Below are 111,580 nucleotides of genomic sequence, written 5' to 3'. Positions count from 1 at the left end.
CGACCGAGTACGACCTGTACTCGATCGAACTGCCCGGCGGCGACATGACCCAGCTGACCGAGCTCAAGGGCGTCGAGGACTACGCGCTGTCGCCGGCCGCAGACCGCATCCTGATTCGCCACTCCGGCAGCTACCTGCCGGCCCAGGCCGCCGTCGTTCCCGTCGACGGTGGCGAACCGTTCGCCGCGACCGACACCCGCACCGACGACTACAAGGCGATCGACTGGCAGGAACCACGCTTCGTTGCCGTGCCCTCCAGCCATGTCGACGGGCCGATCTGGTCCAAGTTCTACCCGGCACGCGGCGAGTTCGAGGGGCCGCGACCGGCCGTGCTGTTCGTCCACGGCGCCGGCTACACGCAGAACACGCACCACCGGTTCCCGTACTACTTCCGCGAGCAGATGTTCCACAACCTGTTGACCGCGCGCGGTTACCACGTGCTCGACATGGACTACCGGGCAAGCCGCGGCTATGGCCGCGACTGGCGCACCGCGATCTATCGCCGCATGGGCACGCCCGAACTGGAGGACCTGGTCGACGGAGTCGAGTGGCTCGTCGAGAACCACGACGTCGACCCGGATCGTGTCGGCGTCTACGGCGGATCCTACGGCGGTTTCATGACCTTCATGGCGATGTTCAATGCGCCCGAGGTGTTCGCCGCCGGCGCGGCACTGCGTCCGGTCACCGACTGGAAGCACTACAACCACCCCTACACCTCGAACATCCTGAACACGCCCGACGTCGACCCCGAAGCCTACGATCGCTCGTCGCCGATCGAATTCGTCGAAGGCCTCGAGGGCGACCTCCTGATCAGCCACGGCATGCTCGACGACAACGTGTTCTACAAGGATGCGATCCGGCTCGTCCAGCGCCTGATCGAGCTCGAGAAGGAGGACTGGGAACTCGCGTCCTACCCGCTCGAGCCCCATGGCTACGTCCACCCGGAGAGCTGGCTCGACCAGTACCGGCGCATCCTGAAGCTGTTCGAGGAATCGATCGGCGGCGAAAGCGCCGCCGCCGGAGACGGCGCGTGACCGCCGCTCGAACGCACACCGTGCAGCGCTTTGCCGCGCAGCTTTCCGCACGGATTGACACGCGAACCGTGGCATCGGTACTTCTCGCCGTCCTGGTGCCCGCCCTGCTGGCGGCCCCGGTGCAGGCCGGCGATTCGCTGACGGTCGACGACATCTTCGGCCTCGAGTACGCCGACGAACCGCGCCTGGCCCCGGACGGTGACCGCATCGTCTACGTGCGACGAACGATGGACGCGATGACCGATCGGAATCGCGGCCAGCTGTGGATCATCGATCGCGACGGCGATCGCCACCAGCCCCTGACCTCTGCCGACGGCCACGCATCGTCGCCGGCCTGGTCCCCGGACGGCAGCCGGATCGCGTTCATCGGCCACGACGGGTCCGGGTCCGGCCAGCTGCAGGTGCTGTGGCTGGACAGCGGCCGGCAGACCGCCCTGACCCGGGGCCCGTTGACCCCATCGAATCCGGTCTGGTCGCCGGACGGCGAGCGGATCGCGTTCAGCCGCTTCGTCGAAGCCGCACCGCCGCGCATCGTCGAACCACTTTCGCCGCCCGAAGGCGCCGACTGGGCGCCGCCGGCACGCGTCGTCGACCGCCCCGTGTTCCGGGCCGACGGCGCCGGCTTCCTGCCCCACGGCCAGACCCAGCGCTTCATCGTGCCGGCCGACGGCGGCCCGGTCCGGCAACTGACCGAAGGCCCCTATCCCCAGCCCGGCCCGGTCACCTGGTCGCGCGACGGCCGCGCGCTGGTGTTCGCGACCAACCGTCGACCGGATTTCGAGCTGGAACCGTCGGATACGGAACTGGTTCGCCTCGACCTCGACGACCTGGAGCTCACCACGCTGACCGACCGCTTCGGCCCGGACAATGCCCCCGCCTTCCAGCCGGGCGGCGAACGCCTGGCCTGGCTGGGCTACGACGACGAGCGGCTCGGCTACCACAACGTCGAGCTCTACGTCCTCGACGACGGCGCGCCGAGATCGCTGACCGCGGACCTGGACCGCTCGATCGACGCCTTCGCCTGGGACGACGACGGCGACGCGCTGTTCGTCAGCTACAGCGACCGAGGCAACGGCGTGATCGACCGGGTCACCCTGGACGGCGACCGGAGCCGAGTCGCCGAAAACCTCGGCGGCACCACCCTGGGCCGACCGTATGCCAGCGGCACGTTCGACGCCGGCGCCGACCGGGTCGTCTACACCCGGACCACCCCGGCTCACCCCGGCGACCTGGTGATCGCCCGGAGCGACCGGCGGATGCGCCGCTGGAACAGCGAGCGACTGACCCGCCTGAACGCCGAGCGGCTGGCGTACCGCGACCTGGCGGCGGTCGAAGAATTCACCTTTTCCTCCTCGGCCGACGGCCGGGAGATCCAGGGCTGGCTGGCGCTGCCTCCGGGCCACGACCCGGAGTCCGACGGCGCCCTGCCCTTGATTCTCGAGATTCACGGTGGACCGTTCGCCGACTACGGCGACCGCTTCTCGATGGAAGTCCAGCTGATGGCCGCCGCCGGCTACGCCGTGGCCTACATCAACCCGCGCGGATCGACCAGCTACGGTGCCGAGTTCGCCAACGAAATCCACCACGCCTATCCGGGCGAGGACTACGACGACCTGATGAGCGGCGTCGATGCGCTGATCGAGCGCGGCGTTGCCGATCCAGAGCGGCTGTTCGTCACCGGCGGCTCCGGCGGCGGCGTCCTGACCGCGTGGATCGTCGGCAGCACGGACCGGTTCCGGGCCGCGGTCGTGGCCAAGCCGGTGATCAACTGGACGAGCTTCGTGCTGACCGCAGACTACACGCCGTTCTTCCACCGCTACTGGTTCCCGGCTCCGCCCTGGGAAGCCCAGGACGAGTACTGGCGACGCTCTCCGCTGTCCAGGGTCGGCAACGTGACGACGCCGACCATGGTGCTCACCGGCGAGGCCGACTGGCGCACACCGATGTGGGAATCGGAACAGTTCTACCAGGCGCTGAAACTGCGCGGCATCGACTCGGTGCTGGTGCGTATCCCGGAAGCCCCGCACGGCATCGCGGCGCGGCCCAGCCAGATGGCCTCCAAGATCCGACACATCCTGGCCTGGTTCGAACGCTACGATACGGACTCGGAGCGTTCGCACGATCGCGCGTCGGAGGACGACTGATTCGTCCTCGCTGCGGTGATCGAATCGATCCGCCCACTCACTCAACACGGAGACCCCGGACCTCGCCATGAACGTACTGATCACCGGCAACTCGAGCGGCCTCGGCCTCGGACTCACGAAACGCCTGCTCGCGCAGGATGCGATCGTCTGGGGCATGAGCCGCTCCGGTTGCCCGATCCACGACGACGACGGCCTGCGAGACCGCAAGGTCGACCTGGGCAACCTCAACGCGATCGAAGAAGCCATGGACCGTCTGATGTCGGACTGCCTGCGGCTGGACCTGCTGGTTCTCAATGCCGGCATTCTCGGTCGCATCCAGGAGATGCACACGACCGACGTGCACGATCTCGAGCACCTGTACCGGGTCAATGTCTGGGCCAACAAGATGATCCTCGACTGGTTCATCGAGCGACGGATTCCGGTCGAACAGGTGATCGCGATCTCCTCCGGCGCCGGTCACAATCTCAGCCACGGCTGGGGCGGCTACGCGATGTCCAAGTCCAGCGTCAACGACCTGATTGCACTCTACGCCCACGAGATGCCGGACACGCACCTGACCGCGCTCGCGCCCGGCCTGGTCGACACGGGCATGCAGGACTACCTGTGCGAGGACGTCGATGCCGACGAGTTCCCGTCGGTGCAGAAGCTGAAGGATGCTCGCGGCACCGACGCCATGCCGTCGCCGGACGAATCGGCGGAGCAGATCCTGGGGCTGCTCGATACGCTGAAAAAAGGAGACAGCGGTCAGTTCGTCGACGTGCGCACGATGAACGACTGACCGGGCTTCGCAGGCGAGGCGGCCGACCGATCGACGGCCACATCGACGGACACGTCGCCGGACACACCGTCCGGCGCATCCCTCAGCGCATCCTTCAAGACGGCGGCCGCCTCGCTCCGACCCCACCGGGCATGTCGTATTTCGGCATCGATTTGCGTACTCTTGGGCGTACCGTTCTTTTTCGAGGGAGTGCCCGGCCATGATGGACTTCAAGATCGGCGAGATCATCTCGCTGCTGCTCAAGACGATGCCGTTCCTGATCTTCCGCTTCCTGATCTACTTCGGGATCACGCTGGCCTACGTGCTGATTACCGGCATCGGCGCCGGCGTGGGCTACGGAATCGGATCGATCGGCGGAAGCGCCGAAGGCGGCACCTTCTACGGCGGCCTGATCGGCTTCGGAATCGCCGGGGCCATCATGTATTTCATCCGCGAATACCTGCTCTACCTGGTAAAGGCCGGCCACATCGCGGTGCTGGTCGAACTGATGGAGGGCCGCAGCCTGCCCGGCGGCAAGGGCCAGATCGACTACGCGCAGGGCATCGTTCGCGAGCGCTTTGCCGAGTCCTCTGTGCTGTTCGGCGTCGACCAGCTGATCAAGGGCGTGCTCAAGGCCTTCAACCGGGCGTTCTTCACGATCGCCAACTTCATTCCGATCCCGGGCATCCAGGGCATCGCCAAGTTCATCAATACGATCGTCACCCTGTCGCTGACCTACCTAGACGAGGTCATCCTGGCCTACAACATCAAGACGAAGTCGGATAACCCCTGGGCCTCGTCGCGCACCGCGCTGGTGCTCTATGCCCAGAACTACAAGGCGTTCCTGAAGAACGCGTTCTGGCTGGCCTTCGTGATCTGGGGCATGACGTTCCTGGTCTTCCTGCTGATCCTCGCGCCCGTGGCCGGACTGGTCTCGCTGTTCCCGAACGTTGCCGGTCCGCTGGCGCTCATCATCGCGCTGGTCTTCGCCTGGGGCATCAAGCAGGCCGTGATCGAACCCCTGGGCATGACCGCGCTGATGCAGGTGTTCTTCAAGGTCACCGAAGGCCAGGAGCCGAACCCCGAGTGGGACGGCAAGCTGGAAAAGGTGTCGAAGAAGTTCTCCAAGATGAAGGAAAAGGCCGCCGAGTGGACGCCCAGCGACTCCGGGTCCGGCAATTCGGGGTCCGGCAATTCGGGCTCCGGTGGCTCGGGAGCGGGCAACGAGCCGCCGGCGAACCAGCCGGCCGGCTGAGACCGCCGGGATATCCAGTGACGGAGAACCGGGCGCCTCGCGCCCGGTTCGTTCTCAGTCGCCGCGCGGCTTCAGGTCGGGCTGACGCGTCGAGGCACCCGGCTCCGCTTCCGACGCCACCGGCCCTTCGAGCACCTCGAGCCGCTGGCGGATCCTGCGCAATTCATCGAGCAGTTCGCGCCGGGCCAACGCTTCCTCGTCGTCGTGGATCGAGTTGGTCGCGGTGACGATGATGGCGATGAACAGGTTCAATACCATGAAGCTCGAGACCAGGATGAACGGCACGAAGTAGATCCAGACCAGGGGCATTTCCTCGAGCATCGGCCGGGCGATGCCCGACGACCAGGACTCGAGCGTCATGATCTGGAACAGGGAGAAGAAGCTCTTGCCCAGGCTGCCCCAGTAATCGGGAAACGCGTCGCCGAACAGCATCGTGCCCATCACCGCGAAGACGTAGAACACCAGCACCAGCAGCGCGGCGGTCCAGCCCATGCCCGGCAGGGCGCGCATCAGCGACTCGATGATCATCTTCAGCCTCGGCACCTGGGACAGGAGCCGGAGCACGCGCAGGATGCGCAAGGCGCGGAGGATCTCCAGCGGCCCTGCGGCCGGCACCAGCGAGATGCCGACAACGAAGAAGTCGAACACGTTCCAGCCGGAGCGGAAGAAGCGATGGCCGAACGCCACGAGCTTGATCGCGATCTCGACCACGAACACCGCGAGGATGGCCTGGTTGATCGCCGTCAGCAGCCCGCCGTAGCGAGCCATTAGCGCGTCCGAGGTCTCCAGGCCGAGGATGACCGCGTTGACCAGGATCAGCGCGATGATGGCGTTGCGCGGCCCCGGCGATTCGATCCAGCGCCCGAGTCGGGCGCGCCAGCGCAGGCGAGAGAAGGTACCGGCGGCAGTGTTCATCGATCGTGATTCTCTTGCGGGTCGTGCCCGGGGTCGTCGGTCGAAGGGTGGGTGCGCCGGCGGCGCGCCTGCTGATGCCCTTCCACCCAGCCGCCGGCACGGAGCATGCGCTCGGAGAAGCTATCGGCGTCACCCCGCTCCACCGCTTCGATCAGGGCATCGACCGCGTTTCTCAAGTGTGCGAGCACGGCCGGCTGGTCCGGGTTGAGCTTCTGGATCTCGAAATACAGCGCCGGATTCTCGTGCGTGACGTCCCGCGCGATGGCCAGCTGACGGCCGAAGGTCGTCGATGCGATGTCGGCCAGCGCATCCGGTGCATGACCGGACCGTGCCACCGCGTCGGCGAACACCAGGTTCACCGCATGCGACAGGCCGAGCACCCAGGCCATCAGCTCGTCATGGGACTCCAGGGGCACCTCGATGCATTCGGCCATGGTGTCGGCGAACAGCTCGCGCGCCAGGTGCAGCGCCTCGGCGTTGCCGCAGTCCATGAACAGCACGTGCCGCCCGGCAAGCAGGCGCGTGTCCGGGCCGAACATCGGGTGGATCGACGCGACCCGCAGTCCGGCCTCGCGAGCCCGCTTGAGTTCGTCGACCAGGGGCCCCTTGACCGAAGCGATGTCGATCACCGTGGCCGCGCAGCGCGCGTCGGTCAGTTCACGCAGCAGGACCGCCGACGCCTGGATGGGCGCGGCCAGAACGATCAGCTCGAAATCGCCCGGTGCGCGCTCGAGTTCACGCACCGCGGTCCCGGACTCGGCGTCGACCGCTGGATCCACGACGACCACGCGCCAGCCCTGCTCGGCCAGCAGGCGCACCATCCAGTCCCCCATCCGGCCGAGTCCCCCGATCACGAGGGCAGTGCGCCCGCCGCCGCGCCCGGACGCCGACACGCGCTCGGCCTCCTGGCGCGTCAGCGAGGCCTCGATCAGGGCCGTCAGCAGCGTTTCCGCCAGGTCCGGATCCAGGCCCACGTCCAGCGCTCGAGCACGAACGCCGTCCAGCACCTGCCGCTCGCGCCGGAAATCGCGCAACGCACGCCCCGACGACTTCTTCAGCCGACCGATTTCCGAAACGATCCGCTGCCGCTCCGCCGCCCGCTCGACCAGTTCCCGATCGATCCGATCCAGCTCCGCCCGCAGCGAATCGATGTCGCTCTTCCGCTCGTCACTCATTTGTCAGTCCAGCCTGCTGCGAGTCGCCGAGTTCGATCGAGGGGTGATGATCGTTGGAGAACGTAACGGGCAGCCCGCTGCGGGTGGCCGCGGGAACGGAGGATCCGCCGTGTAGGTGCGCGGTACACGAGGAACCCGAGTACCGCAGGCCGCCGTGAAGCAACGCAGGGGTGATTTTCGGGGAGCGCCCCAGGATCGTAGTCCGGGGCAGGCTTTGCGAGCGGGTCGCTGCCGGCGACCGCCAGCGCGCAGGCACCGCAGAGCACTTGCGTGTGCATGAGGATGTCGAGCACTGCCGCCCACCAGATCGATCGAAGGGTGAGGATCGGTGGAGAGCGCAGCGAGCAGCCCGCTGCGGGTGGCCGCCCCCGGATCGGGGTCCGGGGCGGGCTCTGCGCAGCGACCGCAGTGCACTTTTGGGTGCATGAGGATCGCGCGCACCGCCAGCCACGGAGCTCTCTACGCTGAAAATCGCTTGAGAGCGTAGCGAGCGGCGCGCTGCGGGTGGCCGCGGGAACGGAGGATCCGCAGTGTACGTACGAGGTACAAGAGGAATCCGAGTACCCCCGGACGCCCGCAGCGCGTCGCGCAGTAGCTCTCCAGCGATTTTCACGAGCGGCCCATGAACTCGCCGGTCTCCGTATTCACTCGAATCGACTCCCCCGGCGTGATGTAGTCCGGCACCATCACTTCCAGCCCGCTTTCCGTGGTCGCCGGCTTCGCCGACCGGGTCGCCGTGGCGCCCTTCATGACCGGGGCGGTGTCGGCGACGGTCAGCTCGACCGACTGGGGCAGCGTCAGCGCGACGGGCGTGCCGTCGATGAGCAGCACGTAGATGCCGCCGAGGCCGTCGGTGAGGTAGCCGGCGGCATCGCCGACCGCGTCCTCGTCGAGCAGGTACTGGCTGAAGTCCTCGTCGTCCATGAAGACGAAGCCGTCGGCGTCGCGGTAGGAGAAGCTCGACTGGCGGCGGACCAGGTCGGCTTCCCGGGCGACGTCGTCGCCCTTCAGGGTCAGTTCCTGGCGATCGCCGCCGGGAATGGCTTCGAGCTTGAAGCGGTACAGCGTGCTGCCGCCGCGTGCGGTCGGCGCCGAGCGCGACACGTCGCGGACGGCCCAGACGCGGCCTTCGTGCTCGATGACGAAGCCGCGCTTGATTTCGTTGGCCTTGGGCATGAACTCGTTTCCTGGAGGGTTCGGGAAGCTGGCGATTATCGTCGAATTCGAGCCCGGAATCCGCCCCCGCCCGACGCGGCGCGGAGTACCCTCGACTCGGCCGTGCATAATCGGCCGCTGGTTTCCCTCCATGAACTCCGCCGATGCGTCTGCCGATCAAGCGCCTCCTGGTCACCACCCTGCTCTCGATGCTGCTGCTGATCGCCGCGGTCTGGTTCGGGGGCCGATGGTACCTGGCAGGCAGCGTGCTCGACACGGGCGGGCGGGTCGTCCTGCACGGCCTGGACGCCCCGGTGGCGGTGGCCTTCGACGCACGTGGCATTCCGCGGATCCGGGCGGCCACCGACGCCGACGCGGTGCGGGCCCTGGGCTGGCTGCACGCCGCCGAGCGCGGCCTGCAGATGGAGCTGATGCGCGCCGTCGCGCGCGGCGAGCTTTCGACCCTGGTCGGCCCGGCGGCGCTGGACAGCGACCGCCTGCACCAGCGCTTCGGCTTCGCCCGGCGGATCGCACTGGATCCACCGGCGCTCGACCCCGAGGTCCACGAGCTGCTGGTCGCCTACGTCGACGGCATCAACCAGCGCCTGGAGGCCGGCGATCTGCCGCCGGGCCTGCTTTTCCTCGGCGGCGAACCGCGCCGCTGGACCGTGGCCGATGTGCTGACGCTGGCCTACTACCAGACCTGGTACCCGACCACCCTGGTCCAGCGCCTGGCCGAGGCCTGGCGCGCGGCCGGGGATGCCGGCCCGCCGGAGATGGCCGACTGGCTGGACGGGCTGCCGGCCTGGGGGCTGCCGACGATTCCGGCGCAGCGCATGACCGAGGCGTCGAACACCTGGGTGGTCGGCCCGGCGCGTTCGGCCAGCGGCTCGGCGCTTCACGCTTCCGACCCCCACCTGGACATCACGATGGCACCGGGCCTGTGGTACGCGGCCGGCCTGCACAGCGGGGAAACGCTGGACGTGGTCGGCGTGACCGCCCCGGGCCTGCCCTTCGTCGCCATGGGCCACAACGGTCGGATCGCCTTCGCGTTCACGGTCGCACCGGTCGACCTGTTCGAGTTCTACCGCTTCGAGCGGCTCGACGGCGCGGCCGACCTGCTGCGCGGCCCCGAAGGTCCGGTGGAGGTCCACGAGCACGCATCGAGGCTGGCGGTGGCCGGCGACGACGCTCCCGTCGACCTGATCACCCGCAGTACGCGCTACGGAATCGTGATCGACGAAGACGAACACGGCGCGACGGTCATGCACTGGGCCGGCTTCGACCTGCCGGTCGGCGACCTCGTCGCCAAGGGCCTGGCCCTGAACCGGGCCGGGGACTTCGACGCGTTCCGGGCGGCGGCCAGCGACATGGGGGCGCTGTCGGTCAACTGGAGCTACTCCGACCGCGACGGCAACATCGGCTACGTCCAGTCCACGCCGGTGCCGATGCGAACCCACGAGCGCTTCTACGTCACCCTCGACGGCGCCGACCCGGCCAACCACTGGGCGGGCTTCGTGCCGCCGGACCGGCGTCCCCACGCGCTGAACCCGCAGCAGGGCTGGCTGGCGAACTCGAACAATCACGCGGCAAGTGATTTCGAATGGCCGATGCCGGGCTACTACAAGCACCTGCGGATGCGGCGTTCGGCAACATGGCTATCGGGCTCGCGGACGCTCGATCGGTCGAGCATGCACGCGATGCAGATGGACGTCGTGTCCGAACGCGCGCTGTTGTGGAAGGACTGGCTGGCCGAGGTCGCCGAACGAACCGGCCGCGCGCCGCTGGCCGCCGAGCTCCGCGCCTGGGACGGCGCGATGGCCGTCGATTCGGTGACCGCCGGCCTGTTCGCCCTGTGGTGGCACCACCTTCCCGGCCGGCTGTTCGCCCAGGGACCGGTCGACGCCCGGCACGGCCGTACGCTGCTCGACGACTGGCTTGCCGCGGAGCATCCTGCTCCGCTTCCCGGAGCGGACCGCGAAACCGCCGCCGAGCAGGCGCTGGACGACGCCTTGCGCGGCCCGCGACGGCCGCTCGGCGCGATCCAGACCCTGACGGTCGCCCATCCGCTGGCTCGCGCGGGCCTGCTCGACCGCTGGCTGGACCTGACCCGCGGCCCGATGCCGATCGGCTCGGGGCCGGGCGCGCTGAACGTCACCTATCACCGCTGGCATGCAGCCAGCAAACGGCTCTCGGCCGCGGCGGGCGCGTCGATGCGCTACGTGATGGACTGGGCGGACCCGGACGGCTTCACGCTGAACCTGGCCCTCGGCCAGTCCGGACACCCGCTTTCTCCCCACTTCGACGATTTCCTCGCCGACTGGCGAAGCGGAACGCCGTGGACCGTTCCCTGGACCGAGGAAGCGGTCGACCGTTCAACGGTGGCGACGCTTCGGATGACGCCCGCGGATTGATCGGATCGGCCGATCGATCTTCGATCAGCCGCCGTGGAATTCCGATCCCTCCTCGCGGTCCAATTCCCCGTCGGCAGTCACCGCGCGTTCCTCGGACGGTGGTAGATTGCCCGGGCGATTCCGCAACCCATCGAACCTCGAGGAGTGTTTCGACCATGAATGACCAAAGGCATCAAGGCCAGGTCCGTACCGCGACCTACACCGGCACCGACTCCCGTCCGACGATCGACGAGGATGCGCGCCGCGTGCTGCGCAACACCTGGAACCTGCTGGCCATGACGCTGTTGTTCTCCGCCGGCACCGCCGCGCTCTCGATGAGCCAGGGCTGGGGGCACCCCGGCGTCGTGATCACGCTGGTCGGTTACTTCGGCCTGCTGTTCCTGACCATGGCGCTGCGCAACTCCGCCTGGGGCCTGGTCAGCGTGTTCGCCCTGACCGGCTTCATGGGCCTGACGCTGGGTCCGATCATCAGCGCCTACCTGACCATGTTCAGCAACGGAAGCGAACTGGTGATCTCCGCATTCACCGCGACGGCGGTCAGCTTCGTCGCGCTGTCGGCGTTCGCCGTGACCACGAAGAAGGATTTCAGCTTCCTGGGCTCGTTCCTGTTCGCGGGCATCCTGGTCGCGTTCCTGGCGGGCCTGGGCGCCTACTTCTTCGCCCTGCCGATGCTGGCCCTGGCCGTTTCGGCGATCTTCGCGGTCCTGATGTGCGGGCTGATCCTGTTCCAGACCCAGCAGATCGTGCAGGGCGGCGAGCGCAACTACATCATGGCCACGGTGACGCTGTTCGTGTCGATCTACAACCTGTTCACCAGCCTGCTCCACCTGTTCGGCTTCGCCTTCGGCGAGGAGTGAACGCGGCGTCCCGGCCCGGGCCCTCGCCCGGGCTTCGGGCCGGCCGCGGAACCGACATTGGCCCGCGTCCCCGGGGCTGGTAAAATGATGCTTTGACTGCCCCGCCGGCCCCGTGGCCGGCGGCTTGCATTTCCGGAGGTAGACCCATGTCCAGCATTCTCGAGAAACTCGGCCGACTGCGCGAGAGCGGCGGCGAAATCCGAACCCACGGCCTCGGCGACGACGTGATCGAGCGCTTCGCGGCGCGCGACTCGCGGCTGCACCAGGCGGTGGACCAGGCCTTGAGCGTCGCCGAGTGCTGGAAGTCCGCCTACCCCGAGCTGTGGTCGGCCGACGATGCCGAGCAGCAGAAGCAGCTGCAGTCGGGCTACGTCAATTTCTACGCGGACGACGCCGTGAACCCCTACGTGGCGCTGGCCGCGAAGGGGCCGTGGATCGTCACCACCAAGGGCGCGGTGCTGCACGATTCGGGCGGCTACGGCATGCTCGGCTTCGGCCACGCGCCCGACGCCGTCCTGGCCTCGATGAACCAGCCGCACGTCATGGCCAACGTCATGACTCCGAGCTTCAGCCACCTGAAGTTCGTCGAGACCCTGCGCGCCGAACTGGGCCATACGCGTGACGACGGCTGCCCCTTCGAGCGCTTCCTTTGCATGAACTCCGGCTCCGAGTCGGTCACCGTGGCCGGCCGCATCGCCGACATCAACGCCAAGAAGATGACCGATCCGGGCGGGCCTCGCGAGGGCGCGACGATCAAGCGCCTGTCGCTGACCGGCGGCTTCCACGGCCGGACCGACAAGCCGGCCCGCTATTCGGACTCGACCCGCAAGACCTACCATCGCCACCTCGCCTCGTTCCGGGACGACGACGCGCTGGTCACCGTTCGACCGAACGATCTCGACCACCTGAGAGAGATCTTCGAGGAGGCCGAGCGCGACAACGTGTTCTTCGAAGCGGCGTTCATGGAACCGGTGATGGGCGAAGGAAATCCGGGCGCGGCGCTCGACCCCGAGTTCTACGCCCTGGCGCGCGAGCTGACCGAACGCCACGGCACGCTGCTCCTGGTCGACTCGATCCAGGCCGGACTGCGCGCCCAGGGCGTGCTGTCGATCGTCGACTACCCGGGCTTCCAGGACCTGCCGGAGCCGGACCTGGAAACCTGGTCGAAGGCGCTGAACGCCGGCCAGTACCCGCTGTCGGTGCTCGGCATGAACGAGAAGGCCGCGGCGATCTACCGCAAGGGCGTGTACGGCAACACGATGACGACCAACCCGCGCGCACTCGACGTGGCGACCACGGTCCTGACCCTGGTCACGCCGGAGGTGCGGCGAAACATCGTCGAGCGGGGCCGCGAGTTCGTCGAGAAGCTCGAGAAGCTCATGGGCGAACTGGACGGCCGGATCACCCGGGTCCAGGGCACGGGCCTGCTGTTCTCCGTGGAACTCGACGGACAGCGCTACAAGGCCTACGGCGCCGGCTCCACCGAGGAATACCTGCGCGAGCACGGCATCAACGTCATCCACGGCGGCGAGAACTCGCTGCGCTACACGCCGGGCTTCACCACCACATCGGCGGAAGTCGACCTGATCGTCGAGGCCACGCGCGACGCGCTGCTGAACGGACCGGTCAAGCAGGTCGACCAGGCCGCCTGATCGAAGAACGCCCCGGGGGCTCCGCCCGCGGCACGAGTACAGACGAAAACGCCCCGGCATGAACCGGGGCGTTTTCGCATGGGGCGCTCGTTGGCGAGCCGCGTTCGAAGCCTCTGCAAACCTGCAGGCGCCGGTCTTGCGGGGCCCTGATCAGAAATCGAAATACAGCGACACGTGTCCACCGGGGTAACGGAACGGGCGCGGATGGGGATACGGCACGGGCCCACCGAAGTACACGCCAGGGCGATAGACGGGAAAGGCGGCATGCCGGCAGTAGGGGCCGTGGCGTTGGTCATGGCGATGGTCATGGCGATATCCATGACGATAACCGTGGCGGTGGCCGTGCCGAGCGCCGTGGCGATACCCATGACGGTAGCCATGTCGAGCGCCGTGGCGAGCACCATGCCGGTAGCCGTGAGCCGCGCCATGACGATCGTAGCCGTGGTCTCGATAACCGTGTCCGCCGTGATGCGGACCGCCGGCGAAACTCAGCGCAGACGCGCCGAGCATCAGGGCCGCGATTCCCGCGGAGATCAGGTGAGTACGCTTCATGTCGGCCTCCGTGCCGAGGGGTACGGGTACACTCTAGGCAACCCCTGCTGAATCCGGCCTGAATCGATGTCCCAAGCCTCGAAGCGCTCGTCCCTGCTGGAAATCCACGATCATGACCACGCCATCCGCGAGCTGAGGCTCGCGCGTGCCCCGGTCAACGCCTTGAATCCCGCCCTGGTCCGCGAGTTGCTCGACGAGGTTCGCAGCGCCCCCGCCGACGGCGTCGAGGCGCTGGTCCTGTCGGGCCGCGAAGGCCTGTTTTCGGCCGGGCTCGACCTCCCGGAACTGCTGGCGCTGGACGAAAACGGCATGGAGGACTTCTGGGGCGACTTCTTCGCGCTGCTCGAAGCGCTCGCACGCTCACCGGTTCCGATCGCCAGCGCCATCACCGGCCACTCCCCGGCTGGCGGCACCGTGCTCGCCTTGTTCACCGACTACCGCGTGCAGGCCGAAGGCGACTTCAAGCTCGGCCTGAACGAGGTCCAGGTCGGCCTGATCGTGCCTCCGGTCATTCACCGGGCGCTGGCTCGCCTGATCGGCCCCTACCCGGCCGAGCGCCACCTGGTGGCCGGCCAGATGATCGGCGCCGAACGGGCGCTCGCGATCGGTCTCGTGGACGAGGCCCTGCCCGTCGACCGCGTGGTTGATCGCGCGCTCGAGTGGTGTCGTTTCCACCTCCAGCTGCCGCGGCATTCGATGCGCGGGACCCGCGAACTGGTCCGTGCCGACCTTTGCGCCTTCTTCGACGAGGAGTCCCTGATGGACACGAAGGCGTTCACCCGCTTCTGGTTCCAGCCGGACACCCAGGCCACGCTGAAGCAGGTCGTCGAGCAACTGAAAGCGCGTCGCTGACCGGAGGACCTGCCGGCCCATTGCGCTCGCGGCGGGTCGCTGACTACACTCCTAGTGGGCCATGCGGCTAATTGGATAATGCTCAGAGCCACTGTGCCGGTGCGAATCAAGGCGCGTTTCGCAGGGAATGGCCGCCCCCTTGCCAAGAAACGCAACGCCGAGTCGGGCCGGCACAGTGACTCCCGAAGGGCCGCCGCACCAGCGCCGTGTACTGCGTTCCACTCGCTAGACGGCCCGGCAAGGACGCCTGCGCTCGCGCGCCTTGCACACGACGCCGGTGCGACGGCTGAGTGTTACCCAATTGGCCGCATGGCCCACTAGCATGCGCAGCGAGCCCACGCCGGCCGACCAACGCCCGTTCGCCGCTCCGTGCAGGCGAATTCCAACCATGGCCGCGTTCGCATGGCTGCGCGCAGGTGCCGCCGTCTACGTCGCAAGCCTGCGCGTCAGCCTCGCTTACGGGCTGCTGATCTTCCTGCTGAGCCTGGCCGTCAGCCTGCTGGCCTGGAAGGCCGGACGCTACGGCCTGGTGATGGCCATGCTGTCCGGGTTCGTGTTCATCGCACCACTGCTGGCCACGGGGATGTACTCGGTCAGCCGCCAGATCGAACGCGGCGAGCGGCCGTCCTTCTCACGATCGTTCCGGCGGATGCGGATGGCGATCCGCGATGCGCTGATCTTCGCGCTGGCGCTCACGGTGATCTTCCTCGTCTGGGTGCGTGCCGCCTTCATGCTTCACGTGTTCTTTCCGGTCGGCGCCGAGGCGAGCCTCGAGGCCGAACTGACCTTCCTCGCGATCGGATCGGCCGTGGGATCGATCTTCGCCGCCATCGTGTTCGCCATCTCGGCATTCTCGCTGCCGATGATCGTCGACCGCGATGCGGACATGATCACCGCCTGCGTGACCAGCGTGAACGCGGTCCTGCGAAACAAGCCGGCAATGGCCGTCTGGGCGGCCTGCATCGTCGCCCTGACCGCCCTGGGCCTCGCCACCGCCGGCCTCGGACTGATCGCCGTGATCCCGCTGCTCGGCTACGCCACGCACCACGGCTATCGCCAGACCATCGATGCATCGGAGTGGCCGCTGTCCCCCTAGGTGGAAAAGGGACTCGGGGCTAGTGGGGGCCACACGGGATTACTCGCCCCTGGCCCCTCGCCCACCGCTTGTTAGCGCCACTTGAGCTCGTACAGGTCCAGCCTGCGATCGCGCAGGTTGCGCACGGAACCATGCGACCGGATCTCGCGCAGGTTGTCGAGATCGAGGTCGGCGATCAGCATGGTCTCCGTATTGGCGGTCGCCTCGGCGGCGATGGCGTCGTGCGGGAAGGCGAAGTCCGACGGCGTGAACACCGCGGCCTGGGAGTACTGCATGTCCATGTTCTCGACCCGCGGGAGGTTGCCGACCGAGCCGGAGATGACCACGTAGCACTCGTTCTCGATGGCCCGCGCCTGGGCGCAACGCCGAACCCTCAGGTAGGCGTTCTTGGTGTCGGTCCAGTACGGGACGAACAGGATGTGCAGCCCCTGTTCGGCGAGCAGGCGCGGCAGCTCGGGAAACTCGACGTCGTAGCAGACCAGGATGCCGATCTTGCCGAAGTCCGTGTCGAAGACCCTGACCTTGTCGCCGCCGACCAGGCCCCAGTAGCTGACCTCGTCGGGGGTGACATGGATCTTGTACTGGCGCTCCCAGGTACCGTCGCGCCGGAGCAGGTAGCAGACGTTGCGCAGCTTCTCGCCGTCGTACTCGGGCATCGAGCCGGCGACGATATTGATGTTGTACGACACCGCGAACTTCAACATCTGCTCGCGGATGGCCTCGGTATAGCCGGCCAGCTGACGAACGGCTTCGGCCGGCCCCTGGTCGTTCCACGGTGCCATCATCGGCCCGTTGAAGAACTCGGGGAACAGCACCACGTCGGCCTGGTAGCCCGAGACCGCATCGACGAAGTACTCGATCTGCCCGTAGAGGTCTTCGAGCGATCGGGTCGGTCGCATCTGCCACTGCACGGCGCCGATCCGGACGTCGGACGGACGGCCGCCGATGATGTCCGACTCCTCCGTGTGATAGATGTTGACCCACTCGAGCAGGGTCGCGAAGCCGTGCGACTGCTGGTCGTCGGGCAGGTAGCCGCGGATGATCTTGCGGACCTGGAAATCGTTGGCCAGCTGGAAGGTCAGGATCGGATCGACCAGCTCGCGCGCCCGCACCTGGTCGACGTACTGCTGCGGCGTCATCTCCTCGCGGTGCTTCTCGTAGCCGGGGATGCGGCCACCGACCACGATGCCGCGCAGGTTCAGCTGCTCGCACAACGCCTTGCGCGCGTCGTAGAGCCGGCGGCCCAGGCGCAGGTCGCGGTAGTCGGGGTGGACAAACACGTCGACCCCGTAGAGCACGTCGCCCTTCGGGTCGTGCGTGGTCAGGTACCCGTTCCCGGTGATGTCCCAGTACTTGTGGTCGTGGCCCCAGCGGCTGTACTTGACCCGCAGCGAAATGGCCGCCGCCACGACCTTGCCGTTGTCCTCGATGCAGAGCTGCCCTTCCGGGAAACGCTGGATCTGCGACTCGAACTGCTCCTTCGTCCAGGCCCCGTCGAGCTTGCCGGGGTAGACCCGGTCCATGATCTCGGCGATATCGGCGTAGTCCTCGAGCTCGGTCTGGCGGAGCTTCAGGTGGTGCTGGTCGGTGTCTGCGCTCATGCGGTCGTGTTCGGTGAACGAATGCGTCTAGCCTACACGTGCCCCGGCAGGAAGGGCGGACTACATCGGGGAGTCGTCGGCGCGAAAGACAGGTTCGCCATCCAGCGCGGTGACCAGTACCCGGATCGAATGCAGCTCCCCGACCGGCGCTTCCAGCGGATCCCGGTCCAGGACCACGAAATCGGCCCGCTTGCCGGCGGTCAGCGACCCCACCTCGTCTTCGGCGAAGGCCGCCTTCGCCGCCTCGATCGTGAAGCCTGCCAGCGCGACCTCGACGGTCACCCGCTGGTCCGGAAGCCAGCCCCCGGGCGGCTCGCCCTCGCGGTCCTGCCGCGTCACCGCCGCGTGGATGCCGAAGAACGGATTGACCGGCTCGACGGGGAAATCCGACCCGAAGGCCAGCGGCGCCCCGGCCTTGCGCAGGCGCTGCCAGGCGTAGGCGCCCTGCAGCCTCGTTTCGCCGAGCCGCTGCTCGGCCCAGCGCATGTCGGAGGTCGCGTGGGTCGGCTGCATGCTGGCCACGATGCCGGCCCCGGCCAGGCGCGGGATATCGTCCGGATCGATGATCTGAACGTGCTCGATGCGGTGCCGGCCCGGGTTGTCCGGATGCCGGGCCTGGCCGGCGATCAACGCGTCGACGACCTGGCGGTTCGCCCGGTCGCCGATGGCATGGATGGCGACCTGCAGACCGCAGCCCATGGCGCGGTCGACCACCGACTGGAGTTCGGCGTCGGTCTCGAACAGCAGGCCGCGGTTTCCCGGGTCGTCGCTGTACGGCGCCAGCAGCGCGGCGCCGCGGCTGCCCAGTGCGCCATCGGCGTAGAGCTTGACCGCGCGGGCGGAAACCCGCCCGGTCTCGACGGTGCCCATGCGACAGAGCGCGTCGAGGTGCTCGCTGTCGCCGTCGGCCATGGCGTGGATCCGGGCCGTGAGTTCTCCCGCCGCCTCGCGGTGCAGGAAGCGGCGCACATCGGCCAGCGACGTGCCGGCGTCGTGCACCCCGGTCAACCCGAGCCGGGCCATCTCGGCCAGCGCGCGGTCCAGCGCAAGGGCGAATTCGGCTTCCGACGGCGGCGGAATCACGGCCCGGAACGGCGCCTCGGCGCGGTCGACGAACACGCCGGTCGCTCGGCCTGCCTCGTCGCGCACGATCTGCCCGCCCTCGGGCTGCCAGTCGCCCGAGAACTCGACGCCGGTCGCACGGATGGCCGCCGTATTCGCCCAGACCGCGTGGCCGTCGACCCGTTCGAGCAGCACCGGCCGCTCCGGGAACGCCTCGTCGAGGTCGGCGGCAGTCGGAAACGAAGGGTCCTCCCACAGCGTCTGGTCCCAGCCGCGGCCCTGCAACCAGGCGCCGTCGGGCAGCTCCGCTTCGTGGGCGCGCAGGCGCTCGAGGACCTCGGCCCGGCTTGCCGCACCCACCAGGTCGGCGTTCAACCGCGCCAGGCCCAATCCCATCACGTGGCCGTGCGCATCGATCAGGCCCGGAATCACGGCCTTGCCGCCGAGGTCGATCACCTCGACGTCCGGGTACCACGCCTGCAGGTCCGCGCTGGACCCGACCGCCACCAGGCGACCGTCCGCGTCCCACGCCAGGGCCTCGGCGCGGGGTCGATCGGCATCCATGGTGTGGATCACGCCGTTGATCGCCACCTTGACCGCATCGCGCTCGGCCTCGCCGAGTCCGCAAGGCGACAGGGAAACGAGGGCCAGCATCAGCGCGGCCGCGAACGAACGATCGATTCGGGTCATTGGTCGGGTCTCGTCGGGGACGGCTCATTGTTGGCGACTGTCACGGCTTCGTCAACGGGCCGTCATCGCGTTGCAAGGCGGAGTCAGCACGATGACGCAAACGATGACGCAGACCCGCAGGAGAATTCGCGATGAACGCCCCGGAACGGCTCCGCACCGCCCGCACCGGCCCTGATCGGCCGCAGGGAAGCGGCATGAGGATCCTGCTGGTCACGGACGCCTGGACGCCCCAGGTCAACGGGGTGGTCCGTACGCTCGGTCGGACGCGAGAGACGCTGCAGTCGCTCGGCCACGAGGTCTCGGTCCTGTCGCCGGAGGGGCGAGCCACGATCGGCTGTCCGGGCTACAGCGAGATCCGACTGACGCTGCGGCCGCACCGCGCCGCCAGGGAGGTTCTCGTCGACCGCGAACGCTTCGACGCCATCCACATCGCCACCGAGGGTCCCCTGGGCTGGGCCGCGCGGCGACGGTGCCTGCAGCTCGGCCTGCGCTTCACCACCTCGTACCACACGAGGTTTCCGGAATACCTCCGCCTGCGCGCACCGATTCCGCTGACCTGGAGCTATCGGCTGATGCGCCGCTTCCACGCGGCGGCAGCACGCACTTTCGTGCGGACGGCCACGCAGCGCCGCCTGCTGACGGAGCGAGGCTTCGAGCGGCTGGCGATCTGGCCCGGGGCGGTCGATACGCGGCTGTTCCATCCGCGCGACAAGGACGCGCTGGCGCTGCCGCGGCCGATCTCGATGTACATGGGGCGGGTGGCGCCCGAGAAAAATCTCGAAACCTTTCTCGACCTGTCGCTACCCGGCTCGAAGGTGATCGTCGGCGGCGGTCCGTCGCTGGAGCGCCTGCGACGGCGCTATCCCGACGCCCACTTCCTCGGTTATCGACACGGGCGAGCGCTGGCCGAAACGCTGGCCGCGGCAGATGTGTTCGTGTTTCCGAGCCGGACCGACACGCTGGGCCTGGTCATCCTGGAAGCCCAGGCCTGCGGCGTCCCGGTGGCTGCACTCCCGGTCCCCGGGCCCCAGGACCTGATCGTCGACGGCGCCAACGGTGCGCTGGACGAGAACCTCCGCGACGCGGTGTTCCGCGCGCTGGCGGTCGCGCCCGAGGACTGCGTGGAGTACGCCCAGCAGCATTCCTGGGAGGCCAGCACGCGGCGCTTCGTCGATGGCCTGGTCGCCGCGCGGAGCGGACCCGCGGCGGCGACCGACGAGCCGCTCGACGCGCCGCTGGCCGATCCGGCCGGTTGATCGCTCAGCACCTGGCCGGGTCGGTCCGGGTGTTTCCGGCCGGCGCGGTGTCGTCCTGCCGGTCGCTGCCGCCTTCCGACCGGTCGCCGTCGGCATCCTCGGCGAGTCCTTGCTGCTCGGCCTTCTTCAGCCAGCGCAGCGAGTGCCACGCGATCGCGATGCCCGCCAGGCCGTTGGCTGCGGCAATGGCTGCATACACGGTCTCGGAACCGTCGATGCGCGACGCGATCCAGACCATGGGCACGTAGAACACGGCGATCCGGGTCAGCGAATAGGACAAGCCGGTCAACGACTTTCCGAGGCCGTTGAAGCCGCCGGCAGCGACGATCGCCACGCCGTAGCCCCACAGGCTGATCGGCACGATATGCAGATAGCGGGCCGCCTCTTCGGCCACCGAGGTTTCCGAGGCGAACCAACCGGCGATGGTCTGCCCGAACAGCGCGAACAGCCCCGCCAGCAGCAGGGACCAGCCCGCGCAGATGGCGTAGGCGATGCCGAGCGCCTTGCGGACACGTCCGATCTCGCCGGCACCCCAATTCTGGCCGGCCATCGGGCCGATCGCCGAGGACAGCGCCAGCATCGGCAGGATCGCGAAGGCCTCGAGCCGGGTCGCCACGCCGAAGCCGGCGACGACCTGCGACCCCAGGACGGCGATCAGCGCGGTGGCCACCGCGATGCCGGCCGGGTTCGACGCGTTGCCGATCGCCGCGGGCAGTCCGATCCACAGCACCTCGCGCGCCGATCGGAGGAACGGCCGGACCGCGGGCACGCGCGCCTCGACGAGCCGGTCGCGCTTCAGCACCAGGTACAGGGCCATCGCGAGCGACAGCACCCGGGCCACCAGCGTGCCCACTGCCGCACCTTCGATCCCCAGTCCGGGCACCGGCCCCCAGCCGAAGATCAGCAACGGCGTGACTGCCGCATTGACCACCGAGGCGGCGATCATGATGAAGCTCGGCCAGAACGCGTCGCCGCAGGCGCGGACCATGGCATTGGCGACCATCGGCACGACCACGAACGGCAGCGACAGGAACCAGATCCGCATGTAGGCCACCACCAGGTCCAGCACATCGCCCTGGGCACCGAGCAACTGGAACAGGGGCCGGACCAGCAGGATGCCGACCGCGGCCATCAGCACGGCGATGACCGAGGCCAGCAGCAGCGCATCGGTCGCTCGACGGTGCATGCGGTCCTGCTGACCCTCGCCGACCGCGCGCGAAACCACCGACGCCGCGCCCGCCGCCAAGCCGATCGACAGGCTGGTCAGGGTCAGGGCCACGGGAAAACTGAAGGACAGAGCGGCCAGCGCATCGGTCCCGAGGCGGCCGACGAAATAGGTATCGACCAGCTGGACCGAAATCACCGCAGCGATGCCGAACAGCATCGGCCCGGCCAGGCGCAGCAGATTGACGGAAACCGGACCCGAGGTCAGGTCGCGGTCCTTGCTCCGGGCATTCGCGCTGTCGTTCTCGCGATCGATTTCGCGATCGTTTTCGCGATCGGTCTCGCGGTCGCCCGAGGCGTCTCGTTCCGGCGCGTGCTCTGGGGCTTGCGGGTCGCTCATTCAGGTCGTGCGGACGGGCGCTCGGCACGTCGCACCCAATCCGGGGAAGGCGTCAGTATCCACGGACCGTGTGCAGGCGATGCGACCGGGCGGGCAGCTGCACGGCTCGTATAATTCCGCGATGAGCATTGCACCGCCCGGCCCCGAAACCCTCGTCTACACGCCCGCCGAACTGAATCGCGAGGTTCGCGTCCACCTGGAAGCCGGCTTCGCGCGCATCTGGCTGTCGGGAGAGATCTCGAACCTCGCGCGGCCCGCTTCCGGGCACCTCTACTTCACCCTGAAGGATGCACGCGCCCAGGTCCGCTGCGCGCTGTTCCGCAGCAACCAGGGCAACGTGTCGGCCCGGCCGGCCAACGGCGACCAGGTGCTGGTTCGCGGCCGGATCAGCCTGTACGAGCCCCGCGGCGACTACCAGCTGATCGCCGATGCCCTGCTTCCGGCCGGCAGCGGCGCACTGCAGCAGGCCTTCGAGGCACTGAAGAAGAAGCTCCAGGCCGAGGGCCTGTTCGACCCGGACCGGAAGCGCCCCCTACCGACCCACCCGGCCCGGATCGCCGTGGTGACGTCGCCGTCGGGCGCGGCGCTGCGCGACATCCTGACCACCCTGAGGCGGCGCTGGCCAGCGGCCCGCGTGGACGTGCACGGCAGCACGGTCCAGGGCGAGAGCGCGCCGGGCGAATTGACCCGCGCATTGCAGGCGGCCGACCGCAGCGGCGCCGACGTGGTGCTGCTGGCGCGGGGCGGCGGATCGATCGAAGACCTGTGGGCATTCAACGACGAGGCGCTTGCCCGGGTCATCGGCGACATGCGGACCCCGGTCGTCTCCGGCGTCGGCCATGAGACCGATTTCACGATCGCCGACTTCGTGGCCGACCTGCGCGCCGCAACCCCCACCGCCGCCGCCGAAGCGGTCACGCCCGACGGCCCGGCCCTGCGTCGCCAGATCGACGCCCTGCGCGATCGTCTCCGACGCGCGATCGGACGGACGCTGCAGCAGGACTGGCAGCGACTCGACGGCCTGGACCGCCGCCGTGCTGCTGCCCATCCGCGGCGACGGCTCGGCGAGTTCGACCAGCGCCTCCGCGGCCTGCAGCGGCAGCTTCGCCGCGCCGCTCGCCGCCGGCTGGAGAACGACCTGCGCCGGACCGAGGGCCTCGCCGCGCGCCTGGCCGCCCGGCACCCGGCGCCGCGCCTGCGCGAGGCTGCCGGCCGCCGCGACGCGCTCGATCGGCGCCTGCGCATGGCGATGGCGCAGTCGCTGGAACGGGCCGCGTCCCGGCTGGGGCAGCATGCGCGTGCGCTCGATGCGGTAAGCCCGCTGGCGGTGCTCGACCGGGGCTACGCGGTCCTGCTCGACGACGACGGCAGGCTGCTCTCGCGGCGCGACGACTTCGAGCCGGGCCGGTCGTTCCGGGCGCGGGTCCGCGATTTCACCGTGCACGCCCGCGTCGAGGACGTGGACGACGCGGCGGACAGCGTCGAGACCACGTCGCAGGAATGAATCGCCTCACCGGCATCGCCAGGGTCGAGCAGACGATCCGCAAGAGCCGGTTCATCGGGGTCTGCGGCCCGATCGACGGCCCGGACGACGCCGCGGCCTTCGTCGCCGAGCACGGCGCGGAGGGCTGCCGGCACGTGGCCTTTGCCTGGCGCGTGGGCAGTACGGTGCGCTTCGACGACGCCGGTGAGCCCGGCGGCACCGCGGGACGGCCGATCCTGGCCGCGCTCGAGCACTTCGACCTCGACCGCTCGATCGCCGTGGTCAGCCGCTTCTTCGGCGGGGTCAAGCTCGGCACGGGCGGCCTGGCCCGGGCCTACGGCGGCACAGCGATGGCAGTCCTGCAGGCCGCGCCGACGGCGCCGATCGTCGCGATGACCGAGCGCATCGTGGAAGCCGGGTTCGAATTCGCCGACGCGCTGCACCGGCAGGTCGACGAACTCGGCGGTGAGAAACTCGACGAAGGCTGGACCTCCGACGGCGTCAGGCTCCAGGTCCGCCTGCCGGAAGGCCGCGCACCCGCGCTGGAACGCGCGGTACGGGAAATCACCCGCGGCCAGGGAAGCTGCTCGGCGCCCTAGCTCGACGTTGTGAATGATTTCAGGTCAAGCGCTGACCGCAGCTACTGGTGAACAAAAGCAGAACGGAAAATGCTTACCGCAGATGAACGCAGAGGGACGCAGATTGAATACAAATGCGATAAAGAGATAAGGCGAACAGCTGGAAACTGAAAACCGGATTCTGTCCACAGATGGACACGGATGGACACGGATACAGAAAAGAATCTTGGAAAGTTTGGAACTCCGCGGTTCACCACCACGATGGTTGGGCGGTCAATGTCGGTGCGGATATACGCTGGGAAAGAGGGTTTCTGATTCCCGCGGCCTAGCCGTGTTCATCCGTGTTCATCTGTCGACACCGGATTTTCCGCTCCCGAATCTGCGTTCATCTGCGTCCATCTGCGGTAGGTAGCCTTCGCATTTCTTCTGTTCTTCAAATCTGTATCCGTGTTCATCTGTGGACACAAATTTGTTTCTGGATTTTCTTATCCGCGTCCATCTGGAGTGCATCACCGTGGGACTTCTCTGCCTTGCGCGATGTCTACCCGCGTTCACCCGTGCTCATCTCCGGACACAAGTCTGTTCAATGTCTTTTATCCGCGTTCATCTGCGTCCATCTGCGGTAAATAGCCCTTGCATTTCTTTAGTTTTTTCAATCTGTATCCGGGTTCATCTGTGGACCCCTTGCCCCTGCTTTCCCGCATGAACGCCCGCGTCCACCTGCGGTAAGCGAGGTTCGACGCTAGTCCTCGTCGGGCGGCTCGAGCAGGTCGTCGAGGCGCGGCGCGAGGTCGTCGGCGCGGGGCTCGGGGATGCGGAACGCCCAGGGCGACAGGCGGGCGTCGACGGCGACGGCATCGGCGAGCCGCTCGGCGGCGGCGCTTTCGATTCCGGATTCAGCCGGATCGCGATCGGCGTCGCCTTCGCTCGCCGGCTCGGACTCCGACGTCGCGCTCGCGGCGCCTTCGGCCTCGTCGACGGTGAAATGCACCCAGGCGGAGCGGTCCTCACCCTCGCCTTCGCGCCAGCTCGTCGCGGTGAAGCGCAGCCCGTCGTCCGTGACCAGCACGGTTCGCGCCGCGTCGTCGGGGTGCGGCGGGGCGAAGCGCCGAACGTCATCGAGGCCGAGACCACGCAGGGAATTGGCCAGTGCATTCCGCCGCCAAGCCGGCCCCGCGCTCCGGCCTTCCGGCACGTCGCGCAGGACCCATTCGCCCTCGCCCGATTCGTCGCCCTCACCCGGCCCGGTCACCTTCTGCAGACGCACCGTTTCGCCGTCCGCATGGGTCACGGTGACCGAGACGAGATCGTCGGCCGGGATGTCCATGATCCCCGGCTCCAGCCAGGCCACGGGATCGAGCGCCACCTCGATGACGCGGTCGGCCAGCCAGGCCTGCTCCTCGTCCGTCGATCGAACGTAGCTGCCGCTGTCCGTGGGGTCGACCTGTCCAACGATGACCGGCACGAGGTCCGTGCCCGGAAACTCGATCCGGCGACCGGTCGCATCGGGATCGGCCGGGTCGGTCACGCCGAGCCGGCCGTACCACGCCGGGTCGGCGGTCTTCGGTTCGCTGCGCTCGGCCTCGGCCAGGGTGCGAAGCAGGTCGACGACCTGCTGGAAGTCGGCCTCGTAGCCGTCCCGGTCGAGCACGCGCCACCGTTCGTCCTCGCGCCGCAGGCGCACCGCCGTGGCCTCGCCCGGCGCAACCAGGTCGACCGCATCGATGCGGTTGATCTGCCCGGCCAGGCCCGCCAGCACCGGACCGCCGGATTCATCGTCGACGGGACGCTCCGCGCCCAGCCAGATCACCAGACCGATCGCGAGCAGCGTCGCGCAGGCAAGAAGAAGCAGTCGATTGCGCATCATCATCCGTCGTCTCCCTCGTGCTGGGCGCGGCGTCGGCGCCAGGCGATGAACAGGGCGAACAGCGTGACCAGCACCGGCATCAGCGCGATATTGATCAGCTTGACGCGGCTGCCCAGCGCTTCGATGTCGCTGTCGAGTTCGCGGCGGACCTGGCGCAGCTGGCGCCGGATTTCGAGCCGCTGGTTCATGAAGCGGTCGATCTCGGCCTCCTGCTCCGGGGTCAGGATGCTCAGGTCGGTATCGCCGCGGGCCTGCTGCAGCTCGGTCAGGCGGGCCTCGGCCTCGCGCAGTTCGAGCTCCAGCTGCTGCTCGGTCGCGCGCAGGCGGGCCTCGGCTTCGCGCCGGAGCGTATCGACCAGGTCGAAGGGCCGATCGGACGACGCGCGTCCCCGGATCGAGATCAGGTCGGCGTTGCCGAGCAGGTTCTCGACCGCGTTGACCGCCAGCGCCCCGTTGTCGGCGAACGGTTCGAGCAGGACCTGGCCGAGGAAGCGCTGGCGCTGGACCCAGAGCGCATCGGCGAGCAGGTCCGTGTCCGCGACCAGGATCGCGTTGAGTGCGCCCTCGGTGCGCCAGTCCTCGTCGGCTGCCGCGCGGTCCGGATACGCCGTGTTCGCGGTGCCGGTCAGCCGCACGGCCAGCGTGCGGACGCCCGTGCCCTCACCGAGCTCGTCGGCCAGCGACGCGGGATCGGCCGCCATTCGCAGCCGCTCCGTGGGCAGCTCGCCGGCGGCGTCGCTCGATTCGAGCAGGGGCACCGCCTCGAGCCCCTCGGCCAGCGCCGACAGGTCGAAGGCACCGATCGATGCCGTGTTGATCAGATCGAGCTGCGCGGTGACGATGTCCTCGTCGTCCATGTCGGCCGCCGTCAGCCCCAGGATCGCCGGGTGACGGACCGGCGGCTGCCCCTGCTGGAGCGAGACCTGCAGGGCGCGACCCGGGTCGGCGACGAACCGTTCGACGTCGAATCCGACGCCCCAGGCCTCGAACAGGGTGGGAAGCGACGAGTCGCGCTCGGCCATGAAACGCGCCGCCGGATCCATCGGGTTGTCGCCCGGGTCGGCCTCCGCATAGGGGTCGACGAAGGCCAGCAGCCGACCGCCAGCGAGCACGAACTGGTCGATCGCGCGGAGCAGCGCCTCGGAAAGCTGCTTCGGGTGGACCAGCACCAGCGCGTCGAGGTCCTCCGGCAGGGAGCCGGCGGTCGGCTGGATGGTCCGGACGTCGAACAGTTCCGTCCACTGGTCGTGGACCGCCCAGGCCGGGTTGCGCTGACCGGTCTGCGGATTCATGCCGCCGGCCAGGGGCAGACCGCTGACCAGGCCCACGCGCGGCCGGTCCGGCGTGGCCAGGCTGGAAATCATCCGGGCCAGGTCGTATTCGAGAAAGGTCTCGCGCTGCGGCGAAGCGAACGGCAGCACTTCCAGGCCGTCGATCCGATTCGTGCCGACCACGCCCAGGTACAGCAGGTCGCCGGCCTGGCTGAGGGGAACGCCCTCCAGCCCGTAGCGGGCCGCGTCGTCCTCCTGCTCGGAAAACGGCAGCGGATCGATCCGTTCGATCTCCAGCCGCCCGTCGGCCCGGCTGGCCATTTCCTGCATCAATTCCCAGACCCGGTCGGCGTAGCGCCGGATCTGCGGCAGGTCCTCGCTCGCCGAGTCGCTGAAGTACAGCCGCAGGGTGATCGGCTCGTCCAGCGATTCGAGGATGTTCACGGTGCCGTCCGACAGCGTGTAGAGCTCGTTCTCGGTCAGATCGACACGCAGGTTGCGCAGCGTCAGTCCCGCCAGCATCGTCAGCACGACGAACAGCACGGCGAGCAGGACCAGTGCTCCGGTGGAGTACAGCTTGTTCATGCTAGTGCGCCTTCTTCAGTTCGATCACGATGCGATTGGCCGCGAGCCAGAAGCCGATCACCAGGGCGAAATAGACGAGATCCCGGAGTTCGACCACCCCACGCGAGATGGAATCGAAGTGGCCGAGGAAACTCAGGTTGGCGATCGCATCGACGGCGGCCTGCGGCAGCCAGCCGCGGAACAGGTCGAGGACCATCGGCAGGCCGGAGAGCAGGAAGCCGAAGCACACGACGACGGCCAGGATGAAGGCCACCACCTGGTTGCGGGTCACCGCCGAGAGGCAGGCGGAGATGGCCAGGAAACCGCCGGCCATCAGCCAGCTGCCGAGGTAGCCGGCCAGGATCACGCCGTTGTCCGGGTCGCCGAGCACGTTGACCGTGATCCAGGTCGGGAAGGTCAGCGCCAGGGCCAGGCCGACGAACAGCCACGCGGCCAGGAACTTCGCGATCACCGCCTCGCCGGTGGTCACGGGAAGCGTCAGCAGCAGCTCGATGGTTCCGGACTTCCGCTCCTCGGCCCACAGCCGCATGCCGATCGCCGGCACCAGGAACAGGTAGAGCCAGGGGTGAAAGGTGAAGAACGGCTGCAGGTCGGCGATCTCGCGTTCGTAGAAGCCGCCGAGATAGAAGGTAAAGGCGCCGGCCATCAGCAGGAAGATGACGATGAACACGTAGGCCACCGGCGTGGCGAAGTAGCTGGCCAGCTCGCGCCGCAGGAGGATACCGAGGTTGTTCATGCCGAGTCGTTCGGTCAGTGCGGTCATCAGGCGGCCTCCTCGCGGCGAGCGTCGGATTCGGCCTCCTGGGTAATGGCACGGAACACGTCGTCCATCCGTCCGGCTTCGAGCTGCATGCGGGTCACCGGCCACTCGGCCCGCTCGGCCAGCGCCGACACGGCGCGGAACAGGTCGCCGCGGCCCGACGGGAACACGGTGACCAGGCCGCGCCGGACCTCGACCTCACCGGCCTCGGGAAGCTCGCTCAGCGCCGAGGCGGCTGTCTGCAGGTCCGGCGTGGCGAGGCTGACCGCGTTGGCGTAGCGCGACCGCGCCAGCAGCGCCGCCGGCGTGTCGTCGGCCAGCAGGCGGCCGCGGGCGATGATCATCGCGCGCGAGCACAGGGCGTCGACCTCTTCGAGGATGTGGGTGGAGATCACGATGATCTTGTCCGGCGCCATCTCGCGGATCAGCCGGCGGACCTGCTGCTTCTGGTTCGGGTCCAGGCCGTCGGTCGGCTCGTCGAGCACCAGCACCGGCGGATCGGACAGGATCGCCTGGGCCAGGCCGACCCGGCGCTTGAAACCCTTGGACAGCGTCTCGATGGTCTGGCGCCGCACCTCGCCCAGCTCCAGCCGCTCGATCACGTGAGCCACGCGCCGGGCGGCCTCGGCGCCGCGGAAGCCGCGGGCACCGGCCGCGAACTCCAGGAAACGATGCACCGACAGCTCGCCGTACAGGGGAGCACCCTCGGGCAGGTAGCCGATCAAGCGGCGGGCGGCGAGCGACTCCTCGCGAATGTCGTGGCCGTGGATCACGGCCGTACCGGACGTGGGCGGCAGAAAGCCGGTCAGCATCTTCATGGTGGTCGACTTGCCGGCCCCGTTCGGGCCGAGAAAGCCGAGTACGGTCCCGGGCTCCACGCGGAAGCTCAGCCGGTCCACCGCGGTGAAGTCACCGTACCGGCGGGTCAGTTCCCTGGTCTCGATCATGCCTTGACGTTCCCCGATCAATGGGCTCGAATCCGAACTGCGTCTCGCGTATGGGCCGGCCGACGGGATTTCAAGCCGCAACAACCCGCCCCGGCGGACAGCGCCGTCCCGTGACGCCGAATCGGATAGCCTACCTGCTTTGCTCTATGCGCTACGCGCCGGATTCCCGCCCCGCCATGCAGTTCGACATCCTGGATCACATGCCCGACGGCCTGCTCGGCCTCCGGGCCCATGAACTCGCCGGCCGCCTTGCCGGACCGACCCTGATCCACCTGCCCGGCCGCCGGCCCGACCCGCTGTTCGTTTCGGTCATCCAGCACGGCAACGAGACCTCCGGCTGGGACGCGGTTCGCCGGCTGCTGGCCGGTCGCTACGCCCGCGATCCGCTGCCGCGCAGCCTCGCCCTGCTGATCGGCAATGTCGAGGCCGCGGCCGAGCACCGCCGCCGCCTCGATCACCAGCCCGACATGAACCGTTGCTGGCCGGGCTCGAACGACGAGCACACAGCACTGCACCGGGAGCTGGCCCGGATCACCGACCACGTGCGGCAGCTGCGCCCCTTCGCCAGCATCGATATCCACAACAACACCGGTGAGAACCCGCACTATGCGGCGGTCAATGCGATCGAACCGCAGCGCCTGATGCTGGCCAGCCGCTTTTCGCGCACGGTGATCTTCTTCACCGAGCCTTCCGGCGTGCAGTCGATGGCCTTCGGCGCGTTCTGCCCGGCCGTGACTCTCGAGTGCGGCCAGCCCGGACAACAGGGCGGCACCGACCACGCCATGGCGTACCTGGAGACGGTGCTGAACATCGACGAACTCCCCCATCGATTCCCGAATCCCGAGGACCTCGACCTGTTCCAGGTCACGACCGCGGTGCGCGTGGACTCCGACTGCAGCTTCAGCTTCGGCGAACCGGGCGCGGACCTGGTGCTCGACCCCGAGATCGACCGGATGAACTTCACGGAGCTGCCGCCGGGCACGTCGCTTGCCCGGCACAACGGCGCCGATCGTTCTCTGCTGGTCGCCATCGACACGGACGGCCACGATTGCACCTCGGACTGGTTCGAGCTCGACGGAGATCGCGTCGTCACCCGTCGACCGGCCATGCCGGCGATGCTCAGCACGCACGCGGAGGTCGTCCGCCAGGACTGCCTGTGCTACCTGATGGAGAGGATGCGGATCCGCCGACCCGCGCCGCATGCAGACCGGCACACGGAGCTGCCCGAGAGCGCCCCCTGACCTTCGGCAGGCGCGGCGCGTCGCCGCGCGGCGATACACTGGGCACCAGTCGAATCATGGGGAGGTCAGGCATGAACTTCTGGACCGCAATGGTGGCGATCGCCGGCATCATGGGTATCGTCGCGATCACGCGTTACAAGATGGAGATCCGCAATTCGAAGTCCGCGAATCCCGACCCCGAGCAGGCCGAGACCGTGCGCCGGCTCGAAGAGCGGGTGAAGACCCTCGAGCGCATCGTGACCGACGACAAGGAAGCGCTGAAGCGGCGCTTCGACGACCTCTGACCCCGGCCTCCACCCGGAGCATGACTTCTTGAGCGATTCCGACGACGAGACCGGTTCGCCGATCCAGCGAATCGTCCGGCTGTTCCTGAAAGGCCTGGCGACGATCATCCCGATCGCCCTGACCCTGTTGATCGTGTTCTGGCTGGCGGGCCTGGCCGAACGCGGGGTCGGTGCGATGATCCAGTGGGTGCTGCCGGAGGACCTGTATGTCCGCGGGATGGGCCTGGTCGGCGGTGTGCTGATCGTCATCGCGATCGGCCTGCTCAGCCAGGTCTGGCTGTTCCGCAAGCTGATCGATCTCGGCGAGGCGCTGCTCGACCGGCTGCCGCTCGTCAAACCGGTGTTCCGCGCGACCAAGGACTTCGTCGACTACTTCAGCGGCGACGAACGGAAGTTCGACCAGGCGGTGCTCGTCCGCCACCCGGAGCTCGGGGTCGCGATGATGGGCTACGTCACCCGCGAGGATTTCACCGACCTGCCCTTCGGGGTCGAGGGCGAAGTGTGCGTCTATCTGCCCTTGAGCTACCAGGTCGCCGGCTACATGGTCATCGTGCCGAAGGACTGGCTGGAACCGGTGGACATGCCCTTCGACGAATCCCTGCGCCTGATCCTCACCGCCGGCATGGCGCGACGGAAGTAGTGCTGCTCGATCAAGCGGCGACAGGAGAAGACCAATCGAGGTGTGTCCACAGATGAACACGGATGGACACGGATAAAAAGGGGAACAGGACTAGTAGCCTACTGGTGTAACCGAACACCGTGCATGAGCGGCGCGGGCCGGCAAGAATAAATGGAACGGCGGCTACGGTCGAACTCGTAGCGCTTCATTTAGCGAATTGTAGGTCTGCTCGTTCTTTTCTTCATCCGTGTTCATCCGTGGACAACCAAACCTCTCGTGAATCAGCCGCCGGCAGCCGCTGACTCGACCGGGCGAATGCTGCGGACTTCCGCCCCGCCGGAGTCCCAGCGCGGATCGTGGGCGGCTTCGAGGGTGTTGGTCTCGTAGTCCCACATCACGCCGTGCATGTTGCCCCACGGGCGGGCGCGGACCTCGATTTCGTGGCCGCGGGCTTCCAGCGCCTCGATCTCCGCCTCGGTCAGCGCATCGCGCTCGACCGAGATGCGGTCGGGAAGGTACTGGTGGTGAAAGCGCGGCAGGGACACCCAGGAGTCCGGGCCGTTGCCCTCGAGGAAGTCCAGGATGCCGAGCAGCACCATGGTGATGATCCGCGAGCCGCCGGGCGTGCCGAGCACTGCCAGCCGGTCCGGGCCGTGGATGATGGTCGGGCTCATCGACGACAGCATCCGCTTGCCCGGTTCGATCGCGTTGGCGCGGAAGCCGATCAGGCCGTAGGCGTTCGGCTCGCCCGCCTTGGCCGCGAAGTCGTCCATTTCGTTGTTCAGCAGCACGCCGGTCCCCGGCGGTGCGTAGGCGGCGCCGTACGGCAGGTTGACCGTGAGCGTGGCGGAGACCCGGTTGCCGTCGGCATCGATCAGCGAGAAATGGGTGGTGTTGGTCGAGTCCTCGAAGCGGTCCGGGTCGGCGGCCAGATAGGCCGAAGGCAGCGCACGATCCATCCGCATCGTCGTGCGTACACCGGCCGCGTAGGCCTCGCTGAGCAGCAGGTCGACGGGAATGTCCGTGAAGTCCGGATCGCCGAGATACAGCGCCCGGTCGCGATAGGCGCGCCGCATTGCCTCGGCCAGCAGGTGCACGCGGTCGACGCGGTCCATGCCGAAGTAGCCGAACGGCTCGATCAGCTCGAGGATCTGGGCGATGGCGATACCGCCCGACGACGGCGGCGGCGCGGTCAGCAGCGTGTAATCGCCGAAATGCGTGCGGATCGGTTCGCGCTCGACCGCGCGGTAGTTGGCCAGGTCGTCCAGCGTCCAGATGCCGCCCTCGGCACGCACGCCGGCGACCAGCTTCTCGGCGGTCTCGCCGCGATAGAACCCGTCGGCACCCTGCTCGGCCACGCGCTTCAGCGTTTCGGCGAGATCGGCCTGGACGATCGTATCGCCGATCGCCGGGAGTTCGCCTCCGGGCATGAAGATCGCCGCGGTTTCGGGCCACTGGAGCATGATATGCGCGCGCCAGTTCAGCAGCTGCTGGTACTTGAGGTCGACCTCGAAACCCTGTTCGGCCAGCCGGATCGCCGGCGCCAGAGACTCGGCCAGCGGCAGTTCGCCGTAGGTCTCGGCGATGTGTGCCCAGGCGGCGATCGCGCCGGGAATTCCCGCCGCCAGCGCGCCGTTGATCGCCAGTTCGCGCTGGAACTCGCCGTTGGCATCGAGATACATGTCGGCCGTCGATGCGGCCGGCGCGGTCTCGCGGCCATCCACCATCGTCGCGAAGCCGTCCGAAGCCCGCTCGAGGAGCCAGAATCCGCCCCCGCCGACGCCCGAGGACGCCGGCTCGACCACCGCGAGCGCGGCGGACACGGCGACCGCGGCGTCGAAGGCGTTACCGCCGGCTTCGAGTACCTCGAACCCGGCCGCGGTGGCATCTTCGTGGGCGCTGGCGATCGCGGCCCGACCCGGGCCCTCGGCGGCGACACCGGCGGCCGGAAGCAGCAGACACAGGGCGAGCGAGGCAAGAAACGGGCGATTCGACATGAATCCTCCTGGACAACGGTCGACGCGTCGGATCGCGTCGGAAACGGAAAGGAAAGGAAAAGAAACGGAACGGTCGGTCGGCAGCTCGTGATCAGTCCGCGTAGCGCCGCTTGAGCGCGTCGACCACGCGGGCGTCGACGAACTCTGAGACGTCGCCGCCGAGGCGCGCGATCTCCTTGACCAGGCTCGACGAGATGAAGCTGTATTCCTCGGCCGGGGTCAGGAACACGGTCTCGGCGTCCTGGACCAGGTGCCGGTTCATCGACGCCAGCTGGAACTCGTACTCGAAGTCCGAGACCGCACGCAACCCGCGCAGGATCACCCCGGCGCCGCGCTCCTCGACGAAATGCGCGAGCAGGTCGCTGAAGCCCACGACCTCGACGTTGGCCACTCCCTGGGCATCGAGCACGCGCTCGGCCAGGTCGATGCGCTCGGCCAGCGAAAAGGCCGGCTGCTTGTGCGGACTCTCGGCGATCGCGACGATGACCTGGCGGAACATCCTCGACGCGCGGTCGATCAGGTCGGCGTGGCCGTTGGTCAAGGGATCGAAGGTCCCGGGGTAGATGGCGACGCGGTAATCCAGCGCTACGGTCATTTCGAACTCGATCGCGAGAAACGGCCGCCGATTATACCGACCGGGTCATGCAGCCCGGCCGGCGTCCTCCTGGGTACGGGTCAGCAACTGCAGGCGGACATCGCCGAGGATCTTCTCGCGCAGGACGTCGTAGTCGTCGCGGCCGTCCAGCGGATCGGACGAGCGCCGATCGCTCTCGACATAGACCCGCGCGTCGGGCGCCAGCCGGCCCGGCGCGGACAGGGCGTCGAGCACGGCCGCGTGCAGACCGGCGTCGAAGGGTGGATCGACGAACACCAGGTCCAGGGGTTCGTCGATCAAGGCGAGCCATGCCATGGCGTCGACGGGCGCGAAGGACACGCGCTCCGCGCCCGGCCAGGCCGCGACGGCGGACTTCAAGCCTTCGATCAGCGAACGATCGCGTTCGACCAGGTCGACCCGGGCCGCACCCCGGGAGGCCGCTTCGAGCCCCAGGGCCCCGCTTCCGGCGAACAGGTCGGCGGCCCGCCGCCCGGCGACCCGGCCCTGCAGCCAGTTGAACAGCGTTTCGCGCGCCCGGTCGCCGGTCGGGCGCAGCCCCGGCCGATCGGGCACGGCCAGCTTCCGGCCGCGCCAGTCGCCGCCGATGATCCGGACCTGCCCCGTGCGTCTGCCTGCATTCACGGTGCTAGCATAGCGGGCTTGTCCACCATCGCGTCGCTGCCTGCACGAGCTGCCTGCATGTTCTCGATCTTCCGCCGCAAGAAAACCGGCGACGGCGTCGAACCCACCGACGTCGTCGAGAAGCCCCAGTCGGGGCAGGACCCGTTGGACGCGCGCATGGAGCGCACGCGCTCGCACCTCTCCGGACTGTTCGGCCTGATTCGCGGCTCGGAGAAGATCGACGAGGACCTGCTCGACGATATCGAGACCACGCTGCTGACGGCCGACCTCGGCGTGGCCGCGACCACCCGGATCATGGACCGCCTGCGAGACGGCGTGAAGCGCGGCCTGGTCCAGGCCCCGGCCGATGTCCTGCCCGCCGTCCAGGCCGAACTCTACGCCCTGGTCGAGCCGTGCGAACAGTTCCTGGCCGTCGAGCCGGAGAAGAAGCCGTTCGTGATCCTGATGGTCGGCGTCAACGGGGTCGGCAAGACCACGACGATCGGCAAGCTGGCCCGCCGCTATCTCGACGACGGCCTGAAGGTCATGCTGGCCGCCGGCGACACCTTCCGCGCCGCGGCGGTCGAACAGCTCAAGGAATGGGGCAAGCGCAACGATGTCCCGGTCATGGCCCAGGACCAGGGCGCCGACTCCGCCGCGGTGATCTTCGACGCGCTGCAGTCGGCGAAGGCGCGCGGTGTCGACGTGCTGATCTGCGATACGGCCGGACGGCTCCATACCCAGGGCCACCTGATGAAGGAGCTCGGCAAGATTCGCCGGGTGATGGCCAAGGTCGACGAGCAGGCGCCGCACGAAGTCATGCTGGTGGTCGATGCCGGTACGGGCCAGAACGCGCTGGCCCAGGCCCGCCAGTTCGACGAGGCGGTCGAGCTCAGCGGCATCACCGTGACCAAGCTCGACGGCACCGCCCGCGGCGGCATCGTGTTCGCCATCGCCGAGGAGATGAAGCTGCCGATCCGCTTCATCGGCGCCGGCGAGCGCGCCGTCGACCTCCGGCCCTTCGACGCCGGCACCTTCGTCCACGCGGTGCTCCCGGTCGAAGCGGACTGACCCGGCGCCGTGGCGCCGTTTTCCGAACGTCTGCTCGAATGGTGGCGCCGGCACGGCCGCCACGACCTGCCCTGGCAACATCCGCGCACGCCGTATCGGGTCTGGATTTCCGAGATCATGCTCCAGCAGACCCGGGTCGAGACCGTGGTCGGCTACTTCGATCGGTTCATGCAGCGGTTTCCCGACGTCGATACCCTGGCCCGGGCCCCGGTCGACGACGTCCTGGCCTGTTGGTCCGGCCTGGGCTACTACGCCCGGGCTCGCAACCTTCATGCCGCAGCCCGCCGGCTTGTCGATGAATTCGGCGGCGAGTTTCCCAGCGAGGTCGACGCCCTCGCCGCCCTGCCCGGCATCGGCCGTTCCACCGCCGCAGCCATCGTTGCCCAGGGCTTCGACCGTCGAGCGCCGATCCTCGACGGCAACGTCAAGCGCGTGCTCGCCCGCCACGCCGGCATCGAGGGCTGGCCGGGGCGGAGCGCCGTCGAGCGCGCCCTGTGGTCCGAGGCCGATGTGCGCACCCCGGACGGAAGCCCGGCGGACTACACGCAAGCGATCATGGACCTCGGCGCCACCCTGTGCACGCCGAAACGCCCCGCGTGCTCGCACTGTCCCGTACGGGCCGACTGCATGGCGCGTCGCGACGGCCGTCAGGAGGAGCTACCCACGCCGAAGCCGAGGAAGAACCTGCCGACCCGGGAGCAGCACTTCGGCCTGCTACGCGACGCCGACGGCCGCGTTCTGCTCGAGCGCCGGCCGCCGACCGGTATCTGGGGCGGCCTGTGGTGCCTGCCGGAAGTCGCCGGTGGCGACGCGGTCGAGGGAGCGGAGCGGTTGGAGCCGCCGGAACCGATCGAGCACGTGTTTTCGCACTTCCGTCTTCGCATGCAGCTGGTCCACCAGCGCATTGCCCGGCCCGACGACGCGGTGCGCGATCGCGAGGACCGGCGCTGGAGAACCGCCGAGGAATGGCTCGAAGCCGGCCTTCCGAAGCCCGTCCGCGCCCTGCTCGAGCGGCTCTAGGTGCGAACCGCACGGCCCGGCCGGCCGAGGCCTCTACAATGGCGACCTGCCTGAACCCGAGACGTCACCGATGAGCCGAACCGTCCACTGCGTCTATCTCGACAAGGAAGCCGAAGGGTTGCCGCGCAAGCCCCTGCCCGGCGAACTGGGCGAGCGCATCTACAACGAGATCTCCGCCGAGGCCTGGCAGAAGTGGCTCGCCCACCAGACCATGCTGATCAACGAGAACCGGCTGTCTCCGATCGAGCCCTCGCACCGCAAGTACCTGATCGAACAGGCCGAGGCCTTCCTGTTCGGCGGCGATGTCGACGAAGCCGCCGGCTACGTGCCGCCGTCCGACGACTGACCCGGCCGCGCCCGCGGCGTCAGCGGGCCGGCCAGAGCCTTCGGCGGAATGTGCGGAACCTTCAGCGGTCCGTAACGATCGCCCGACGCCAGCCGGCGTGGTCGAACGGTGCGATCGACGCGATCCGGCAGTCCCGCCCGCGCAGGATCACCCGGTCGGCCGTCGTCAGACGATTCGGGCTGCCCGGCATCAGCGTCAGGCCGACCGCCTCGCGCGCATCGGCGATACAGGGCTGCATCAGCTCGATCGCGAAGAACCGGTTCCGATTGACCCGCACCCAGATCCAGTCGCGATCGAGCTCGTGCCAGTCGACCAGCTGGCTGTAATCGAAGGAACGGACCGGTTCGCCGATGAAGTCCGGATACGCCGGGGCCGGATCGTCGGACGACGCGCCGGACGACGCAGCCGGGCCGGCCGGCGCGGCGCATCCGGCCACGACCAGCGCGAGCAGCAGGACCGGCAGACCATGGCCAAGGAATTTCGAGCAGGACCGGATCATGATGAACAACTCCTCGAGCAAGACGAATTCGCCTATCGACAGTGGGGACCGCGTGGCCTGCAGCGAGTTCCTGGCCGGCCAGTTGTGTCATCGTAGCGCGATGAACGATTCGAACCGTGGAAATCCGCTCACCGCGAGCGGCTCGATCATCCGAGCCTTCGCGATCCTCGCCCTGGCGCTCGCGACGAGTTCCGTCGCCGCGGCCCCGCTTTCCAACCCGACCGGGCCCGACGCCATGGCGCCGGAACTGGCAGAGACCGGGAGCGGCGCGGTGCTGACGTGGATCGAACGCTTCGACAACGGACACGCGCTGCGCTTCGCGACCTTCGACGGCGAGCGCTTCGGCGAAGCCGGCGAGATTGCCCATGGCACCGGCTGGTTCGCCAACTGGGCCGACACACCACGCCTGTTCGTCACCCCCGGCGGCGACTGGGTCGCCCACTGGCCGGTCAAGAGCGGCGAGTCGACCTATGCCTACGACGTGGTGGTCTCGCGCTCGACGGACCAGGGCGAGAGCTGGTCGCTGCCCGCAATCCCGCACCGCGACGAAACGCAGACCGAGCACGGCTTCGTCAGCTACTTTGCCGACCGCGAGGGCACGCCGCACCTGGTCTGGCTCGACGGTCGACATACCGCGATCGACGCGGACGAACCGGCAGCACGGGAGGGGCACGTCGCCGGGAACGTCGCCGGGCACGGCTCCGGCGCGGCGATGACGCTGCGCACGGCCAGCATGGTCGGCGCCGCGTTCGGTCCGTCCGTCGAACTGGACGACCGCGTCTGCGACTGCTGCCAGACCGCCAGCGCGCTGACCGGGAACGGCCCCGTGGTGGTCTACCGCGACCGGTCCGACGACGAGGTGCGCGACATCCATATCGTCCGTCGGGTCGACGGCGAGTGGACCTCGCCGGCACCCGTCGCCGAAGACGGCTGGGTGATCGGCGGCTGCCCGGTCAACGGCCCCGATGTCGCGGCCGACGGCGTGCAGGTCGCAGCGGCCTGGTTCACGATGGCCAACCACATCCCGGCGGTCCGGTTGGCGCTCTCGGAGGACGCCGGCGAAACCTTCCCTGTCACGCGCCGCTTCTCCGAGGGCTCCGCGCTGGGCCGGGTCCAGCTTGCCCGGCACGACGACGACTGGTTGCTTCTGTGGATGGACGAGGTCGACGGCGGGGCCTCGCTGAAGCTCGCCCGGATCGGCCGGGACGGCGAGACCCGGAGCGTTCGGGTGCTGGCCGACCTCGGACCCGGGCGCGGAAGCGGTTTCCCGCGCATGGCGGTCGTCGAGACCCCGCGCGGCGACCGCCTGCTGGTCGCCTGGACCGGATCCGACCAACACCCGTCCGGTGAACGAACGACCCACGTCCGCACCGCCGCCTTCGACCTCGGCGGTGGCTCCGAAGGGGGCAGCGATTCGCCGCCCGCGGGTTGACTTTTCGCCCCGATCGGGGTGTAATACGCGGCTTCCGGTCGCCGGGACCGATTCGCCCGAATCCACCCCGGCCGACCCGCAAGTCGCACAAGACGGCCAGGTAGCTCAGTTGGTAGAGCAGGGGATTGAAAATCCCCGTGTCGGCGGTTCGATTCCGTCCCTGGCCACCACTTCCCCCTGATTCAAGCACCGAGCATCGTAGGAACCTTTTCCCACGAACCGCCTGTTGCGCTGCGCGCAACGCGGTTAGATGGTGAGCAAAGAACGCTCACAACTCCGCTTCGCTTCGTTTCCGTCCCGCAGCCGTTTTCCTCGACGAGCCGCCTGTCGTGCTGCGCACGACGCGGTTAGATGGCTGTCAAAAAACGACAGCGACCTCCGCTTCGCTCCGGGTCCGTCCCTGGCCACCACCTTTCCCACACCGCAAGCAAGCTGCCTGCAGGAAACCATTTCCTACGAACCGCCTGTCGTGCTGCGCACGACGCGGTGGGGTGGCTGGCGAATGCGCCGGGGGGAGCACTCGCAGGATCGAGTCGGCCCTGACCGGGACCGAGACGATGTAGGCTTAGCTTTCACTCAACGCGGTCGCCTCGATGATGCGCACGATCATTTCATGCCTGTTCGTCGTACCCGTCCTCGCCTCAGCGCTCGCGTTCGCGGATGCGGACTGGACCCAGGTCGTGATCGTGCGCCACGCCGAGAAGGCCGATGACGGGACGTCGGATCCGCCGCTGACGGCCGAGGGCGAGGCGCGGGCCTGGGCGCTGGCGGAGCTGATGGCGGATGCGGGGATCGAAGGGATCTATTCGACGCAGTTCATCCGCAATCTCGAGACCGCAAGGCCGCTGGCGGATCGGCTGGGGCTTCAGGTGCAGGTGCGGCCGATCGCATCGGGTGGCGTCGAGGCGCATTCGAAGGCGCTGGCAGCGGAGGTGCTGGCCGAGCATGCCGGTGGTTCGGTGCTGATCGTCGGGCACAGCAACACGGTCGACGACCTCGTCGAGGCCTTCGGGGGCCCGGCGCTGGGGGACCTGGACGAGTCGGAGTACGAGCGGATCTTCATTGTCCGCACGCGGCCGGGCGGGCCGAGCCGGCTGGTGCGGACGGCGTATCCGTCGGCGTATCCGTCGGCGGACCCGGTCGACCGGGATGACTGACTCGGCCGGAACCCTCCAGGAGACGATCGGCTGGGACGATTTCGAGAAGGTTGATCTGCGGGTCGGGGTGGTCGTGGCCGCCGAGCCGTTTCCCGAGGCACGGAAGCCGGCGATCCGGATGCGGATCGATTTCGGATCGGAGGTCGGCGTTCTGAAATCCAGCGCGCAGATCACGGAGCACTACACACCGGCTTCGCTGGTCGGCCGCCGGGTCGTCGCCGTGGTCAATTTTCCGCCGAAGCAGATCGGGCCGATGCGATCCGAGTGCCTGGTCACCGGCTTTCACGACGACAACGGCGCGGTGGTGCTGTGCGTACCCGACGGCGAGGTGCCGCCCGGCACGCGCCTCAGGTAGCTCCGATCTCCGCCGGTAGCGTCCAGTCGATCGGTGCCTGGCCCTGCTGCTCCAGCCAGGCGTTCGCCTTCGAGAAATGCCGACAGCCGAGGAACCCCCGGTGCGCCGACAAGGGCGACGGATGCGGGGCGGTCAGGACGAGGTGGCGCGTACGGTCGATGCCCTGCCCCTTCTTCTTCGCGTGCGAACCCCACAGCAGGAAGGCCACCGGATTGGGGCCGGCGTTCACGACCTCGACGACGCGGTCGGTGAAGCGCTCCCATCCCTTGCCCTGGTGGGCGCCGGCGTTGCCGCGCTCGACGGTCAGCACGGCATTGAGCAGCAGCACGCCGTGCTCGGCCCAGGCCTGCAGGCAGCCGTGCCTCGGGATCGCGAAGCCGACGTCGTCGTGCAGTTCCTTGTAGATGTTGACCAGCGACGGCGGCACGCGCACGCCGGGCCGGACCGAGAAGCACAGGCCGTGGGCCTGGCCGGGGCCGTGGTACGGGTCCTGGCCGAGGATCACCGCCTTGACCCTCGACGGCGGCGTGGAATCCAGCGCGTTGAAGATCCGTCCGCCCGGGGGATACACCTCGGCACCGGCCTGCTTTCGGGCCTGGAGGAACGCACGCAATTCGTGCATGTAGGGTTGCTCGAACTCGTCGCCCAGGGCATCGAGCCATTCCGGGTTCAGGCGGATCTCGCGGGGGTTGGACATACCTCGTCGTGCCATCATGTATGGACAATGGAAGCCTACCGGATGCACTCGCCCGTCGCGACGCCGGAAGCGCGTTCCACCATTCCACACGAGGACGATTCATGACGATCAAGACCGACGCGGTCATCATCGGCGCCGGCCCGGTCGGGCTGTTCCAGGTGTTCGAACTCGGCCTGCTGGACCTCAAGGCCGAACTGGTCGATTCGCTGCCCCAGGTCGGCGGCCAGTGCAGCGAGCTGTACCCGGAAAAGCCGATCTACGACATCCCTGCCTGGCCGGTGATCGGCGCGCAGGAGCTGATCGACAAGCTGCAGGAGCAGATCGAGCCCTTCGATGCGGGCGTGCACCTGAAGCAGGAGGTCACCGGCTTCGCGATCCAGGACGACGGTCGGTTCCGTGTGGAGACCTCGAAGGGAACGGTGTTCGACGCCGGTGCCGTGATCATCGCCGCCGGCCTCGGCTCGTTCCAGGCCCGCCGGCTGCGGGCCAAGGGCCTGGACGACCTGAACGCCGAGAACATCCACTACAAGGTCACCGACCGCAAACGCTTCGAGGGCAAGCGGCTGCTGATCCTGGGCGGCGGCGATTCGGCGCTGGACTGGACCGTGGACCTGGCCGGCCTGGCCGAGCACATCACGCTGGTCCACCGGCGCAAGGACTACCGCGCACAACCGGCGACGGTCGCCAAGATGAAGGAGCTGGCCGCGGCCGGCAAGGTCACCGAACAGCAGGGCACGGTGGCCCAGGCCTTCGGCGAGGACGGTCGGGTGACCGAACTCGAGCTGACCACGCTGGAGCGGGAAAAGGTCCGCGTCTCCGGCGAGGACGTCCTCGTGTTCTGGGGCCTGGCGCCCAATCTCGGCCCGATCGCCGACTGGTCGCTGGAGATCGAGAAGAAGCAGATCCCGGTCGACACGGAGAAGTTCCAGACCTCGATTCCCGGGGTGTTCGCGATCGGCGATATCAACACCTATCCGGGCAAGAAGAAGCTGATCCTGTCGGGGTTCCACGAGGCCGCCCTGGCCGCGTTCGCGGTCCAGAAGCATCTGAACCCCGAAGCGCGCCAGTTCCTCCAGTACACGACCACCAGCCCGATCATGCACAAGCGGCTCGGCGTGGCCGACGACGCGTCGAAGAAGGGCTGAACCGTGTCGGCCGCTCCGGGAGTCGCCTGAGCCGTGTTCGACTGGCTGCTGCGAGGCCGGCGACGTCGCGAGGCGGAGGCCCTGGCACCCTCGCCCGGCGAACTCGAGGCCATCGTGGCGGCGTGGCCGTGCCTGCAGCGGCTGGACGACCGGGGCCTCGAACGGGTCCGCGAGCTGAGCGGGCAGATCCTGGCCCGCTTCGAGTTCCACGGCGCCGGCGGCCTGGCGCCCGACCGCGCGGACTGCCTGCCGGTCGCGGTGCTGGCGACGCTTCCGATCCTGAACCGCTCGCTGGACTGGTACCGCGACTTCCGCACCTTCATCCTCTACGCCGAGGAGTTCGAGGTCGATGTCGAGGAAGTCGATGACGACGGCCTGGTCCACCGGGGACGCGACCTGCGCTCGGGCGAGGCCTGGGAGCTGGGCCCGGTGGTGCTGTCCCTGGCCGATGTGGCCGAATCCGGCCAGGGCCACGGCTACCACGTGGTGGTCCACGAGCTGGCCCACCAGATCGACCGCCTGAACGGCGACATCGACGGCTATCCGCCGCTACCGCCCGACCTGCCCCACAAGCAGTGGGTCGGTACGCTGACCGATGCCTGGAATCGCCTCAACGCCGACCTGGATGCGGGCCGCGAACCCTTCCTCGACCCCTACGCAGCGGAGAGCCCCGCGGAGTTCTTCGCCGTGGCCTGCGAAGCCTTCTTCGACGTCCCGGCCGACCTGAAGGCCGCCGAGCCCGCGCTCTACGGCGTGCTGTCGACCCTGTTCGGCCAGGATCCGGCGCTACACTGACAGCGGGCACGAACGGGAGCACCTGGTGAGCGGAGGCGGTCCGATGGCGATCGGCTGGCTGCTGACGGCGGCCGGTCTGCTGATCCTGGTCAGCGTTCTGTTCAGCCGGCCGTCCGAACGCGTGGGATTCCCGGCGGTGCTGCTGTTCCTCGGGCTCGGCCTGCTGGCGGGCGCGTGGCTGCCCGAGCCGTTCTCCGATTTCGACCTCGCCTTCCGCATCGGCACCGTCGGCCTGGTGCTGATCCTGTTCGACGGCGGCCTGAACACGCCCTGGCGCACGGCCCGCGACCACCTCGCGCCGGCCGCCGTGCTGGCCACTCTGGGCGTGGTCGGCACCGCCGGCCTGGTTGCCGTGGCCGGCCGCCTGCTCGGACTGAGCTGGATCGAAGCGCTGCTGGTCGGCGCGATCGTGTCCTCGACCGACGCGGCCGCCGTGTTCTCGGCCCTGCGCGGCTCGAACGTGCAGCTGCGGCGCCGGGTCGGTGCGACGCTGGAGCTGGAGTCGGGCCTGAACGACCCGATGGCGGTGATCCTGACCCTGACCCTGACCGCCGCGATGCTGCAGCCCGAGGCGTTCTCGGTGCCGGTGTTCCTGCTCGAGATCGCGATCCAGCTCGTCGTCGGCCTCGGCGCCGGACTGGCGATCGGCTTCTCCGGCCAGCAGCTGCTGAAACGAATCCGGGTCCCGGCAGCCGGGCTCTACCCGGCGCTGACGCTGGCCCTGGCCCTACTGGCCTTCGGTGTCCCGACCCTGTTCATGGGCTCGGGCTTCCTCGCCGTCTACGTCGCCGCCCTGGTGCTGGGCAACCAGCGCATGCCCTATCGAGCCGGCATCCTGCGCGTGCACGACGCCCTGGCCTGGCTCGGTCAGATCACCATGTTCCTCGTCCTCGGCCTGCTGGCCGTGCCTTCGCTGCTGGCCGCGGCCAGCTTCGACGGCCTGGTGCTCGCGCTGGTGCTCGGCCTGGTCGCACGTCCGCTGGTCGTCGCCCTGTGCCTGTCGCCGTTCGGCTACAGCGCCCCGGAAACGGGGTTCGTGTCGTGGACGGGCCTGCGCGGCGCGGTGCCGATCCTGCTGGCCAGCGTACCGGTGATGAGCGGCGTCGAAGGCGGTGCCGCCCTGTTCCACCTGGTGTTCTTCGTGGTCGTGGTCAACGCGCTGATCCCGGGCGCGACGGTGCGCTGGGCGGTCGCCTGGTTCGGCGTCGAGCGCGCCGGCCAGGTCCGTCCGCCGCCGGTGCTGGAAATCACCGCCACGGAAAACCTGCCCGTGCGGGTGATCTCGTTCCTGATTTCGCCCGCCGCGCTGGTCGCGGGCAGCAAGGCCGGCGACCTGCCGCTGCCGGCCGGGGCCGACATCCTGCTGCTGGTTCGCGACGGAACGGTCCTGCCCGTCGGCGAGCAGACCGTGCTCCAGCCCGGCGACCACGCCCACCTGATGATCCGGCCCGAGCAGGCGCGCGCGGTCGAACTGCTGTTCGGCCTGCGCGAAGAGGACTGATCGGCAACGACACCCCGGCGCGCCGGGCAGGAAAACCAATCGGCGATACTCGAAGGTCTCGTTCGGGGGCTCGATTGGGAATTCGGTGGAGGACGCCGGTCCGGGAATCCGCCCCTGGAACGACGCCGGCAGGATTCAGTCGTCCGCGTCCAGCCGTTCGCCCAGGTCCTTCAGCAATGCGGCGGTGGCACCCCAGATCCGGTGTTCGGGATGATCCAGGGTCAGGATCTCGAAGCTCCGCTGCCGCCATTGCACGCGGTCCCGCCGCCACGCCGTCGGGTCCAGGATATGGCTCAATGAAACGGAAAACACGGCGTCGACCTCGTTGCGGTCGGGCTCCGGCTCGAACGCCGGGTCGATCCAGCCGACCACGGCGGTCATGCGAAAGCCGGTGATCGTGTCGTAGCGGCCGAGCAGGCCCGCCGGCCGGACGCGCTCCGGAGCCAAGCCGGTTTCCTCGTGGGCTTCGCGCAGAGCGGTCTGGACCACGGTCTCGCCGGGCCGGTCGCGGCCGCCACCGGGAAACGCGACCTGGCCGGCGTGCTTGGCCAGGTGGGCGGCGCGGACCGTGAGCAGGATCCGGGGGTCGGATTCGGCGGTCACCGGCACCAGCACCGCCGCCGGGCGGGGTCGCCCGCCGCCTTCGGGCCGGTAGCCGCCGACCGGCAGCTCGGAGATCGGCGTGTCGAGGGAAAAGAGCCGGCGGCGGAATGCTTCGTCGAGGGTCATGGGGTCGCCGTCGATGCGGGGTTCCGAATCGCCGAACCGGCGCCTTCGGTGGTTCCGTGTTCGCTCCGGGACAGCGCCGCAACGCCGGCCGGCCGGCGTCGACGCATCAGGGCGGTGGAATCAGTCGTCGAACAGGCGATCGGCACGTTGCGGCAACTCGTCGATGATCTCGCGCCGTTGCTCGGCGCTCATCGAAAGCCAGCCGCCGATTTCGGCCGCCGTGCGGAAGCAGCCGAGGCATCGACCGCTCTCGTCGAGCCGGCACACGCCGATGCACGGCGACTCGATCGCCTCGAGTTCGCGCGCCGGGTCGCTCATGGACAACCGGCCTTCGTCGGCGCGGGTGCCATCGACACTGACCCCGACGGAGCGGTGGGCCGCTCCGTCCGCGATCCCTTCGCCACGGGCTCGATCGGCGTGCTCACGACGGAGCGCGCTACGCTCGGAGAGCGCCGGTCACTCGTCGCCGGCCGGATCGGGTTCACCGATCTTGACCAGGCGCAGGTCGAACTGGAGCGCCTCGTTCGGGCCGATCAGCGGCGGGTCGCCGCGCATGCCGAAGGCCAGCTCCGGCGGCAGGAACACCTGCCACATCGCGCCCTCGCGCATCAGCGGCAGCACTTCCTGCCAGCCTTCGAGCACGCTGTCGACCTGGAACACGGCGGGCACGCCGCGGGCGAAGGAGCTATCGAATTCCCGGCCGTCGATCTTCGAACCGCGGTAGTGCACGGTCACCGTGTCTTCCAGCGTCGGGCGGGCGCCCTCGCCTTCTTCGATCACGCGGTACTGGACGCCGCTCGGCAGCGCCACGATGCCGCTCTTCGACCGGTTCTGGGCCAGCCACTCGTCGGCCCGGACCTTGTTTTCCTCGGCCATCTGCTGGAACTGCTCCATGCGCTGCTGGCGCATCCGCTCGTTGAACGCGGCGAGCACTTCGCGCATCTCCGGAACCGCGACCTGCGGCTCGCGCCCGGCGTTGGCGTCACGAATGGCGGCGATGACCGCTTCGAGTTCGACATCCCACTGGCTGGTTTCGGACCCGAACTCGTAGCCGATCGCGTAGCCGAGCTTGCCGGCGTCGGACTCGAGGTCCTGGGCCTGCGCGGCGAACGGGATCACGGCCAGTGCGGGCACCAGCAGCTTGAACAACATGTAACGCATAAGGAAATCTCCAGGCGATGTGAGGTACGGCTCGAAACAGCCCGGCATTTTAACCGACCGGGTGCAAGCCCGTTGGGCAGGTGGGCGGCAGCGCCACCCGGCACTAGGACCGGCCGGCACTGCGGAGGTTCCCTTCGAGAAAAGTGGTCAAAATAGCCATTTTATGGTTTTTTGCGCGATGCATTGCCGGGTGGGGAAGCACACGTCATTGTTTTCATTGGACTTCCGAATTGGCACGCCGCTTGAATAACCAGGGCGACGGGCGCTCGTGCCCACCCACGACTTGCAGACCAGGAGACATCGCACATGGGAATCTTTTCGCGACTGGGCGACATCATCAACGCCAACCTGAACGCGGCGCTGGAAAAGGCCGAGGACCCGGAGAAGATGATCCGGCTGATGATCCAGGAGATGGAAGACACGCTGGTCGAGATCCGCTCGGCGACCGCCAAGTGCATCGCGGAGAAGAAGGAACGCGCCCGCCTGCTCAAGCGCCTGGAAGAACAGAAGGCCGACTGGGCGTCGAAGGCCGAACTGGCGCTGGACAAGGACCGCGAGGACCTGGCCCGTGCCGCCCTGGCCGAGAAGACCGCGCTGGGCGACCGGATCGAACACCTGGAAGACGAACTCTCGCAGTACGACGAGCAGCTGCAGAAGTACGACAACGACATCGCGCGCCTGCAGGCCAAGCTGGACGACGCGCGAGCGCGCCAGCGCACGATCGTGATGCGCCACCGCTCGGCCGAGCATCAACTCAAGAGCCGCCGCCAGATCCACAACCAGAAGATCGAAGAGATGCTGCACCGCTTCGACGCCGCCGAGCGCCGGGTCGACCACATCGAGTCCGAGGCCGAGGCCATGGACATGGGCCGCCAGCCGAAGACCCTGGGCGACGAGTTCGACTCGCTGGCCCGCGATGACCGGGTCGAGGAGGAGCTCGAATCGCTGAAGGCCTCGCGCAGCGGCAGCAAGAGCAAGGGCACCGACAAGGAGTCCGCGTGATGCAGGAACTGCTGTTCGTACCGCTGATCGTCTTCACGGTCATCGTGGCGCCGATCTGGCTGATCCTGCACTACGCCACGCGCAATTCGGCCAGCAAACGCCTGACCAGCAAGGACGAAGCGATGCTGGAAGAACTCCACGCCAGCACCCGACGGATGGAGGAGCGCATCCACAACCTGGAGCGCATCCTCGATGCCGACACCCCCGAATGGAGGACCACCCATGACCGCTGATGTCTACCGCAACCGCAATCGCCTCTACCGCAATCGCGAGCGCGGCCTGATCGCCGGCGTCTGCGCCGGCATCTCGGACTGGACGGGCTTCAACCTCACCGCCCTGCGCATCATCGTCGTGCTGCTCGCGATCCCGTTCACCGCGGTCATCGTGATCGGCTACCTGGCCCTGGCGCTGCTGCTTCCGGTCAAACCCGCGGACCTCTACAAGGACGAGGAGCACGAGCGCTTCTGGGCCGAGACCCGGCGCGCGCCGGTCGACTCGGTCTCGTCGCTGAACCAGCGCTTCCAGCGCCTCGACGAGCGCCTGCAGAAGCTCGAGAAGTGGCTGACCTCGCGCCAGTACCGGATTCGCTCGGAACTGGACGAGTGATTGTCGGGGTGGCCCGCAACGCCACCCCTCTCCTCGCGGCGGTGGCCGCCATCGCCACCGCCCTGTCCGCGGCCAGCCACCGCTGGCTGCCCGTCGACCGGCTGCCGCCGGCCTCCGAACTGGCCGCCGGCTTCGAACCCGAGGCTCTGCTCGACACTCTGTGGCTCTGGCTGTACCGGCTCGCCGAGTGGTTGGCCCACGCGGACCTCGCAGCGCCGATGGGGGCCTGAGGTAGACTTCCGGCCGGACTCACCCACCGGAACGCCTGCATGGACTTCGACAACCTGACCGTCGATGCGACCGGGCCGATCGCCCGCGTCGTGGTCGACCGCCCCCAGCGCCTCAACGCCCTGAACCACGCCACGATCGACGAACTCGACCGGGCCTTCCGCGCGCTCGCCGCCGACCCCGCCGTCCGCGTCGTCGTGCTGCGCGGCGCGGGAGACAAGGCCTTCGTGGCCGGCGCCGACATCACCGAGATCCGCGATCAGTCGCCGGTCGAGGCGCGGGGCTTCTCCCGCGCCGGCCAGGCATTGATGAGCCGGATCGCCGACTTCGAGAAGCCGGTGATCGCCGCGGTCAACGGCTACGCGCTCGGCGGCGGGCTTGAACTCGCCCTCGCCTGCCACCTGCGCCTGGCCAGCGACAACGCCAAGCTCGGTCTGCCGGAGATCAAGCTGGGCATCATGCCGGGCTTCGGCGGAAGCCAGCGCCTCGCGCGCCTCGTCGGCCCGGCTCGCGCGCTCGAGCTGATGCTGACCGGCGAGCCCGTCGACGCGGCGACGGCCCTAACGCTCGGGATCGTCAACCACGTGGTCTCCGCCGACCAGCTCGACGATCGGGTGGACGAGCTCGCCGGGGGCCTGGCCAAGGCCGCGCCGGAAGCGGTGCGGGGGATCCTGCAGGCCGTACGCCAGGGCCTGGATGGACCGCTCGAAGCCGGCCTGGCGCTGGAAACCGCGCGCTTCGCGGTCTGCTGCTCCACCGACGACATGAAGGAAGGCACCGGCGCGTTCCTCGAGAAGCGCGCCCCCGAGTTCACCGGCCGCTGAGGTGGCCGCACCCGACGCCGTCGTCGACCTGTACGACAAGCTCGAGCGCCTCGACGCGGCCTGGTCGCCGCGCGTGGTGGCCGAGATGAACGACTACCAGTTCAAGCTGGCCCGCTTCGAGGGCCGCTTCGTCTGGCACCGGCACGAGGCGACCGACGAGGTCTTCCTGGTGTTGCGCGGGTCGATGGGGATCGAGTTGCGTGATCGAACGATCCGTCTCGGCGAAGGCGAGCTGTTCGTCGTTCCGCGCGGTGTCGAGCATCGACCGTTCGCGGACGAGGATTGCCGGGTGCTGCTGATCGAGCCGCGCGGCGTGGTCAATACCGGCGGCGCCGGAGGCGAGCTGACCGCCGGGAACGACGTCTGGCTGTAAGCCGGGCGACTCAGTCCGCCGGCGAGGCCGCGGTCCGTCCCGACGAACCGGCATATTTCAGTTCGCCGGCGCGCAGCCGGACATCGAGACGGTTGCCCTGCGGGGGCAGCGGGCAGGTGGTGAACTCGCTGAATGCGCACGGCGGGTTGTACAGGCGGTTGAAATCCAGCACCACCCTGCCGTCCTGGTCCGGCCAGTCGGAGTACAGGAAGCGGCCGAGCCCGTAGGTCTCGCGGCCCGACGTGCGATCGGCAACGATGTAGAACAGGTCGTCGTCGGAATCGATCGCCTCCAGGCTGTACCGCGTCCCGTCGAGTTCGAACTCGACGCGGCCCGGATTGGGTTCGTCGATCAGCTGGCCGAGGACGTTGGCGACCTGGACCGTGCGACCGGCCTCGTGGGGCAACCATTCACCGACCACGCGGTACGCGGGATCGATCGGAAAGTAATCAAGGCCCCGGAAGCCGACCCGCGTCGGCGACTCGGGATCGCGGACGCGAAGCGCGCGACGATCGCCCGGCGTGACCAGGTGCGCCCGGATCCCGCCCGCCTCGATCAGGGTCGGCTCGTCGCCCGCCGCCAGCACGGCCGACGCGGCGGCCTGGCCGCCGACCATGACCCGGCCGATCGCGGCGGGGTCGACGTCGAACACGACCTCGTCGGCACCGACGACCAGGCGCCCCCAGCGATCGGGGCCGCCGGGCAGCACGATGTCGGCGTCCTCGGCGCGGCCGAGCCGATAGGTTCCCGGCTCGAGCATCACCAGCCCGACCAGGCTGAGGTAACCGTAGGGCTCGGTCAGCCGAGCCCGCCGACGCTCGCGCCAGTCCAGCACGTCGGCTTCCAAGAGGGTCCGTTCGTTCATCTCGGCTTCCTGCACGGCATCGCTCCGGCGATCGTCCCGGGCATCGCTCACCTCGATCGTATCCGGCGCGCTGCAGCCGCCCAGGACGAAGGCAGCCGCGACGGCTGCTCCGGCGCACAGGGCTGCCAGCTTCGAGTCACGCCCGCCCATAGACGTCCTCCAGCCGTTCGATGTCGTCCTCGCCGAAGTAGCTGCCGGTCTGGACTTCGATGATGTGCACGTCGGCGCGACCGCGGTTCTCGAGCCGGTGCAGCGAACCGGCCGGGATCTCCACCGTGTGGTTCGGGCCGAGCTCCATCTCCTGGTCGCCGACGCGAACGCTCGCCGTTCCCGACACCACGGTCCAGTGCTCGCTGCGGTGCTCGTGGCGCTGCAGCGAGAGGACCCCGCCCGGCTTGACCACCAGCCGCTTGACCTTGCAGTCCTCGGCATCCTCCAGCACCGTGAAGCGACCCCAGGGGCGATGCACGGTACGGTGGTAGACCGCCGACTCGTGGTCCCGGCGGGTCAGCTCCTCGACCACCGACTTGACTTCCTGGGCGCGGCCCCGCCGGGCAACCAGCACCGCATCGGGCGTGTCGACGATGACCAGGTCGTCGACGCCGACGGCCGCGACCAGTCGCTCTTCACCCTGTACGAAGGTGTTGCGCGCATCGACCAGCACCGCATGGCCCTGGATCTGGTTGCCTGAACCGTCGGTCTCGTACAGTTCGCTGATCGCCTGCCACGATCCGATGTCGCTCCAGCCGCAGCTCATCGGCACGACCGCCCGCTTCGGCGCCTTCTCCATCACCGCGAAGTCGATCGAGTCGCTTCTCACGGCGGCGAAGCGATCGGCGTCGAGTTCGACGGGCTCGCGATCCCGGTCGGTCTCGGCCCAGGTCGCCTCGACCGCGGCGAGGATGTCCGGCGCCTGTTCGCGCAGCGCCGCCAGGATGGCGTCGGCGCGGAACACGAACATCCCGGCGTTCCAGAGATAGCGGCCGCTCTCGAAGTAGCGCTGGGCGGTCTCGCCGTCCGGCTTCTCGACGAAGGCCTCGATCTGCTGTCCGAGCCCTGCGATGTCCTGCCCGGCCCGGATGTAGCCGAATCCGGTCTCGGCGTGGGTCGGCTGGACTCCGAGGCAGACCAGCCAGCCATCCTCGGCCAGCGCATCGGCCTTCGTCACCGCGGCCTCGAAGGCATCGCGGTCGCGCACCAGGTGGTCGGCGGGCAGCACCAGCAGGCGCGCCTTGTCGCCGTGCCGATCGCGGACCCAGAGCGCGGCCGCGGCGATCGCCGCGGCGGTGTTGCGGCCGGCGGGCTCAAGCAGGAAGTGATGGGTCGCATCCGGCTCCGACTCGCGGTAGATGTCGCGGGTCAGGAAGAAATGATCGCGCGCGGTCACGGTCAGGGTTTCCGTGCCGTCGACCGCGCGCAAAGCACGTCGGACCGTGGTCGCAGCGAGGGTCTGGCCGTCGGCCAGGCGCATGAAGGGCTTCGGGTGGGCCTTGCGCGAAACCGGCCACAGGCGCGTTCCGGCGCCGCCGGACAGGATGACGGGGATCAGCGGGTGGGTCATGAACTGGCCTCCTTCCACATCTCCAGGCAGCCCGTCAGACCGTCCTCGACGCTCGGCACCGGGCGACCTGTGAAGGCCTCGAAGCGGCTGCAGTCCAGCACCGACCAGGCCGGTCGCCGCGCCTTCTGCGGCCATCGCGCACTGGCGATCGGCTCGACCGCGACCGGCGCCGGAATCACGCCGTGCTTCGCGGCGCGGGCAACGGCAAGTTCGGCGAACGCGTGCCAGGACATGGTGCCGTTGCCGGCGAAGTGCATCCGCGTCACACCGCTGCCCAACTCGCCCCGGCGACGGAGCAGTTCGACCACGGCATCGGCGAGATGACCGGCCCAGGTCGGCGACCCGACCTGATCGGACACCACGGTGAGCTTTTCACCGCGCTCGGCCCGGGTCAGGATCGCGGACAGGAAATTCCCGGGGAAGTGGCTGTACAGCCAGGCGGTGCGGACGATCAGGGCATTGGCGCCCGAGGCCTCGATGGCCAGCTCGCCCTCGAGCTTCGACCGGCCGTAGACGCTCTGGGGTGCGGGCGCATCGTCCTCTTTCCAGCCGGTATCCCGGGCGCCGGAGAAGACGTAATCCGTGGAGAAGTGGACCAGCGGCACGGAGCGCTCCGCGGCCCAGGCGCCCAACCATCCGGGCAGGTCCCGGTTGAGCTTCAGCGCCATGTCGGGTTCGTCCTCGGCCCGGTCGACCGCGGTCCACGCCGCGGGATTGACGATCAGGTCGGGACGAACCCGGCCGAGCGCCTTGTCGAGCAGCCTCCGGTCCGACAGGTCGCAGCGGAAGTCCCCGCTCTGGAGATCGGTGGTGACGACCTCGCCGAGCTCGCCCAGGCGTGGCGCCAGGTGGCGGCCGAGTTGGCCGGCGGCTCCGGTCAGCAGTATTCGCATTTCGGCAACTCCTCAGACGCGACCTCGTCGAGGCGAGGTGCATTCGAATCCTTGCCCGACAGCGACGAAGGCTCGAGCGGCCACTCGACGCCGATTGCCGGGTCGTTCCACGCGATCGATGCATCATATTCCGGGCGGTACGGGCGTGTACACAGATAGCTGAACGTCGCGTGCTCCGACAGCACCTGAAAACCGTGAGCGAAGCCTTCGGGAATCCACAGTTGCTGGTGATTCGCGGCCGACAGTTCGACCGCGACCCAGTGCCGGAAGTGCGGCGAGTCTGTCCTCAGGTCGACGGCGACGTCGAGGACCCGGCCCTCGGTCACCCAGACCAGCTTGCCCTGCGGCTCCGGCCACTGGTAGTGCAGCCCGCGCAGCACGCCGCGCGCACTGCGGCTCGTGTTGGCCTGGCAGAACTGCTCCGGGAGCCCGTGCTCGGCGAATCGCTCGGCCCGCCACGTTTCGAAGAACCAGCCGCGCTCGTCGCCGAACACGTCTGGTTCGATCCGCGACACGCCCGGCAGCGAGGTGGCGTGAACCTTCACCAGTCGGACCGGGTATCGGCCACTCGACGCAGGTAATCACCGTAACCCGAGGACACCAGCGGCTCGGCGAGTTCCAGCAGGCGGGCGCGGTCGATCCAGCCCTGGCGGTAGGCGATCTCTTCCGGACAGGCCACCCGCAGGCCCTGGCGCGACTCCAGCGTTTCGATGTAGCTGGCGGCCTGCTGCAGAGACTCGTGCGTGCCGGTATCCAGCCAGGCGTATCCCCGCCCCATCCGCTCGACGACGAGCTCGCCTGCGTCGAGGTAGAGACGGTTGAGGTCGGTGATCTCCAGTTCGCCTCGCGCAGAGGGCTCGAGCGCCGCCGCCCGTTCGACGGCCTGGCCGTCGTAGAAATACAGGCCGGTCACCGCGTAGTTCGATTTCGGCCGGGCCGGTTTCTCTTCCAGAGACAGGACCCGGCCCTCGTCGTCCATCTCCACCACGCCGTAGCGTTCGGGGTCGCGGACCGCGTAACCGAACACGGTGGCGCCGGACTCGCGCTGCTGGGCGCGAGCGAGCAGCTCGCGCATGCCGCCGCCGTGGAAGATGTTGTCGCCGAGGATCAGGCAGGAGGGACGCTCGCCGACGAAGTCGGCACCGACCCGGTAGGCGTCGGCCAGGCCGCGGGGCTCGTCCTGCACCGCGTAGCGCACGTCGATCCCCCAGTGCGACCCGTCGCCGAGCAGGCGCTGGAACAGGGCCTGCTCGTGGGGCGTGGTGATCAGCAGGATCTCGCGGATGCCGGCCTGCATCAGCGTAGAGAGCGGGTAGTAGATCATCGGCTTGTCGTAGACCGGCAGCAGCTGCTTGCTCACGACCCGGGTCAGCGGATAGAGGCGCGAGCCGGCGCCGCCGGCCAGGATCAGGCCCTTGCGGTTCATGCTCCGGCTCCGCCGGCCGTGCCCAGCCGCTCGCCGCCGTAGCCGTCACGCTCCGGATCAGCCGCCGAATCGCCTGCGGAGTCACGGTACGCACCGCTGCGAATGCGCTGCCACCACGCCTCGTTGTCCAGGTACCAGTCGACGGTCCGGGCCAGGCCGGTCTCGAAATCGACCTCGGGCTGCCAGTCGAGTTCGTCGGAGATTCGGGTCGCGTCGATCGCATAGCGACGGTCGTGGCCCGGGCGATCGTCGACGAAGCGGATCAGCTCGCGCCGGGGCCGGTTGCCCGGGCGTCGCCGGTCGATCAGATCGCAGAGCGCGTGCACCACGTCGAGATTGCTGCGCTCCGCGTTGCCGCCGACGTTGTAGGTCCGGCCCGGCCGACCGTGCTTCAGCACCCGCTCGATCGCCCGGCAGTGGTCCTCGACGTACAGCCAGTCGCGACGCTGCTGGCCGTCGCCGTAGACGGGCAACTCGCGCCCTTCGAGCGCATTGAGCAGCATCAGCGGAATCAGCTTCTCGGGGAACTGGCGGGGGCCGTAGTTGTTCGAGCAGTTCGTGATCGAGGCCGGCAGCCCGAAGGTCCGGTGCCACGCCCGAACCAGGTGGTCCGACGCCGCCTTGCTGGCCGCGTAGGGCGAACTGGGCCGGTAGGGCGTGGTCTCGCTGAAGGGCGGGTCGTCGGGCCCGAGATCGCCGTAGACCTCGTCGGTCGAGACGTGCACGAAACGGAAGTCCGGATGGCCCTCGCGCCAGTAGTCCAGGGCCGCGTCGAGCAGGACCTGGGTGCCGACCACGTTGGTACGGATGAACGCACCCGGGTCGTCGATCGAGCGATCGACGTGACTCTCCGCGGCGAAGTGCACCAACGCCGCCGGCCGCTCCTCGGCGAGCAGGCGCCGGACCGCGGGCCCATCGGCGATGTCGGCCCGGAACAGGCGATGGCGCCCGGCGTCGAGTCCGGCCAGCGAATCGACGTTGCCGGCATAGGTCAGGCAATCGAGATTGACGACCCGCCAGCGGTTTCCGGCGAGCACGTGATGGATGAAGTTCGCGCCGATGAAGCCGGCGCCGCCGGTAACCAGCAGGGTGTCCATGTCAGCGTCCGATGTCGTCGACGGTCCGGGGCAGCAGCGCAGCGCGCGCCTCGGGCGTCAGAACGGGATGTCGTCGTCCATGTCGTCGGCGGCCGGGGCCTGCTGCTGCGACGGCGCGTTCCGCGGCGCGGGCCGCGACCGTTGCTGCCCGCCGTAGCCGCCCGCGGAGTCGCCCATCGGCGCGTCGCTGCGGCCATCGAGCATCTGCATTTCATTGGCGACGATTTCCGTGGTCCAGCGGTCGTTTCCGCTCTGGTCCTGCCACTTGCGCGTCTGCAATCGGCCCTCGATGTAGACCTTGGAGCCCTTGCGGAGGTATTCGCCGGCGATCTCGCCGAGCCGCGCGAACAGCACCACGTTGTGCCATTCGGTGTTCTCGCGCTGCTCGCCGGTCTGCTTGTCGCGCCAAGACTCGCTGGTGGCCAGGCGCAGGTTGCAGACGGCCGTGTTGGACTGGGTGTAGCGAACCTCGGGATCCGCGCCGAGATTGCCGATCAGGATGACTTTGTTGATTCCGCGCGCCATGAAATCGTGTGCCTTGGAAGTTGTCGGAAACGGCCGACGAGTCTAGCACGGGGCCGATCGGAGTCCGGCGCCGATCGAGGCGCGCGGCGGCGCGCTTGCACGTTGTCCGCGCCAGCGGCCGTATAATCGGTCGGATGAGCCACGCACGCCCGATTCCCGACGCCCGATCGGTCGATGCGGTCATGGACCGCACCGCCACCGATCGTGCTGCCATGGACCGGCTGATCCGGGAGCGACTCCGGTCGGACGTGGCCCTTGTCAACCAGGTCGCCGAATACATCATCGGCGCCGGCGGCAAGCGATTGCGCCCGCTGGTCCACCTGCTCGCGGCGCGCGCCTGCGGCCACGACCAGGACCGGCACATCCAGCTGGCCGCGGTGATCGAGTTCATCCACACCGCGACCCTGCTGCACGACGACGTGGTCGACGAATCGGATCGCCGCCGCGGCCAGAAGGCGGCCCACACGGTCTGGGGCAACGCGGCCTCCGTTCTGGTCGGCGACTACCTGTATTCCCGCAGTTTCCAGTTGATGGTCGAGCTGGAGTCTCCGCGTGTGATGTCGATCCTCGCCGACACGACGAACACGATCGCAGCCGGCGAGGTCCTGCAGCTGATGCAGCTCGGCGATGCGGAACTCGACGAGTCCGGGTACATGCGCGTGATCGGCGACAAGACCGCCTGCCTGTTCGCCGCGGCCGCGCGGCTCGGAGCCGTCATCAGCGGCAGCGACGAGGCGATCGAGGAGTCGCTGGCCCAGTACGGGTTTGCCCTGGGCCAGGCGTTCCAGATCACCGACGACTGGCTCGACTACTCCGGCCAGGACGGCTCCCTGGGCAAGAACCTCGGCGACGACCTGGCCGAGGGCAAGGTCACGCTTCCGCTGATTCTCGCGCTGCGGGCCGCCGATGCCGACGACCGAGCGTTCCTCACCTCGGTCATTCAGAGCGGCGGCACCGAAGACCTCGAGCGGGTTCGCGAAATCCTGCGCCGGACCGGTGCGCTGGACGAGTCGATCGCCCGCGCCCAGGCGTTTTCCGACCAGGCCGTCGAAGCGGTCGAAACCCTTCCGCCCTCGGCCGAGCGCGACGCGCTGGCCATCCTCGCCCGCTTCGCCGTCGATCGTTCGCTGTAGCCCCGGAACCCGACCGGCCCTCTCGTCCGCTGAACAGCGTTGCCCGGCCCCGTCGCCGGCGCACGGAATCTAGCCGGCCGGTCGCCGGAGCGCGAGCGAACGCACCGCCACGCGGAAGGCCTCTCCCCGCGCCTCGAAGTCGCGGAACCGATGAAAGCTGGGTCCCCCGGGCGAAAACAGCACGCGATCGCCGGGTTCGGCCAGGGCCGCCGCTTCGCGCACGCCCGCGTCCAGGCCCTCCACCCGGCGAACGCGGTCGGTCGCGACGAGTCCTCCTTCGATCAGTGCACGCGCGGCATCGCCCCCCGTTTCGGGTAGCGCGACCAGGCCCTTCAGCCGGATGCCGGCGTCGACCAGCGCGTCCCAGTCGGCGCCGCGCTGCTGGCCGCCGACGATCAGCACGGCCGGGCGCGGATCGGCCCGGAGCGCGGCGAGGGTCGCGTGCGGCGTCGTCGAGATGGAATCGTTGACGAACTCCACGCCGTCGATCCTGCCCAGCGACTCCAGCCGGTGGGCCAGACCCCGGAAGCCGCGTGCCGCCACAAGGGCCTGCTCGCGATCGATCCCCAGCGAGCCGGCCAGTTCGACCGCCAGCACCAGGTTGTCGAGGTTGTGGCGGCCGGGCAGCGTCCAGTCCGACCGCGCGAAGACCCTGCGCTCGCCGACATACAGGCCGTCCTCGGCCGCGTGCAGGCTGCCCGACGCGGCGGACGCGACATTGGCCGGTCGGGCATGGTCGATACCGCCCAGCCGATCGCCGAGGATCGGGTCACTCGCGTTGAACCACAGCGGCCGGCCCTGGAGCAGGTCGGCCAGGCGGAGCTTGGCCCCGTAGTAGGCCTCGACGGAACCGTGCCAGTCGACGTGCTCCGGAAACAGCCGGGTGACGGCACCGACCGACGGCGCACCGACCAGGTCGACGAGCTGGTAGCTGGAAAGCTCGACCACGAACACGTCGGCTTCAACGTCGATCAGGTCGAGCAGCGGCCGGCCGATGTTCCCGGCCAGTTCGGTCCGGAACCCGGCCTCGCGGGCCAGGTGGGCGAGCAGCGAGCTGGTCGTGCTCTTGCCCTTGCTGCCGGTCACCGCGACGACGCGCGCGTCCGGGCGCTCGGCGAACCAGATCGACGAGGAGGTCGACATCGGCAGGCCCGCCTGGCGGCAGCGCGCCAGGCCCGGGTGATGGGGGGGCACGCCGGGCGAGCGCAGCACCAGGTCGAAGCGGTCGGGATCGACGGCGAGCTCGGCCACGGTCGTCGCCGACCTCGGCTCGTGCTCCGGCGGCCGCTCGGCGAACACGTGCAGCTCCAGGGGATCGGCGCGCTCCAGCAGCGCGCGCTCGGCCGCCCGACCCTCGCGGCCGTAGCCGATCAGGGCGATCCGGGCACCGGTGAAATCAGCCAGGCGCCAGCGCATCGAAGGCCTCCGGGATGCGGTGCGTGCCGCCGGGCGCGCTCAATGCCTCGATCGAGGGCGTGCGCCGGCGATCGAGCCTCGGCGCCAGTGCCCGGACCACCTCGTGGTCGGCCCAGACCGGATTCCCGGCCAGGGCGAGGACCGCGGCGCGGGCCTCCTTGGCCTCGCCGACGCATTCGAAGGGCCGGTGACCGTCCAGTTCCAGCAGCTCCGCGAACCCGTCGACGAGACCGGAATCGGCCAGCAGGTCGGCGCCGAAGATCGCGCGCAGCTCGTCCGGGGACAGGAACGGCGCCAGGGCCAGGAACACGAACAGGCACTTCGGACAGCGGCCGCACCAGCGATCGGTCCGCGCGCCGTCGAGATGGAAGTTCCGATTGCAGCTGGAGAAGACCGCATGGTAGTCCTTCAGACTCGCGAACTCGCGGACCACGGCCAGCTCGCGCTCGCGCCGAAGGATCGAGAAGACGCGGAGATCGGCGGCGACCGATCGCCGCATCCAGTCGTCGAAGCCGGCCTCGAAGGCCAGGCTCTTGGCCCACTGGTGATTGACCGAGCGACCGCCGACCCGGAGCGTCGGCTCGTCGGCCGAGCGTTCGTTGGCGAAGACCACGTAGCGGAAATCCCACAGCACGGCGGCCAGGGCGAGCGCGGCGGCGTTGATCGCGGTAATCGGCACGTGGCCATTGATCGCCCCGGCCGCATTGAGTTCGGCCAGCGCCGGATCGACCCGTCGTCCGATGCGGCGATGGGGCAGCCCGGTCCGCCGGGCGACGCGCCCGATCAACTCGGCCTGACCGACCTGCACCGTTTCGATCGGAACGCCCGAACGTCGCAAGCGCTCCAGCGCGACCAGCGAGTCCTTGCCGCCGCCCATCGGGACCAGCGCGCGTTCGCTCAAGCCCAGCGGCGCAGGCGCCGGAGAGGGTCCGTCGAAGGCGACCGACCCGAAGTCGGGCCACCACGGGGCGTCGAGCTCGTTGCGCCAGGCCAGTTCGGCCAGGCCGTCGCGGTAGACCGCCTCCAGCAGCTCGGCCGTCTGCGGGTCGGGGCGTCGGTCGGCGAAGCCCACTCCGCCGCGGCAGGCGACCTTCCAGTAACTGACGCCGGCGATCCAGTGCAAGGCATCGATCGCGGCGCGAACCGCGTTCCGTCGCTCCTCGGCGACCGGACCGGGCAGCGGCCCGAACTCGAAGCGCTCCTCCAACGGAACCGTCCGTCCGTCGAGGGCCAGGGTCCAGCGAAGCGCGAGTCGCCCGCTGTCCGGCGCGAACTCGGGCGTTTCGAATCGGAGACGGACCGACGCCGGATCAGGCATCGCGTCGATCAGGCATCGGCCGATGCGGCATCCGCAGCCGGGTGACCGGCATCGTCCGCGTCGAGGTCGTCGCCGCCGTCCTGCTCACGCCGGGGCCAGGCCCGCAGCACCGCGTTGACGAGCGTGGCCAGGGGAATGGCGAAGAACACGCCCCAGAAGCCCCAGATTCCGCCGAACACGAGGATCGCAACGATGATTGCCACAGGGTGCAGGCTCACGACTTCGGAGAACAGGATCGGGACCAGCACGTTGCCGTCGAGGAACTGGATGATCGTGTAGGCGATCAGCACCCATCCGAACTGCATCGTGAATCCGAACTCGATGAACGCCACGATCGCGACGGGAATCGTGACTACCGCCGCGCCGATGTACGGAATCAGCACCGAGAAGCCGACCAGCATCGAGATCAGCATCGCGAACGGCACACCGAGCAGAGCGAAGGTGACGTAGGTGACGATCCAGACGATGAGGATCTCCAGCACCTTGCCGCGTACGTAATTGCCGATCTGTATATCGACTTCCTGCCAGACCGACATGGCCAGTCCGCGATCGCGCGGCAGGTAGCGCCGGAACCAGCCGAGGATCTGCTCCTTGTCCTTGAGGAAGAAGAACACCAGGATCGGCATCAGGACCAGGAACACGACCAGGCCGATCAGATACATCAGCCCCGACGGCGAAACCACCGTGGTCGAGTAGCGTCCGACCTCCTCGCCGATCTTGCCGAGGATCTCGTTGACCTGCGCCTCACCGACGATCTGCGGATACCGCTCCGGCAGCTCGGCGACGTAGTTCTGGATCTGGCGGATGTAGCTGGGCAGCGCGGCGAGCGCCTGGCCGAGCTGTCGCGTGATCATCGGCGTGATGTAGAAGAACAGCACCAGGACGGTGGCCATGAAGGCCATGAAGACCGCCAGCACGGCCATGAAACGGGGCGCGCCGTAGCGGACCAGCCGCGCGACCACGGCTTCGAGCAGATAGGCCACCACGATGCTCGCGAACACCGGCGCCAGCATCTTGCCGAAAGCCATCACCAGGACCACGCCCAGGATCAGCGAAATGGCCAGGATCACGACCTGCGGGTCGGAAAAATTCCTCTCGTACCACTGGCGAATCTGCAGGAACATGGCGCGATTATAGCGCCCGCTCGCTGCAGTACCGTTTCGGTCGGAGCGGGTGGCGAACCGTGCGCGAACGGTCCGCCAGGCGATGGGCCCGGGCCGATCGGCCCCGTCGGGGAATCGGCGGCCGGATCGGATCGGCGGACCGCGAGATGGGCCGCACCATGGACGGGTAGAGGTCGTTGGAGACCGGCGGTCCGGGCTTTGCCGGGCCGAGCCCGGCCCCAGCGGCGATCAGAACGAGACGTTCAGCCGGGCCGCCACTTCCACGGCCTGGTCGAGGCGATCGCTGACCACGCCGAGAACGTTGCCGCCGAACGCGAATTCCGGCGGTGCATAGCTGGCCGACAGATCGAGCCGCACGCGCTCGCCGACGCCCTTTCCGATGCCGACGAGGATGCTCTGCTGCGCCAGCTCACCGGCCAGAGCGCTGGCCAGGGTCGGAGCCGTCGGGGTCGGCTGCGAACGCGTGTGGTAATCGACGCGGAACTCGAAGTCGCTCTCGTGCTGCCAGCGCAGGCCGAAGCTGTAGACGGTCAGGTCGTTCCACTCGAAGCTCGGGCTGGTGCTGTCACCGAGCAGGGCATTGAAGCGGGCCGGCAACGCGCGGCTCGGGAAAGCCCCCACGTCGCTGTAGAAGACCTGCGAGACGGCCATCGTGAAGACGGTGCGGTCGGTCGCCCGGAGGTCCACACCCATCTGCATGCGCGGCGGGATATCGAGGTCGGCGGAATAGCCGTGGACGCCGCGCAGCGAAGCCAACTCGTCCATGTTGATCCGCGACTGGTAGGCCGCGCTGATCCGGACCCGGGGGGCCAGATCGGTCTCGAAGCCGAGCCGCAGGCCCGCGCCCTGGGAGCGCTCGAGCTCCTGCGCGTAAAGGCCCGACGCGCGAACCGGGGCCAGCGGGTCGTGGAAGCGCGACTCGAACACCTGGGTGTCGAGCATGGAATGGCTGAACTGCTGCGATGCCAGCACCGCGGACACGCTGACCCGGTTCCGGTCGGACAGCCGGCTGGAGAACCCGGACAGCATCATCGAGCGCTGGAACGAGAAGGCTCCGTTGCCGGTCGAGGCCGGAGCGCTGAAATTCATCTGCGAGAGATTGGTCAGCGAGGTCGAAAACAACGCCAGGCCGTTGCGCGAATCGGCCAGCAGCGGACGCGCGAACTCGGGCAGGACGACGTTGTGATCGATCTGCAGCCAGGTGATGTCCGGCCGGGGACCACGATGCAGATTGGGGAGATCGGGCGTGAGTTCATGGGCCAGGTACGCCTCCCACGGCCCCAGCTCCATGCCGAGCAGCGACCAGGTCACCCCGAACGATGCACCGGGCAGCACACCGGACGGCGCCGCGCGAAGCGTGGAGGCCGGAGCCGCCGCCAGGGCGGCCGCCAGAGCTGCGGATGCGATCGAAAGACGCCGGATCATCGGTTCCTGTGTTCCCCAGTTACGGTCGAACGTACGATTGGCCGTACGATCGACGATGTGACAATACAACTGCGTTTGCCCGTGTCGAGCGTTTCGCCGGCGCGGGACCGCGATCCTTGCCGCGGTTCACGCGCGGATTCACGCGAGCCGGGCCAACGATCACTTAACGTTGGAATGAAGTGTAATGGCTCGGTTGGCGAAAATACAACGTCTTTTCCGACGATTTCCGTGATACGCCGCTCAAAACCCCGAAATTCAAGGCCCCACGACCCATGAACACTGTTGCAGATCTACAACATCCGGCCGCGAGCCTGGATTGCGCGGCGCTGACGATCGCCGGCTCGGACGCCTGTGGCGGGGCCGGGATCCAGGCCGACCTGAAGACCTTTGCCGCGTTCGGCGTGCATGGTGCGAGCGCGCTGACGGCGGTGACCGCGCAGAACACGCTCGGCGTGACCGCGATCGAGTCGCTGCCTGCCCGGTTCGTCGCCGCGCAGATCCGGGCCTGCCTGGACGATCTCCCGCTGACCGCGATCAAGACCGGAATGCTCGCCTCGTCGCCGCTGATCGAGGCGATCGTCGCGGCCCTGCCCCGCGACGGAGCGCCGCTGCTGGTGATCGATCCGGTCATGGTCGCGACCAGTGGCGATCGACTCCTCGACGAATCGGCCACCCGGACCCTGGTCGACAGGCTGCTTCCCCGGGCCGCCCTGGTCACACCGAACCGGCCGGAAGCGGCGATCCTGACCGGCGCCGATGCCGACGCCCCGGTCGATGAACTGGCCGACCGGATGCTCGAACTCGGTCTGCGGGCCGTGCTGATCAAGGACGGGCACGGCTCGGATGCGACCTGCCGCGACCTGCTGGCAACATCGGACGGCCGCCGCCGCACCTTCGACCGCGCCCGGCGGCCGGGCCGCTACCACGGCACGGGCTGCGCCCTCTCGGCGGCGATCTGTGCACTGCTGGCCCGGGGGGAGACGCTTGAGGTGTCGGTGGCGCGGGCCGGCGACTGGCTGGCCGAGCAGATCGCCCAGGCACGCATGCCGACGACCGGCGACCTGGCGTTGCTGCCTTTCTCCAGGGGATAGGGACTGCACGACAGGGTGAAGGGACCAGGGGGAAGGGACGAGTGGATGCTCCGGGCGACGGTTGTACCAGCCCTCGGACCCTGCCCCCCTGGCCCCTGCCCCCTCGTCCCTGGCCTCGAGACCCTCAGCCCTCGATCCGTTCCACCAGCGCGTCGGCGAACGTGGACGTGGTTCCCTTGCCGCCGAGGTCCGGAGTGACCCGGTCGCCGGACGAGATGACGTCGCGGATCGCAGCGCGCAGGCGCCGGGCGCGGTCGTTCATGGCGAGATGGTCCAGCATCTGGGCCGCACCGAGCAACAGAGCGCAAGGATTCGCGATGCCCTGCCCGGCGATATCCGGGGCCGAACCGTGGACGGCTTCGAACATCGCGGCCCGGTCACCGATGTTGGCACCCGGGGCAAGACCCAGGCCGCCGACCAGGCCGGCGCACAGGTCCGAGATGATGTCGCCGAACAGATTCGTGGTCACCATCACGTCGAAGCGCTCGGGATTCATCACCAGCTGCATCGCGCAGTTGTCGACGATCATGTCGTTGAATTCGATCCCGGGGTAGTCCTCGGCGATCTCGCGAGCGACGTCGAGGAACAGGCCGGAAACGTCCTTGAGGATATTGGCCTTGTGCACCGCCGTGACCTTCTTGCGCCCCGCCTTGTCGGCCAGTTCGAAGGCGTATCGGACGACGCGTTCGCAGCCTGCACGGGTGGCGATCATCTTCGATTCGGCGCGCGAGCCGTCCTCGCTGGTCCTGGCGTCCTCCGCCAGGTAGGCACCCTCGGTGTTCTCGCGCACGGTGATCAGGTCGATGCCGTCGTATCGGGATCGGGTTCCGGGGAAGCTGATCGCCGGGCGCACATTGGCGTACAGGTCGAATCGCTTGCGCAACTCGACATTCAACGAGCGGAACCCACCGCCGACCGGCGTGGTCAGCGGCCCCTTCAGCACCAGCTTGTTCTTCTCGATCGAGTCCAGCGTGGCCTGCGGAAGCAGGGTGCCGTCAGCGTCCTGGGCTTCCAGGCCGGCGCGCTGGACGTCGTATTCGAAGCCACAATCCAGTGCGTCGAGCACCTTCAGCGTGGCGTCCATGATTTCCGGGCCGATGCCGTCGCCTCGGATGACGGTGATTGTGGTGGTCACGTGTTCGAATCCTTCTGGTTTGAATGGGGCGGCACGGCTCAATCGGCCAGCAGGCGATCGAGTTCGCCTTCCTGGTCGAGCGCATCGAGGTCGTCGAAGCCGCCGACGTGGATGTCGCCGATAAAGATCTGCGGCACCGTGCGGCGCCCGGTGCGCTCCATCATCTCCGCCCGCCGGGCAGGCTCCGCATCCAGCGACACCTCGGTCCAGCGAACGCCCTTCGATTTCAGAAGATTGCGGGCAGCCACACAGTAGGGACAGGCGGCACGGGAGTACATCACGATGGCTTGGCTCATGGTCGGTTCCGGTCGGTCGGTAGCTGCGCCGACGAGCGCAGCGGGTTCATGGGTTCGGGCGACGGACGCCCGCGGCGCCGGACGTACGCGTCAGATGCAGGACTCGGGCCGCGGCAGACCCGCGTAGCGACAGGCTTCCCGGATCGGACCGTCGGGAAACAACCGGTACAGGGTTCGGCTCGAGGCATCGTGCTGTCCGGTCTCGTCGCGCATCGCACGGATCGCGACCCGCATCAGCGGCGGCATGCCGTAACGCTCGTGGTGGTCGCGGACGAAGCGGATCAGCCACCAGTGCAACGGCCGCAGTTCGATCCCGTCGCTCTCGGCCATCGCCTCCGCCACGCCTTCGCTCCAGCACGCGGCGTCGAGCAGGTGGCCATCGGCTCCGAGGTCGATCCGGCGCCCTTCGATGTCCATCACGGTCGCTTCGGTCATCGCCTACAGCTCCACTATTTTACGGGCTCGGCGCCGAAACTGCTCGATCGCATCGACCGGGATCCGCTCCGCCTCGACGCCGCGGCATCCGACGTCGGGTTCGACACCGGATTCGACGTCGCACCCGCTCCCATACGCCCCGCCGTCCTTCGAGCAGAGCCACAAGCGACCCAGACCGAAATCGATCACCTGGTTCCACCGCTCGCTCCCCGGACCCGCGAGGTGGCCCGCGCCGGCGCCGCGGAACAGCACGTCGATATCGAGCTCGAGCGTCGCCGCGGCGAGCACCGGCTCCAGCGTCTCGAGCCGGTCGCGATCGTCGATCGGCTGGTGGGCGATCTCGAACAACAGATCAACGGTCATCCACGACCCTCTCCGCCCGGCCGATCGATACCAGGTCCGGCCCCGGACCGGTGTCCGGCAGCAGCACATCCAGCCAGGCGGCCAGCGTGGCCGGCTCGAACGGCGCCGGCGGGTCGCCGTCGTGCCGGCGCTTCCAGGAACCGCTGCAGACCTGCCAATCGGCAGCAGCAAGGAGCGATTCGGGCACGTCCGGGTCGGCCGCAAGCGTCACGCCATCGGCCTGCAGGAACACGCGCGTGCGCAAGGAACGATCGCCGAGGAGCCGGAGCAGCCGGGCATGCAGGTCGGGGCTGGAAGCGCGGCGCACCAGCACGATGCGTTCCGGCGCCGGGGAACCGGGACCGGGGCTCATCGGTCTGAGGTACTCGTGAGGTGCATGCTTTATTCTTGCATGCCCGTCCGCCCGACGACCTGCCGAACCGAGCCGAACCCAATGCCGAATGCCCGACGACGTCCGATCTCGAGCCTGCTGAACCTGCTCCTTGCCGCTGCGCTGGCCTTCGGCGGTGCGCCGGCAGCGGCCCAGGACGGCGTCCGACTCCCGGACATGGGCGGAACCGGCCAGGTGCTGCCGCCGGAACAGGAGCGGGCGTTTCCGCGCGACTTCCGCCTCTACATGCGCCAGGAAGGCCTGCTGGTCGAAGACCCGATCGTCGCCTCGTATTTCGAGGACATGGGCTATCGCCTGGTCATGCACTCCGACGATCGCGACCGGGAGTTCCACTTCCATGTCCTGCGGATCCCCGGCATCAACGCGTTCGCTGCGCCGGCGGGCGTCGTGGCGCTGAATGCCGGGCTCGTCCTCGCAGCCGACAGCGCCGACGAAGTCGCCGGCGTGGTCGCCCACGAGATTTCGCACGTTTCGCAGAAACACCTGCAGCGCGGCATGGAAGCCCAGCAATCGATGTCCCTGCCGATGATGCTTGCGACGATGGGCCTGGTTCTGGCCGGCAGCATGGCCGGCGGGATGGATGCGGAGACCGCGCAAGGGGTCCTGGCCACCGGCGTGGGTCTTGCCCAGCAGTCGCAGATCAACTACACCCGGCAGAACGAAGCCGAGGCCGATCGAATCGGCATCCAGTTGATGGCGCGCGCCGGCTACGACCCCAGCGGCATGGCGGCATTCTTCCAGACCCTGTCCCGTGCCTCTCGCTCGATGGGCGCCGGCCCCCCGGAGTATCTGCGTACGCATCCGATGACCGTCAGCCGCGTTGCCGAGGCCCGCGATCGTGCCGAGCGCCTCGACGTGCGCCGCCCGTACCGGGACGACCGCTTCCACCTCGTGCAGGCACGTCTGCGCGTGTCCATGGCGCGCCAGCCGGACGAAGCCATCGAATACTTTCGGGGACGGCTCGACCAGGGCGAGGGTGTCGAGGCCGCCAACCGCTACGGCCTGGCGATGGCGCTGATCGAGGCGGCCCGCTACGCCGACGCCGAAGCCGAGATCGGCTGGTTGCTCGAGCGCGAACCGGATCACCAGCTGTATCGACTCATCGAGGCCGACCTGCTGATCGCGCGCGAACGCATCGACGCGGCACTGGACGCCTACGGAACGCTGTATGCGGCGTACGGCCAGAGCCAGACCGTCGCCATCCCCTATGCTCGTGCACTGCTTCGCGCCGGCTCGCCTCAGGCCGCCGAGCGCGCAGCGGAAATCCTGGCCAGCGAACTGCGCCGGCGGCCCGGCGACCTGAACGTCAGCGAGATGCTCGCCTATGCCGCCGACCGCTCCGGCGACCCGGTTCGCGCCGCCGAAGTGGTCGCGGAGAACTACTACCAGCGAGGCGGCCTGATCCAGGCGATCGAACAGCTCGAGCGCATCCTCGAGCGCGACACGCTGGACTACTACCAGCGCGCCCGGATCACCGCACGGCTCGATCAGCTGCGTGGCGAACAGGTGCGCCAGCGGCGCTGACGCCCCGCCGCGGCCGTCGAACACGCGTCACGGAACCGAAAGGCAGCTGTCACGATTCAGTAACCTGCGCTCGAATAATGGATCGGAACCCCTGCCGACCGGTCCATAATGAAGCCGAAGATCCTGGTAGTCGACGACGAGGCACCGATCCGGAACATGCTCGCCTTCAGCCTGAATCGAGCGGAAATGGACGTCGATGTGGCCGCCGACGGCGACCAGGCGCTCGCGCGCCTCGACGGCGCGCCGCGTCCCGACCTGATCGTGCTGGACTGGATGATGCCCGGCCTCGACGGCCTGCAGCTGACCCGTACCCTGCGCGGTCGCGATGACCTCTGCGACATCCCGATCATCCTGCTGACCGCGCGGGGCAACGAGCGCGATCGCAGCCAGGGGCTGGACTCGGGCGCCGACGACTACGTGGTCAAGCCGTTCTCGACCCGCGAGCTCATCTCCCGCGTACGCGCCGTTCTTCGCCGCGCGCGTCCCTCGGCCCCGGCCCCGAACGGTGAATCGCCGGAAGCCGGGCCTGCGGCCGAGACCGTCGACGAAACCCGGATCCGGGTCGGCGAACTGGTGATCGACCTCGAATCGCGCAGGGCGCTGGCCGGGGATCGCCCCCTGAGCATGGGGCCCACGGAATACCGGCTCCTGCGCCTGTTCATGCGCCACCCGGGCCGTGCGTGGAGTCGCGGCCAGTTGCTGACCGAGCTCTGGGGCGACGATCGCGCGGTCGAGGAACGAACCGTCGACGTACACATCCGGCGCCTGCGCAAGGCCCTGGAGCCGACCGGTCACGCGGGCTACGTCCAGACCGTGCGCGGCCACGGCTACCGGTTTTCCGACGTCGTCTGAATGGCCGACCGGGTCCTCGAAGACATCGACGAAGCACCGGTCGCGGGACCGGTCGAACGCGTTCTGCAGCAGGCGCCGGAACTCGACGTCTGGAACGACGAGGACCTCGAGCACCCGTCCCTGTACCTGAACCGTGAACTGAGCCTGCTGTGCTTCACCCGGCGCGTGCTCGAACTGGCTCGCGATCCCGGGCTGCCGCTGCTCGAGCGGGTGCGATTCCTGTGCATCTCCTGCACCAACCTCGACGAGTTCTTCGAGGTGCGCGTGGCCTCGATCCGGCAGCGCTTGCAGCACGGTGCGCAGCAGCCCGGGCCGGACAACCTGACCCCGGCCGCGACGCTGGCCGCGATCCGCTCGGCGGTCGACGAACTGGTCCAGGCCCAGTACCGGGTCCTGAACCGCGAACTCACCCCGGCGCTGAAGGCGGAGGGAATCCGCATCCTGAAGCGATCGAAGTGGTCCAAGGCGCAGCACAAGTGGCTGCACCAGCATTTCCGCCGCGAACTGATGCCGGTCCTCAGCCCGCTCGGCCTCGACCCGGTCCACCCGTTTCCGAGAATCCTGAACAAGTCATTGAACTTCGCGGTTGAACTCGAAGGCCGCGATGCCTTCGGCCGCGACCCGGGCCTGGCCCTCGTTCGGGCACCCCGGTCGCTGCCGCGCCTGATCAAGATTCCGAAGAGCTACAGCAAGGGCGACAACGACTTCGTGTTCCTGTCGTCGATCCTGCACGAGTTCATCAACGAACTGTTCCCCGGCATGACCGTGTGCGGCTGCTACCAGTTCAGGGTCACCCGCAACTCCGAGCTGTTCGTCGACGAGGAGGAGATCGAGGACCTGGCCCGCGCGCTGGAGGGGGAGCTGCTCGAGCGGGGCTTCGCCGAGGCGGTCCGCCTCGAGCTGGCCGAGAACTGCCCGGAGCACGTGGCCAAGCTGCTGACGTCGAAGTTCGGCCTCGACGAAGCCGACGTCTATCGCTGCGACGGGCCGGTCAACCTGAACCGGATGGTCGCCCTCTGTGACAGCGCCGACCGTCCGGACCTCCTCTACCCGCCGTTCCAGCCCAACGTCCCGGCCGCGCTGACGGCCGGCAACGATCTCTTCGCCGCGATCCGCCGCTGCGACTGGCTGCTGCACCATCCCTACGACGGCTTCGCCCCGACCGTCGACCTGCTGCGCCAGGCGGTGGCCGATCCGGAGGTGCTGGCGATCAAGCAGACCCTGTACCGGACCGGCAGCGACTCGGTCATGGTCAACCTCCTGGTCGAAGCGGCGCGGGCCGGCAAGGACGTCACCGTGGTCGTCGAACTGCGCGCCCGCTTCGACGAAGAGGCCAACATCACGCTCGCCACGCGGCTGCAGGAAGCCGGTGTCCAGGTGGTCTACGGCGTGGTCGGCCACAAGACCCACGCCAAGATGATGGTCATCGTGCGACGCGAACGCGGCCGCCTCAAGCGCTACGTGCACCTGGGCACGGGCAACTACCACCAGGGCACGGCCAAGGGCTATACGGATTTCGCCCTGCTGACCGCCGACAAGCAGTTCGGGCAGGACGTTCACCAGCTGTTCCAGCAGCTGTCCGGACTGGGCCGGGCGCCGAAGTTCGCGCACCTGATCCAGTCGCCCTTCGACCTGCACGACTGGGTGCTGGGCCGGATCGAGCGCGAGGCCGAGCATGCCCGGGCAGGCCGGCCCTCCGGCATCGACGCGAAGATGAACTCGCTGACCGAGCCGCGCGTGATCCGGGCGCTGTACCGCGCGTCGCGCGCCGGCGTGCCGATCCGCCTGGTCGTCCGCGGCACATGCTGCCTGCGACCCGGCGTTCCGGGCCTGTCGGACACGATCCAGGTGCGGTCGATCCTGGGGCGCTTCCTCGAGCATTCGCGGGTCTACCGCTTCGCCAACGGCGGCGACCCGGACACCTACGCCTCCAGCGCCGACTGGATGGAACGCAACCTGTTCCAGCGCGTGGAAGCGGCGTTTCCACTGCTCGCGCCGAAGCTGGCCGAGCGGGTCCACGAGGAGGCGATCGAGCTGGCGTTCCGGGACAACAGAGAGGCGTGGATTCTCGAGGCGGACGGCAGCTATCGGCACGCCTGGCCCGGCGACGGTGCCGAGCCCCTGCGCCTGCAACAGGCCCTGATCGAGCGCAGCACCGAACACGCCTGACCGGCCGGGCGCGTATGATCCGTCTCTGATTCCCGGGCCCTGGGCGCGCTCCATGACCGACAGCGACCTCTACGCGGCCGTCGATCTCGGCAGCAACAGCTTCCACATGCTCGTGGCCCGCCGCGAGCACGGCGAGCTGAGGGTGATCGACCGGATTCGCGAAATGGTCCGTATCGCCGGTGGGCTGGACGACGACGGCCGGCTCGACGCCGAGACTCGCGAACGCGCTCTCGGGTGCCTGGCCCGCTTCGGTCAGCGCCTGGCCGGCATTCCCAATCGCCAGATCCGAGCGGTCGGCACCCAGACCTTCCGCCGGCTGCAATCGCCGCGCGCCTTCCTGCTGGTGGCCGAAACCGCGCTGGGTTGCCCGATCGACGTCATCAGCGGCCGCGAGGAGGCGCGCCTGGTCTGGCTCGGTGCTCGACTCGGCGCGGCGCCCGAGGAGGATGCCCGGGTCGTGCTGGATATCGGCGGCGGCTCGACCGAGATCGTCGCCGGCCACAGCCGCGACCCGGCCCTGGCCGAAAGCCTGCAGTACGGCTGCGTGTCGGTCACCCGCCGCGCCTTCGGCGACGGCCGGGTGACGGCCCATCGCTGGGACCGGATGAGCGAGGAGATCGCCGAGGAGCTGCTGGCGCTGCAGCCGGCGCTGCGCGCAATCGGATGGCGCCGGGCGGTCGGCACCTCCGGCACCATCCGGGCGGTGCAGTCGATGATCGCCGCGCGCGATGGAGAAACCCCGCGCCCGATCACCGTCGACGATGTCGCCGACCTCCGTGACCGGGTGCTGGCGGCCGGGCACGTCGGCGCGGTCGACCTTCCCGGCCTGTCCTCCCGTCGCCAGCCCGTGATCGCCGGTGGCCTGCTGGTGCTCGAGGCCTGCATGGAGGCGTTCACGATCGAACGGCTGGACATCAGCCCCTACGCATTGAGAGAAGGCGTGCTGATCGACCTGTTCGGCCGCCTCGAGCAGACCGACCCGCGCGAGACGACGGTCCAGGCGATGGCCGAACGATTCGGGGTCGATCGCGCCCAGGCCGACCGCGTCCGCGACTTCGCCCTCACCGGCTTCGAACAGGTGGCGGAATTCCACGGCCTCCGCCGCGCACATCGCGACCTGCTCGACTGGGCCTGCCGGCTCCACGAGAGCGGACTGGGAATCGCGCACAGCCAGTACCAGCTGCACAGCGCGTACATCGTCGAGCACTCCGACATGGCCGGATTCTCGCGCCAGGAACAGGAGCTCATGGCATTCCTCCTGCGCTACCAGCGCCGGCGCATTCCCGCCGATGCACTGGACGCGCTACCCGAGCGCCTGCATCAAGCTGCCCGCGTGCTGCTGGCGCTGGTTCGCCTCTCCGTCGCCCTGTGCCGGGCCCGCTCCGACAGCGACCTGCCCGACTTCGCGCTGCAGTCGGACGAGCGTGGCCTGAAGCTCAGGCTGCCGGAAGGCTGGCTGGGCCGGCATCCGCTGTCGGCCCGCAGCCTGGCAATCCAGCGCACCCAGCTGGCCCGCCTCGGGGTCGGCCTGAAGCTCGGCAAGCTCGGCACACCCCATCCGGGCGCCGCCGGCTCGTGAGCGACGTGCCGCTGACCCTGCGCCTCCGGCGGCGCGCCGAGCTGGCCCGCACTGTCCGGGCCTTCTTCGCCGAGCGCGGGGTGCTCGAAGTGGCCAGCCCGGTCACGGTGGACGGCGTGACCGACCTGCACATCGAGAGCGTCGCCCTGGCCGACGGCGGTTTCCTCCGCACCTCGCCCGAGTACGCCCACAAGCGCCTGCTGGCCGCCGGCGCCGGCGACCTCTACGAGCTCGGACCCGTGTTCCGCGGCGGCGAACGCGGCCGCCGCCATCGGCCGGAGTTCTGGATGCTCGAGTGGTACCGGCTGGGTTGGAACGCCGAACGACTCGCCGAGGAAGTCATCGACCTGGTCCGAACGGCATCGGATCGCCGCTGGCGGGTTCGCCGGACGACCTGGTCCGAGCTCGCATTCGAGGCGGTGGGGTTCGATCCGCTGGACGCCGACACGGAACGGCTGGCCGCGGCGTTGGACGACGCGCCCGGCGACCTGGACCGGAACGGCCTGTTCGACTGGTTGCTGGCGATGCGGGTCCAGCCCGCCCTGCCGGACGGCCAGTTGACCGTGGTCCATCGCTTTCCGGCCAGCCAGGCTGCCCTGGCCCGCCTCAGCGCCGACGATGCGCGTACGGCCGAGCGGTTCGAAGTGTTCGCCGGGGGGCTGGAGCTGGCCAACGGATACTTCGAGCTGACCGACCCGGACGAGCAGCGGGAGCGCTTCGAAGCCGACAATCGCGCCCGAGCCCGCCACGGGCTTCCCGCGATGCCGATCGACGAGGCGTTGATGCGTGCGCTGGAGCACGGACTGCCGGAGTGTTCCGGTGTGGCCCTGGGCTTCGAGCGGCTGCTGATGGCCATCCACGGGCTGGACGACATCGCTGACGCCAGCGGCACCCCGCCGCCCTGACTCGACGCGGGCCGGTCCGCGGGTCAAAAAAAACCCGCGCGGCGCGCGGGGAAGGGAGTCGAAAGCGATGGTTGAACGACCATCGGAGGGCTCGCAGGGCGTTCCGGCGATCCCCCTTCGGCACAGGAGAGCAGAAACCTCGTCCAAGTACCTTTTGCACGCTACCCCGGCGGTGTGTCGGTCTCGTGACGATCGTCCTGGTTCCTGTCCGCACCGCCGCGATCGCCCCCGGCCCCCGCGGGCGCGACGTCATCCGGGCCCTCGACGGCGGCGTCCCGGGAGACCAGCAGCCGGTCCAGCGCGACGCTCAAGCGGCTGATCGTGGTCATGCGATTGGGATGATGGACGCGCAGGAACTCGCTGCACGGCCGCCAGGTGAGGACACGTTCGACCGAGAGCCCGAGGTCGCACCCCGGACGTTCCACGCCGGGCCACCACAGGGCCGACGCCGGAGGCTCGCGTGTGACGCCGTCGGGTTCGCGAACAGCGACCACGTAGCCCAGCACCGGCGGATTCCGGCCGCGATCCAGCACCGCCGCGCTCAACGGTCGCGACCGGACCGTGGGATCGTCCTCATCGGGGCCGGCGAACGCCAGCTCGGGGCGGCCGACCGGATCGAGCCTTTCCTCGACCGCCACGGGCCACACGGGAGCCGCCAGGCGAACCAGCGGCACCAGCAGCACCACGGCTGCAATCGGCAGGAAAATCAGCGATACTACGATCGTTTTCAAGAGTTCGGATGCAGTTCGCAAGGGGGCTCCGCAACGAATCATACCAATCACCCCAAGAGACTCCCCGAAGGCCCGTCGATGACATCCAACCTGCGAATTCGACCTGCCCGCCGTGCCGAGCTGGACCGCCTGGCCGGCCTGATCCGGAACCGACTTCCGGACCTGATGAAGTCCCAGTCCGCGACCCAGCGCGACAACATCGAAAAACAACTCCACCGGCTGCTTCCGGACGAAGCGCTGATGCTCGCGATCGAGAATCGACAGCTGGTCGGAATGGCGGCGCTGGATCTCGATCGCGCGCGCCTGATGGCCATGTACCTCGATCCCGACGCGGCCAGAGCCGAGGCCACGCGCCGGTTGGTCACCACGGTCGAGCGCCACGCGCGGACCTTCGGCATCGGTCGCCTGTTCTGCACGGTCAAGCCGCAGGCCTGGTCCTTCATGGAGCGAATGGGTTACGAGGTCGCCGAAACGCCCGGCGATGGAGAACCGGTCACCCTCGCCAAGCGCTTGATCGACGACGCGGAACCGTGGGAAAAGGAAGTGGCCGAGCTGCACCGCGAGCTGGGCATCCCGTCGAACTACGGCGTGCGCTATCGCTTGCGGCTGACCCCGGAGAACGCCGAGTGCGTGTCGATCGGCACCGACATCTTCGATCGCGAGATCAAGCTCGACAAGGCGGCCGCCGAAGCGTGGAAGGCGATGAAGACCGACGCGCAACGCAGCAACATCGACCTGCAGCCGGTCTCCGGCTTCCGGACCATCGGCTACCAGGCGGGCCTGCTCCGCAAGAAGCTCAACGGCGGCATGGCCATCGGCAAGGTCCTGCGAACGAGCGCCGCCCCCGGCTACAGCGAGCATCACAGCGGTCGTGCCCTCGACCTGACCGCGCCGGGCGTCGCGCCCTTGACCGCGGAGTTCTCGATGTCGCGGGCCTACGAGTGGCTGAAGGCGCGCGCCGGCATGTACGGCTTCCACGAGTCGTTCCCGAACAACAACCGGCACAACATCGACTGGGAACCCTGGCACTGGTGCTATCACAAGCACTTCGACCCGCGTAAGGCCTGACCGAAGCGGACCCTGCGGCCCGAAGCGATCTTCAGTTCGATGCGGGCGACGATGCCAGCTCGCGCCGCGCCGAGCGAAGGATGCCGCTTCCCGAACGAAGCAACAGCAGGGCGAGCGCGAGCGCCACGACCAGGTCGGGCCAGCCGGCCTCGAACCACCAGACGCCGCCGGCGGCGGCAAATACCGCGACGTTGCCGGCGATGTCGTTGCGGGAACACTCCCAGACCGAGCTCATGTTGATGTCCTCGTCGCGATGCCGCCACAGCAGCGTCAGGCACACCGCGTTGGCCACCAGTGCCACCAGGCTGAACGCGCCCATCAGCTCGAACACCGGTACGGACGGCACCCAGAGCCGATAGACGACCTGTCCGAGCACGCCCAGCGCGGCGGCCAGGATCAGCGCGCCCTTGAACAGGGCGACCCGGGCCTTGGCGCGAAGGCTGCCGGCAACCGCCGCCAGGCTCAGCGCGTAGGTCACGGCGTCGCCGAAATTGTCCAGGCTGTCGGCCAGCAGCGCGCTGGAATCGGCGATCAGCGCCGCAGCCACGATGACCACGAACATCACCGCGTTGATGAGCAGCACGACAAGCAGTGTCGACCGCTGCCGTTCGCGCAGGCGCTCGATCGAGGAAACGTCGCAGCAGTCGCTCATCGGGGAATCCGTCCGGAAACGAGCGCAGGATAACGCTTCGTCCGCCCGCCACGCAGGACTGCATCGAGGCGTGGCAGCAGGTCAGCCCTTGATGTCCTGGTAGGCCTCCAGAGCGCGCTCCCGGCTGCCCTTCAGGTCGACCTGCATCGGCGGGTAGCCGCGCTCCTCGCGCTCGTCGTCGTCGAGCTTCTTCAAAGCCTTGATGTCCAGTCCTTCGAGCTCGGGGCACCAGCGATGGATGTAGGCCGCGTCGGGATCGTACTTCTCGGCCTGCAGTTCGGGGTTGAACACGCGGAAGAACGGGGCCGCGTCGGCGCCGCAGCCGGCGGTCCACTGCCAGCCCTGCGTATTGTTGCCGAGATCCGCATCGACCAGCGTGTCCCAGAACCACTTCGCGCCCTCCTGCCACGGGATCAGCAGGTTCTTGGTCAGGTAGGAGGCGACGATCATCCGCACGCGGTTGTGCATCCAGCCCTCGTGCCACAGCTCGCGCATGCCCGCATCGACGATCGGCACACCCGTGCGGCCGCGCTTCCAGGCCTCGAGATCGTCGGCATAGTCCGACCTGCTTCGCCAGGGAAAATCGGCGAACTTGTCCTTCAGCGGTTCGTCGGTGATCTGCGGTTCGTGGAACAGCAGCAGGGTCGAGAACTCGCGCCATGCAAGCTCGCTGACGAACGTCAAGGGGCCCTTGCCGCCGGGGAGCTCCCCCGAGGGTTCCAGCGCCTCGACCACCTGGACCGGCGAGATGTGCCCGAAGTGCAGGTAGGGCGACAGCGACGAGGTGCCGCGGAGATCCGGACGATCCCGATCGGCGGCGTAGCGCTCGACGTCGTCCTCGACGAAGTGCTTCAGGCGGCGGCGCCCGGCCAGTTCACCGACCTCCCAGCGATCGCGGATGCCGTCCGCCCAATCGACGTCGGGCAGGAGATCCAGCGACGCCAGGTCCTCGGAGGCCGGCCGCTTCGACGGCCCGTCGAGGTCCATGGGCTCCGGCCGGCTCGAAACGGCGCGCCAGTCGGACTGCATGCGCTTCCAGTACGGGGTGAAGACCTTGTAGTACTCGTCGTCGCCGTGCAGGAGCTCCCAGGGCTCGAACAGCATCGCGGCCCGGAAGCTCTCGACCTCGACGCCCGCGCCCTTCAGCGAGGCCTTGATCCGCTTGTCGCGCTCGACGATCGCCGGCTCGTAGAGGCGGTTCCAGTACACGGCCGCGGCTCCGGTCTCCTCGACCAGCTGCTGCAGCTGATCCCCGGCCGGGCCGGCACGCAACACCAGGGAGCCACCGCGATCGGCGAGGCGGTCCGCGAGGTCCTCGAGGGCATGATGGAGCCACCAGCGGCTTGCCGCACCCGGCGCCCAGTCGCCCATGGCGTCCGGATCGTGGATGTAGACGGCCAGCACCCGGTCATGGTGATTGCGCGCGTGGTCCAGGGCCGGGTTGTCGGCAAGGCGGAAGTCACGGCGAAACCAGACGATGGCAAGGTCGCTCATGCGCAGGATTGTCGGTGCGGGGCCATGAACGCAGGGTGATCCGCGGCGGCCGGCGCCATCAGGATTCCCGCTCCAGGCCACGGGCGATGATCAGCAGCGCGATGCCCATGACGATCGGTCCGATGGCGCCGAGCCAGGCAACGGGGGACCCGCCGCCGCCGAGCTGCAGGGCGATCGCCGCCCCGCCGAGCAGCAGCAGGATCAGGCCGAGAATCTGAAGTACGCGCGCTCCGGTCATTCCGGGACCTCCGTTTTCGAACAGGAAGACGCTACTTCGAATCGAGTTCACGCAGCGTCAATCGGGCCAGCTTCTCGATCCGGTCGAGCTGGATATCGGCGCGCGCGATGAACTCCGCATCGAGGGCCTCCGGGTCGGCGCCGTGTCGGCCACGGATCTCGCAGCGCTTGGCCAGTTTGCCAAGCCCCAGGGATTCCAGCCGGAAGCCGAGCTCGGTCCACCGCTCGGCGAGATCGGCTTCGTCGGCCGGCGCGGCCCGACCGCCGTCGATCGCCCGCAGGACCACCTGCGTCCGCCGGACGGTTCTCACGACGTCCTCCAGCGCGCGTTTCGACTCCTGCTTGCGCGCGTTGCCGGCACGGCGGAGGTTGCTGAGCCAGCGGACCAGATGACCAAGCAACGCCCGCCAATCCAGCATCGAGAGCGTCGTCGATTTCATTCGCCGCGCCGGGACGAAGGTAGGGACGCGCTGACGTGGTCTTCCAGGACGTAGGGCCGCGCTCGCATGGCTGCATTCTACGAGCATCTGCAGCATGTCGGCCGGCACGCTATGGACAGGGCCACGCAGGTCTCTGCTGCAGACCGTCCACCTTCGACGCTGCGGAGCAGAATCCGAACCTTCGATCAGCCCTCGAAACCGTCCGCGAACAGGTGGCTCGTCGAACCCGATGCCCAGAATCCGCCGCTCAGACTATAGGGACCTCCGATCGAAGGCGTGGGAGCAGCGTCGTGTTGACCGATCGTCGCGATCAGGAAGTAGCCCCCGCCCGCCGACGCGCCTCCACCGCCATCGATCGTGTGGCGTTCGAGGCCGAAGGCCGGCGGACCACCGGACCGGGCGCCGACCAGGCCCGAACCGGTTGCGGCGAACGCGAGCAGCACCACTGCGATCCCGATCGGGAGGGACCGAGACTGGAAAAGCCGGAAAGGCAGTCGAATCATGAGTCTTCAGCGCGAAGTTCCGCGCTCCATGGCGGCGATCCGGGTCTCGAGCTCTTCGACGGAACGTTCCAGAGCACGGATCATTGCCTGCTGCTCCTGGATGGCCCGGATTGCCAGCACTGCAAAGCCGCCGTAGTTCAGCGTCAACGCGCGCGTCCGCCCGTCGTCGACCGAATGGACGAGATCGGGGAACAGGGGCTGGACGTCCTGGGCAATGAAACCGATCGACCGGTCCTGGCCGCCATTGCCGAGCATGCGATAGCTCGACGGCGCCAGGCGCATCACGTTCGCCAGCACCGATTCAAGGGGCTCGATGTCGGCCTTGAATTGTCGGTCGGACGACGGATTCCAGGTTCCATCGGTGCCGCTGAAGCTACCGCGAAACGCGCCGTTGGCGTAGAGATTCAGATTGCTGGCCGCGGCACTGGACGTCAGGAGCTCCCAGTCGTTGCTCGTGCCGGCGCGTTCCAGATTCATGCCGAAGCTGCCGTGCGCCACCTTGAGCATGTACGAACCGGGACCGCCCGCGTTCTCTCCGACCGTCAATCCGTTGGTGCGCATCTCGATCTCGCCGCGACCGAAACCGGTCGGCGAGGTGACGATCATCCGCGCGCGGCCGATCGACGATGAGTTTTCCAAGGAAACCTTGTAGGAAGTATTTCCCGCCTGGATGGCTCCGCCGGTGGCCCCTCCGACGGTGATCGCCGGCACTGCCCAACCGCTGCCGAGATTGCTGCCCACCACCAGCTCCTCGTCCGGCGACGAATTGTTGCCGATCGCGACGTTTCCGCTGGAGCCATTCAGGTACATCCGTCGTGTGTAGGTGAAGCTCCCTGCCGGCTTGGACTGAAGTTGCAGGTTCCCGCCCGACCCCTGCGTGGAGAAACGCCACTGATTGCCGTTGTTCGGTAGACCGATATTCAGTCGGCCGGCACCGGAGTTGACGAACAATTCGCCATCCACGTGGAGATCGAATTCCGGATCGGCCGAGTTGATACCGACCGCACCGGAGGAATAGTGAATGGCGTTCCCGACCCCGCTCTGCCAGAAGCCGGCATCGAGGCTGGAGCCGCACGTCACGCTGCCATCGGCGGCAACCGCCGTCGCGAAGGACAGGGGACCACAGGTTCCGGTGACGCGACGCTGCACCTGGTCGGGGTCGATTTCCACGGTGCCGATCGAGTTCGGCAGGACGCTGGTCGCCGTCTGAGCATAGGGCGTCGCGTGGACCGGCTGACGAGGAAGCAGCGGCGTGTAGGTCCCACCGCTCGCTCCCTCGCGCACTCGCACCTCGATCCACGCCTCGTCGGCGGCTTCGAAGACCGGCCCGAAGTCCAGCTGCACGGTGAAGATCCCTTCCGACACCGCGACGTCATCGAGTAACGCCGGCGGTGCCAGCTGGAATGCACCGCCCGACGAATCGAACAGCAGAAATTCGAAATCGAACAGGCCGTCCGCCGGCGAACCGGCTTCGGACAACTGTCCCTGATAGGTGAACTCGGTGCCCACCAGTCCCTCGATCTGGGCATTCGAGATGGGCGAAATCCCGGCGAGAAGAAGCGCGAGGACAATGGTTGTGATGTGTTTCACCGGACAGACTCCAAAGCCTGACGGACTTCACATCCTATGCCTGTCCCAGGTCCGAGTCAATCCAGCGAAAAATCGCCGGAAGGGGCCGGGCACCCGACCGGAGACCCAGGTCACGCACGGGGCCGAAGCGATCCTCGCGACGCACGCTCTGCTTCCCGGTCACGTCAGCAGCCCCACCCACGCCGAAGCCACCAGGGCCAGGCCGAGCATGAGCCCCGATGCGGCGAGGACCACGTCGCTGTAGGGCTTCTCGGGATGGGGGCCGGGAACCAGCACGGCGCGATCGGGGCGGTCCGGGTCGACGTGGACGTCGACGCCCGCTCCTGCTTCGAAGCGCCGGGCCCATTCGACGGTCCTGGGGTAGACCACCGTATACAGGGCGGGCGCCGTTCCGCGATGGGTCCTGCCGCGGAACGAATAGCGGAAGTCCACGGCCAGGTGCTCGACCTCGCGCATCTCGCCGTCGATCCTGCGGCCGCCCCAGAGTCGAACCGATTCGATCCGGCCGGGCACGGTCGGCCAGGTGCGACTCCGCTCAGCCAGGCCGAGATTGCGGACCGCCCGGATCAGCGCCATCGTGCCGACCAGCACGAACACCGCACCGAACCAGAACGGGAGGGAGTTCATCCGGACGTCCGACGCTGCTCCTTCACCGCGTCGCTGCGCTTGCGCTCGAGGGCCTCGAGGTAGCCGTCAGCCAGGCCGGTCACGTACCGGCCGTTGAAGCAGGAGGAGTCGAAGCCGTCGAGCTTCCTGTTCTTGCCGCGCACGGCGGCCTCGAGATCGGCCAGGTCCTGATAGATCAGTCGGTCGGCGCCGATGTACTCGCGCACCTCCTCTTCGCTGCGGCCGCCGGCAACCAGTTCGCTGGCCGCCGGCATATCGATGCCGTAGACGTTGGGATGGCGGACCGGCGGCGAGGCGCTGGCCATGTAGACCTTGTTGGCGCCGGCATCGCGCGCCATCTGGATGATCTGCCGCGACGTGGTGCCGCGAACGATCGAATCGTCGACCAGGAGGACGTTCTTGTTGCGGAATTCCAGCTCGATCGCATTGAGCTTTCGCCGGACCGACTGCGCGCGCTCGGCCTGGCCGGGCATGATGAAGGTCCGGCCGATGTAGCGGTTCTTGATCAGGCCCTCGCGGTACTTCACGTCGAGCATCTGGGCCATCGGCAGGCAGGCCGTACGGCTGGTGTCGGGAATCGGAATCACCGCGTCGATGTCGTGATCGGGCCACTCCCTGAGAATCTTCTCGGCCAGCTTCTCGCCCTGCCGGAGTCGGGTCTTGTAGACGGAAAGGTCGTCGATCATCGAGTCGGGGCGGGCGAAATACACGTATTCGAAGATGCACGGCGTATGCGCCTGCGCCTGGTCGCTCTGGTGACGGTGCAGCTCGCCGTCCATCGTGATCAGCGCCGATTCGCCCGGCGCGAGATCGCCGACGAAATCGAACCCGAGGATGTCGAGCACGACCGACTCGGACGCGATGATGTATTCGTCGCCGTGCTCGGCTTCGCGCTTGCCGAGCACCGCCGGCCGGATGCCGTGCGGATCGCGGAAGCCCAGCAGGCCGACCCCGGCGATCAGGGCGACGGCGGCGTAGGCCCCCTTGCAGCGCCGGTGCACGCCGTCGACCGCGCTGAACACCGTCTGCGGCCGGATGCCCTGGTCGGCCCGGACGCTGAGTTCGTGGGCCAGGATGTTCAGCAGCACTTCCGAGTCCGACTCGGTGTTGACGTGCCTACGGTCCTGGTTGAACAGGTCTTCGGACAGCGATTCGTCGTTGACCAGGTTGCCGTTATGACCCAGGGCGATCCCCCAGGGTGCGTTGACGTACATCGGCTGGGCCTCGTCGGGACGGTCCAGGCCGGCAGTCGGATAGCGGACGTGGCCGATGCCGACGTCGCCGGTCAGGCCATCCATCAGCTTCGCATCGAAGACGTCCCGGACCAGGCCGATCCCGCGCGCGGAACGCATCCGACGCCCATCGAGGGTGGTCATGCCGGCGGCGTCCTGGCCGCGGTGCTGCAGGATGGTCAGCGCGTCGTAGATGCGCGCGGCGACCGGACTCCGGCCGAAGATTCCAACGACTCCACACATTCAGATCGGCTCCGCTCTTGAATCGACATCCACCGCTTCGGTTTCCCGCGGGGACTGCATCTGCTGTTGGCCCGAGTCGAGCAGCTCCTGCACCGACTCGGGAAGAAATCCGGCCGCCCACGCGGCCATGGTCTCGAACCGTGGAATCAGGCGCGATTCCTGCCACCACGGGTCGTAGGGAAACGGCGTGATCCGCGCCAGCATGACCGCGATCAGCACGATCACGACGCCGCGCGCCAGGCCGAACAGTCCACCGAACAGGCGATCGGTCGCCGACAGTCCGGTCTTCTCGACCACCTTGCCGACCAGGTAGCTGATCAGCCCGCCGACCACCAGGACCAGCACGAACACCGCGACGAAGGCGATCAGCGTGCGCGCCGACGGCAGCGCCACGTGCGGCTCCAGCGCCTCGGCCAGCAGCGGCGCGGCCTGGAATGCGGCGAACGCCGCGGCGACCCAGACCAGGATCGAGAACACTTCCTTGATGAAGCCCCGAAACAGGCTGACCAGCACCGAGAGCGCGAGCACCGCCAGGATCGCGATGTCCGCCCCGTTCATTCCCGCCGGCTCCGCAGGGGGCCATTCACGGGTGACTGACGATCAGGCCTTCCACGCCCGCCTCGTCGACCAGCCGCCCGCGCAGTGTTTCGGCCTCGGAGCGGTCTTCGACCGTGCCGACGAGCACTTTCCAGATCGCCCGACCCGACGCATCTTCGCTCTGGCGGAACGCATCGAAGCCGAGATTGCGCAGTCGCGCCGTCTCGCGCTCGGCATTCTCCTCGCTGGCGAAGGAGCCGACCTGGACGGCGAAGCCGGGCGTGGCCTGCAGTTCCGCGTCCGAGACCTCGCGCACGATCGGTTCGACTCCGGCAACGGTGGCGGCGATCTGGCCGCGCGCGGTTTCGGCCCGAGCCCGGTCGGCATAGGGCCCGGTGCGCAGGCGATACAGCATGGTGTCGCCGCGCACGACTTCGTCGGTGATCACGGGGTGGCCCAGCGCCTCGAGGCGCTCGCGGGTGGCCTGCGACGAATCCTGTGAACCGAAGCTCGCGACCTGGACGACCCAGTTGCCGTCACCGGCAGAGGGCGCCGCTTCGACGACCGGACGACGTTCGGTCGAACCGGGACCGGACGGCGCGACCGCCGCCTGCCCGGAATCACCGGCCGCCTCGTCCGCCGCCGCTGCGCCCTCGGCGCCCGGAGCCCCGACGTCCGATCGCTCTACATCGACGAGACCACCCTCGGCGGGATCGGGCACCGGCGGCTCCGCGTCGGCGGGTCGTGCGGCATCGGACGACCGATCACCCCCGGACGGGTTCAACACGATCTCGTCGGGCGGCGCCTGTCGTGACGGCGAATCCATGGAAGCGCGCGGATCGGCCGGTGTGATCGCGGACTCGCCCGCCGGGGCCGATCCACGTCCGTCGACGCCGGCCGCCGTCTCGTCGACCCGCGACGGGGGAACGCGCGCGAGATCGGGATCGAGGGGAATCCGGCGCACCTCGCGATCGCCGGCCGGCATCTCCGGCAACGGCTCGCTCAGCCGGCGGTCGTCCAGCTCCGGCTCGGGCCCGACCAGCAACATGGGCAGGAAGATCACGGCCAGCGCGATCAGGATGGACGCTCCGATCAGGCGGCGTTTGAGGACGTTGTCCATAGGCGGGCGGAATCCATTACGAATCGCAACAACGGACGGCGGCGGAGGCGGTCAGGAACGAACCGAACACGATGACCTCGTCGGTACCGCGACAGTCGGCGCGGGCTTGACGGAGCGCCTCCGCGACCGATTTCGGCGACGATTCTACCGCGTCCCGCGACCCGGACACACCGCCGCGGCGGATCCGCGACGCCAGGCTGGCGATCGGAAGCGCGCGCGGACCCTCCAACTCGGCCAGGTACCAACGGTGAATGGCCGGAGCGATCGCGCGCGCGATTCCGGCCACATCCTTGTCGGCCAACGCCGCGAACACCGCGCGCTTGCGCCCGGGCCGCGCGTCCAGCAGGTCACGCAGTGCGCGCGCGGCCTGCGGATTGTGCGCGACGTCGACGAAGGTCGGCGGGTCGTCGGCGATCCGCTCGAAGCGGCCGCGGGCGCGGGCCGAGGCCAGTCCGTCGCGGATCGCCTTCTCGCCGAGGCCGAGCCGATCGAGCACGACCACGGCCGCGGCGGCATTGGTCCGCTGGTGGTGGCCGGAGATTCCCGGGGTCAGGCCGGCGATCCGGAGCGTTGCGCGCTCCGGCGGCCCGACGCGGACCGACAGGCGACCGCGCGACCACCGCGCCGCCACGCCGGATCCCCAGGCAACGACCTCGGCGCCGAGGGCCTCGAGCCCGTCGAGCAGTCCGGCCGGCGGACGCGGCTCGGCCACGACCACCGGGCGCCCGCAGCGGGCGATCCCGGCCTTCTCGCGCCCGATCGCGGCACGGGTCGACCCGAGCCACTCCTTGTGATCGAGGCCGATCGACGTGATGACGGCCACGTCGGCGTCGACCACGTTGACCGCATCGAGCCGCCCGCCCAGCCCCACCTCGAGGATCAGCGTGTCGACGTCGGCCCGCTCGGCCAGCACGAAGCCGGCCAGGGTGATCTGCTCGAAGTAGGTCAGCGGGATGCGGCCGCGGGCACGTTCGACCCTGTCGAGCGCGGCCACCAGGTCCTCGGCCGGGGCCGGCGCACCGTCGAGGCGGAATCGCTCGCGGAAATCGACGACGTGGGGCGAGGTATAGGCCAGGGTGGATCGGCCCGCTGCGCGCAGGCCCGACTCGATGAACGCGACCGTCGAACCCTTGCCGTTGGTACCGGCAACGCTGACGATGCGGCGTCCGGCAAGGTCCGGGGCGAGTTCGTCGAACACCGCACGAACGCGCTCCAGGCCGAGGTCGATCCGGCCCTCCGGCGTTCGGGATTCCAGTTCGGCCAGGCGTTCGGCCAGAGCGCCGGCTGGAGATGCGCCAGCCGACCCAGCCGCCGACGTCGGGTCAGCGGGCGCCGGGGTCACGGGACTTCATCGGGGTGCAGGTCAGTCGTTGACGTCGGTCGGGGCGTCGTCGGCGCGAGACCGCGAGCGCTGCTCGGAGCGGTCGCCGGGCGCTTCGCCCTCGCCGACCGGTTCGGACTGCAGCGACTGCCCATCGAACGCGTCGTCGGGCGTGTCCTCGATCTCCCCGATCCGTACCCGGCCATCGCCCCGACCACCCATCAGAAGGCTGAGGACCAGGTGCAGCCGCGAGCGCATCTCGCGACGATCGACGATCAGATCGATCGCGCCCTTCTCGAGGAGGAACTCGGAGCGCTGGAAGCCTTCCGGGAGCTGCTCACGTACGGTCTGTTCGATCACGCGAGGCCCCGCGAAGCCGATCAGCGCGCCCGGCTCGGCCACGTTGAGGTCGCCGAGCATGCCGAGGCTGGCCGACACGCCCCCGGTGGTCGGGTGGGTCAGGACCGAGATGAACGGCAGGCCGGCCTCGGCCATCCGGGCCAGGCCAGCGGACGTCTTGGCCATCTGCATCAGCGAGAACAGGCCCTCCTGCATCCGGGCGCCGCCGGAGGCCGCGAAGCAGACCAGCGGCTGACGGTGCTCGAGCGCCGAATCGACGCCGACCATGAACTTCTCGCCGACCACCGAGCCCATGGAACCGCCCATGAACTTGAAGTCGAAGGCGCAGGCGGTCAGCGGCAGCTCCAGCAGCGCGCCGCGCATCACGACCATCGCATCGTTCTCGCCGGTCGCCTTCTGGGCCGCGACGAGGCGATCGCGATAACGCTTGGTATCGCGGAACTTCAGCGGGTCCTTCGGCTTCAGGTTGCCGCCGAGCTCGACCCTGCCGTCCTCGTCCAGGAACGCTTCCAGCCGCGCCCGACCGGTCAACGTCATGTGGTGGTCGCACTTCGGGCAGACGTTCAGCGACCGCTCCAGCTCCGGCCGGTACAGCACCGCTTCGCAGGCCTTGCACTTCGTCCACAGGCCGTCGGGGACCTTGCGCGACTTTCCGCCTTCGGTGCGGATCCGCGACGGCATCAGTTTCTGGAACCAGCTCATGCCTCGGCCACCCGGTCGTTGCCCGACGCGCGGGCGGCATCCATGGCGCTGCGAACGGAATCGACGAAGCGCCCGGCCACGGCAACCGCATCCTCGACCGTCTCGCTGCCGTCGAGCGCCTTGACCAGGGCCGAGCCGATCACCACCGCATCGGCCACGCGAGCCACGTCGGCCGCCTGCTCCGCGGTCGAGATTCCGAACCCGACGGCCACCGGAACCGGCGTGTGCGCACGCAGGCGCTCGATCGCGGGCGCCAGCGCGTCCGCGTCGAGCGCGGCCGATCCGGTCACGCCCTTCAGCGAAACGTAATAGACGAAGCCGCCGGCCATCGGCGCCATCCGCTGCAGGCGGGACTCCGTGGTCGTCGGCGCGACGAGGAACACCTGGTGCATCCCCTGCTGTTCGAGCGCCGCCCGCGTGTCCTCCGCCTCGTCGGCGGGACAGTCGACGATGAGCAGGCCGTCGACGCCTGCGTCGGCGGCCTGCTCGACGAAGTCGTCCAGTCCGCGCCGCTCGATCGGGTTCATGTACCCCATCAGGATCACCGGTGTCTCGGCGTCATCGGCGCGGAACGACCGAACCATGTCGAACACGCGGTCCAGGGTCATGCCGGCCTCCAGCGCGCGCTGGCACGCATTCTGGATCACCGGCCCGTCGGCCATCACGTCGGAGAACGGCACCCCCAGTTCGAGCAGGTCGGCACCGCCCTCGACCAGCCGGTGCATCACATCGACCGTGGCCTCCGGCGAAGGATGGCCCGCGGTCACGTACGGGATCAGCCCGGCGCGGCCGGACTCGGCCAGCTCGGCGAAGCGACGATCGATTCGATTGGTCACGGTGCTCAAACCTCGATGCCCTCCAGGTCCGCCACGGTATGGATGTCCTTGTCGCCGCGGCCGGACATGTTGACCAGCACGGTCTGGTCCGGCGACATCGTGGCCGCCAGCTTCAGGCCGTAGGCGACCGCATGCGCGCTTTCCAGCGCGGGCATGATGCCCTCTTTCCGGGTGCACAGGTGGAAGGCCTTGAGTGCTTCCTCGTCGGTAATCCCGACGTACTCGGCCCGCTTGATGTCCTTGAGCCACGAATGCTCGGGCCCGACGCCGGGGTAGTCCAGGCCGGCCGACACGGAATGCGTATGCCGGATCTGGCCCGCCTCGTCGTCGAGGAGGTAGGTCCGGCTGCCGTGCAGCACGCCGACCTTGCCGGCGCACAGGCTGGCCGCATGATCCAGGCCCGACAGGCCGCGGCCGGCGGCCTCGACCCCGTACATCGCGACCTGCTCGTCGTCGATGAACGGGTGGAACAGGCCGATGGCGTTGGAGCCACCGCCGACGCAGGCGACGAGCGCATCGGGCAGCGCGCCGTACTCGTCCTGGAACTGGCGCCGGGCTTCGCGCCCGACGACCGCGTTGAAGTCGCGGACCAGGGCCGGATACGGGTGCGGACCGGCCACGGTGCCGAGAATGTAGAAGGTATCGTCGACGTTGGTCACCCAGTCGCGCATCGCCTCGTTCAGCGCGTCCTTGAGCGTGCGAGCGCCGGATTCGACCGCGACGACCTTCGCGCCGAGCAACTTCATCCGGAACACGTTGATCGCCTGGCGGCGGATGTCCTCTGCGCCCATGTAGACCACGCATTCCATGCCCATGCGCGCCGCGACCGTGGCCGAGGCCACGCCGTGCTGCCCGGCGCCGGTCTCCGCGATGACGCGCTTCTTGCCCATCGCACGGGCCAGCAGGGCCTGGCCGACCGTCGAGTTGATCTTGTGTGCGCCCGTATGATTCAGGTCTTCGCGCTTGAACACGATCTTCGCGCCACCGGCGTGGGCCGTGAGGCGCTCGCACAGGTACAGGGGCGACGGGCGGCCGACGAAGTGGGCGAGGTCGGCGTCGAGCTCGGCCTGGAATTCCGGGTCGTCCGAGTAGCGCCGCCACGCGGCCTCGAGCTCTTCCAGCGCCGCCATCAGCGTCTCGGATACGAACCGTCCACCGTACGCGCCGAAATGCCCACGGGCATCCGGCAGCGGGTCCCGGGTCGCCGTGTCGTCGGCCCGCGCTCGATCCGCGGACAGGGGCGCCGCTTCAGCCATTCCTTGCACCTCGCATGAATTGATCCATCAGATTACCACTCTTGATCCCGGGGGCGGATTCCACCCCCGACGACACATCGACCGCCGGCGGCCGCAGTGCGCCGACCGCTTCGGCCACGTTGTCCGGACCCAGGCCGCCGGCCAGGATCCAGGGCCGCTTCGGCGGGGTCAGGGCCGCCCAGTCCAGGCGCTGCCCCGAGCCCCCCATGCCGCCGGCCGCATGGGCGTCCAGCAGCAGCGCGGAGGCGTCGGGAAAGGCATCGTAATCGACCGCCCCGGGCGATTTCATCGGCAGCGCCTTGATGTACGGCCGGCCGAACTGACGGCAGTAGGCGGCGTCTTCGTCGCCGTGGAACTGCAGCCAGTTCAGCGGCACCCGATCGAGCACCGCGCGCACCTGCTCCGGCGTCGCGTTCATGAACAGCCCGACCGCACCGGTCAATGGCGGCAACGCTTCGCAGATCGCCCGCGCCGCCTCGACCTCGACGTGCCTCGGACTGCGCTCCACGAAGACCAGTCCGATGGCGTCGGCGCCGAGCTCGGCCGCCTGGCGGCCATCGTCCGGTCGCGTGATGCCGCAGATCTTTACCCGCGTTCGCATGATGCTCCTTTCGTGATCGACGGGCGGTGAGGCCCTGAGGTGAATCCGGGAGTCCGACGCGGCCACGCGCGATCGGAGGCGACGCCGGCTCGAGTTCAGCTCAGGTCACGGCCCCGCGGGAACGCGTCCAGCGCGTCGGCCCGGGTCGGCAGTTCCGGATGGTCCGGGTAGTCGACGCCCATGAAATACAGCCCTTCGGCCGGCGCCGTGACGCCGGCCAGGGCGCGGTCCCTGGACGCGAGCACCTCGCCGACCCAGTCCGCGGGACGGTCACCGCAGCCGACCGCGATCAACGTGCCCGCGATGTTCCGGACCATATGGTAGAGGAAGGCGTTGGCAGACACGTCAAGAACCACCTCGTCGTCGCGGCGGCGGACGTCGATCCGTTTCAGTTCGCGCACCGCGTGCCGGGCCTGGCAGCCGAGGGCACGGAACGACGAGAAATCGTGTTCGCCGACCAACACCTGAGCGGCCTCGTGCATACGCTGCGCATCGAGGGCCCGCCGCTCCCAGGCCACTCGCCCCGCATGCAGGCCGGGCCGGATCCAGCGATTGAGAATCCGATAGCGGTAGTGCCGGCCACGCGCCGAGAATCGCGCGTGGAACCGGTCGTCGACGACGCGCGCCCAGCGCACGGCCACCGCCTCCGGAAGATTGGAATTCGCGCCCAGCACCCAGGCCCGCTCGCTGCGGGTCGAAGCGGTCTCGATGTGGATCACCTGGCAGGCGGCGTGGACCCCCGTATCGGTGCGCCCGGCGCAGTGCACGGTCACGCGGTGGTCGGCGACCGCCGCGAGGGCGCGCTCGAGCTCCTCCTGAACCGTCGGACGCTGCTGCTGGCGCTGGAAGCCGCGGAAGCGGCTCCCGTCGTACTCCAGCCCGAACGCGATGCGATGGCGACCTCCGGTCGTTTCCTCAGAGGTCATCCAGCAGCTTCTGGGCCTGTTCCTTCTGCTCGGGGTTGCCCTCGCGGACGACTTCTTCGAGCAGCGTCTTCGCCGAGTCGGTGCTGTTCCAGGACAGGTAGGCGCGTGCCAGGTCGAGCTTGACGTCGACGTCGTCGTCGCTGGGCGCGAAGATGTCGTCGTCGCCGTCCGCTTCGGCCGAATCGTCGCCACCGTCGGCCACGTCGCCGCCCTCGCCTTCGCTGGTCCAGTCGCCGAGCGAAGCGTCGTCGTCCGCCGCAACACCGGCATCCCCGGCCGCCTCGGTCTGGTCGCCGATCCGGCGGGTCGCGTCGTCGCGCTCGGCATCGCCGGCCAGGTCGTCGTCGAGCCACTCGGCTTCGTCTTCCTCGTCGGGCACGTCCGGCGTGCTGGCGTCGCCGAGCATGCCGATGGCCGGCTCGTCGGCTCCCGTGGGCTCGACCTTGCTGTCCAGATCATCGTGGTCCGGATCCTTGCCGCCGAGAACCAGCGGTTCGTCCTCCTCGTCGGCGCTATCCCGCAGCATCGGGCCTGCGTCCGTCTCGGCCGCTTCGTCGTCTTCGTCGATCAGCCATTCGCTGTCGTCGGACTCCTCGTCCTGCTCGGCGTCGAGCCTCGACATCAGATCACCGACTTCGCTTTCTTCGTCGATCTCGCTCTTCGGCTCGGCCGACGAATCGACCGATGCGCTCATCCAGTCGGCACTGCCCTTGACGAGGACATGCTCCGGCGACACGGTGGCGGCCAGCTCGACGGCCTCGCGCCAGGCCGGCTCTTCACCGGAATCGACGTGTTCGAACATGTGCTCCAGCGCGTCCTCGAAGGCCTGCTTCTCGCCGCGTCCGGCCAGGGCCTGCAGCAGCGCGAGATGCGCGGCCAGGTCGTCCGGACGCTCCGCCACCGCCGCACGGGCGCGGTCGACCGGATCCGAGGCGGCCGGCGGGACGGCGCCCCGCGCCGGGCCGGTTCCGCGAACGACTCCGGCCACGGCCGATGCGTCTTCGGCTTCGCGCCGGCGCCGCTGCAGCGCGACCCAGAATCCGCCGATCGCGATCAGCAGCGCGACCAGGCCGGCGATCGGCCAGAACAGGGGCCGGGACAGGATTCCGTCCCGGCTGCCGCCGACCTGCGTGACCACCGGTTCGGATGGCGTCTCTTCCGCAGGTTCGCCGGGTCGGTCCTCGGATTCGCCCGTAGCCGCGGTCGAATCGTCCGCGGCGAGGTCTCCGGCGTCGTCGATGGCGCCGTCATCGATGGACGGACCGGCCTCCGGATCGACGTCGTCCATCGAGGCCGCTTCGAAGCGATCGAGGTAGTCGTCGAGCTGGGCCGTGACCTCGGCGCGCATGGCCGGGTCGGCGTCCTCTTCCGCAGCCAGCCGTGCGGCCCGCAGCGTCTGCTCCAGGCCGGCCAGTTCGGCATCGGAAATGCCGGCGCCGCCGGGGTTGTTCTCGACCAGCGTCTCGAGATCGTCGAGGCGGGCGCGGAAGTCTTCCGCCTCGAGGCGCGCGGCGTAGAGTTCCTCCTCGGTCCGGGCCAGCTGCTCGCGCAGCTGCGCCACTTCGGCCTCGTCGTCCTCCATGCCGGTGCCGGAGGCATCCTCGCCGGCCGGAACGAGCTCGAGGCGGCCCTCGGGTTCGGGCTCGCGCGATGCGGTGGGGGTCGTGGCGGCCGGACGCGGATCGCGCGGCTCTTCCGGTTCGGGCCGCGCCGCGGGTTCGGAGCGATCCGGATCGGCATCACCGCCGCGGGCAGCATCGGAAATCACCGGCACGTCGCCGGCGAGCCGCTGATTGAACATCCGGTTCTGGGTCTGCACCGTCGCCCGGGCGGACGCGGCATCGACCTGGCGGACCTCGTCGGCGGTGGGTAGCGTGAGCTCGCTGCCGCGCAGCATCTGGTGGATATTGCCGTTGCGGAACGCCTGCGGGTTCAGCTCGACGATCGCGACCATCATCTGGTTCATCGTCACGTCGTCGGCCGGAAGATTGCTTCGCGCGATCGACCACAACGTGTCGCCGCTCCGGACCAGCCGCTGTCCGCCCCCGGAACGAACCGCGCGCGGGGTTTCCTGGGCGGCCCGGCGATCCGATTGCGCAGGGCGCGAAGACGTCGACGGCCGCGTAGCGGTCTCGGCAGGACGGGACGCGGGCTCGGCAGCACGCGCCGGCTCGGAGCGGGTGCTGGGCGGCGGCGCGATGTCGAGCACCGGCGGATCGAGAAACAGGGTGTATTCGCGCAGCATGCGGCCGCTGGACCAGCGAGCATCGACCAGCATCTGGACGATCGGGTCGGACACGGGCCGCGTCGATCGGACCCGCACCACTGCCGGCGAGCGGCTTCGGTCGACCTCGAGTTCGAGACCGAGCGCCAGCGCGCTGGCGGTCAGGCCCAGGCGCTGGTAGTCCTCGGCCGACGCCGTGTCGACGGTCAGCGAGTCGAGGTCGGCTTCGGACGCGTCCAGAAGGCGGATTCGAACGTCCAGCGGCTGGTTCAGGTAGGAATCGACCCGTGCCTCACCCAGTCCCAGTGCACGGGCCGGATCGGCAGCCAGAGCCGCCAGGCCGACGGCGGCCAGGATCGCGAAAATACGTGTACCGCGCATGAGCGACTCCCCTGTGCTCGTTGTCCGAGCCACTGCTTATGATTATGGCCGGAGTATAGCAAGGGGGTTCGGCCCGAGACAGCCCGAAGCCGCAGCCGACCGCCGGCCTTCGGAACGGCCGGACAGCGGCGCTTCAGCGCTGGAGCCGGAGGATCGTTTCCGCGATCTGGATCGCGTTGAGCGCCGCGCCCTTGCGCAGGTTGTCGGCGGTGATCCACAGGTCGATGCCACGCGGGTGGGTCGGGTCGCGACGCAGTCGGCCCACGACGACCGCATCGCGGCCCGAGGCGTGCTGCAGCGGCGTCGGTTCGGCATCGGACGCCAGCAGCTCGACGCCCGGCGCGTCGGCCAGCAGCGCGCGGACGCGTTCCAGGTCGATCGGCTGGCGCGTCTCCAGGTGCACCGCCTCGGAGTGACCGTAGAAGACCGGCACCCGCACGGCGGTCGCGTTGACGCCAATTCGATCGTCGTCGAGGATCTTGCGGGTCTCGTTGTGCATCTTGCGTTCCTCGCGGGTGAATCCCGGCATGCTGCTTTCGGCGTCGAACACGTCGATCCGGGGAATCACGTTGAACGCGATCGGCGCCGTGAACACGTCGACCGTCGGCTCGCGGAAACTGAGCTTGTCCGCCGTCTGTCGACCCAGCTCTTCCATCGCCCGCCGGCCGGCTCCCGATACTGCCTGGTAGGTCGCCACGTTGATCCGCTCGATGCCGGCGGCGCGATGGATCGGTGCCAGGGCAACAACCATCTGGATCGTCGAGCAGTTGGGATTGGCGATGATGCCCGCACGTTCGGGGTCGGCGAACGGTGCCAGCCGATCCGGATTGACTTCCGGGACGACCAGGGGCACGTCGGCGTGCATGCGGAAGAACGAGGTGTTGTCGATGACCACCGCGCCGGCCGCAGCCGCACGCGGCGCATGGACTTCGGAGACCGCACCCCCGGCCGAGAAGAACGCGAAATCGATGCCGGCGAAGTCGTTGCGGTCGAGCGACTGCACGCGAAGTGTCTTCTTTCCGAATTGCACTTCGTCTCCGGCCGAGCGCTCGCTGGCCAGCGCGACCACCCGGCCGACCGGGAACCCCCGCTCGGCGAGCAGGGCGAGCAGCACCTCGCCGACGGCGCCGGTCGCGCCGACGATGGCGACGTCGTAGGTCCGTTCCGTCATTCTTGCCTCCGTGCGCATCGCGAGCGCGCTCACTCCACCCGCGGCGACTGCGGCGGAACGTCGCCGCACTGCGCACGGTGGAGCAGGTAATGGTCCATCAAAGTCAGTGCCAGCATGGCCTCGACGATCGGCACCGCCCGGATTCCGACGCAGGGATCGTGCCGTCCGGTGGTCACGATGTCCACCGGCCGCCCCTCGGTGTCGACGGTGCGCCCCGGAATCCGCAGGCTCGACGTGGGCTTGAACGCAACGGCTACCGTCACCGGCTGGCCCGACGAGATGCCGCCGAGGACTCCACCGGCCTGGTTGCCCAGGAACCCGTCGGGCGTGATCTCGTCGCGATGCTCCGTGCCCTTCTGCGCAACCGAGCCGAAGCCCGCCCCGATCTCCACGCCCTTGACCGCATTGATACTCATCATGGCCGCGGCCAGGTCGCCGTCGAGCTTGGCATAGACCGGTGCGCCCCATCCGGGCGGCACGTTCTCTGCCCGGGCGCGGACCAGTGCGCCAACCGAATCGCCCTCCTTGCGCAGGGCGTCCATGTAGGCCTCGAGCGCCGGTACCTTCAGGGGGTCGGGGCAGAAGAACGGGTTGTCGTCGATCGATTCGGCGTCGAAGTTCTCGTCGCAGACCTGCTCACCGAGCTGGCCCAGCCAGCCGGTGATGCGAATGCCGAAGCGGTCATGGAGATACTTTGCCGCCAGCGCTCCGGCGGCCACCCGCATTGCGGTCTCGCGCGCCGAGGATCGCCCACCGCCGCGGTAGTCGCGCACGCCGTACTTGTGGTGGTAGGTGTAGTCGGCATGGCCCGGTCGGAACTGGGCAGCGATGTCGGCGTAATCCTTGCTGCGGGCATCGGTGTTGTAGACGACCAGGGCGATAGGCGTCCCGGTGGTACGCCCCTCGAAGGTGCCGGACAGGATCTGGACGTCCTCCGCCTCGCGCCGTTGGGAGGTGTGCCGCGAGCGACCGGTCGCCCGGCGCAGCATGGCGTCCCGGATCTCTTCGGCCGAAATCGCCACGCCGGGCGGAAAGCCGTCGATCACGCACCCGATCGCCGGCCCATGACTCTCACCGAAGGTCGTGATGCTCAGCACGCGGCCGAATCGGTTGTAGCTCATGCCTCGTTCTCCCGGTTCCGTTCCAAAACTCCGCGGTCCGCGACTTCGATCGACACGGGCCGATCCAGTCCGCCCGAGGCGGCGAGTTCCACCGCGGCGGCCCGATCGAGCAGGAACACTCCTTCCCCGCCGTGCTGGAACTCCAGCCAGATCGCATCGGTATCGGCGAGCAGCTGCGCGGCCATCGGCGCCGCTTCGCCGACCTCGACCAGCAGCAGGCCGCCCGGCTCGAGACGGTCGCCGGCCCCGGCGATCAACCGCCGCACGATATCGAGTCCATCGCGGCCGGCCACCAGCGCACGTGCCGGCTCGTGGCGGTACTCCTCCGGCAGATCGGTCATCGATGCCTGGGGAACGTACGGCGGATTGCTGATGATCAGGTCGTAGCGCGACTCACCGAGCGCGTCGTAGACGTCGGATTCGAACAGCCTCACCCGATCGCCGACGCCGAGCCTGCGCAGATTGCCGGCCGCCACCTCGAGCGCACCGGCGCTGATATCGCTCGCGTCGACGCTCAGGGCCGGCCAGTGCCACGCCAGTGCCCCCGCGATACAACCGGAACCGGTCCCGATCTCCAGCACCCGCAGCGGACGCTCGAGGTCCAGCCAGGGCTGCAGGCCCTCGACGATGAGTTCGGCCAGCGGGGAACGTGGCACCAGGGTCTCGGGCGTCACGTGAAATCGGAGGCCGGCGAACCAGGCCTCGCCGAGCAGATAGGCGAGCGGTCGGCGCGTATCGATCCGTCGCGCGAGCAGCGTCTCCAGTGCGCGGCGATCCTCGTCGGCGACGCGCACCTCGAACATCGCCTCGTCGAAATCCGGCGAGAGATCCAGTTGGTGGGCGACCATCCAGCACGCCTCGTCGATCGATCGCTCGGTGCCGTGACCGAAGAACAATCCGGCCGAATCCATGGCTTCGGCGGCCTTCCGGACCCACTCGCCGAGGGTCGGCGGAGGGGCTTGATCGGACCGCGTCGACATGGGTCGAGTATACGGCATTGGTATACTTCAACCATGCGATCACCAACGCCCCGTACCCCAGCGAAGCCCGTCCCGCTGCCCGCTCGGCCTGCCCTTCCGGAGCGCGCCTCGGGACGGGTCCTGTGGACGGTCCTGGTCGCGCTCGTCGCCGTGCTGGCGGGCGTGATCGTGGCCCGCCCGATGTTCTCGCCCGCGCCCGAGTATCGCGCCGCGTCGCTGTACCCGCAGGCGCGGCCGATCGAGCCCTTCGCACTGCAGGACGGCAACGGCCGACCGTTCACCGAAGCCGACCTGCAGGGCAGGCTGTCGCTGGTCTTCTTCGGCTTCACCAACTGCCCCGATGTGTGTCCCGATACGCTGGGCCAGCTGGCAACGGCCGTCGAGCGTCTCGAATTGATGCGCGTGGAGAAACTGCCGCAGGTGGTGTTCGTGTCCGTCGACCCGGAGCGGGACGGCGGCCAGACCATGCGCGACTACGTGGAATGGTTCGACGAGGACTTCCGCGCTGTGACCGGCGACGACGAAGCGCTGGACACGGTTACCCGCCAACTCGGCGCGCTGTACATCCGCCAGGCGCCGGACGACTCCGGCTTCTACAGCGTGGATCACTCCGGCATGGTCGTCATCGTCGATGGCGAGGGCCGGATGATCGGCCGGTTCGCCCAGCCGATCGACACGGAAGCGATGATCGCCGACCTGTTCGAACTGGTTCGCCGGAGTGGCTGACCGCGTATCTGCCGCCGGCCGGGCCGGTGTCGCGCTGCAGCACCTGCTGCCCCAGCACGCGCTGACCGCACTCGCCCATCGGATCTCCGTGTCCCGCGCCGGCTGGGTGCGCAAGCCCCTGATGGCGGGCTTCCAGCGCGTGTTCGACGTCGACCTGGAGGAAGCCGAGGTGCCGGCCGAGGGGTTCGGCAGCTTCGATGACTTCTTTACCCGTGCGCTGAAGCCCGGCGTTCGCCCGATCGCGGACGCTGACCTGGTCAGCCCCTGCGACGGCACGCTGAGCCAGAGCGGGCGGATCGACGACGGACGGATCCTGCAGGCCAAGGGCCGCATCTTCACGGTCCGGGAACTGCTGACCGACAAAGACGCGGCGACCCCCTTCGCGGGCGGGCGCTTCGCGACGATCTACCTGGCCCCCTACGACTACCATCGCGTGCACATGCCCGCCAGCGCACGGCTGCAGAGCGAAATCCGCGTTCCCGGCCGCCTGTTCAGCGTATCGGACACGACCAGCCGCAGCATCGATCGCCTCTATGCCCGCAACGAGCGCATGGTCGCCCTCTTCGACACCGACTTCGGGCCGATGGCCGTGGTCATGGTCGCCGCGATGCTGGTCGCGGGTATCGAGACGGTCTGGGATGCAGGCGGGCCGCACCGCCCCGGACGCCGGGTCTCGCGCCGCGACTTCGACGCCCCGGTCGCGCTGGCGGCCGGCGACGAACTCGGGCGCTTCCACTGGGGCTCGACCGTGGTCCTGCTGACCGGCCCCGACGCGCCGGACTGGTCCGACGCGCTCCGGCCGGGCCGTCGCATGCGGCTCGGCGAAGCGCTGACGGAACGCAGCGGACGGAACTCCAACGACTCTCCATCGTCCGAGTGAACATGAGATTTCAACGAACCTTGCAGATCCCGTTCGCGGCGCTCCTCGCCGCTGTGATGCTCTCGCTGGGCAATGCATCGGCACAGGACGAACACTGGCTGGCCGACCGGGCCGCCACCTCCGACGTGGTGGTGCTGGCCAAGCTCGATCGGACCGATTACGAGTATGCCCGCGGCTTCCCGGTCGACGGCCGGGCCTGGTTCGACGTGCTGCTGTCCTATAAGGCACCGCGCGTCGTCGAGCGCTTCATCGTCAAGGAATCCGGGCTGAAGGACGTCGAGTGCTACTTCCCGGAAACGGCGTCCGGTGCCGAGAACCCGCGCTACCTGCTGTTCCTGGTCACGGACCCGGACGACGGCTATCGCGGCCACCCGGAAGGCTGCGCCTTCGAGGTGCTGGTGGGTGCCGACAACGGCTACGCGATCCGCTGGCCGCAGCCGGCGCTCGGTGGCGAGAACGGCCGGGGCGACGAGGCGCTGCAGGCGCTGGTCCGGCCGATGAGCTTCCAGGGGCCGCGTTCGCGGATCGATGCCTCGGACATGCTCGCGCACCAGCGCCGCGCACGCGCCGAGGCACAGTTCATGCGCGTCGAAGGCACGGCCCTGCTTCCGACGCGCGGCATTCCGCTGAGCGACTTCCGGCGCCTGATGCGCGACGGACTGGTCAACGAAGACGGCGCGATGCGCGCTCGCGAACAGCGCCGCGCCGCGACGCTCCGGCAGGCGCTGGACGAGGCAAATCGCGCCGACGCGGACGGCGGCGGAGAGTAGCCCCGGTCCAGCCCGGCTCCGATCCGGGCTGCAGGACAGTGCTTGCAGGCGAGAGCTGAACGCTGGTACCCGTTCGCTCGCAAGCTCACTCCTACAGACTATGGTCGGCAGGACGTCTGTGCCTCCTCGCGTGCGCTCGCCTCAGCTGACGATGCGGTAGCAGGGCTCGTACGCCGTCTCGCCGGGAAGTTTCATCCGGTGCTGGCGCACGAAGCGCTGCAGCAGGCGATCGAGCGCGTCCATGATCTCCCGCTCGCCGCGAATCTCGAACTTTCCATGTTCGCGGATGCGACGGATTCCGTCGGCCTTCACGTTGCCCGAGACGATCCCCGAGAACACCCGCCGCAGGTTGGCGGCCAGTTCGTGGCGAGGCAGGTCCCGCGATACCGGCAGGTTCGCCATCGCTTCGTGGGTCGGATCGAAGGGGCGCTGGAATTCGTCGTCGATGTGCAGCAGCCAGTTGTAGTAGAACGCATCCTGAGTCTCGACCCGGTAGGCGCGCACCGCTTGCAGTCCCTGCCGCATCTCCTGGGCGACCGCTTCCGGATCGTCGATGATGATGCGGTAGCGTTCCCGCGCCTGGTCGCCGAGAGTCAACCCGACGAAGGCATCGATTTCCTCGAAGTAGTCGGCCGACTCGGCCGGCCCCGTGAAGACCAGCGGGAACGGCTGGCCGTCGTTGGCCGGGTTCAGCAACACGCCGAGCAGGAACAGGATTTCTTCGGCCGTACCGACGCCGCCCGGGAACACGACCACGCCATGACCAAGCCGCACGAAGGCTTCAAGGCGCTTTTCGATGTCCGGCAGGATCACCAGTTCGTTGACGATCGGGTTCGGCGATTCTGCAGCGATGATGCCCGGCTCGGTGATGCCGACATAGCGCCCCGGGAGGGTGCGCTGCTTGGCGTGCCCGATCGTCGCGCCTTTCATCGGCCCCTTCATCGCGCCGGGGCCGCAGCCGGTACAGATGTCGATGCCGCGCAGGCCCATCTGGTAGCCGACTTCCTTGGTGTAGTCGTATTCGAAGTCCGGGATCGAGTGGCCGCCCCAGCAGACCACCAGGTTCGGGTCCACGCCCGTGTCGAGCAGGTGCGCGTTGCGCGCGATCTCGAACACGGTGTTGGTGATGCCCTCCGACGACGCCTGGTCGAAGTAGGGATTGGGCCGGATCTCGGTGTGGAAGTAGACGATGTCGCGAACGACTGCCGAGAGGAGTTCGCGGATGCCGCGAATCATCTCACCGTCGACGAAGGAACAACCGGGCGCGTTGTCCAGGTCCAGCCGGATGCCCCGATTGACCTGTTCGACGCGGATCGCGAAATCCGCATAGCGCGACAGCATCTCCTCGGCGTCGTCGCCGGGGTTGCCGCTGTTGAGCACGGCCAGCGCACAGCGGCGCAGCATGTCGCCGACTTCCTGGGTCGCGTCGGACAGGCGCGAGACTTCCTCGCGCGACAGGATGTTCAGCGTGCCGGCCGGATACACGTGCGTGGTGTGCTTCTGCTGCGCGCATCCGTTGCGCGGCGAATGTTCGTTCTGGCTCATTTCTCGTCCTTTGCTCCGATTCGATCCCGCGCGGTCGGATCGGGCCGAATCGAGCGGGCCGAACAGTGTACGCATCCGGCGCAGAAAGGAAAGCCCGGAGCTCGCTGGCCAACGTTCAAGAGCACTGACCGCAGATGAACGCGGATGAACGCGGATGAACGCGGAAGAATTCGTGACGCAGGGAGTCATCCGGGGTGGCAATGAAACGATCCGGCGCTGCGGTTTCCACCCTGCCCCATGGCACCGGTTGCCGGCTACGCGATCGGTTTTCTTGCGCACACAGGCCGGCAACGCGTGCGCATCGCTTTACTGACTCGGGGCTGTCGTTCCTGTTCTCGAGCAGACACCCCCCGTTCTCGCCGACGGTCCGGCGCCGAGATCGAAGAGGACTCGGTCTCCGCCTCTTCATCCGCGTTCATCTGCGGTAAATCACTTTCCTTTCCAAAAAAAAAAGAGCCCGCCGATCGCTCGGCGGGCTCGGGTGCTGCTTCAAGCACCGGCCGGGGGCCGGGACTTGAGGTCACGCCACGATCAGAAGTCGTAGCGCAGGGTCAGGCGGATTTCGTAGACCGACTGCGGACGGCTGGTGAACACCGTCGGGTCGTCGTCGAAATCGGTGAACCGGTACAGGCAGTCGGTGGCCTGGAGGCAGGTCGTACGCGGCGCGTCGCCGGTCAGGGCCGTTGCCCCATCGACGCCGTTGGCCGCCACGTCGGCTGCGGACACGAGGTCGGCGCGCACGATGTTGGCCTGGCCGAAGCTCGGACCGTTCGTGAAGCGACCCCAGTCGTCGTTGATCAGGTTCAGGAAGTTCTCGACATCGAGAATCAGCTTGAACCGGTTGTCGCCGACGAACTTGCCGATGCCCGGGATGCCCGGCAGTTCCTGCTGGAAGCGCAGGTCCCAGATGTTGTTCCAGTCATCGGACACCAGCGAGTACGGCTCGAGAATGCCGCCGACCGGGATGTTGTTCTCTTCGACGTAGTTGAAGAAGCCGGCGACGTCGAAGTCCGAACCGTAGACGACCAGCGGGTCGTTGCCCGGGGTCGGAATGTACAGCGGACGGTTGTCGAACGGGCTCTCGCCCTGGCCGGCACGGCCGAACAGCGCGTTGTCACGACCGACGTCGAAGGTGGCGCCGAACACGTCGCCCTTGAACACGCGGCCGAATACGTCGACGCGGGTCAGCAGGTCGCCGAAGAACTCGTTCTGGTAGCCGAAGTTGAACTTGAACGAATCCTCGATCTGGAACGGCGAGGTGCGCGGCGCCGGGTTGTTCTGGTCCAGCGTGTACTGGCCGCGCCAGTTCGAGATACCGCGCGACGAGGTGCCTTCCGAGATCACTTCGGAATCGGTGTACGCGTAGCTGATATCGAAGTTGAAGCCGGAATCGAAGGCCTTCGACAGGCCGACCGTGAACACGCTGCTCTCGGAGCCGTCGGCGTTGCCCAGCTGGGTCAGGTTGTTGATGCCCAGGTCGTCGAGGTCGGCGTAGATGACGCGGCCGTCCGGAGCGACGCCAGTGGGCAGTGCGTCCGGGTTGGCGGTCTGGGCCAGGTTGCGCCAGACGAAGCCGTCGCGGACCTTGGTGTAGAGGTACTGGGCGGTGAAGCGGTAGTTGTCACCCAGGTTCATGCCGAACACGTTGTTCAGGTCGAAGCCCTGCTCGAAGCGCAGCGAGGCCTTCCAGTCCGACGGCGTGTCGAAGTCCTCGGCGATGTAGTCGATCGGCACCGCGACACCCTGCGCCACCGCGTCCTGCAGTTCCTGCGGCACGTTGCGGATATCGACATTCATCGCATCGAAGGTCTGGGCGAAGAAGGTCGCGCTCTGGAACGCGTTCGACACCCAGACTTCCGGGTTGCCGCCGGAGAACAGGCCGAAGCCACCGGACACGGTGGTGCGCGCCGCCGGGGTCCACAGGAAGCCGACGCGGGGCAGCCACAGGGCGTTGCCGTCGAGGTTGTTCGACGTGTTGACGCCGTAAAGGCTGTTGATCGCACCGCTGAAGGCCGGCTTGTCGTCCTGCAGGAAGCGCTCGTAGCGCACGCCGGCGCTCAGCTCGAAGTCCGGGGTGATGGCCCAGCGATCCTGGACGAAGAACGCGATCTGGTCGTAGCCCCAGGCAGCGGCGCCGTCCTGGGCATTGTTGCTGGTCACGTTCTCGTAGCGGACCCGACCCGGCGTCCGGTTGACGAACTCGTCGTAGTCGTTGAAGGTGAATTCACCGTTCGAACGCGGCACGAAGAGGTTGAACAATTCGTACTGCTCGTACTCCGCGCCGAAGGTCACGACGTGGTCGCCGGCGAAGTACTCACCGGACAGCAGGATGTCGAGACGCTCGTCGTCGAAGGCGTTGGCGTGGCGGAAGCGATCGCAGCCCAGCGTGAAGCTGACTTCGTCGTCACCGAGGAGACCTTCCAGAGGGCTGCCGGCGACGGCGTCCGCGTTCCAGTCGTCCAGCGTGATCTGACCGAAGCCGCGGCCCACGCGGCAGTTCTGGCCGCGGACCTTTTCCACGTAGTTGACGCGCAGGCTGGTCGAGAAGTTGTACGACCAGTCGCTGAACAGCTGCAGCGTGTAGGCGTCGATCTCGTTCGGCACGTCATACCAGGCACCGGTGAACTCGTCCGCGCCGACCGAGGTGTCGTTCTCTTCGGTCTTCTGGTACGTGAACGACGCGCGATGGTCGTAGTTGATGTTCCAGTCGAGCTTGGCCAGGGTACGCTCGGAGGTTTCCGGCACGTTGGCGACCTGCGGACGACCGCCCGGATCGAAGCCGTAGACCTGCTGGGTCAGCTCGCGGATGGCCGCGTAGAAGGACGGATCGATTTCGTTGTTGACGTCGAATTGCTGGAAATCGGCAGGCGCGGCGTTCTCGTACTCGTCGTAGGACAGGAAGAAGAACAGCCGGTCCTTGAGGATCGGCCCGCCGAGCGTGAAACCGTACTCCTCTTCTTCGAAGTTGCCCGGATCGAAGGTCTGGCCGCCGTCGAGGTCGTTGCCGATGAAGCTGTCGTCGTTGTAGGCGTAGTAGATCGAGCCGTCCCATTCGTTGGTGCCGGACTTGGTGACCACGTCGATCAGGCCGCCGGTGAAGTCCGAGGCGGTGACCGAGTAGTCGGCCGCGACCAGGGTCGCCGACTCGACCGCATCGAGGTTGATCGGCGAACGCGCGGTGGCGTAGGTGCCCGAGCTCAGGCCGAAGTCGTCGGTCTGGGCCGCGCCGTCGATGGTAAACGCGTTGAAGCGCGGGTTGACGCCGCCGACGGACAGGTTGCCGACGCCGTCGGACTGGGCCAGCGGATCGCGCAGCAGCGTGCGGACCACGTCGCGGTCCGTCGCCGGCTGGTTGGCGATGTCTTCGGCCGAATAGGTCGAGCCCACGCCGTTGTTCAGCTCGGCGGCCCGGGAAATGACTGCACCGGTGACCTGCACCGTATCCAGATCGGCAGCCGCTTCGACCAGGGTGAACCGGAACGGATCCTGCGCGCCCGGATCGAGATACACGTTCTCGAGGCGCTGGATCTGGTAGCCGTCCGCGGTGACCGTGATGTTGTACGGGCCGCCGACACGCAGACCGCCCTGGAAGAACTGGCCGGTCTCGTTGGTCTGCGCCCGGGACACGGTGCTCGACGGCACGTGGATGATCTCGACGGAGGCGCTGTCGATGACATCGCCGTCGGCCGAGATGACCTGGCCGCGGAGGTTGGACGACGTGGTCTGTGCAAGGGCCGTGGACGCGGCCAGGGCACTCACGACGACCAGGGCGAGCAGCGCGCGCAGGCTGATCGAAAGGTTCGTGGGTTTCATGCAGTCAAACTCCAGAAATGGTGAATCGTTGAATCGAATGCAACTCGGATCGAACAAAAGCGACGAGCCTCCCGGGTCACGGCACGCACCGTCCGATCGGAACCAGTGCAAGGTACGGGCCGTCGATGACACCGCGATTACAGGATTTTAACGGAACGGGCGCCCGGAGCGCGACCCGAATTCACGGAAAATTTACGAATCGGCCCGTGGGAGCCCCCGATCCAGCGGCGATGCGGGCTTCGGGCCGGCGAAGGCGGAGAAAATGACACCGGGGTGTTGCCAGCCTCGAACGGTGCATTTATACTGTCGCGCTTCGTTCGGGGTGTAGCTCAGCCTGGTAGAGCACTGTCTTCGGGAGGCAGGAGTCGCTGGTTCGAATCCAGTCACCCCGACCACGATGCAGAACGGCCCGCGTTCCCGGCGCGAGTCACCGCAAGACGGCAGCCTTCGCGCTGCCGTTTTTCGTTTCCGGACCCTCCTGTGCCGGCGGCCGCTCCTACTCCGCTGCGGCGAACGCGTCACGGGTCAGGTTCTCCGGCGCACCACCGCGCCGCACGACCACATCGTCCTCGATGCGGATTCCACCGAAGGGAATCAGCGCGTCGATCGCCTTCCAGTCGAAGCGATCGGCGAACCCGCCCTCGCGCAGGTCCTGCAGCAGGCTCGGGATGAAGTACAGCCCCGGTTCCACGGTGATCACGTTGCCTTCCTCCAGGGTCCGGGTCAGGCGGAGGAACGGGTGCGCGTCCGGCGGAGGCAGGGGCGACCCGTCCGGCGCGACCCGGCCGCCGACGTCGTGCACCTGGACACCGAGGTGGTGGCCCAGGCCGTGCGGATAGAAGCGGCTGGTGATGCGGTCCTCGATCATCGCATCGACGGGCATCTTCACCAGGCCGGCATCGTGAAGGATGCGCGCCACGCCGCGGTGTGCCTCCTGGTGCATCGCCACGTAGTCCATGCCCGGCTGCATGCGCTCGACCAACTGCAGCTGCAGCGATTCCATGGCGTCGAGCAGATCGGCGAACAGGCCTTCCCGGGACCGCACACGGGTCCGCGTGATGTCGGCGGCCAGGCCGTGGCACTCCGCACCGGCATCGATCAGGAAGGTCCGGTGCGTCTCCGGCGCCACCGCATCCCGTAGCTGGTAATGCAGCACGGCCGCGTGCTCGTTCAGCGCCACGATGCTGTTGTAGGGGAGATCGTTGGGGTCATGGGCCGCGGCCTGCAGGTAGGCCAGGTGGATCTCCAGCTCGGAGCCGCCGCCGTCGAAGGCCTCGCCGGCGGCGAGGTGCCCGGCCACTGCGCGTCGGCTGGCCCCGCGCAGGCAATCGAGCTGCCAGTCGGACTTGACCGTGCGGTCCTCGTCGAGGCGCCACAGCAGGTCCGCCGGATTCAGGTCGGCCCGCGCACCGAGGTCCGGGAAATCGACCGGGTCGGCGATCAGGGCCGTGGCACGGTCGCCGTCGAGCACGTGGGCCCAGTCATCGGCCGAGCGAACGGTCTCGATCGCGTAGGCGTCCGCCCACCAGTCCTCCGGCGGCGTCGCTGCGGCGTGCCAGAAGTCGTCCGGCTCGTTCAGCCAGAGCGTCGGCTTGCGACCGGGCCGGACTTCGAGCAGGCAATCGGCATGGCTCGGCAGAGGCAGCCAGTGGACGAAATGGCCGTGGGCCCGGAACGGCGCGTGGTAGTCGTCCTGGAAGCGTGCGTGCGACCGGCCGCTGTGGATCAGCAGGCGGTCGTAGCCGGCCTGGGCCAGGCGTTCGACGGTGTTGCGGGTCAGCGTTTCGACGTGGGCGGCGTAGTGCCGGACCGGGGGCAGGAAATCGGAGCGGGAAGACATGGCGTTGGACCGGATTGGTTAGACTGAAGCCGGGCAGTGTAACAAGCCCGCGTACCGTTCCAGCGTGCGCACGACGACGGTTCGAGGAGCGTCGAACGGGCGGCCGGGCGACGGGTCGAACGATCGAACGACGGTCCGTTCGCCCGGCGCTGGAAGAACCAGTGCGCAGGCTCGATCGGCACGCTCGAAACCCACGCGACGACCATGGATACCGCATGCCGCTGACCCTGTACAACACCCTGACCCGGCGCAAGGAAGCGTTCGTTCCGCAGGACCCCGAGCGGGTGACGATGTATGCCTGCGGCCCGACCGTGTACAACTACGCGCACATCGGCAACGCACGGCCGGCGGTGATCTTCGACCTGCTCTACCGTCTCCTCCAGCGACGGTATTCGAACGTGATCTACGCGCGCAACATCACCGACGTCGACGACAAGATCAACGCCGCCGCCCACGAACAGGGCATCGAAATCGGCACGATCACCCGGCGGTTCACCGACGCCTACCACGCCGACATGGCCGCCCTGGGCGTCGGGACGCCTACCGTCGAGCCGCGCGCGACCGACCACATGGCCGAAATCATCGAGATGATCGAGACGCTGATCGAGCGCGGCCACGCCTACGCCGCCGAAGGCCATGTCCTGTTCGACGTGACCACCTTCGACGACTACGGCGCCCTGTCGCGCCGGGACCGCCGGGAGATGGTTGCCGGGGCACGCGTCGAGGTCGCGCCGTACAAGAAGAACCCCGGCGATTTCGTGCTGTGGAAACCCTCCGATTCCACCCAGCCCGGTTGGGACAGCCCCTGGGGGCGGGGTCGACCGGGCTGGCACATCGAGTGCTCGGCGATGAGCGCTGCGCACCTGGGCGAGGTCATCGACATCCATGCCGGCGGCCAGGACCTGGTGTTCCCGCACCATGAAAACGAGGTCGCCCAGAGCCGTTGCTGCCACGGTCGCGACGCGTTCGCTCGCTTCTGGCTGCACAACGGCTTCGTGACCGTCGAGAAGCGCAAGATGTCCAAGAGCCTCGGCAATACCCAGATCGTCCACGACCTGCTCGAGGACTGGCCCGGCGAAGCGATGCGCTACCTGCTCCTCTCGGCCCACTACCGGCAGCCCCTGGACTGGTCGGAATCGGCCCTGGTCCAGGCCGTGACCACGCTCGATCGACTCTACCGGACGCTGTCGGAAAGCGATGCGCCCGGCGAGGCGGCCGACCCCGACCCGGCCGTGCTCGAGGCGCTCGACGACGATCTCAACACGCCGGCCGCGCTGGCCGAACTGAACCGACTGTCGCGAGAGACCGCGCAGGCCGAGGGCGCCGAGCGCGCTCGAAAGGCGGCGGCCCTCGCGGCCTCCGGCGCGGTCCTGGGCCTGCTGCAGGACCCCGAAGGCTGGCACGCGGCCCGGACCGAAGCGGTCACCGACGTCGATAGCGAGGAGGTCGAGCGACTGGTCGCCGAGCGCAATGCCGCCCGCAAGGCCCGCGACTTCGCCACCGCCGACCGGATCCGCGACGAACTGGACGCGCGAGGCATCGAACTCGAGGACGGTCCCGACGGCACCCGCTGGCAGGTCCGGGCCGGGGGCGGCCCGTGAACTCGGCGATGGACGAGCAACGCGAGATCATCGAAGAGTTCGAGCTGTTCGATGACTGGCTGGACCGCTACCAGTACATCATCGACCTGGGCCGGAAGCTCGAGCCGCTGGCGCCGGAAGAAATGCGCGACGACGCCCTGCTCGACGGCTGTCAATCGCAGGTGTGGTTGATCGTCGACGGCGATGCCGATCGAATGCTCTTCCGCGCCAACAGCGACGCGGCGATCGTCTCCGGCCTGATCCATCTCGTGCTCCGGGTCTATTCCGGCCGCAGCGCGCGCGAGATCGTCGATACGGAGCCCGAGTTCGTCGACGCGATCGGATTGAGCCAGCACCTGTCGCAGACCCGGGCCAACGGCCTGGCCAGCATGCTTGCCGCGATCAAGGGGCACGCTCGCAGCGCGCTGGGTGCTGCGTGAGTCGACGCGGTCCACGTTGGACGCGCGGCGCCAGGGACTCGTTCGGCGAGACCCGATCGGTCCGTGCGTCGCTGCGCCGCAACACCGTCGCATTGATCAGCCTGGTCCTCGCGATTACCTCGTTGGGCTATGCGGCCTGGCGCGGGGAGACGTCCGAAGTCCAGCGGAATCATCGGGAAGCGGCCTTCCGGATCCTGGTCGAAGTCGGCGAACTCCGCGAAGCCGTGCTGACTCGGAGCTTCTTCGTTGGCCGGGTCGAGGACCCCTCCACGACTGCTGTACCCGACCCGGCAACCTGGATCATGGGCTGGGGCAAGGTGATGATGATCCGTGATCTGTCGACGGTGCTACCCGAACCTTTGCCCGACCGCGGCCGGCAGCTGTTCGAGTCCTGGCAATCGGCAGCCGGCCGGCTGCACGCCCAGGATCGTGAAACCCGCCAGCAAGCGACCGATGACCTGCTCGAGCGGATCGATCGAATCCGCGACGCGACGGTCCAGCTGATCCACGACCTGGGCTGAATCGGCACAGGCGCCCTCCCCCATCCGGGAATCCGTTCGCTGCCTGCCACCGGGCCGATCGGACGGCCCGAAAACGAAAAGGGCCCGCGCATGGCGGGCCCCTTCTGACCTTGCCCGGCGGCCGCGCAACGTCGATCCTGCGAACGTCGCGATCAGTCGCGCGCAACCACCGAAATCACGACGCGGCGGTTCATGCGGCGATTCTCCGGCGAGGTGTTCGGCACCTTCGGCCGCGATTCGCCGTAGCCGACCACATCCATCCGGTCGCGGGGCACGCCCCGGGAAACCAGGTAGTCGGCGACCGACTGGGCGCGCCGCTCGGACAGTCCCTGGTTGTACTCATCGGTACCGATGCTGTCCGTATGGCCGGCGATCTCGATCGAAACGATCGTGTCGGCATCGCTCAGGGTGCCGACCACACCGTCGAGCTCACGCTCCGCGGCCGGCAGCAACACGGACGAATCGAACTCGAAGGTCACGGTGGAGTCCAGCTCCAGAATGACCTCGGGTTCGGGCGCCGGTGCGGGAGCAGGCGCCGGCGCGGGAGCCGGTTCCGGTGCGACGTACGGCTCGGGCTCCGGTTCCGGTGCCGGCGGACGCGGCGGCTCGCCGAACTTGTAGCTCAGGCCCAGCGAAAAGATGCCGTCGAGGAAACCGTTGTCGTTGTCGAAGGTCGCCCGATCGTTGTCGTAGCGCGCCTCGAACTGCGTACGCAGGCTCCAGTGGTCGCCGAACTGGGCGGTCGCGCCCAGGCCGACCGACGCGAACGCATCACGCCCGTCGTCGAGGAAATTGTCGTGTTCCTGCAGACCGACGCCGGCCAGCACGAACGGGCGCCAGTTCGAGTACTGGCCCCAGTGGTAGCGGCCGAACAGCCCGTAGCCCACGTTCTCGAAGCTCGAGTCGGCGCCGGCCGGCACCGTCAGAGCGTTGCCCTCGAACTCGGATTCGTAGGCGTCGATCTGCAACTCGAGGCTGAAATTGGGCGAGAAGAACTTGCCGATCGACACGCCGTAGTACGGCCAGTCGTCGTCAGCCAACCGGTCCTCGTCGACCAGCGCGGCGCCGCCGATACCGGTGACGTACCAACGATCGTCGAAGAGTTCGTCCTGCGCGACCGCAGCGTTCGCCGCCAGCGCTCCGCAGATTGCCAATGCCAGACGTTTCATAGCGTTGATCACTCCCATAGGGTTGGAGATCGGAAAAACGGTCTCATCATACCGTAGACCCACCCCCGCCGCGACCGGCAACGACGAGCGTGGTGCCGCGTTCAGCGGCTGTCGCGCATCTGCTTCTGTTTCAGCTCCCAGCGTTCCTGCGCATCGAGACACAGGGTGGCGATCGGGCGTGCCTCGAGGCGGGCCAGGCCGATCTCCTCGCCGGTCTCTTCGCAGTAGCCGTAGCTGCCGTCGTCGATCCTCGACAGCGCCTGGTCGATCTTGCCCAGGAGCTTGCGATAGCGATCGCGGGTCCGGAGCTCGAGGCTGTTCTCGGTCTCGCGCGAGGCCCGCTCGGCCTCGTCGCCGACGTCGCGCACTTCGCCGCGGAGGTTGTTGATCGTCTCCTGCGATTCGTCGATCAGTTCCTGGCGCCAGTCCAGCAGCTTCTGGCGGAAGAATTCCAGCTGCTTGGCGTTCATGTATTCTTCCTTTTCGGAAGGCCGGTAGTTCTTCGGCAGTTTCACTCGCTCGGTCGACATGGATTATTCCCGATGGTTCAGCCAGCGCGTTGACAAACCGGCGATTATATACCTCGTTACGGGCACGGACACAAGTACGGATGCAAAGGCTCCTGATCGCACTGATCCACCTCTACCGCCGGACGCTTTCGCCGGTGATCGGCCAGCAGTGCCGGTTCACGCCGAGCTGCTCGCGCTACACGGAGGAAGCGATCGAACTCTACGGCGCCGGGCGCGGGAGCTGGATGGGCTTCAAGCGCATCCTGCGCTGCCAGCCGTTCTGCGCCGGCGGAGTGGATCCCGTGCCGGGCAGCGATCGCGCAGCGATGCTGACCGAGCCGAGTGACGATACGGGCAGCGATCGCGCAGCGATGCTGACCGAGCCGAGTGACGATACGGGCAGCGATCGCGCAGCGATGCCGACCGAGCCGAGTGACGATACGGGCAGTGATCGCGCAGCGGTGCTCACCGAGCCGAATGGCGATCCGGGCAACGATCGCACCGCGACGCCGGCCGAAACCGACGGCCGCGCGGAACGCGCTTGACCATGGGCTGGGTCGGGCGACGGATGGACCACCTCGGCAGCGCCGCGTTCGGCGGTGCCGGCGGGCTGGGATTTTCCCAGGCGCCAGCCTTCACCCAGGCCTACCTGCAGCGGCTCGGGGGGCACGTCGACGAGGCCCAGAGGACGATCGAGAAGATCCGGCAGGGAGAACTGCTGCCATGGCTTGCGCCCGACGGCCGCGCCACGGCGATCGCCGAACTGCAGGTGCGCCTCGACCAGCTGCTCGCCCTGCAGGCCCAGCTCCGGGACACGCCGCCCCTGCTCCGACCCCTGACCCTGCTGCGCCGCGGCGAGTGGTCGATTGCCGAACGAGCTGCCGGCGACTTCGTCCCGGCCATCCCGCTCGATCCCGCCTCGCTGACCTGGACCGGCATCGGGATCGTCGTCGCGGTGATCGCCTACGAACTGCTCTGCCGCGCACCGATCGGCGGCGTGCGCTGGTATCGCAACCGGCGCCAGGCGGACGCGAACGGCGCAGCGGTCAGAGCGAAACGATCACGCTGACGCCGGCAAAGGTCAGGAGCACGCCGAAGATCCTGCGCGGGCTCAGTTCTTCCTTCAGCACCCACCACGAGAACAGGACGATGAAGGCCGCCGCGGTCTCGTTGAGTACCGAGGCGACCGAGGCGTCGGTCAGCCGGTAGCCGGCCAGCCACAGGATCATCGACAGGTAGGTGCCGAGGAACGAGGCCACGACAATGGTCCGCCACGGCTGCGGTTCGCGGTAGCGGGCCATGACCCGCCCCGCGGAACCGGTCGCGGCCACCAGCGCCAGCATGGCGACGGTGCCGGCGGCGAGGCGCAGCAGCACGGTCCAGAAGAAGTCGTCGCCCTCGAGCACCGGTTTGACCATCACCACGCCGGTGGCCATCAGCAGGACCGAACCGGCCCCGAACGCAACGCCCAGCCGGAGCGCCCGCAACGAGACGTCCATCCGGTTCGTCCGCCACGTCACCAGCAGGATGCCGGCCAGGACCAGGACGAAGCCGGCCATCTGCCACGGCGCCAGCGTTTCGCCGAGAAACAGGATGGAAAGAAGAATGACGAAGGGGCTGTACAAGCTGGCCGTGACGCCGGTCCGTGCCGCCCCCATCAGGTTCAGGGCGCGCAGGTACCAGGTATCGGCGATCGCGATGCCGATCACGCCCGAGACCGCGACCAGGCCCCACTCCGCGGCCGAATAGGTCGGCAGCGTGAGACCCTCCGTCAGCAACACGGTGGGAATCAGCAGGGCCACGCCGAGCAGGTTCTTGAACAGGTTCAGTTCGAAGGCCGGCAGCGTCTCGCCCGACCGTCGGAACAGCACCACCGCCATGGCCCAGACCGCGGCACAGGCGACCGAGAAGAACTCACCCATCGGAATCGCCCGATCGAGGCGGCGGAAGGCGCCGCGTTCGCACGGCCACCCACCACCAAGGCGCCAGCATGACCAGCGCGATCGCCACCTTGACCCCGTAGTCGCCGATCGCCAGCGTCACCCAGGGCATCGACGTGCCGGCGAACGCCAGCGCGAAGAACAGCGCCGT

109 protein-coding genes and 2 tRNA genes (2 of these 111 only partly in view) are annotated in these 111,580 nt (G+C 68.5%); 48 read left to right on the top strand and 63 right to left on the bottom strand.

Annotated elements, in window-relative coordinates:
* From KUV67_10675 to KUV67_10660, 4 genes are all read left to right on the top strand, one after another.
* Window positions 1-1,034: the final stretch of a prolyl oligopeptidase family serine peptidase gene (locus KUV67_10675; protein ID MBY6205346.1), read on the top strand. Its footprint begins 1,369 nt before the window's first position; 1,034 of the gene's 2,403 nt are visible here — the last part of the coding sequence; its start codon lies beyond the left edge, outside the window; its stop codon occupies window positions 1,032-1,034.
* On the top strand, window positions 1,031-3,178 hold the full coding sequence (locus tag KUV67_10670; protein ID MBY6205345.1) for a S9 family peptidase: 2,148 nt from the start codon (window positions 1,031-1,033) through the stop codon (window positions 3,176-3,178). Before KUV67_10675 ends, KUV67_10670 begins: the two co-directional genes overlap by 4 nt.
* Window positions 3,179-3,245: 67 nt before the next feature.
* On the top strand, window positions 3,246-3,956 hold the full coding sequence (locus tag KUV67_10665; protein MBY6205344.1) for an SDR family NAD(P)-dependent oxidoreductase: 711 nt from the start codon (window positions 3,246-3,248) through the stop codon (window positions 3,954-3,956).
* Between the two features lie 199 nt (window positions 3,957-4,155).
* On the top strand, window positions 4,156-5,190 hold the full coding sequence (locus KUV67_10660; GenBank protein ID MBY6205343.1) for a hypothetical protein: 1,035 nt from the start codon (window positions 4,156-4,158) through the stop codon (window positions 5,188-5,190).
* Between the two features lie 54 nt (window positions 5,191-5,244).
* On the opposite strand, the gene KUV67_10655 is transcribed toward KUV67_10660, so the two are convergent.
* From KUV67_10655 to yeiP, 3 genes are all read right to left on the bottom strand, one after another.
* The gene (locus tag KUV67_10655) at window positions 5,245-6,105 is read right to left on the bottom strand and encodes an ion transporter (protein ID MBY6205342.1); all 861 of its coding nucleotides are present in this window, start codon (window positions 6,103-6,105) and stop codon (window positions 5,245-5,247) included.
* Complete coding sequence (locus KUV67_10650) at window positions 6,102-7,280, bottom strand: bifunctional chorismate mutase/prephenate dehydrogenase (GenBank protein ID MBY6205341.1); 1,179 nt, start codon at window positions 7,278-7,280, stop codon at window positions 6,102-6,104. Before KUV67_10650 ends, KUV67_10655 begins: the two co-directional genes overlap by 4 nt.
* A gap of 609 nt (window positions 7,281-7,889) precedes the next feature.
* Window positions 7,890-8,456, bottom strand: a complete 567-nt coding sequence (gene yeiP / locus KUV67_10645; protein MBY6205340.1) for an elongation factor P-like protein YeiP — start codon at window positions 8,454-8,456, stop codon at window positions 7,890-7,892.
* A 143-nt stretch (window positions 8,457-8,599) separates the two neighbouring features.
* Between yeiP and KUV67_10640 the strand changes: the two genes are divergently transcribed.
* The 3 genes from KUV67_10640 (at window position 8,600) to KUV67_10630 (ending at window position 13,358) form a co-directional block, all read left to right on the top strand.
* Window positions 8,600-10,849: a penicillin acylase family protein gene (locus KUV67_10640; protein ID MBY6205339.1), complete on the top strand. Its 2,250-nt coding sequence runs from the start codon at window positions 8,600-8,602 to the stop codon at window positions 10,847-10,849.
* 155 nt (window positions 10,850-11,004) lie between these two features.
* On the top strand, window positions 11,005-11,706 hold the full coding sequence (locus KUV67_10635) for a Bax inhibitor-1/YccA family protein (protein ID MBY6205338.1): 702 nt from the start codon (window positions 11,005-11,007) through the stop codon (window positions 11,704-11,706).
* A gap of 146 nt (window positions 11,707-11,852) precedes the next feature.
* Window positions 11,853-13,358, top strand: a complete 1,506-nt coding sequence (locus KUV67_10630) for an aminotransferase class III-fold pyridoxal phosphate-dependent enzyme (protein ID MBY6205337.1) — start codon at window positions 11,853-11,855, stop codon at window positions 13,356-13,358.
* A gap of 150 nt (window positions 13,359-13,508) precedes the next feature.
* Here KUV67_10630 and KUV67_10625 read toward each other — a convergent pair whose 3' ends face one another.
* Complete coding sequence (locus tag KUV67_10625) at window positions 13,509-13,910, bottom strand: hypothetical protein (GenBank protein MBY6205336.1); 402 nt, start codon at window positions 13,908-13,910, stop codon at window positions 13,509-13,511.
* Between the two features lie 66 nt (window positions 13,911-13,976).
* Here KUV67_10625 and KUV67_10620 point away from each other — a divergent pair, with 66 nt between their 5' ends.
* The gene (locus tag KUV67_10620) at window positions 13,977-14,762 is read left to right on the top strand and encodes an enoyl-CoA hydratase/isomerase family protein (GenBank protein MBY6205335.1); all 786 of its coding nucleotides are present in this window, start codon (window positions 13,977-13,979) and stop codon (window positions 14,760-14,762) included.
* Window positions 14,763-15,150: 388 nt separating this feature from the next.
* Window positions 15,151-15,858 carry a DUF2189 domain-containing protein gene (locus KUV67_10615; GenBank protein ID MBY6205334.1) on the top strand — a complete coding sequence of 236 codons (708 nt, stop codon included), beginning with the start codon at window positions 15,151-15,153 and terminating at the stop codon, window positions 15,856-15,858.
* Between the two features lie 71 nt (window positions 15,859-15,929).
* Here the strand turns inward: KUV67_10615 and KUV67_10610 are convergent, their stop codons facing one another.
* Window positions 15,930-17,459: a GNAT family N-acetyltransferase gene (locus KUV67_10610; GenBank protein ID MBY6205333.1), complete on the bottom strand. Its 1,530-nt coding sequence runs from the start codon at window positions 17,457-17,459 to the stop codon at window positions 15,930-15,932.
* Between the two features lie 60 nt (window positions 17,460-17,519).
* Window positions 17,520-19,211 carry an amidohydrolase gene (locus KUV67_10605; protein ID MBY6205332.1) on the bottom strand — a complete coding sequence of 564 codons (1,692 nt, stop codon included), beginning with the start codon at window positions 19,209-19,211 and terminating at the stop codon, window positions 17,520-17,522.
* A gap of 194 nt (window positions 19,212-19,405) precedes the next feature.
* On the opposite strand from KUV67_10605, the gene KUV67_10600 reads away from it, so the two are divergent.
* Window positions 19,406-20,467, top strand: coding sequence for a glycosyltransferase family 1 protein (locus KUV67_10600; GenBank protein MBY6205331.1), 1,062 nt, complete (start codon window positions 19,406-19,408; stop codon window positions 20,465-20,467).
* A 4-nt stretch (window positions 20,468-20,471) separates the two neighbouring features.
* Here the strand turns inward: KUV67_10600 and KUV67_10595 are convergent, their stop codons facing one another.
* Window positions 20,472-22,031, bottom strand: coding sequence for an MATE family efflux transporter (locus tag KUV67_10595; protein ID MBY6205330.1), 1,560 nt, complete (start codon window positions 22,029-22,031; stop codon window positions 20,472-20,474).
* A gap of 121 nt (window positions 22,032-22,152) precedes the next feature.
* Here KUV67_10595 and xseA point away from each other — a divergent pair, with 121 nt between their 5' ends.
* A complete protein-coding gene (gene xseA, locus KUV67_10590; protein MBY6205329.1) occupies window positions 22,153-23,535 on the top strand; it encodes an exodeoxyribonuclease VII large subunit in 1,383 nt (460 codons plus the stop codon).
* Window positions 23,532-24,113, top strand: a complete 582-nt coding sequence (locus KUV67_10585; GenBank protein ID MBY6205328.1) for an IMPACT family protein — start codon at window positions 23,532-23,534, stop codon at window positions 24,111-24,113. Before xseA ends, KUV67_10585 begins: the two co-directional genes overlap by 4 nt.
* A gap of 721 nt (window positions 24,114-24,834) precedes the next feature.
* Here the strand turns inward: KUV67_10585 and KUV67_10580 are convergent.
* Genes KUV67_10580 through KUV67_10565 form a run of 4 tightly spaced genes read right to left on the bottom strand, consistent with a single transcriptional unit; the run spans window position 24,835 to window position 29,522 of the window.
* Entirely contained in the window at window positions 24,835-25,962 is a 1,128-nt protein-coding gene (locus tag KUV67_10580) for a DUF4340 domain-containing protein (GenBank protein ID MBY6205327.1), read from the bottom strand.
* Complete coding sequence (locus KUV67_10575) at window positions 25,959-27,815, bottom strand: Gldg family protein (protein ID MBY6205326.1); 1,857 nt, start codon at window positions 27,813-27,815, stop codon at window positions 25,959-25,961. Before KUV67_10575 ends, KUV67_10580 begins: the two co-directional genes overlap by 4 nt.
* A 1-nt stretch (window position 27,816) precedes the next feature.
* Window positions 27,817-28,551 carry an ABC transporter permease subunit gene (locus tag KUV67_10570; protein MBY6205325.1) on the bottom strand — a complete coding sequence of 245 codons (735 nt, stop codon included), beginning with the start codon at window positions 28,549-28,551 and terminating at the stop codon, window positions 27,817-27,819.
* A 26-nt stretch (window positions 28,552-28,577) separates the two neighbouring features.
* Window positions 28,578-29,522 carry an ABC transporter ATP-binding protein gene (locus KUV67_10565; GenBank protein ID MBY6205324.1) on the bottom strand — a complete coding sequence of 315 codons (945 nt, stop codon included), beginning with the start codon at window positions 29,520-29,522 and terminating at the stop codon, window positions 28,578-28,580.
* A gap of 176 nt (window positions 29,523-29,698) precedes the next feature.
* On the opposite strand from KUV67_10565, the gene KUV67_10560 reads away from it, so the two are divergent.
* The 3 genes from KUV67_10560 (at window position 29,699) to KUV67_10550 (ending at window position 31,687) form a co-directional block, all read left to right on the top strand.
* Window positions 29,699-30,763 carry a succinylglutamate desuccinylase/aspartoacylase family protein gene (locus tag KUV67_10560; GenBank protein ID MBY6205323.1) on the top strand — a complete coding sequence of 355 codons (1,065 nt, stop codon included), beginning with the start codon at window positions 29,699-29,701 and terminating at the stop codon, window positions 30,761-30,763.
* A gap of 71 nt (window positions 30,764-30,834) precedes the next feature.
* Window positions 30,835-31,047, top strand: coding sequence for a hypothetical protein (locus KUV67_10555; GenBank protein MBY6205322.1), 213 nt, complete (start codon window positions 30,835-30,837; stop codon window positions 31,045-31,047).
* A gap of 28 nt (window positions 31,048-31,075) precedes the next feature.
* On the top strand, window positions 31,076-31,687 hold the full coding sequence (locus KUV67_10550) for a DUF502 domain-containing protein (GenBank protein MBY6205321.1): 612 nt from the start codon (window positions 31,076-31,078) through the stop codon (window positions 31,685-31,687).
* 260 nt (window positions 31,688-31,947) lie between these two features.
* On the opposite strand, the gene ggt is transcribed toward KUV67_10550, so the two are convergent.
* The 3 genes from ggt to rsmD form a co-directional block, all read right to left on the bottom strand.
* A complete protein-coding gene (gene ggt, locus KUV67_10545; GenBank protein ID MBY6205320.1) occupies window positions 31,948-33,663 on the bottom strand; it encodes a gamma-glutamyltransferase in 1,716 nt (571 codons plus the stop codon).
* A 91-nt stretch (window positions 33,664-33,754) separates the two neighbouring features.
* Window positions 33,755-34,258, bottom strand: a complete 504-nt coding sequence (coaD, locus tag KUV67_10540) for a pantetheine-phosphate adenylyltransferase (GenBank protein ID MBY6205319.1) — start codon at window positions 34,256-34,258, stop codon at window positions 33,755-33,757.
* A gap of 45 nt (window positions 34,259-34,303) precedes the next feature.
* Entirely contained in the window at window positions 34,304-34,900 is a 597-nt protein-coding gene (rsmD, locus tag KUV67_10535) for a 16S rRNA (guanine(966)-N(2))-methyltransferase RsmD (GenBank protein MBY6205318.1), read from the bottom strand.
* Window positions 34,901-34,957: 57 nt separating this feature from the next.
* On the opposite strand from rsmD, the gene ftsY reads away from it, so the two are divergent.
* From ftsY to KUV67_10520, 3 genes are all read left to right on the top strand, one after another.
* Window positions 34,958-35,950 (top strand): signal recognition particle-docking protein FtsY, encoded by a 993-nt coding sequence (gene ftsY / locus KUV67_10530; GenBank protein MBY6205317.1) that lies wholly within the window; start codon window positions 34,958-34,960, stop codon window positions 35,948-35,950.
* A gap of 30 nt (window positions 35,951-35,980) precedes the next feature.
* Window positions 35,981-36,970: an A/G-specific adenine glycosylase gene (gene mutY, locus KUV67_10525; GenBank protein ID MBY6205316.1), complete on the top strand. Its 990-nt coding sequence runs from the start codon at window positions 35,981-35,983 to the stop codon at window positions 36,968-36,970.
* A 70-nt stretch (window positions 36,971-37,040) separates the two neighbouring features.
* Entirely contained in the window at window positions 37,041-37,316 is a 276-nt protein-coding gene (locus KUV67_10520) for an oxidative damage protection protein (protein ID MBY6205315.1), read from the top strand.
* A gap of 61 nt (window positions 37,317-37,377) precedes the next feature.
* On the opposite strand, the gene KUV67_10515 is transcribed toward KUV67_10520, so the two are convergent.
* Window positions 37,378-37,815, bottom strand: a complete 438-nt coding sequence (locus KUV67_10515) for a hypothetical protein (GenBank protein ID MBY6205314.1) — start codon at window positions 37,813-37,815, stop codon at window positions 37,378-37,380.
* Here KUV67_10515 and KUV67_10510 point away from each other — a divergent pair.
* The 4 genes from KUV67_10510 (at window position 37,814) to KUV67_10495 (ending at window position 40,759) form a co-directional block, all read left to right on the top strand.
* Window positions 37,814-39,247, top strand: a complete 1,434-nt coding sequence (locus tag KUV67_10510; GenBank protein ID MBY6205313.1) for a glycoside hydrolase — start codon at window positions 37,814-37,816, stop codon at window positions 39,245-39,247. The genes KUV67_10515 and KUV67_10510 overlap by 2 nt on opposite strands.
* A 94-nt stretch (window positions 39,248-39,341) precedes the next feature.
* Window positions 39,342-39,417 (top strand) — tRNA-Phe (locus KUV67_10505).
* 423 nt (window positions 39,418-39,840) lie between these two features.
* On the top strand, window positions 39,841-40,404 hold the full coding sequence (locus tag KUV67_10500) for a histidine phosphatase family protein (GenBank protein ID MBY6205312.1): 564 nt from the start codon (window positions 39,841-39,843) through the stop codon (window positions 40,402-40,404).
* Complete coding sequence (locus KUV67_10495) at window positions 40,397-40,759, top strand: tRNA-binding protein (protein ID MBY6205311.1); 363 nt, start codon at window positions 40,397-40,399, stop codon at window positions 40,757-40,759. The genes KUV67_10500 and KUV67_10495 overlap by 8 nt, the downstream gene beginning before the upstream one ends.
* On the opposite strand, the gene ung is transcribed toward KUV67_10495, so the two are convergent.
* Window positions 40,752-41,456, bottom strand: a complete 705-nt coding sequence (ung, locus tag KUV67_10490; protein MBY6205310.1) for a uracil-DNA glycosylase — start codon at window positions 41,454-41,456, stop codon at window positions 40,752-40,754. The two genes, KUV67_10495 and ung, sit on opposite strands and share 8 nt — an antisense overlap.
* A 107-nt stretch (window positions 41,457-41,563) precedes the next feature.
* Here ung and KUV67_10485 point away from each other — a divergent pair, with 107 nt between their 5' ends.
* The 3 genes from KUV67_10485 to KUV67_10475 are packed head-to-tail and all read left to right on the top strand — an operon-like array spanning window position 41,564 to window position 44,897.
* The gene (locus KUV67_10485; protein ID MBY6205309.1) at window positions 41,564-42,601 is read left to right on the top strand and encodes an NAD(P)/FAD-dependent oxidoreductase; all 1,038 of its coding nucleotides are present in this window, start codon (window positions 41,564-41,566) and stop codon (window positions 42,599-42,601) included.
* A gap of 33 nt (window positions 42,602-42,634) precedes the next feature.
* The gene (locus KUV67_10480) at window positions 42,635-43,396 is read left to right on the top strand and encodes a zinc-dependent peptidase (GenBank protein MBY6205308.1); all 762 of its coding nucleotides are present in this window, start codon (window positions 42,635-42,637) and stop codon (window positions 43,394-43,396) included.
* Window positions 43,397-43,421: 25 nt separating this feature from the next.
* A complete protein-coding gene (locus KUV67_10475) occupies window positions 43,422-44,897 on the top strand; it encodes a potassium/proton antiporter (GenBank protein ID MBY6205307.1) in 1,476 nt (491 codons plus the stop codon).
* Between the two features lie 135 nt (window positions 44,898-45,032).
* Here the strand turns inward: KUV67_10475 and KUV67_10470 are convergent, their stop codons facing one another.
* From KUV67_10470 to KUV67_10460, 3 genes are all read right to left on the bottom strand, one after another.
* Entirely contained in the window at window positions 45,033-45,626 is a 594-nt protein-coding gene (locus KUV67_10470; protein MBY6205306.1) for a CoA pyrophosphatase, read from the bottom strand.
* Window positions 45,627-45,746: 120 nt separating this feature from the next.
* A complete protein-coding gene (locus KUV67_10465) occupies window positions 45,747-45,944 on the bottom strand; it encodes a DUF1289 domain-containing protein (GenBank protein ID MBY6205305.1) in 198 nt (65 codons plus the stop codon).
* Between the two features lie 138 nt (window positions 45,945-46,082).
* Window positions 46,083-46,787, bottom strand: coding sequence for an FKBP-type peptidyl-prolyl cis-trans isomerase (locus KUV67_10460; GenBank protein MBY6205304.1), 705 nt, complete (start codon window positions 46,785-46,787; stop codon window positions 46,083-46,085).
* 306 nt (window positions 46,788-47,093) lie between these two features.
* Between KUV67_10460 and pspA the strand changes: the two genes are divergently transcribed.
* The 6 genes from pspA (at window position 47,094) to KUV67_10430 (ending at window position 49,820) form a co-directional block, all read left to right on the top strand.
* Entirely contained in the window at window positions 47,094-47,789 is a 696-nt protein-coding gene (gene pspA, locus KUV67_10455) for a phage shock protein PspA (GenBank protein ID MBY6205303.1), read from the top strand.
* Window positions 47,789-48,022, top strand: coding sequence for an envelope stress response membrane protein PspB (gene pspB, locus KUV67_10450; GenBank protein ID MBY6205302.1), 234 nt, complete (start codon window positions 47,789-47,791; stop codon window positions 48,020-48,022). The genes pspA and pspB overlap by 1 nt, the downstream gene beginning before the upstream one ends.
* A complete protein-coding gene (locus tag KUV67_10445) occupies window positions 48,012-48,395 on the top strand; it encodes a PspC domain-containing protein (GenBank protein ID MBY6205301.1) in 384 nt (127 codons plus the stop codon). The genes pspB and KUV67_10445 overlap by 11 nt, the downstream gene beginning before the upstream one ends.
* Entirely contained in the window at window positions 48,392-48,625 is a 234-nt protein-coding gene (locus KUV67_10440; GenBank protein MBY6205300.1) for a hypothetical protein, read from the top strand. Before KUV67_10445 ends, KUV67_10440 begins: the two co-directional genes overlap by 4 nt.
* Before the next feature lie 39 nt (window positions 48,626-48,664).
* The gene (locus KUV67_10435) at window positions 48,665-49,447 is read left to right on the top strand and encodes an enoyl-CoA hydratase/isomerase family protein (GenBank protein ID MBY6205299.1); all 783 of its coding nucleotides are present in this window, start codon (window positions 48,665-48,667) and stop codon (window positions 49,445-49,447) included.
* Between the two features lie 85 nt (window positions 49,448-49,532).
* Complete coding sequence (locus KUV67_10430) at window positions 49,533-49,820, top strand: cupin domain-containing protein (GenBank protein MBY6205298.1); 288 nt, start codon at window positions 49,533-49,535, stop codon at window positions 49,818-49,820.
* A 10-nt stretch (window positions 49,821-49,830) separates the two neighbouring features.
* On the opposite strand, the gene KUV67_10425 is transcribed toward KUV67_10430, so the two are convergent.
* The 7 genes from KUV67_10425 to ssb are packed head-to-tail and all read right to left on the bottom strand — an operon-like array spanning window position 49,831 to window position 56,187.
* Entirely contained in the window at window positions 49,831-50,835 is a 1,005-nt protein-coding gene (locus KUV67_10425; GenBank protein MBY6205297.1) for a DUF1684 domain-containing protein, read from the bottom strand.
* Entirely contained in the window at window positions 50,822-52,246 is a 1,425-nt protein-coding gene (locus tag KUV67_10420; protein MBY6205296.1) for a mannose-1-phosphate guanylyltransferase/mannose-6-phosphate isomerase, read from the bottom strand. Before KUV67_10420 ends, KUV67_10425 begins: the two co-directional genes overlap by 14 nt.
* Window positions 52,243-53,139: a dTDP-4-dehydrorhamnose reductase gene (gene rfbD, locus KUV67_10415; protein MBY6205295.1), complete on the bottom strand. Its 897-nt coding sequence runs from the start codon at window positions 53,137-53,139 to the stop codon at window positions 52,243-52,245. The genes KUV67_10420 and rfbD overlap by 4 nt, the downstream gene beginning before the upstream one ends.
* Window positions 53,124-53,684, bottom strand: a complete 561-nt coding sequence (rfbC, locus tag KUV67_10410; protein MBY6205294.1) for a dTDP-4-dehydrorhamnose 3,5-epimerase — start codon at window positions 53,682-53,684, stop codon at window positions 53,124-53,126. The genes rfbD and rfbC overlap by 16 nt, the downstream gene beginning before the upstream one ends.
* Window positions 53,681-54,565 (bottom strand): glucose-1-phosphate thymidylyltransferase RfbA, encoded by an 885-nt coding sequence (gene rfbA / locus KUV67_10405; GenBank protein ID MBY6205293.1) that lies wholly within the window; start codon window positions 54,563-54,565, stop codon window positions 53,681-53,683. The genes rfbC and rfbA overlap by 4 nt, the downstream gene beginning before the upstream one ends.
* Entirely contained in the window at window positions 54,562-55,662 is a 1,101-nt protein-coding gene (rfbB, locus tag KUV67_10400; protein ID MBY6205292.1) for a dTDP-glucose 4,6-dehydratase, read from the bottom strand. The genes rfbA and rfbB overlap by 4 nt, the downstream gene beginning before the upstream one ends.
* 57 nt (window positions 55,663-55,719) lie before the next feature.
* A complete protein-coding gene (gene ssb, locus KUV67_10395) occupies window positions 55,720-56,187 on the bottom strand; it encodes a single-stranded DNA-binding protein (GenBank protein ID MBY6205291.1) in 468 nt (155 codons plus the stop codon).
* A 182-nt stretch (window positions 56,188-56,369) separates the two neighbouring features.
* Here ssb and KUV67_10390 point away from each other — a divergent pair, with 182 nt between their 5' ends.
* Entirely contained in the window at window positions 56,370-57,320 is a 951-nt protein-coding gene (locus tag KUV67_10390; protein MBY6205290.1) for a polyprenyl synthetase family protein, read from the top strand.
* 69 nt (window positions 57,321-57,389) lie between these two features.
* On the opposite strand, the gene murD is transcribed toward KUV67_10390, so the two are convergent.
* From murD to KUV67_10370, 4 genes are all read right to left on the bottom strand, one after another.
* Entirely contained in the window at window positions 57,390-58,736 is a 1,347-nt protein-coding gene (gene murD, locus KUV67_10385) for a UDP-N-acetylmuramoyl-L-alanine--D-glutamate ligase (protein ID MBY6205289.1), read from the bottom strand.
* The gene (locus tag KUV67_10380; protein MBY6205288.1) at window positions 58,717-60,054 is read right to left on the bottom strand and encodes a hypothetical protein; all 1,338 of its coding nucleotides are present in this window, start codon (window positions 60,052-60,054) and stop codon (window positions 58,717-58,719) included. The genes murD and KUV67_10380 overlap by 20 nt, the downstream gene beginning before the upstream one ends.
* 8 nt (window positions 60,055-60,062) lie before the next feature.
* On the bottom strand, window positions 60,063-61,178 hold the full coding sequence (locus tag KUV67_10375) for an AI-2E family transporter (protein MBY6205287.1): 1,116 nt from the start codon (window positions 61,176-61,178) through the stop codon (window positions 60,063-60,065).
* A gap of 228 nt (window positions 61,179-61,406) precedes the next feature.
* Window positions 61,407-62,603, bottom strand: a complete 1,197-nt coding sequence (locus KUV67_10370; protein ID MBY6205286.1) for an outer membrane protein transport protein — start codon at window positions 62,601-62,603, stop codon at window positions 61,407-61,409.
* A gap of 272 nt (window positions 62,604-62,875) precedes the next feature.
* Here KUV67_10370 and thiD point away from each other — a divergent pair, with 272 nt between their 5' ends.
* Entirely contained in the window at window positions 62,876-63,694 is an 819-nt protein-coding gene (thiD, locus tag KUV67_10365; GenBank protein MBY6205285.1) for a bifunctional hydroxymethylpyrimidine kinase/phosphomethylpyrimidine kinase, read from the top strand.
* Between the two features lie 124 nt (window positions 63,695-63,818).
* On the opposite strand, the gene KUV67_10360 is transcribed toward thiD, so the two are convergent.
* From KUV67_10360 to KUV67_10340, 5 genes are all read right to left on the bottom strand, one after another.
* Entirely contained in the window at window positions 63,819-64,829 is a 1,011-nt protein-coding gene (locus KUV67_10360) for an isocitrate dehydrogenase (GenBank protein MBY6205284.1), read from the bottom strand.
* Between the two features lie 38 nt (window positions 64,830-64,867).
* Window positions 64,868-65,125, bottom strand: coding sequence for a glutaredoxin 3 (grxC, locus tag KUV67_10355; protein MBY6205283.1), 258 nt, complete (start codon window positions 65,123-65,125; stop codon window positions 64,868-64,870).
* A gap of 90 nt (window positions 65,126-65,215) precedes the next feature.
* Complete coding sequence (locus tag KUV67_10350) at window positions 65,216-65,560, bottom strand: TusE/DsrC/DsvC family sulfur relay protein (GenBank protein ID MBY6205282.1); 345 nt, start codon at window positions 65,558-65,560, stop codon at window positions 65,216-65,218.
* A gap of 3 nt (window positions 65,561-65,563) precedes the next feature.
* Complete coding sequence (locus KUV67_10345; protein MBY6205281.1) at window positions 65,564-65,923, bottom strand: hypothetical protein; 360 nt, start codon at window positions 65,921-65,923, stop codon at window positions 65,564-65,566.
* The gene (locus tag KUV67_10340; GenBank protein ID MBY6205280.1) at window positions 65,913-66,275 is read right to left on the bottom strand and encodes a hypothetical protein; all 363 of its coding nucleotides are present in this window, start codon (window positions 66,273-66,275) and stop codon (window positions 65,913-65,915) included. Before KUV67_10340 ends, KUV67_10345 begins: the two co-directional genes overlap by 11 nt.
* 81 nt (window positions 66,276-66,356) lie before the next feature.
* Here KUV67_10340 and KUV67_10335 point away from each other — a divergent pair, with 81 nt between their 5' ends.
* The 5 genes from KUV67_10335 (at window position 66,357) to genX (ending at window position 73,343) form a co-directional block, all read left to right on the top strand.
* Entirely contained in the window at window positions 66,357-67,838 is a 1,482-nt protein-coding gene (locus KUV67_10335; GenBank protein ID MBY6205279.1) for a M48 family metalloprotease, read from the top strand.
* Window positions 67,839-67,946: 108 nt separating this feature from the next.
* Window positions 67,947-68,690 carry a response regulator gene (locus KUV67_10330; GenBank protein ID MBY6205278.1) on the top strand — a complete coding sequence of 248 codons (744 nt, stop codon included), beginning with the start codon at window positions 67,947-67,949 and terminating at the stop codon, window positions 68,688-68,690.
* The gene (gene ppk1 / locus KUV67_10325; GenBank protein ID MBY6205277.1) at window positions 68,691-70,859 is read left to right on the top strand and encodes a polyphosphate kinase 1; all 2,169 of its coding nucleotides are present in this window, start codon (window positions 68,691-68,693) and stop codon (window positions 70,857-70,859) included.
* A gap of 52 nt (window positions 70,860-70,911) precedes the next feature.
* Window positions 70,912-72,438: a Ppx/GppA family phosphatase gene (locus KUV67_10320; protein MBY6205276.1), complete on the top strand. Its 1,527-nt coding sequence runs from the start codon at window positions 70,912-70,914 to the stop codon at window positions 72,436-72,438.
* Window positions 72,435-73,343 (top strand): EF-P lysine aminoacylase GenX, encoded by a 909-nt coding sequence (gene genX, locus KUV67_10315; GenBank protein ID MBY6205275.1) that lies wholly within the window; start codon window positions 72,435-72,437, stop codon window positions 73,341-73,343. The genes KUV67_10320 and genX overlap by 4 nt, the downstream gene beginning before the upstream one ends.
* Window positions 73,344-73,504: 161 nt before the next feature.
* Here genX and KUV67_10310 read toward each other — a convergent pair whose 3' ends face one another.
* Window positions 73,505-74,074 carry a hypothetical protein gene (locus KUV67_10310; protein MBY6205274.1) on the bottom strand — a complete coding sequence of 190 codons (570 nt, stop codon included), beginning with the start codon at window positions 74,072-74,074 and terminating at the stop codon, window positions 73,505-73,507.
* Window positions 74,075-74,152: 78 nt separating this feature from the next.
* Between KUV67_10310 and KUV67_10305 the strand changes: the two genes are divergently transcribed.
* Window positions 74,153-75,142: a GNAT family N-acetyltransferase gene (locus tag KUV67_10305; protein ID MBY6205273.1), complete on the top strand. Its 990-nt coding sequence runs from the start codon at window positions 74,153-74,155 to the stop codon at window positions 75,140-75,142.
* Between the two features lie 31 nt (window positions 75,143-75,173).
* Here the strand turns inward: KUV67_10305 and KUV67_10300 are convergent, their stop codons facing one another.
* The 20 genes from KUV67_10300 to prmB all read right to left on the bottom strand — a co-directional run bounded on the left by KUV67_10300 (window position 75,174) and on the right by prmB (window position 95,696).
* Complete coding sequence (locus KUV67_10300; protein MBY6205272.1) at window positions 75,174-75,794, bottom strand: cation transporter; 621 nt, start codon at window positions 75,792-75,794, stop codon at window positions 75,174-75,176.
* Window positions 75,795-75,875: 81 nt separating this feature from the next.
* Entirely contained in the window at window positions 75,876-77,288 is a 1,413-nt protein-coding gene (locus KUV67_10295) for a DNA photolyase family protein (GenBank protein ID MBY6205271.1), read from the bottom strand.
* A 58-nt stretch (window positions 77,289-77,346) separates the two neighbouring features.
* Window positions 77,347-77,526 (bottom strand): hypothetical protein, encoded by a 180-nt coding sequence (locus KUV67_10290; protein ID MBY6205270.1) that lies wholly within the window; start codon window positions 77,524-77,526, stop codon window positions 77,347-77,349.
* 31 nt (window positions 77,527-77,557) lie between these two features.
* A complete protein-coding gene (locus KUV67_10285) occupies window positions 77,558-77,965 on the bottom strand; it encodes a hypothetical protein (GenBank protein ID MBY6205269.1) in 408 nt (135 codons plus the stop codon).
* A gap of 185 nt (window positions 77,966-78,150) precedes the next feature.
* Window positions 78,151-78,408, bottom strand: coding sequence for a hypothetical protein (locus tag KUV67_10280; protein ID MBY6205268.1), 258 nt, complete (start codon window positions 78,406-78,408; stop codon window positions 78,151-78,153).
* Window positions 78,409-78,474: 66 nt separating this feature from the next.
* The gene (locus KUV67_10275) at window positions 78,475-80,058 is read right to left on the bottom strand and encodes a tail fiber domain-containing protein (GenBank protein MBY6205267.1); all 1,584 of its coding nucleotides are present in this window, start codon (window positions 80,056-80,058) and stop codon (window positions 78,475-78,477) included.
* Window positions 80,059-80,217: 159 nt separating this feature from the next.
* On the bottom strand, window positions 80,218-80,685 hold the full coding sequence (locus KUV67_10270; protein ID MBY6205266.1) for a DUF3592 domain-containing protein: 468 nt from the start codon (window positions 80,683-80,685) through the stop codon (window positions 80,218-80,220).
* The gene (gene purF / locus KUV67_10265) at window positions 80,682-82,160 is read right to left on the bottom strand and encodes an amidophosphoribosyltransferase (GenBank protein MBY6205265.1); all 1,479 of its coding nucleotides are present in this window, start codon (window positions 82,158-82,160) and stop codon (window positions 80,682-80,684) included. Before purF ends, KUV67_10270 begins: the two co-directional genes overlap by 4 nt.
* Window positions 82,161-82,718: a CvpA family protein gene (locus KUV67_10260; protein MBY6205264.1), complete on the bottom strand. Its 558-nt coding sequence runs from the start codon at window positions 82,716-82,718 to the stop codon at window positions 82,161-82,163.
* Window positions 82,719-82,743: 25 nt separating this feature from the next.
* Window positions 82,744-83,817 carry an SPOR domain-containing protein gene (locus tag KUV67_10255; GenBank protein ID MBY6205263.1) on the bottom strand — a complete coding sequence of 358 codons (1,074 nt, stop codon included), beginning with the start codon at window positions 83,815-83,817 and terminating at the stop codon, window positions 82,744-82,746.
* 16 nt (window positions 83,818-83,833) lie between these two features.
* Window positions 83,834-85,159, bottom strand: coding sequence for a bifunctional folylpolyglutamate synthase/dihydrofolate synthase (locus KUV67_10250; GenBank protein ID MBY6205262.1), 1,326 nt, complete (start codon window positions 85,157-85,159; stop codon window positions 83,834-83,836).
* Window positions 85,160-85,180: 21 nt separating this feature from the next.
* Window positions 85,181-86,200, bottom strand: a complete 1,020-nt coding sequence (accD, locus tag KUV67_10245; protein ID MBY6205261.1) for an acetyl-CoA carboxylase, carboxyltransferase subunit beta — start codon at window positions 86,198-86,200, stop codon at window positions 85,181-85,183.
* Window positions 86,197-87,036 carry a tryptophan synthase subunit alpha gene (gene trpA / locus KUV67_10240; GenBank protein ID MBY6205260.1) on the bottom strand — a complete coding sequence of 280 codons (840 nt, stop codon included), beginning with the start codon at window positions 87,034-87,036 and terminating at the stop codon, window positions 86,197-86,199. Before trpA ends, accD begins: the two co-directional genes overlap by 4 nt.
* 5 nt (window positions 87,037-87,041) lie before the next feature.
* A complete protein-coding gene (gene trpB, locus KUV67_10235; protein MBY6205259.1) occupies window positions 87,042-88,292 on the bottom strand; it encodes a tryptophan synthase subunit beta in 1,251 nt (416 codons plus the stop codon).
* Window positions 88,285-88,893 (bottom strand): phosphoribosylanthranilate isomerase, encoded by a 609-nt coding sequence (locus tag KUV67_10230; GenBank protein MBY6205258.1) that lies wholly within the window; start codon window positions 88,891-88,893, stop codon window positions 88,285-88,287. The genes trpB and KUV67_10230 overlap by 8 nt, the downstream gene beginning before the upstream one ends.
* Before the next feature lie 95 nt (window positions 88,894-88,988).
* Complete coding sequence (gene truA / locus KUV67_10225; protein MBY6205257.1) at window positions 88,989-89,819, bottom strand: tRNA pseudouridine(38-40) synthase TruA; 831 nt, start codon at window positions 89,817-89,819, stop codon at window positions 88,989-88,991.
* Window positions 89,809-92,424: a hypothetical protein gene (locus KUV67_10220; GenBank protein ID MBY6205256.1), complete on the bottom strand. Its 2,616-nt coding sequence runs from the start codon at window positions 92,422-92,424 to the stop codon at window positions 89,809-89,811. Before KUV67_10220 ends, truA begins: the two co-directional genes overlap by 11 nt.
* 133 nt (window positions 92,425-92,557) lie before the next feature.
* Window positions 92,558-93,595 (bottom strand): aspartate-semialdehyde dehydrogenase, encoded by a 1,038-nt coding sequence (locus KUV67_10215; GenBank protein ID MBY6205255.1) that lies wholly within the window; start codon window positions 93,593-93,595, stop codon window positions 92,558-92,560.
* 29 nt (window positions 93,596-93,624) lie between these two features.
* Window positions 93,625-94,716 carry a chorismate synthase gene (aroC, locus tag KUV67_10210; GenBank protein ID MBY6205254.1) on the bottom strand — a complete coding sequence of 364 codons (1,092 nt, stop codon included), beginning with the start codon at window positions 94,714-94,716 and terminating at the stop codon, window positions 93,625-93,627.
* Window positions 94,713-95,696: a 50S ribosomal protein L3 N(5)-glutamine methyltransferase gene (gene prmB / locus KUV67_10205; protein MBY6205253.1), complete on the bottom strand. Its 984-nt coding sequence runs from the start codon at window positions 95,694-95,696 to the stop codon at window positions 94,713-94,715. The genes aroC and prmB overlap by 4 nt, the downstream gene beginning before the upstream one ends.
* Before the next feature lie 33 nt (window positions 95,697-95,729).
* Between prmB and KUV67_10200 the strand changes: the two genes are divergently transcribed.
* The 3 genes from KUV67_10200 to KUV67_10190 are packed head-to-tail and all read left to right on the top strand — an operon-like array spanning window position 95,730 to window position 98,072.
* Window positions 95,730-96,422, top strand: a complete 693-nt coding sequence (locus KUV67_10200; GenBank protein ID MBY6205252.1) for an SCO family protein — start codon at window positions 95,730-95,732, stop codon at window positions 96,420-96,422.
* Complete coding sequence (gene asd, locus KUV67_10195) at window positions 96,415-97,302, top strand: archaetidylserine decarboxylase (protein MBY6205251.1); 888 nt, start codon at window positions 96,415-96,417, stop codon at window positions 97,300-97,302. The genes KUV67_10200 and asd overlap by 8 nt, the downstream gene beginning before the upstream one ends.
* A gap of 2 nt (window positions 97,303-97,304) precedes the next feature.
* A complete protein-coding gene (locus KUV67_10190; GenBank protein MBY6205250.1) occupies window positions 97,305-98,072 on the top strand; it encodes a hypothetical protein in 768 nt (255 codons plus the stop codon).
* Window positions 98,073-98,213: 141 nt separating this feature from the next.
* Here the strand turns inward: KUV67_10190 and ppnN are convergent, their stop codons facing one another.
* On the bottom strand, window positions 98,214-99,617 hold the full coding sequence (ppnN, locus tag KUV67_10185; protein ID MBY6205249.1) for a nucleotide 5'-monophosphate nucleosidase PpnN: 1,404 nt from the start codon (window positions 99,615-99,617) through the stop codon (window positions 98,214-98,216).
* Between the two features lie 531 nt (window positions 99,618-100,148).
* Window positions 100,149-103,430: a TonB-dependent receptor gene (locus KUV67_10180; GenBank protein ID MBY6205248.1), complete on the bottom strand. Its 3,282-nt coding sequence runs from the start codon at window positions 103,428-103,430 to the stop codon at window positions 100,149-100,151.
* Window positions 103,431-103,748: 318 nt separating this feature from the next.
* Between KUV67_10180 and KUV67_10175 the strand changes: the two genes are divergently transcribed.
* Window positions 103,749-103,825 (top strand) — tRNA-Pro (locus tag KUV67_10175).
* A 101-nt stretch (window positions 103,826-103,926) separates the two neighbouring features.
* Here the strand turns inward: KUV67_10175 and pepQ are convergent.
* Window positions 103,927-105,270, bottom strand: a complete 1,344-nt coding sequence (gene pepQ / locus KUV67_10170; GenBank protein ID MBY6205247.1) for a Xaa-Pro dipeptidase — start codon at window positions 105,268-105,270, stop codon at window positions 103,927-103,929.
* A 215-nt stretch (window positions 105,271-105,485) separates the two neighbouring features.
* Here pepQ and cysS point away from each other — a divergent pair, with 215 nt between their 5' ends.
* From cysS to KUV67_10155, 3 genes are read left to right on the top strand one after another with little or no spacing between them, the layout of a single operon-like run.
* Entirely contained in the window at window positions 105,486-106,871 is a 1,386-nt protein-coding gene (gene cysS / locus KUV67_10165; GenBank protein ID MBY6205246.1) for a cysteine--tRNA ligase, read from the top strand.
* Between the two features lie 8 nt (window positions 106,872-106,879).
* Window positions 106,880-107,290: a SufE family protein gene (locus tag KUV67_10160; GenBank protein ID MBY6205245.1), complete on the top strand. Its 411-nt coding sequence runs from the start codon at window positions 106,880-106,882 to the stop codon at window positions 107,288-107,290.
* Window positions 107,287-107,811, top strand: a complete 525-nt coding sequence (locus KUV67_10155; GenBank protein MBY6205244.1) for a hypothetical protein — start codon at window positions 107,287-107,289, stop codon at window positions 107,809-107,811. The genes KUV67_10160 and KUV67_10155 overlap by 4 nt, the downstream gene beginning before the upstream one ends.
* A gap of 152 nt (window positions 107,812-107,963) precedes the next feature.
* On the opposite strand, the gene KUV67_10150 is transcribed toward KUV67_10155, so the two are convergent.
* Window positions 107,964-108,980 carry an OmpA family protein gene (locus tag KUV67_10150; GenBank protein MBY6205243.1) on the bottom strand — a complete coding sequence of 339 codons (1,017 nt, stop codon included), beginning with the start codon at window positions 108,978-108,980 and terminating at the stop codon, window positions 107,964-107,966.
* A 101-nt stretch (window positions 108,981-109,081) separates the two neighbouring features.
* Complete coding sequence (gene dksA / locus KUV67_10145; GenBank protein MBY6205242.1) at window positions 109,082-109,510, bottom strand: RNA polymerase-binding protein DksA; 429 nt, start codon at window positions 109,508-109,510, stop codon at window positions 109,082-109,084.
* Window positions 109,511-109,590: 80 nt separating this feature from the next.
* Here dksA and yidD point away from each other — a divergent pair, with 80 nt between their 5' ends.
* On the top strand, window positions 109,591-110,034 hold the full coding sequence (yidD, locus tag KUV67_10140; GenBank protein MBY6205241.1) for a membrane protein insertion efficiency factor YidD: 444 nt from the start codon (window positions 109,591-109,593) through the stop codon (window positions 110,032-110,034).
* Entirely contained in the window at window positions 110,031-110,558 is a 528-nt protein-coding gene (locus KUV67_10135; GenBank protein MBY6205240.1) for a DUF2937 family protein, read from the top strand. Before yidD ends, KUV67_10135 begins: the two co-directional genes overlap by 4 nt.
* On the opposite strand, the gene KUV67_10130 is transcribed toward KUV67_10135, so the two are convergent.
* Both KUV67_10130 and KUV67_10125 read right to left on the bottom strand, forming a co-directional pair.
* The gene (locus tag KUV67_10130; protein MBY6205239.1) at window positions 110,536-111,411 is read right to left on the bottom strand and encodes a DMT family transporter; all 876 of its coding nucleotides are present in this window, start codon (window positions 111,409-111,411) and stop codon (window positions 110,536-110,538) included. The genes KUV67_10135 and KUV67_10130 overlap by 23 nt on opposite strands.
* Window positions 111,404-111,580 carry the 3' end of a queuosine precursor transporter gene (locus tag KUV67_10125; GenBank protein MBY6205238.1) on the bottom strand. It continues 363 nt past the right edge of the window, so only the last 177 of its 540 coding nucleotides appear in the window; its start codon lies off the right edge, out of view — the gene reads right to left on this strand; the stop codon is at window positions 111,404-111,406. Before KUV67_10125 ends, KUV67_10130 begins: the two co-directional genes overlap by 8 nt.

Origin of the sequence: Halomonas denitrificans, from assembly GCA_019800895.1 — a bacterium.
Lineage (GTDB): Bacteria > Pseudomonadota > Gammaproteobacteria > Xanthomonadales > Wenzhouxiangellaceae.
The sequence above is the reverse complement of the archived record's forward strand: the minus strand, read 5'-3'. Positions and strand labels throughout refer to the sequence as shown.

What these genes read in the sequence shown, in the direction of transcription:
- KUV67_10665 (MBY6205344.1), top strand. Translation starts at nt 3,246, where the DNA reads ATGAACGTACTGATCACCGGCAACTCGAGCGGCCTCGGCCTCGGACTC.
- KUV67_10660 (MBY6205343.1), top strand. Translation starts at nt 4,156, where the DNA reads ATGATGGACTTCAAGATCGGCGAGATCATCTCGCTGCTGCTCAAGACG.
- KUV67_10655 (MBY6205342.1), bottom strand. Translation starts at nt 6,105, where the DNA reads ATGAACACTGCCGCCGGTACCTTCTCTCGCCTGCGCTGGCGCGCCCGA.
- KUV67_10650 (MBY6205341.1), bottom strand. Translation starts at nt 7,280, where the DNA reads ATGAGTGACGAGCGGAAGAGCGACATCGATTCGCTGCGGGCGGAGCTG.
- yeiP (MBY6205340.1), bottom strand. Translation starts at nt 8,456, where the DNA reads ATGCCCAAGGCCAACGAAATCAAGCGCGGCTTCGTCATCGAGCACGAA.
- KUV67_10640 (MBY6205339.1), top strand. Translation starts at nt 8,600, where the DNA reads ATGCGTCTGCCGATCAAGCGCCTCCTGGTCACCACCCTGCTCTCGATG.
- KUV67_10635 (MBY6205338.1), top strand. Translation starts at nt 11,005, where the DNA reads ATGAATGACCAAAGGCATCAAGGCCAGGTCCGTACCGCGACCTACACC.
- KUV67_10630 (MBY6205337.1), top strand. Translation starts at nt 11,853, where the DNA reads ATGTCCAGCATTCTCGAGAAACTCGGCCGACTGCGCGAGAGCGGCGGC.
- KUV67_10625 (MBY6205336.1), bottom strand. Translation starts at nt 13,910, where the DNA reads ATGAAGCGTACTCACCTGATCTCCGCGGGAATCGCGGCCCTGATGCTC.
- KUV67_10620 (MBY6205335.1), top strand. Translation starts at nt 13,977, where the DNA reads ATGTCCCAAGCCTCGAAGCGCTCGTCCCTGCTGGAAATCCACGATCAT.
- KUV67_10615 (MBY6205334.1), top strand. Translation starts at nt 15,151, where the DNA reads ATGGCCGCGTTCGCATGGCTGCGCGCAGGTGCCGCCGTCTACGTCGCA.
- KUV67_10610 (MBY6205333.1), bottom strand. Translation starts at nt 17,459, where the DNA reads ATGAGCGCAGACACCGACCAGCACCACCTGAAGCTCCGCCAGACCGAG.
- KUV67_10605 (MBY6205332.1), bottom strand. Translation starts at nt 19,211, where the DNA reads ATGACCCGAATCGATCGTTCGTTCGCGGCCGCGCTGATGCTGGCCCTC.
- KUV67_10600 (MBY6205331.1), top strand. Translation starts at nt 19,406, where the DNA reads ATGAGGATCCTGCTGGTCACGGACGCCTGGACGCCCCAGGTCAACGGG.
- KUV67_10595 (MBY6205330.1), bottom strand. Translation starts at nt 22,031, where the DNA reads ATGAGCGACCCGCAAGCCCCAGAGCACGCGCCGGAACGAGACGCCTCG.
- xseA (MBY6205329.1), top strand. Translation starts at nt 22,153, where the DNA reads ATGAGCATTGCACCGCCCGGCCCCGAAACCCTCGTCTACACGCCCGCC.
- KUV67_10585 (MBY6205328.1), top strand. Translation starts at nt 23,532, where the DNA reads ATGAATCGCCTCACCGGCATCGCCAGGGTCGAGCAGACGATCCGCAAG.
- KUV67_10580 (MBY6205327.1), bottom strand. Translation starts at nt 25,962, where the DNA reads ATGATGATGCGCAATCGACTGCTTCTTCTTGCCTGCGCGACGCTGCTC.
- KUV67_10575 (MBY6205326.1), bottom strand. Translation starts at nt 27,815, where the DNA reads ATGAACAAGCTGTACTCCACCGGAGCACTGGTCCTGCTCGCCGTGCTG.
- KUV67_10570 (MBY6205325.1), bottom strand. Translation starts at nt 28,551, where the DNA reads ATGAACAACCTCGGTATCCTCCTGCGGCGCGAGCTGGCCAGCTACTTC.
- KUV67_10565 (MBY6205324.1), bottom strand. Translation starts at nt 29,522, where the DNA reads ATGATCGAGACCAGGGAACTGACCCGCCGGTACGGTGACTTCACCGCG.
- KUV67_10560 (MBY6205323.1), top strand. Translation starts at nt 29,699, where the DNA reads ATGCAGTTCGACATCCTGGATCACATGCCCGACGGCCTGCTCGGCCTC.
- KUV67_10555 (MBY6205322.1), top strand. Translation starts at nt 30,835, where the DNA reads ATGAACTTCTGGACCGCAATGGTGGCGATCGCCGGCATCATGGGTATC.
- ggt (MBY6205320.1), bottom strand. Translation starts at nt 33,663, where the DNA reads ATGTCGAATCGCCCGTTTCTTGCCTCGCTCGCCCTGTGTCTGCTGCTT.
- coaD (MBY6205319.1), bottom strand. Translation starts at nt 34,258, where the DNA reads ATGACCGTAGCGCTGGATTACCGCGTCGCCATCTACCCCGGGACCTTC.
- ftsY (MBY6205317.1), top strand. Translation starts at nt 34,958, where the DNA reads ATGTTCTCGATCTTCCGCCGCAAGAAAACCGGCGACGGCGTCGAACCC.
- KUV67_10520 (MBY6205315.1), top strand. Translation starts at nt 37,041, where the DNA reads ATGAGCCGAACCGTCCACTGCGTCTATCTCGACAAGGAAGCCGAAGGG.
- KUV67_10510 (MBY6205313.1), top strand. Translation starts at nt 37,814, where the DNA reads ATGATGAACAACTCCTCGAGCAAGACGAATTCGCCTATCGACAGTGGG.
- KUV67_10515 (MBY6205314.1), bottom strand. Translation starts at nt 37,815, where the DNA reads ATGATCCGGTCCTGCTCGAAATTCCTTGGCCATGGTCTGCCGGTCCTG.
- KUV67_10500 (MBY6205312.1), top strand. Translation starts at nt 39,841, where the DNA reads ATGATGCGCACGATCATTTCATGCCTGTTCGTCGTACCCGTCCTCGCC.
- KUV67_10495 (MBY6205311.1), top strand. Translation starts at nt 40,397, where the DNA reads ATGACTGACTCGGCCGGAACCCTCCAGGAGACGATCGGCTGGGACGAT.
- ung (MBY6205310.1), bottom strand. Translation starts at nt 41,456, where the DNA reads ATGTCCAACCCCCGCGAGATCCGCCTGAACCCGGAATGGCTCGATGCC.
- KUV67_10470 (MBY6205306.1), bottom strand. Translation starts at nt 45,626, where the DNA reads ATGACCCTCGACGAAGCATTCCGCCGCCGGCTCTTTTCCCTCGACACG.
- KUV67_10465 (MBY6205305.1), bottom strand. Translation starts at nt 45,944, where the DNA reads ATGAGCGACCCGGCGCGCGAACTCGAGGCGATCGAGTCGCCGTGCATC.
- KUV67_10460 (MBY6205304.1), bottom strand. Translation starts at nt 46,787, where the DNA reads ATGCGTTACATGTTGTTCAAGCTGCTGGTGCCCGCACTGGCCGTGATC.
- pspA (MBY6205303.1), top strand. Translation starts at nt 47,094, where the DNA reads ATGGGAATCTTTTCGCGACTGGGCGACATCATCAACGCCAACCTGAAC.
- pspB (MBY6205302.1), top strand. Translation starts at nt 47,789, where the DNA reads ATGCAGGAACTGCTGTTCGTACCGCTGATCGTCTTCACGGTCATCGTG.
- KUV67_10445 (MBY6205301.1), top strand. Translation starts at nt 48,012, where the DNA reads ATGACCGCTGATGTCTACCGCAACCGCAATCGCCTCTACCGCAATCGC.
- KUV67_10435 (MBY6205299.1), top strand. Translation starts at nt 48,665, where the DNA reads ATGGACTTCGACAACCTGACCGTCGATGCGACCGGGCCGATCGCCCGC.
- KUV67_10430 (MBY6205298.1), top strand. Translation starts at nt 49,533, where the DNA reads ATGAACGACTACCAGTTCAAGCTGGCCCGCTTCGAGGGCCGCTTCGTC.
- KUV67_10425 (MBY6205297.1), bottom strand. Translation starts at nt 50,835, where the DNA reads ATGGGCGGGCGTGACTCGAAGCTGGCAGCCCTGTGCGCCGGAGCAGCC.
- KUV67_10420 (MBY6205296.1), bottom strand. Translation starts at nt 52,246, where the DNA reads ATGACCCACCCGCTGATCCCCGTCATCCTGTCCGGCGGCGCCGGAACG.
- rfbD (MBY6205295.1), bottom strand. Translation starts at nt 53,139, where the DNA reads ATGCGAATACTGCTGACCGGAGCCGCCGGCCAACTCGGCCGCCACCTG.
- rfbA (MBY6205293.1), bottom strand. Translation starts at nt 54,565, where the DNA reads ATGAACCGCAAGGGCCTGATCCTGGCCGGCGGCGCCGGCTCGCGCCTC.
- rfbB (MBY6205292.1), bottom strand. Translation starts at nt 55,662, where the DNA reads ATGGACACCCTGCTGGTTACCGGCGGCGCCGGCTTCATCGGCGCGAAC.
- ssb (MBY6205291.1), bottom strand. Translation starts at nt 56,187, where the DNA reads ATGGCGCGCGGAATCAACAAAGTCATCCTGATCGGCAATCTCGGCGCG.
- KUV67_10390 (MBY6205290.1), top strand. Translation starts at nt 56,370, where the DNA reads ATGGACCGCACCGCCACCGATCGTGCTGCCATGGACCGGCTGATCCGG.
- murD (MBY6205289.1), bottom strand. Translation starts at nt 58,736, where the DNA reads ATGCGCTGGCGCCTGGCTGATTTCACCGGTGCCCGGATCGCCCTGATC.
- KUV67_10380 (MBY6205288.1), bottom strand. Translation starts at nt 60,054, where the DNA reads ATGCCTGATCCGGCGTCGGTCCGTCTCCGATTCGAAACGCCCGAGTTC.
- KUV67_10375 (MBY6205287.1), bottom strand. Translation starts at nt 61,178, where the DNA reads ATGTTCCTGCAGATTCGCCAGTGGTACGAGAGGAATTTTTCCGACCCG.
- KUV67_10370 (MBY6205286.1), bottom strand. Translation starts at nt 62,603, where the DNA reads ATGATCCGGCGTCTTTCGATCGCATCCGCAGCTCTGGCGGCCGCCCTG.
- thiD (MBY6205285.1), top strand. Translation starts at nt 62,876, where the DNA reads ATGAACACTGTTGCAGATCTACAACATCCGGCCGCGAGCCTGGATTGC.
- grxC (MBY6205283.1), bottom strand. Translation starts at nt 65,125, where the DNA reads ATGAGCCAAGCCATCGTGATGTACTCCCGTGCCGCCTGTCCCTACTGT.
- KUV67_10350 (MBY6205282.1), bottom strand. Translation starts at nt 65,560, where the DNA reads ATGACCGAAGCGACCGTGATGGACATCGAAGGGCGCCGGATCGACCTC.
- KUV67_10345 (MBY6205281.1), bottom strand. Translation starts at nt 65,923, where the DNA reads ATGACCGTTGATCTGTTGTTCGAGATCGCCCACCAGCCGATCGACGAT.
- KUV67_10340 (MBY6205280.1), bottom strand. Translation starts at nt 66,275, where the DNA reads ATGAGCCCCGGTCCCGGTTCCCCGGCGCCGGAACGCATCGTGCTGGTG.
- KUV67_10335 (MBY6205279.1), top strand. Translation starts at nt 66,357, where the DNA reads ATGCCGAATGCCCGACGACGTCCGATCTCGAGCCTGCTGAACCTGCTC.
- KUV67_10330 (MBY6205278.1), top strand. Translation starts at nt 67,947, where the DNA reads ATGAAGCCGAAGATCCTGGTAGTCGACGACGAGGCACCGATCCGGAAC.
- ppk1 (MBY6205277.1), top strand. Translation starts at nt 68,691, where the DNA reads ATGGCCGACCGGGTCCTCGAAGACATCGACGAAGCACCGGTCGCGGGA.
- KUV67_10320 (MBY6205276.1), top strand. Translation starts at nt 70,912, where the DNA reads ATGACCGACAGCGACCTCTACGCGGCCGTCGATCTCGGCAGCAACAGC.
- KUV67_10305 (MBY6205273.1), top strand. Translation starts at nt 74,153, where the DNA reads ATGACATCCAACCTGCGAATTCGACCTGCCCGCCGTGCCGAGCTGGAC.
- KUV67_10300 (MBY6205272.1), bottom strand. Translation starts at nt 75,794, where the DNA reads ATGAGCGACTGCTGCGACGTTTCCTCGATCGAGCGCCTGCGCGAACGG.
- KUV67_10295 (MBY6205271.1), bottom strand. Translation starts at nt 77,288, where the DNA reads ATGAGCGACCTTGCCATCGTCTGGTTTCGCCGTGACTTCCGCCTTGCC.
- KUV67_10290 (MBY6205270.1), bottom strand. Translation starts at nt 77,526, where the DNA reads ATGACCGGAGCGCGCGTACTTCAGATTCTCGGCCTGATCCTGCTGCTG.
- KUV67_10285 (MBY6205269.1), bottom strand. Translation starts at nt 77,965, where the DNA reads ATGAAATCGACGACGCTCTCGATGCTGGATTGGCGGGCGTTGCTTGGT.
- KUV67_10270 (MBY6205266.1), bottom strand. Translation starts at nt 80,685, where the DNA reads ATGAACTCCCTCCCGTTCTGGTTCGGTGCGGTGTTCGTGCTGGTCGGC.
- purF (MBY6205265.1), bottom strand. Translation starts at nt 82,160, where the DNA reads ATGTGTGGAGTCGTTGGAATCTTCGGCCGGAGTCCGGTCGCCGCGCGC.
- KUV67_10260 (MBY6205264.1), bottom strand. Translation starts at nt 82,718, where the DNA reads ATGAACGGGGCGGACATCGCGATCCTGGCGGTGCTCGCGCTCTCGGTG.
- KUV67_10255 (MBY6205263.1), bottom strand. Translation starts at nt 83,817, where the DNA reads ATGGACAACGTCCTCAAACGCCGCCTGATCGGAGCGTCCATCCTGATC.
- accD (MBY6205261.1), bottom strand. Translation starts at nt 86,200, where the DNA reads ATGAGCTGGTTCCAGAAACTGATGCCGTCGCGGATCCGCACCGAAGGC.
- trpB (MBY6205259.1), bottom strand. Translation starts at nt 88,292, where the DNA reads ATGGCTGAAGCGGCGCCCCTGTCCGCGGATCGAGCGCGGGCCGACGAC.
- KUV67_10230 (MBY6205258.1), bottom strand. Translation starts at nt 88,893, where the DNA reads ATGCGAACGCGGGTAAAGATCTGCGGCATCACGCGACCGGACGATGGC.
- truA (MBY6205257.1), bottom strand. Translation starts at nt 89,819, where the DNA reads ATGACCTCTGAGGAAACGACCGGAGGTCGCCATCGCATCGCGTTCGGG.
- KUV67_10220 (MBY6205256.1), bottom strand. Translation starts at nt 92,424, where the DNA reads ATGCGCGGTACACGTATTTTCGCGATCCTGGCCGCCGTCGGCCTGGCG.
- KUV67_10215 (MBY6205255.1), bottom strand. Translation starts at nt 93,595, where the DNA reads ATGACGGAACGGACCTACGACGTCGCCATCGTCGGCGCGACCGGCGCC.
- aroC (MBY6205254.1), bottom strand. Translation starts at nt 94,716, where the DNA reads ATGAGCTACAACCGATTCGGCCGCGTGCTGAGCATCACGACCTTCGGT.
- prmB (MBY6205253.1), bottom strand. Translation starts at nt 95,696, where the DNA reads ATGTCGACGCGGTCCGATCAAGCCCCTCCGCCGACCCTCGGCGAGTGG.
- KUV67_10200 (MBY6205252.1), top strand. Translation starts at nt 95,730, where the DNA reads ATGCGATCACCAACGCCCCGTACCCCAGCGAAGCCCGTCCCGCTGCCC.
- KUV67_10190 (MBY6205250.1), top strand. Translation starts at nt 97,305, where the DNA reads ATGAGATTTCAACGAACCTTGCAGATCCCGTTCGCGGCGCTCCTCGCC.
- ppnN (MBY6205249.1), bottom strand. Translation starts at nt 99,617, where the DNA reads ATGAGCCAGAACGAACATTCGCCGCGCAACGGATGCGCGCAGCAGAAG.
- KUV67_10180 (MBY6205248.1), bottom strand. Translation starts at nt 103,430, where the DNA reads ATGAAACCCACGAACCTTTCGATCAGCCTGCGCGCGCTGCTCGCCCTG.
- pepQ (MBY6205247.1), bottom strand. Translation starts at nt 105,270, where the DNA reads ATGTCTTCCCGCTCCGATTTCCTGCCCCCGGTCCGGCACTACGCCGCC.
- cysS (MBY6205246.1), top strand. Translation starts at nt 105,486, where the DNA reads ATGCCGCTGACCCTGTACAACACCCTGACCCGGCGCAAGGAAGCGTTC.
- KUV67_10160 (MBY6205245.1), top strand. Translation starts at nt 106,880, where the DNA reads ATGGACGAGCAACGCGAGATCATCGAAGAGTTCGAGCTGTTCGATGAC.
- KUV67_10150 (MBY6205243.1), bottom strand. Translation starts at nt 108,980, where the DNA reads ATGAAACGTCTGGCATTGGCAATCTGCGGAGCGCTGGCGGCGAACGCT.
- dksA (MBY6205242.1), bottom strand. Translation starts at nt 109,510, where the DNA reads ATGTCGACCGAGCGAGTGAAACTGCCGAAGAACTACCGGCCTTCCGAA.
- yidD (MBY6205241.1), top strand. Translation starts at nt 109,591, where the DNA reads ATGCAAAGGCTCCTGATCGCACTGATCCACCTCTACCGCCGGACGCTT.
- KUV67_10130 (MBY6205239.1), bottom strand. Translation starts at nt 111,411, where the DNA reads ATGGGTGAGTTCTTCTCGGTCGCCTGTGCCGCGGTCTGGGCCATGGCG.